At 62.4% G+C, this 115,343-nt stretch carries 96 protein-coding genes and 3 pseudogenes (1 of these 99 running past the window's edge); 54 read left to right on the top strand and 45 right to left on the bottom strand.

Annotated elements, in window-relative coordinates; all coding sequences use genetic code 11:
- Both ACRDT3_RS05945 and ACRDT3_RS05940 read right to left on the bottom strand, forming a co-directional pair.
- Window positions 1-188 carry the 5' portion of an amino acid ABC transporter permease gene (locus ACRDT3_RS05945; RefSeq protein WP_431492104.1) on the bottom strand. Its footprint begins 592 nt before the window's first position, so the window shows 188 of its 780 coding nt (coding positions 1-188); its start codon is at window positions 186-188; its stop codon lies off the left edge, out of view.
- A gap of 60 nt (window positions 189-248) precedes the next feature.
- Window positions 249-1,112: an ABC transporter substrate-binding protein gene (locus tag ACRDT3_RS05940; RefSeq protein WP_431492103.1), complete on the bottom strand. Its 864-nt coding sequence runs from the start codon at window positions 1,110-1,112 to the stop codon at window positions 249-251.
- A gap of 161 nt (window positions 1,113-1,273) precedes the next feature.
- Here ACRDT3_RS05940 and ACRDT3_RS05935 point away from each other — a divergent pair, with 161 nt between their 5' ends.
- The gene (locus tag ACRDT3_RS05935; RefSeq protein WP_431492102.1) at window positions 1,274-2,368 is read left to right on the top strand and encodes a LacI family DNA-binding transcriptional regulator; all 1,095 of its coding nucleotides are present in this window, start codon (window positions 1,274-1,276) and stop codon (window positions 2,366-2,368) included.
- A gap of 4 nt (window positions 2,369-2,372) precedes the next feature.
- Here the strand turns inward: ACRDT3_RS05935 and ACRDT3_RS05930 are convergent, their stop codons facing one another.
- From ACRDT3_RS05930 to ACRDT3_RS05915, 4 genes are read right to left on the bottom strand one after another with little or no spacing between them, the layout of a single operon-like run.
- Window positions 2,373-3,278 (bottom strand): sugar phosphate isomerase/epimerase family protein, encoded by a 906-nt coding sequence (locus ACRDT3_RS05930; RefSeq protein ID WP_431492101.1) that lies wholly within the window; start codon window positions 3,276-3,278, stop codon window positions 2,373-2,375.
- Entirely contained in the window at window positions 3,275-4,111 is an 837-nt protein-coding gene (locus ACRDT3_RS05925) for a carbohydrate ABC transporter permease (RefSeq protein WP_431492100.1), read from the bottom strand. Before ACRDT3_RS05925 ends, ACRDT3_RS05930 begins: the two co-directional genes overlap by 4 nt.
- On the bottom strand, window positions 4,105-5,076 hold the full coding sequence (locus tag ACRDT3_RS05920; RefSeq protein WP_038993158.1) for a carbohydrate ABC transporter permease: 972 nt from the start codon (window positions 5,074-5,076) through the stop codon (window positions 4,105-4,107). Before ACRDT3_RS05920 ends, ACRDT3_RS05925 begins: the two co-directional genes overlap by 7 nt.
- A gap of 8 nt (window positions 5,077-5,084) precedes the next feature.
- Window positions 5,085-6,404, bottom strand: coding sequence for an ABC transporter substrate-binding protein (locus ACRDT3_RS05915; RefSeq protein ID WP_431492099.1), 1,320 nt, complete (start codon window positions 6,402-6,404; stop codon window positions 5,085-5,087).
- Between the two features lie 302 nt (window positions 6,405-6,706).
- Here ACRDT3_RS05915 and ACRDT3_RS05910 point away from each other — a divergent pair, with 302 nt between their 5' ends.
- From ACRDT3_RS05910 to ACRDT3_RS05900, 3 genes are all read left to right on the top strand, one after another.
- On the top strand, window positions 6,707-7,708 hold the full coding sequence (locus ACRDT3_RS05910; protein WP_038993160.1) for an SIS domain-containing protein: 1,002 nt from the start codon (window positions 6,707-6,709) through the stop codon (window positions 7,706-7,708).
- A gap of 71 nt (window positions 7,709-7,779) precedes the next feature.
- The gene (locus tag ACRDT3_RS05905) at window positions 7,780-8,667 is read left to right on the top strand and encodes a PfkB family carbohydrate kinase (protein WP_431492098.1); all 888 of its coding nucleotides are present in this window, start codon (window positions 7,780-7,782) and stop codon (window positions 8,665-8,667) included.
- A 35-nt stretch (window positions 8,668-8,702) separates the two neighbouring features.
- The gene (locus ACRDT3_RS05900; RefSeq protein WP_431492097.1) at window positions 8,703-9,788 is read left to right on the top strand and encodes a LacI family DNA-binding transcriptional regulator; all 1,086 of its coding nucleotides are present in this window, start codon (window positions 8,703-8,705) and stop codon (window positions 9,786-9,788) included.
- A 414-nt stretch (window positions 9,789-10,202) separates the two neighbouring features.
- Here ACRDT3_RS05900 and ACRDT3_RS05895 read toward each other — a convergent pair whose 3' ends face one another.
- Both ACRDT3_RS05895 and ACRDT3_RS05890 read right to left on the bottom strand, forming a co-directional pair.
- Window positions 10,203-11,072 carry an IS3 family transposase gene (locus tag ACRDT3_RS05895; RefSeq protein WP_431492123.1) on the bottom strand — a complete coding sequence of 290 codons (870 nt, stop codon included), beginning with the start codon at window positions 11,070-11,072 and terminating at the stop codon, window positions 10,203-10,205.
- A 44-nt stretch (window positions 11,073-11,116) separates the two neighbouring features.
- Window positions 11,117-11,422, bottom strand: coding sequence for a transposase (locus ACRDT3_RS05890; RefSeq protein ID WP_431492096.1), 306 nt, complete (start codon window positions 11,420-11,422; stop codon window positions 11,117-11,119).
- Window positions 11,423-11,480: 58 nt separating this feature from the next.
- Between ACRDT3_RS05890 and ACRDT3_RS05885 the strand changes: the two are divergent.
- Both ACRDT3_RS05885 and ACRDT3_RS05880 read left to right on the top strand, forming a co-directional pair.
- Window positions 11,481-12,086, top strand: a pseudogene (locus tag ACRDT3_RS05885) (transposase); the annotation flags it as partial.
- A 313-nt stretch (window positions 12,087-12,399) separates the two neighbouring features.
- Window positions 12,400-13,636, top strand: a pseudogene (locus ACRDT3_RS05880) (IS110 family transposase).
- A 171-nt stretch (window positions 13,637-13,807) separates the two neighbouring features.
- Here the strand turns inward: ACRDT3_RS05880 and ACRDT3_RS05875 are convergent.
- From ACRDT3_RS05875 to ACRDT3_RS05855, 5 genes and pseudogenes are all read right to left on the bottom strand, one after another.
- A pseudogene (locus ACRDT3_RS05875) lies at window positions 13,808-13,978 on the bottom strand (IS630 family transposase); the annotation flags it as partial.
- A 194-nt stretch (window positions 13,979-14,172) separates the two neighbouring features.
- Window positions 14,173-15,132 carry an ABC transporter permease gene (locus ACRDT3_RS05870; protein WP_431492095.1) on the bottom strand — a complete coding sequence of 320 codons (960 nt, stop codon included), beginning with the start codon at window positions 15,130-15,132 and terminating at the stop codon, window positions 14,173-14,175.
- 2 nt (window positions 15,133-15,134) lie between these two features.
- Complete coding sequence (locus ACRDT3_RS05865; RefSeq protein ID WP_431492094.1) at window positions 15,135-16,055, bottom strand: ABC transporter permease; 921 nt, start codon at window positions 16,053-16,055, stop codon at window positions 15,135-15,137.
- Window positions 16,056-16,057: 2 nt separating this feature from the next.
- On the bottom strand, window positions 16,058-17,842 hold the full coding sequence (locus ACRDT3_RS05860) for a dipeptide ABC transporter ATP-binding protein (protein ID WP_431492093.1): 1,785 nt from the start codon (window positions 17,840-17,842) through the stop codon (window positions 16,058-16,060).
- Between the two features lie 2 nt (window positions 17,843-17,844).
- Window positions 17,845-19,614 (bottom strand): ABC transporter substrate-binding protein, encoded by a 1,770-nt coding sequence (locus tag ACRDT3_RS05855; protein ID WP_431492092.1) that lies wholly within the window; start codon window positions 19,612-19,614, stop codon window positions 17,845-17,847.
- A gap of 247 nt (window positions 19,615-19,861) precedes the next feature.
- On the opposite strand from ACRDT3_RS05855, the gene ACRDT3_RS05850 reads away from it, so the two are divergent.
- Complete coding sequence (locus tag ACRDT3_RS05850; RefSeq protein WP_431492091.1) at window positions 19,862-22,219, top strand: M9 family metallopeptidase; 2,358 nt, start codon at window positions 19,862-19,864, stop codon at window positions 22,217-22,219.
- Window positions 22,220-22,909: 690 nt separating this feature from the next.
- Here ACRDT3_RS05850 and ACRDT3_RS05845 read toward each other — a convergent pair.
- From ACRDT3_RS05845 to ACRDT3_RS05830, 4 genes are all read right to left on the bottom strand, one after another.
- Window positions 22,910-24,208, bottom strand: coding sequence for an alpha/beta fold hydrolase (locus ACRDT3_RS05845; protein WP_431492090.1), 1,299 nt, complete (start codon window positions 24,206-24,208; stop codon window positions 22,910-22,912).
- On the bottom strand, window positions 24,205-25,422 hold the full coding sequence (locus ACRDT3_RS05840; protein ID WP_431492089.1) for an amidohydrolase family protein: 1,218 nt from the start codon (window positions 25,420-25,422) through the stop codon (window positions 24,205-24,207). Before ACRDT3_RS05840 ends, ACRDT3_RS05845 begins: the two co-directional genes overlap by 4 nt.
- Window positions 25,419-26,870: an aminopeptidase P N-terminal domain-containing protein gene (locus ACRDT3_RS05835; protein ID WP_431492088.1), complete on the bottom strand. Its 1,452-nt coding sequence runs from the start codon at window positions 26,868-26,870 to the stop codon at window positions 25,419-25,421. The genes ACRDT3_RS05840 and ACRDT3_RS05835 overlap by 4 nt, the downstream gene beginning before the upstream one ends.
- A 135-nt stretch (window positions 26,871-27,005) precedes the next feature.
- On the bottom strand, window positions 27,006-27,863 hold the full coding sequence (locus ACRDT3_RS05830; RefSeq protein ID WP_431492087.1) for a LuxR C-terminal-related transcriptional regulator: 858 nt from the start codon (window positions 27,861-27,863) through the stop codon (window positions 27,006-27,008).
- Window positions 27,864-27,978: 115 nt separating this feature from the next.
- Between ACRDT3_RS05830 and ACRDT3_RS05825 the strand changes: the two genes are divergently transcribed.
- The gene (locus ACRDT3_RS05825) at window positions 27,979-28,335 is read left to right on the top strand and encodes a DUF2695 domain-containing protein (protein WP_431492086.1); all 357 of its coding nucleotides are present in this window, start codon (window positions 27,979-27,981) and stop codon (window positions 28,333-28,335) included.
- Between the two features lie 3 nt (window positions 28,336-28,338).
- Here ACRDT3_RS05825 and ACRDT3_RS05820 read toward each other — a convergent pair whose 3' ends face one another.
- Entirely contained in the window at window positions 28,339-29,013 is a 675-nt protein-coding gene (locus ACRDT3_RS05820; protein WP_431492122.1) for a DedA family protein, read from the bottom strand.
- A gap of 346 nt (window positions 29,014-29,359) precedes the next feature.
- Between ACRDT3_RS05820 and ACRDT3_RS05815 the strand changes: the two genes are divergently transcribed.
- The 4 genes from ACRDT3_RS05815 to ACRDT3_RS05800 are packed head-to-tail and all read left to right on the top strand — an operon-like array spanning window position 29,360 to window position 32,782.
- On the top strand, window positions 29,360-30,277 hold the full coding sequence (locus ACRDT3_RS05815; protein ID WP_431492085.1) for an ABC transporter ATP-binding protein: 918 nt from the start codon (window positions 29,360-29,362) through the stop codon (window positions 30,275-30,277).
- A complete protein-coding gene (locus ACRDT3_RS05810) occupies window positions 30,274-31,029 on the top strand; it encodes an ABC transporter permease (RefSeq protein ID WP_431492084.1) in 756 nt (251 codons plus the stop codon). The genes ACRDT3_RS05815 and ACRDT3_RS05810 overlap by 4 nt, the downstream gene beginning before the upstream one ends.
- Complete coding sequence (locus ACRDT3_RS05805) at window positions 31,026-32,180, top strand: sensor histidine kinase (RefSeq protein ID WP_431492083.1); 1,155 nt, start codon at window positions 31,026-31,028, stop codon at window positions 32,178-32,180. The genes ACRDT3_RS05810 and ACRDT3_RS05805 overlap by 4 nt, the downstream gene beginning before the upstream one ends.
- Window positions 32,177-32,782 carry a response regulator gene (locus tag ACRDT3_RS05800; RefSeq protein WP_431492082.1) on the top strand — a complete coding sequence of 202 codons (606 nt, stop codon included), beginning with the start codon at window positions 32,177-32,179 and terminating at the stop codon, window positions 32,780-32,782. The genes ACRDT3_RS05805 and ACRDT3_RS05800 overlap by 4 nt, the downstream gene beginning before the upstream one ends.
- Here the strand turns inward: ACRDT3_RS05800 and ACRDT3_RS05795 are convergent.
- On the bottom strand, window positions 32,779-33,279 hold the full coding sequence (locus ACRDT3_RS05795; RefSeq protein ID WP_431492081.1) for a DUF456 domain-containing protein: 501 nt from the start codon (window positions 33,277-33,279) through the stop codon (window positions 32,779-32,781). The two genes, ACRDT3_RS05800 and ACRDT3_RS05795, sit on opposite strands and share 4 nt — an antisense overlap.
- Before the next feature lie 119 nt (window positions 33,280-33,398).
- On the opposite strand from ACRDT3_RS05795, the gene ACRDT3_RS05790 reads away from it, so the two are divergent.
- The gene (locus ACRDT3_RS05790; RefSeq protein WP_431492080.1) at window positions 33,399-34,193 is read left to right on the top strand and encodes an enoyl-CoA hydratase/isomerase family protein; all 795 of its coding nucleotides are present in this window, start codon (window positions 33,399-33,401) and stop codon (window positions 34,191-34,193) included.
- Window positions 34,194-34,199: 6 nt separating this feature from the next.
- Here ACRDT3_RS05790 and ACRDT3_RS05785 read toward each other — a convergent pair whose 3' ends face one another.
- Window positions 34,200-35,759 (bottom strand): long-chain-fatty-acid--CoA ligase, encoded by a 1,560-nt coding sequence (locus ACRDT3_RS05785; RefSeq protein WP_431492079.1) that lies wholly within the window; start codon window positions 35,757-35,759, stop codon window positions 34,200-34,202.
- Between the two features lie 191 nt (window positions 35,760-35,950).
- Between ACRDT3_RS05785 and ACRDT3_RS05780 the strand changes: the two genes are divergently transcribed.
- The gene (locus ACRDT3_RS05780) at window positions 35,951-36,736 is read left to right on the top strand and encodes a VOC family protein (protein WP_431492078.1); all 786 of its coding nucleotides are present in this window, start codon (window positions 35,951-35,953) and stop codon (window positions 36,734-36,736) included.
- A 63-nt stretch (window positions 36,737-36,799) separates the two neighbouring features.
- On the opposite strand, the gene ACRDT3_RS05775 is transcribed toward ACRDT3_RS05780, so the two are convergent.
- The 7 genes from ACRDT3_RS05775 to ACRDT3_RS05745 are packed head-to-tail and all read right to left on the bottom strand — an operon-like array spanning window position 36,800 to window position 42,311.
- Window positions 36,800-37,846: an LLM class flavin-dependent oxidoreductase gene (locus tag ACRDT3_RS05775; protein ID WP_359185260.1), complete on the bottom strand. Its 1,047-nt coding sequence runs from the start codon at window positions 37,844-37,846 to the stop codon at window positions 36,800-36,802.
- Window positions 37,847-37,876: 30 nt separating this feature from the next.
- Window positions 37,877-38,083 carry a tautomerase family protein gene (locus tag ACRDT3_RS05770; protein ID WP_286134045.1) on the bottom strand — a complete coding sequence of 69 codons (207 nt, stop codon included), beginning with the start codon at window positions 38,081-38,083 and terminating at the stop codon, window positions 37,877-37,879.
- Between the two features lie 14 nt (window positions 38,084-38,097).
- Window positions 38,098-39,582: an aldehyde dehydrogenase gene (locus ACRDT3_RS05765; RefSeq protein WP_431492077.1), complete on the bottom strand. Its 1,485-nt coding sequence runs from the start codon at window positions 39,580-39,582 to the stop codon at window positions 38,098-38,100.
- Window positions 39,579-40,331 (bottom strand): alpha/beta fold hydrolase, encoded by a 753-nt coding sequence (locus tag ACRDT3_RS05760; RefSeq protein ID WP_431492076.1) that lies wholly within the window; start codon window positions 40,329-40,331, stop codon window positions 39,579-39,581. Before ACRDT3_RS05760 ends, ACRDT3_RS05765 begins: the two co-directional genes overlap by 4 nt.
- A gap of 34 nt (window positions 40,332-40,365) precedes the next feature.
- Complete coding sequence (locus ACRDT3_RS05755; RefSeq protein ID WP_431492075.1) at window positions 40,366-40,917, bottom strand: amino acid synthesis family protein; 552 nt, start codon at window positions 40,915-40,917, stop codon at window positions 40,366-40,368.
- Window positions 40,914-41,582, bottom strand: coding sequence for an amino acid synthesis family protein (locus ACRDT3_RS05750; RefSeq protein ID WP_431492074.1), 669 nt, complete (start codon window positions 41,580-41,582; stop codon window positions 40,914-40,916). Before ACRDT3_RS05750 ends, ACRDT3_RS05755 begins: the two co-directional genes overlap by 4 nt.
- 30 nt (window positions 41,583-41,612) lie before the next feature.
- Entirely contained in the window at window positions 41,613-42,311 is a 699-nt protein-coding gene (locus ACRDT3_RS05745) for a GntR family transcriptional regulator (protein ID WP_431492073.1), read from the bottom strand.
- A gap of 128 nt (window positions 42,312-42,439) precedes the next feature.
- Here ACRDT3_RS05745 and ACRDT3_RS05740 point away from each other — a divergent pair, with 128 nt between their 5' ends.
- The 7 genes from ACRDT3_RS05740 (at window position 42,440) to ACRDT3_RS05710 (ending at window position 52,269) form a co-directional block, all read left to right on the top strand.
- On the top strand, window positions 42,440-43,414 hold the full coding sequence (locus ACRDT3_RS05740; protein WP_431492072.1) for a flavin reductase: 975 nt from the start codon (window positions 42,440-42,442) through the stop codon (window positions 43,412-43,414).
- Between the two features lie 44 nt (window positions 43,415-43,458).
- Window positions 43,459-45,129 carry a BCCT family transporter gene (locus ACRDT3_RS05735; protein ID WP_431492071.1) on the top strand — a complete coding sequence of 557 codons (1,671 nt, stop codon included), beginning with the start codon at window positions 43,459-43,461 and terminating at the stop codon, window positions 45,127-45,129.
- Between the two features lie 120 nt (window positions 45,130-45,249).
- Window positions 45,250-46,686 (top strand): purine-cytosine permease family protein, encoded by a 1,437-nt coding sequence (locus ACRDT3_RS05730; RefSeq protein ID WP_431492070.1) that lies wholly within the window; start codon window positions 45,250-45,252, stop codon window positions 46,684-46,686.
- Window positions 46,686-47,258, top strand: coding sequence for a cysteine hydrolase family protein (locus tag ACRDT3_RS05725; RefSeq protein ID WP_431492069.1), 573 nt, complete (start codon window positions 46,686-46,688; stop codon window positions 47,256-47,258). The genes ACRDT3_RS05730 and ACRDT3_RS05725 overlap by 1 nt, the downstream gene beginning before the upstream one ends.
- A gap of 161 nt (window positions 47,259-47,419) precedes the next feature.
- A complete protein-coding gene (fdhD, locus tag ACRDT3_RS05720) occupies window positions 47,420-48,247 on the top strand; it encodes a formate dehydrogenase accessory sulfurtransferase FdhD (protein ID WP_431492068.1) in 828 nt (275 codons plus the stop codon).
- A gap of 60 nt (window positions 48,248-48,307) precedes the next feature.
- Window positions 48,308-50,629: an FdhF/YdeP family oxidoreductase gene (locus ACRDT3_RS05715; protein WP_431492067.1), complete on the top strand. Its 2,322-nt coding sequence runs from the start codon at window positions 48,308-48,310 to the stop codon at window positions 50,627-50,629.
- A 158-nt stretch (window positions 50,630-50,787) separates the two neighbouring features.
- The gene (locus tag ACRDT3_RS05710) at window positions 50,788-52,269 is read left to right on the top strand and encodes a nucleobase:cation symporter-2 family protein (protein WP_431492066.1); all 1,482 of its coding nucleotides are present in this window, start codon (window positions 50,788-50,790) and stop codon (window positions 52,267-52,269) included.
- A 79-nt stretch (window positions 52,270-52,348) separates the two neighbouring features.
- Here ACRDT3_RS05710 and ACRDT3_RS05705 read toward each other — a convergent pair whose 3' ends face one another.
- Window positions 52,349-53,188, bottom strand: coding sequence for an SPFH domain-containing protein (locus ACRDT3_RS05705; protein ID WP_431492065.1), 840 nt, complete (start codon window positions 53,186-53,188; stop codon window positions 52,349-52,351).
- Window positions 53,189-53,372: 184 nt separating this feature from the next.
- On the opposite strand from ACRDT3_RS05705, the gene ACRDT3_RS05700 reads away from it, so the two are divergent.
- Window positions 53,373-54,362 (top strand): aldo/keto reductase, encoded by a 990-nt coding sequence (locus ACRDT3_RS05700; RefSeq protein WP_431492064.1) that lies wholly within the window; start codon window positions 53,373-53,375, stop codon window positions 54,360-54,362.
- A 22-nt stretch (window positions 54,363-54,384) separates the two neighbouring features.
- Here the strand turns inward: ACRDT3_RS05700 and nirB are convergent, their stop codons facing one another.
- Entirely contained in the window at window positions 54,385-57,000 is a 2,616-nt protein-coding gene (gene nirB / locus ACRDT3_RS05695) for a nitrite reductase large subunit NirB (RefSeq protein WP_431492063.1), read from the bottom strand.
- Window positions 57,001-57,358: 358 nt separating this feature from the next.
- Here nirB and nirD point away from each other — a divergent pair, with 358 nt between their 5' ends.
- Window positions 57,359-57,736 (top strand): nitrite reductase small subunit NirD, encoded by a 378-nt coding sequence (gene nirD, locus ACRDT3_RS05690; RefSeq protein WP_431492062.1) that lies wholly within the window; start codon window positions 57,359-57,361, stop codon window positions 57,734-57,736.
- A 260-nt stretch (window positions 57,737-57,996) separates the two neighbouring features.
- Here nirD and ACRDT3_RS05685 read toward each other — a convergent pair whose 3' ends face one another.
- Genes ACRDT3_RS05685 through ACRDT3_RS05675 form a run of 3 tightly spaced genes read right to left on the bottom strand, consistent with a single transcriptional unit; the run spans window position 57,997 to window position 63,030 of the window.
- Window positions 57,997-59,490, bottom strand: coding sequence for an FAD-dependent oxidoreductase (locus ACRDT3_RS05685; protein ID WP_431492061.1), 1,494 nt, complete (start codon window positions 59,488-59,490; stop codon window positions 57,997-57,999).
- A complete protein-coding gene (locus ACRDT3_RS05680; RefSeq protein ID WP_431492060.1) occupies window positions 59,487-61,619 on the bottom strand; it encodes a molybdopterin oxidoreductase family protein in 2,133 nt (710 codons plus the stop codon). Before ACRDT3_RS05680 ends, ACRDT3_RS05685 begins: the two co-directional genes overlap by 4 nt.
- 1 nt (window position 61,620) lies before the next feature.
- The gene (locus ACRDT3_RS05675; RefSeq protein WP_431492059.1) at window positions 61,621-63,030 is read right to left on the bottom strand and encodes an MFS transporter; all 1,410 of its coding nucleotides are present in this window, start codon (window positions 63,028-63,030) and stop codon (window positions 61,621-61,623) included.
- Between the two features lie 437 nt (window positions 63,031-63,467).
- Here ACRDT3_RS05675 and ACRDT3_RS05670 point away from each other — a divergent pair, with 437 nt between their 5' ends.
- The 6 genes from ACRDT3_RS05670 to ACRDT3_RS05645 all read left to right on the top strand — a co-directional run bounded on the left by ACRDT3_RS05670 (window position 63,468) and on the right by ACRDT3_RS05645 (window position 71,302).
- The gene (locus ACRDT3_RS05670) at window positions 63,468-63,953 is read left to right on the top strand and encodes a nucleoside deaminase (protein WP_431492058.1); all 486 of its coding nucleotides are present in this window, start codon (window positions 63,468-63,470) and stop codon (window positions 63,951-63,953) included.
- Between the two features lie 13 nt (window positions 63,954-63,966).
- Window positions 63,967-65,469: an NCS2 family permease gene (locus ACRDT3_RS05665; RefSeq protein ID WP_431492057.1), complete on the top strand. Its 1,503-nt coding sequence runs from the start codon at window positions 63,967-63,969 to the stop codon at window positions 65,467-65,469.
- Between the two features lie 272 nt (window positions 65,470-65,741).
- Complete coding sequence (locus ACRDT3_RS05660) at window positions 65,742-67,247, top strand: xanthine dehydrogenase small subunit (RefSeq protein WP_431492056.1); 1,506 nt, start codon at window positions 65,742-65,744, stop codon at window positions 67,245-67,247.
- Window positions 67,244-69,577, top strand: coding sequence for a xanthine dehydrogenase molybdopterin binding subunit (gene xdhB, locus ACRDT3_RS05655; protein ID WP_431492055.1), 2,334 nt, complete (start codon window positions 67,244-67,246; stop codon window positions 69,575-69,577). The genes ACRDT3_RS05660 and xdhB overlap by 4 nt, the downstream gene beginning before the upstream one ends.
- Before the next feature lie 2 nt (window positions 69,578-69,579).
- Window positions 69,580-70,470 (top strand): xanthine dehydrogenase accessory protein XdhC, encoded by an 891-nt coding sequence (gene xdhC, locus ACRDT3_RS05650; protein ID WP_431492054.1) that lies wholly within the window; start codon window positions 69,580-69,582, stop codon window positions 70,468-70,470.
- A 91-nt stretch (window positions 70,471-70,561) separates the two neighbouring features.
- Window positions 70,562-71,302, top strand: a complete 741-nt coding sequence (locus tag ACRDT3_RS05645) for a hypothetical protein (RefSeq protein WP_431492053.1) — start codon at window positions 70,562-70,564, stop codon at window positions 71,300-71,302.
- A 54-nt stretch (window positions 71,303-71,356) separates the two neighbouring features.
- Here ACRDT3_RS05645 and ACRDT3_RS05640 read toward each other — a convergent pair whose 3' ends face one another.
- Window positions 71,357-75,811, bottom strand: coding sequence for an FtsK/SpoIIIE domain-containing protein (locus ACRDT3_RS05640; protein WP_431492052.1), 4,455 nt, complete (start codon window positions 75,809-75,811; stop codon window positions 71,357-71,359).
- Entirely contained in the window at window positions 75,808-76,854 is a 1,047-nt protein-coding gene (locus ACRDT3_RS05635; RefSeq protein WP_431492051.1) for an RDD family protein, read from the bottom strand. Before ACRDT3_RS05635 ends, ACRDT3_RS05640 begins: the two co-directional genes overlap by 4 nt.
- Window positions 76,855-76,999: 145 nt before the next feature.
- Here ACRDT3_RS05635 and ACRDT3_RS05630 point away from each other — a divergent pair, with 145 nt between their 5' ends.
- The 8 genes from ACRDT3_RS05630 (at window position 77,000) to ACRDT3_RS05595 (ending at window position 82,087) form a co-directional block, all read left to right on the top strand.
- Complete coding sequence (locus ACRDT3_RS05630) at window positions 77,000-77,287, top strand: WXG100 family type VII secretion target (RefSeq protein ID WP_431492050.1); 288 nt, start codon at window positions 77,000-77,002, stop codon at window positions 77,285-77,287.
- 129 nt (window positions 77,288-77,416) lie between these two features.
- Entirely contained in the window at window positions 77,417-77,737 is a 321-nt protein-coding gene (locus ACRDT3_RS05625) for a hypothetical protein (protein ID WP_431492049.1), read from the top strand.
- A 16-nt stretch (window positions 77,738-77,753) separates the two neighbouring features.
- Window positions 77,754-79,145 (top strand): hypothetical protein, encoded by a 1,392-nt coding sequence (locus ACRDT3_RS05620; RefSeq protein ID WP_431492048.1) that lies wholly within the window; start codon window positions 77,754-77,756, stop codon window positions 79,143-79,145.
- 62 nt (window positions 79,146-79,207) lie between these two features.
- A complete protein-coding gene (locus tag ACRDT3_RS05615; protein WP_431492047.1) occupies window positions 79,208-79,837 on the top strand; it encodes a hypothetical protein in 630 nt (209 codons plus the stop codon).
- Window positions 79,834-80,409: a hypothetical protein gene (locus ACRDT3_RS05610; protein WP_431492046.1), complete on the top strand. Its 576-nt coding sequence runs from the start codon at window positions 79,834-79,836 to the stop codon at window positions 80,407-80,409. Before ACRDT3_RS05615 ends, ACRDT3_RS05610 begins: the two co-directional genes overlap by 4 nt.
- A 16-nt stretch (window positions 80,410-80,425) precedes the next feature.
- Window positions 80,426-81,046 (top strand): hypothetical protein, encoded by a 621-nt coding sequence (locus ACRDT3_RS05605; RefSeq protein ID WP_431492045.1) that lies wholly within the window; start codon window positions 80,426-80,428, stop codon window positions 81,044-81,046.
- Window positions 81,031-81,705, top strand: a complete 675-nt coding sequence (locus ACRDT3_RS05600) for a hypothetical protein (RefSeq protein WP_431492044.1) — start codon at window positions 81,031-81,033, stop codon at window positions 81,703-81,705. Before ACRDT3_RS05605 ends, ACRDT3_RS05600 begins: the two co-directional genes overlap by 16 nt.
- 31 nt (window positions 81,706-81,736) lie before the next feature.
- The gene (locus ACRDT3_RS05595; RefSeq protein WP_431492043.1) at window positions 81,737-82,087 is read left to right on the top strand and encodes a hypothetical protein; all 351 of its coding nucleotides are present in this window, start codon (window positions 81,737-81,739) and stop codon (window positions 82,085-82,087) included.
- A 119-nt stretch (window positions 82,088-82,206) separates the two neighbouring features.
- Here the strand turns inward: ACRDT3_RS05595 and ACRDT3_RS05590 are convergent, their stop codons facing one another.
- The gene (locus ACRDT3_RS05590; RefSeq protein WP_431492042.1) at window positions 82,207-83,574 is read right to left on the bottom strand and encodes an FAD-binding oxidoreductase; all 1,368 of its coding nucleotides are present in this window, start codon (window positions 83,572-83,574) and stop codon (window positions 82,207-82,209) included.
- A gap of 108 nt (window positions 83,575-83,682) precedes the next feature.
- Here ACRDT3_RS05590 and ACRDT3_RS05585 point away from each other — a divergent pair, with 108 nt between their 5' ends.
- The 6 genes from ACRDT3_RS05585 to ACRDT3_RS05560 all read left to right on the top strand — a co-directional run bounded on the left by ACRDT3_RS05585 (window position 83,683) and on the right by ACRDT3_RS05560 (window position 90,323).
- A complete protein-coding gene (locus ACRDT3_RS05585; protein WP_431492041.1) occupies window positions 83,683-84,366 on the top strand; it encodes a GntR family transcriptional regulator in 684 nt (227 codons plus the stop codon).
- Window positions 84,367-84,594: 228 nt separating this feature from the next.
- Window positions 84,595-85,944 (top strand): MFS transporter, encoded by a 1,350-nt coding sequence (locus ACRDT3_RS05580; protein ID WP_431492040.1) that lies wholly within the window; start codon window positions 84,595-84,597, stop codon window positions 85,942-85,944.
- Window positions 85,941-87,167, top strand: coding sequence for a CaiB/BaiF CoA transferase family protein (locus tag ACRDT3_RS05575; protein WP_431492039.1), 1,227 nt, complete (start codon window positions 85,941-85,943; stop codon window positions 87,165-87,167). Before ACRDT3_RS05580 ends, ACRDT3_RS05575 begins: the two co-directional genes overlap by 4 nt.
- 21 nt (window positions 87,168-87,188) lie before the next feature.
- Window positions 87,189-88,388: an acyl-CoA dehydrogenase family protein gene (locus ACRDT3_RS05570; protein ID WP_431492038.1), complete on the top strand. Its 1,200-nt coding sequence runs from the start codon at window positions 87,189-87,191 to the stop codon at window positions 88,386-88,388.
- A 40-nt stretch (window positions 88,389-88,428) separates the two neighbouring features.
- Window positions 88,429-89,436 carry a LysR family transcriptional regulator gene (locus ACRDT3_RS05565; RefSeq protein WP_431492037.1) on the top strand — a complete coding sequence of 336 codons (1,008 nt, stop codon included), beginning with the start codon at window positions 88,429-88,431 and terminating at the stop codon, window positions 89,434-89,436.
- A 59-nt stretch (window positions 89,437-89,495) separates the two neighbouring features.
- On the top strand, window positions 89,496-90,323 hold the full coding sequence (locus ACRDT3_RS05560; RefSeq protein ID WP_431492121.1) for a 3-hydroxyacyl-CoA dehydrogenase family protein: 828 nt from the start codon (window positions 89,496-89,498) through the stop codon (window positions 90,321-90,323).
- Window positions 90,324-90,414: 91 nt separating this feature from the next.
- Here the strand turns inward: ACRDT3_RS05560 and purB are convergent, their stop codons facing one another.
- Complete coding sequence (gene purB / locus ACRDT3_RS05555; protein WP_431492036.1) at window positions 90,415-91,824, bottom strand: adenylosuccinate lyase; 1,410 nt, start codon at window positions 91,822-91,824, stop codon at window positions 90,415-90,417.
- Between purB and ACRDT3_RS05550 the strand changes: the two genes are divergently transcribed.
- Both ACRDT3_RS05550 and ACRDT3_RS05545 read left to right on the top strand, forming a co-directional pair.
- Window positions 91,805-92,236 carry a hypothetical protein gene (locus ACRDT3_RS05550; RefSeq protein ID WP_431492035.1) on the top strand — a complete coding sequence of 144 codons (432 nt, stop codon included), beginning with the start codon at window positions 91,805-91,807 and terminating at the stop codon, window positions 92,234-92,236. The two genes, purB and ACRDT3_RS05550, sit on opposite strands and share 20 nt — an antisense overlap.
- 2 nt (window positions 92,237-92,238) lie before the next feature.
- The gene (locus tag ACRDT3_RS05545; protein WP_431492034.1) at window positions 92,239-93,588 is read left to right on the top strand and encodes a hypothetical protein; all 1,350 of its coding nucleotides are present in this window, start codon (window positions 92,239-92,241) and stop codon (window positions 93,586-93,588) included.
- A 287-nt stretch (window positions 93,589-93,875) separates the two neighbouring features.
- Here the strand turns inward: ACRDT3_RS05545 and ACRDT3_RS05540 are convergent, their stop codons facing one another.
- Window positions 93,876-94,262 (bottom strand): phage holin family protein, encoded by a 387-nt coding sequence (locus ACRDT3_RS05540; RefSeq protein ID WP_431492033.1) that lies wholly within the window; start codon window positions 94,260-94,262, stop codon window positions 93,876-93,878.
- Window positions 94,263-94,344: 82 nt separating this feature from the next.
- Between ACRDT3_RS05540 and ACRDT3_RS05535 the strand changes: the two genes are divergently transcribed.
- The 6 genes from ACRDT3_RS05535 to ACRDT3_RS05510 all read left to right on the top strand — a co-directional run bounded on the left by ACRDT3_RS05535 (window position 94,345) and on the right by ACRDT3_RS05510 (window position 103,356).
- On the top strand, window positions 94,345-95,460 hold the full coding sequence (locus tag ACRDT3_RS05535; RefSeq protein ID WP_431492032.1) for a histidinol-phosphate transaminase: 1,116 nt from the start codon (window positions 94,345-94,347) through the stop codon (window positions 95,458-95,460).
- Window positions 95,461-95,581: 121 nt separating this feature from the next.
- Window positions 95,582-96,724 (top strand): pyruvate dehydrogenase (acetyl-transferring) E1 component subunit alpha, encoded by a 1,143-nt coding sequence (gene pdhA / locus ACRDT3_RS05530; RefSeq protein WP_431492031.1) that lies wholly within the window; start codon window positions 95,582-95,584, stop codon window positions 96,722-96,724.
- On the top strand, window positions 96,725-97,702 hold the full coding sequence (locus ACRDT3_RS05525; RefSeq protein ID WP_431492030.1) for an alpha-ketoacid dehydrogenase subunit beta: 978 nt from the start codon (window positions 96,725-96,727) through the stop codon (window positions 97,700-97,702).
- A gap of 20 nt (window positions 97,703-97,722) precedes the next feature.
- Window positions 97,723-99,138 carry a dihydrolipoamide acetyltransferase family protein gene (locus ACRDT3_RS05520; RefSeq protein ID WP_431492029.1) on the top strand — a complete coding sequence of 472 codons (1,416 nt, stop codon included), beginning with the start codon at window positions 97,723-97,725 and terminating at the stop codon, window positions 99,136-99,138.
- Between the two features lie 136 nt (window positions 99,139-99,274).
- Complete coding sequence (locus ACRDT3_RS05515; RefSeq protein WP_431492028.1) at window positions 99,275-100,780, top strand: hypothetical protein; 1,506 nt, start codon at window positions 99,275-99,277, stop codon at window positions 100,778-100,780.
- Window positions 100,780-103,356, top strand: coding sequence for a hypothetical protein (locus ACRDT3_RS05510; protein WP_431492027.1), 2,577 nt, complete (start codon window positions 100,780-100,782; stop codon window positions 103,354-103,356). Before ACRDT3_RS05515 ends, ACRDT3_RS05510 begins: the two co-directional genes overlap by 1 nt.
- Window positions 103,357-103,387: 31 nt before the next feature.
- Here the strand turns inward: ACRDT3_RS05510 and ACRDT3_RS05505 are convergent, their stop codons facing one another.
- Complete coding sequence (locus tag ACRDT3_RS05505; RefSeq protein WP_431492026.1) at window positions 103,388-105,445, bottom strand: S9 family peptidase; 2,058 nt, start codon at window positions 105,443-105,445, stop codon at window positions 103,388-103,390.
- A 565-nt stretch (window positions 105,446-106,010) separates the two neighbouring features.
- Between ACRDT3_RS05505 and ACRDT3_RS05500 the strand changes: the two genes are divergently transcribed.
- From ACRDT3_RS05500 to ACRDT3_RS05490, 3 genes are all read left to right on the top strand, one after another.
- Window positions 106,011-106,427, top strand: a complete 417-nt coding sequence (locus ACRDT3_RS05500; RefSeq protein ID WP_431492025.1) for a hypothetical protein — start codon at window positions 106,011-106,013, stop codon at window positions 106,425-106,427.
- Between the two features lie 141 nt (window positions 106,428-106,568).
- The gene (locus tag ACRDT3_RS05495; protein WP_431492024.1) at window positions 106,569-107,363 is read left to right on the top strand and encodes a hypothetical protein; all 795 of its coding nucleotides are present in this window, start codon (window positions 106,569-106,571) and stop codon (window positions 107,361-107,363) included.
- A complete protein-coding gene (locus ACRDT3_RS05490) occupies window positions 107,360-108,511 on the top strand; it encodes an XRE family transcriptional regulator (RefSeq protein ID WP_431492023.1) in 1,152 nt (383 codons plus the stop codon). Before ACRDT3_RS05495 ends, ACRDT3_RS05490 begins: the two co-directional genes overlap by 4 nt.
- 189 nt (window positions 108,512-108,700) lie before the next feature.
- Here the strand turns inward: ACRDT3_RS05490 and ACRDT3_RS05485 are convergent, their stop codons facing one another.
- The 7 genes from ACRDT3_RS05485 to ACRDT3_RS05455 all read right to left on the bottom strand — a co-directional run.
- Window positions 108,701-110,179: an amino acid permease gene (locus ACRDT3_RS05485; RefSeq protein ID WP_431492022.1), complete on the bottom strand. Its 1,479-nt coding sequence runs from the start codon at window positions 110,177-110,179 to the stop codon at window positions 108,701-108,703.
- Between the two features lie 14 nt (window positions 110,180-110,193).
- Entirely contained in the window at window positions 110,194-111,609 is a 1,416-nt protein-coding gene (locus tag ACRDT3_RS05480; protein WP_431492021.1) for an aspartate ammonia-lyase, read from the bottom strand.
- A 46-nt stretch (window positions 111,610-111,655) separates the two neighbouring features.
- The gene (locus ACRDT3_RS05475) at window positions 111,656-112,651 is read right to left on the bottom strand and encodes an asparaginase (protein WP_431492020.1); all 996 of its coding nucleotides are present in this window, start codon (window positions 112,649-112,651) and stop codon (window positions 111,656-111,658) included.
- On the bottom strand, window positions 112,648-113,352 hold the full coding sequence (locus ACRDT3_RS05470; protein ID WP_431492019.1) for a FadR/GntR family transcriptional regulator: 705 nt from the start codon (window positions 113,350-113,352) through the stop codon (window positions 112,648-112,650). Before ACRDT3_RS05470 ends, ACRDT3_RS05475 begins: the two co-directional genes overlap by 4 nt.
- A gap of 134 nt (window positions 113,353-113,486) precedes the next feature.
- Entirely contained in the window at window positions 113,487-113,924 is a 438-nt protein-coding gene (locus tag ACRDT3_RS05465; protein ID WP_431492018.1) for an SRPBCC family protein, read from the bottom strand.
- A gap of 9 nt (window positions 113,925-113,933) precedes the next feature.
- Window positions 113,934-114,914, bottom strand: a complete 981-nt coding sequence (locus ACRDT3_RS05460; protein WP_431492017.1) for a TIGR03086 family metal-binding protein — start codon at window positions 114,912-114,914, stop codon at window positions 113,934-113,936.
- On the bottom strand, window positions 114,911-115,343 hold a 433-nt coding region (locus ACRDT3_RS05455), incomplete at its 5' end, for an ArsR/SmtB family transcription factor (RefSeq protein ID WP_431492016.1). The genes ACRDT3_RS05460 and ACRDT3_RS05455, both read right to left, overlap by 4 nt.

Below are 115,343 nucleotides of genomic sequence, written 5' to 3'. Positions count from 1 at the left end.
ACTCGAAGCCAGCGCGTTTGGGCGATGCCCATGACAGCGACTAGCATGCCGAGAACCATGCCAATGATGGTTGCAGAGATCGAGATGATCAAGGTATTGACCAGCCCGGTCTTCAGCAGCTGGGGGAGTACCTCCAGCATGGAGCCGAAGTCCAAAAAGGTCTTGGAGATGCTATCGAAGAATTCCATAAATGTTCCTTGCCCTTCTGTGGTGCGCGGCGTGCCGCTGGGCACCGTCGAAGGTTGTGATTAGGAGTCCTTGCTGGTGGACTCGGCGCCGTTCTGCTCGGCCTTTGGCAGGTACTGCTCGGGCATTGGAGATCCCGGGAACCACTTCTGGTAGAGCTTTTTCCAGGTGCCGTCTTCCATGGCTTCTGCCAGTGCCTTGTTCAAGGCCTTACGCAGCGCTTCGTTTTCCGGTGCGATAGCGAAGCCGGCCGGAGCGTCGAAGGAAGGGACGTCGAGAGCGTTTTCGAGCTCATACTGATCTGTGTAGTCCTTGGCTGCTTCGTAATCCAAGAAATGCGCATCGATTGATCCGGCGTTTAGTCCGGAGACCGCGGTGTTGTTGTCCGGGAATCGCACGATGTCCGTATCAGTGAAGTTCTTGACGGCGTACGCTTCCTGGAGGCTGCCCTGGACGACGCCCAGGCGCTTGCCGGCAAGATCTTGCGCTGAGGTGATGTTCTTCTTCGGGGACGCCAGAACAGTTAGATAGCCGGCCAGATAGCCGTCGGAGAAGGCGACGGTCTGCTGTCGTTCTTCGGTGATGCCGATGGCGGCTACACCCACGTCGAATTGGCCATTGGCTACTGCAGAGAGCAAAGCAGAAAAATCTTGGCCTGTGAATAGCACTTCATCGATGCCGATGCGATGCGCTACGTCGGTGAACAGCTCGACGTCGAAACCGGTGAACTGGCCTTCGGAATTGGTGTAGGTATAGGGCTTGCTGTCACCGATGCTCGCGACACGGATGGTGCCGGGATCAATGAGGTTGTAGGGATTATCCTGCGCCGCTTCGGTGCTGTCGGAACCGCAAGCGGTCAGTGACAGCGCACCTAGGGCGAGTGCCGTGGTGGCCGCCAGGGCGCGGAATCCAAGCCGAAATTTCATGTGGATCTCTCCGTTCGATGCTGGGCGAGCGGGTCCCGCCCAAAGAGTACTATTGATGTTTGAGACCGGTCTCAAAATGACAGTGAGACCGGTCTCAAACTCGTTATGAAGTAAGTTACACTTCAAATTGAAGACGCGTCAAGAGATTGAGGGAAAGTTAAATGGCTCGACGACAGGGAACCGGTGAAGTGACGATTTCCGATGTCGCACGGCATGCAGGGGTTTCCAAGGCCCAAGCCGCGCGCGCGATGGGCGGCTATGGATCGGTCAGCAACGAAGCCAAGCAACGTGTTCAGCAGGCAGCCCAGCAACTGGGCTACCGGCCTAATGCCTTGGCACGCAGCATCAATACTGGCAAGTCCCAGTCGCTGGGCGTGGTAGTGGGGGACGTGGAGAACCCGTACTTCGGCCAAGCGATCCGCGGCATCAGCGACGTGGCGCGCAGCCACGGTTTTGATGTGGTGCTGGCCAACACTGGTGAGTCTCTGGCTGATGAAGAAAAAGCAGTGAAGATGCTGCTTGATAAAAGAGTGGACGGGCTGCTGATTTGCCCGACATCCCGCTCAGCGCACGCGCACATTCTCGATGCCGAACGCGCCGGGCGGCCCGTGGTTCTCTTTGACCGCGATATTTCAGTCCCGGGCCTGGATGTGGTGCAGATGCGCATTGCCGAAGTGACACGGCAAGCCGTCGCATCCATGATTGATGCAGGACATCAACGTATTGCCTATATTTCCACACTGAAACTCGCTGCCCCAGAATTCGAAATGGGACAGGATCTCGACCTATCCACTGTGACGCAACGCGTAGATGGCATCCGGCAAGCCCATGAGTCCGCGGGACTTGAGGTCGACTCGCGGCTCTTCTGCTTCGGAGTGAGCAACCGCGAGGCGGCTGATGAAGCAATAGCCAGGCTGCTGCGACTGCCTGAACCGCCAACGGCGCTAGTTGCCTCGGATTCCTTGGTGGCGCTTGATCTGCTGCTCTGCCTCAAACGCAGGGGTATCCGGGTCCCTGCAGATTTGTCTCTAGTGATGCTGGACGACCAGCCCTGGGCGGAGCTGGTGGAGCCACCGGTGACCTCGATCTCCCAACCTGCCTATAGCTTGGGGGAACAAGCCGCGAGCGCGCTCTTCGAACGCATTGCAGGCACGGCAGGCGGCCGCAGAATCTGGCTGAATCCGAGACTGGTAAAGCGATCCTCGATTGCTGCGCCAGCATCCAGCGCTTGTGCGGGCGAGCAGGCCATGCCATAGAGGGCTAAGTGAACTGGCGATATCCCGGCACTCGTTTGGCTGGCGTACTATTTGCGCCTGTGGCGAGTGCGGCCATTTCCCTTTCGATAGCCTCGAAACTCCGGCGAAAGGCCATCTGGGGTGCCAGTGCGTATTGGCCAGAGCCGAAAAGCTCGATGGTCATCATTCCCGTGTAGCCTGCCCGCGCCAGCGAAGCCAGGATGGCCCCGAGGTCGAGATTCCCCTCGGGCCACGCCAGATGTCCGGTGGGCGTCCCGTCGACGAGGTGCACGTGCCAGATGCGATCGGGGAGTGCGGACAGATAGGTTTCCACTGTCTCACCCGCGGCGGCCATGGCTACGGTGTCGAGGCAAACCCCGAGATTCGGCGAGCCGACTTCTTCGAGCATGCGTGCCGCGTGCTCGCTGTGTATGACAAGGTTGGACTCGACCCGCTGAAGCGGTTCCAGCAGGCAGCGCAGGCCGTAGCGGTCCGAATATGCGGCGATCTCGGCCAGGGCATCACGTGAGCGTTCCCAGGCAACTTCTTTTGGCTCATCCTCGGCGCCTCGTCCCGACGTCAAGAAGAGGAACTCGGCGCCGAGCACCGAGCAAAGATGAACGGCATGCTTGAAGTGATCGATGCTCCGCTTCCTGAGGCCGGGCTCGGGGGAAGCGACATTCACCGGATAGGCCACCTGCTCCGGGGTGAGGCACAAGGCGCTCATTCCATAGGAATCCAGCAACTTCGCCAGGGATTTCGCCTCCTGCAGATCCATGGTGCCGATATCTGCGTGCGGGGCGATGCCCCATAGCTCGAAGTGACGGCGCCCGAACTGCGCCATGTCGCGCAGGCAGCGTTCAAGACTGTGATGCTGGTAGGCAAAATTCGTCCCCGTGAGTTGGTGCATTCCAAGCTGGGCTTGGGTCATTTTCCGACCCCTTCGGAAAGCCCCTTGATGAAGTAGCGTTGGCTGGCGAAGAACAAGATGAGCACCGGTATTGCAGCAATGGCCATTCCGGCGAACACTACAGGGTAGTCGGTGCCATGCTTGCTTAATAGGCTTGTCAGCCCGACTGGTAGCGGTTCAATGCCGCTGCCACTGGTGAAGACCATGGCGAACAGGTATTCATTCCATGCGAAGAGGACGTGCAGGAGCACGGTTGATACCAAGATCGGGGTGCACATCGGCAAGATGATATGCCAGAAAGTCCTCCACCGGCTGGCCCCATCCATCTCCGCGGCCTCGTCGATTTCAAAAGGCAAGTCGATCATGTAGGCGCGGATCAGGAAGGTCGTGAAAGGAATCCGGAATGCAGTGTAGAGGATCAGCAATGCCCAGAAGGTATTGTAGAGGCCCAGCGACTGCATGAGCTTGACCAGCGGGACCAAAGCGACCGTGGGGGCCAGCATCAGGCCGCCGAGGATGAAACCCATCCAGAATTTGGAGAACGGAATCTTGACGCGGCTCAGGCCATAGGCTGCCCAGGCGCTGATCAGGACCGTGGAGATCGTCGACGTCACGGTGACCAGGACACTGGTCGTGATGTAGTTGCTCACCCCGCGGTTCCAGGCGTTGGCATAGTTCTGCCAGGTGAACTGCTGCGGCCAGGCAAATGGATCAGCGAAGAGCTCGGCATTGGTCTTGAAGCCGTTCAGGAGCATCCACAGCAGCGGGTACACCACGACGACGGCAAGGCCCAGGAGGAAAGCGAACGCAAAGGTCCGGGAAATTGTCGAGATGATCTGGGTCCGGGTTACCACTGGACTCTCCTCTTTTTGGTGTGCCACATTTGGAGCAGGCCGATCGCCAGGGTCAGCACGAAGATGACGGTGGCAATTGCAGCGGCATAACCGAAGTCATTACGGGAGAAGCCGTTCTCGTAGAGCCACGTGCCGAGCACTTGAGTGGAGTTGTTCGGGCCTCCGCTGGTCATGACCATGACCTCGTTGAATACCTGGAAAGCGCCGGAAATCGTGACGATGACCATCAGGCCAGTCATTTCGCGGACCAGTGGGACAGTGATGTGGAAGAACTGCCGCAGCGGCCCGATCCCGTCCAGCTCGGCAGCCTCGAACAACTCGCGCGGAATGCGCTGGATGGCCACGGCGAACAACAGTGTGCTGTAGCCGAAGCCCTGCCACTGGCTCATCATGATGATGCCCATCATGGCCGTGGATTCCTGGCCGAGCCAAGGCTGCGCCAGCTGGCCCAGGTTTAAGGCGGTGAGCAGGTGGTTCAGCATGCCTAATTGGGGCTCGTAGATGAAGTAGAACAGCAGTCCGGACACTGTCAGGGAAATCGCAGACGGAATGAAGTAGAGCGCACGCAGGCAACGCCGCAGCCTCTCGTTTCGGCGGGACTCGATGAGCACTGCCAGCGCCAAGGCGCCAGCTACTTGGAATACCAGCGAGACGAGGGCATACAGGAAATTGTTTCCCAGCGCAGTGTAGAAGACCGGGTCTTTTGCCAGTTTGCTGAAGTTCTCCAGGCCGACAAATTCGCTCCGGCCTGAATAGATATCCCATTGCATCATCGAGAATACGAAATTCTGCAGCAATGGCCAGTAGACGAAAGCGATCAGCACGGCAATGGCTGGCGCTAACCACCACAGGCCTCGGGCCATGCGCTTGCGGCCGAACATCGGCTGGGCTTTGGGGTGCTGCTTCGAGGTGCCTGCTGCGCCGAGGTGCGCGGTGGGCGCCGTATCTAGAACTGTTCCAGCCATTTCATGACCTACTTCGCCGATTCGCTAGCGGAACGCACCGATTCGATGACCTCGCCGGGGGTGCTGCTGCCGCTGGTGAGTGCTTCTCCGCCGGCGAGCCAGGCATCGGCGACTTCGGGAACGGTCACTGTATCCAGCCACATCACCAGGGAGGATGCGCTATTGACCTTCTCGATGCCGGTGGCGACCGCTGCGGAGGAGGTCTGTTCGGTCACGGCGCCCTTGACCGCACTGGGCTGGCCATATGGAACAGCGGAAAGCGTCTTGGCGTTGTCCATGCTGGTGGCAAACTTCATGAAGTCGGCCGCCAAGGCGGCCTGCGGTGACTTGGCATTGATCATGTAGCCTTCTGGAGCACCTTCGATGGCCCCGGGATCTCCGGCAGCTCCTTCTGGCGCGGGCAGCGGGAAGATCCCGAACTGGTCCGGATCGAGCTTGCCCTTGCCCGTGACGCTGTCGAATTCAAGAATTTCCTGGTAGTACATCGCGGAACGCGAACCGGCGAACGACTCCTGGGCCGTGGTGTAGAGCACTCCGTTCGAGCCGGCTTGGGTATCGGTGCATTCGTCGACCAGCTGCTGGTACTGGGTTAACGCGAGGTCGTAGCCCGGGTCGGTCCAGGAAGCCGTTTCGGGCTTGAAATCGGCATGCAGAACGTCAGCGGGGACGTTGTACGCGAAAAGCTGCTGCAGGTAGTGCAAGGCGGGCCAGCCGTCCTTGTTGCCGAAGGCAATTGGCTGGTATCCGGCATTGCGCAGGGCGTTGCAGCTGCCGATGAGTCCGTCGAAGGTCGTGGGAACCTCAACGCCTGCCTTTTCAAAGGCCTCCTTGTTGTAGCCCATGAACTTGCCATTGTTGTACATCGGAATTCCGTAGTATTTGCCGTCAATCGCGAAGGACTCAAGGGAAGCCTCGCCGAAAGCCGAACCCCATTGCGTCTCCGGGCCAATCACCTCGCTCAGATCAGCGGCAAGTCCGCCCCGCACAAAGTTCTCCTGCCAATTGCCGGTCCAGGTGAAGTAGGCATCTGGCAGTGCGTTGGAAGCGGTGAGCGTGCGGATCTTGTCCTTGATTGATTGGTCGGTCTCCTGGATGAACTCAACCGACACCTCGGGATGCTCCTTTTCGTAGCGTTTGGCGATGTCCTCGAAATATGATTCCAGCGGTTCGCCGGCGAATTTCGTGAGAATGCTGATGGTGCCGCTGTAGTTCGGAGCCGAGACAAAATCGGTGCTTGGAGAACTTTCAGGTGCTGGTCCGCCGCAGGCAGACAGGGACAGCGCGCCAATGGCCAGCGTGCCCATCAGGGCAAGGCGTGGGTTTTTCAAGATTAACCTCCCGGTTTGGCCCCGGCCCAGTGCGTGCTGGGTTGTCGCGGCTTTCTGATGACTTGGATGTGAATATACACATATTCTGATACCGGTACCAGGCTGTTCTTGAAAAAATTATTATTCCGGGACCGCCTGCGGGGCGACGGCAACGCTCATTGCCAATGAAATCATCTATTTTTCACGATTTCAGGATTATCTATTGACCGCCTGATGAATTCCATGCAAGCATGAATTCACCTGATACCGGTATCACAAGCCGCCGTATCCAGAACTCTGAGATCTTCGAAAGGATCACTCACATGCTCGGTTTCAACGAGTCGGAATTCCGCGCCCAAATTGGAAGCGCAGTATCTCTCCGTCCGCAGATTGAAAGCTACGTTGACCAGTTGCTCGCTGGCGGCATCGACAACATCCTGCTGGTGGGCTCCGGGGGAACCTATGCGCAGATGTGGCCCTACGAGCTTCTTGCCCGGCAGAAATCCACCATGCCGATTCGTGCGGCTATCGCCGCGGAAATCATCGAATCAGGAGATGCCCAGCTCAATGAGCGCACCCTTGCGGTCTTCACCTCCGTCTCCGGCACCACGGATGACGTAGTGCGGGCCATCGACTACATCGCTTCGCAGGGAGCTAGCACCATTGCCTTTACCGGCTATCCGGAATCCCCCATTGCGCAAAAGGTCGACAAGGCATTCATCTCGCAACCCAAGACCTGGCCATTCGACATGCAGATGCTACTGCTGATCGGCTGCATCCTGAACCAGCGAGGAGAGTTCGGCGAGTACAACCTGGTTGCCGACGAAATGGAGAATCTGCCCGACGCGCTGGTTGCAGTGGCTGAAAAGGCCGAAGAGCAGGCCATTTCTTTTGCCGAGGTCAACAAGGACACCGAATACCACTTCCTCATCGGTGGTGGGCCGCTATGGGGATTCACCTACTTGTACTCGATGTGCATTCTCGAGGAAATGCAGTGGATCAAAACCTCCCGCGTGCACAGCGCGGAATTCTTCCATGGGGCCCTGGAACTCCTGGAAGAAGACACTTCGGTGATCATCTTCCAGGGCGAGGACTCGACCCGGCCGTTGACCGACCGCGCCGAGGAATTCGCCAAGCGCATCAGTTCCAACGTCGCGGTCTTCGACACGAGGAACTACGAGCTTGCCGGCTTCAGCCCCGTCAGCCGGGCACTGATCGCGCCGATCGTCCTGGATACGGTTATGGGGCGGGTCAGCAAGCACCTGGAGCGCGTCCGCGACCACTCGCTGGACCTGCGCCGCTACTACCGGGTCATGGAATACTAAGCCGCTGTTCGTCCGGGCCGGGACGCTGATATGCGTCCCGGCCTGCATTCTGCTATCAAGGAGTCAAGCAAATGCGAGTGCTCGGTCTGGGTGACAATATCATCGACCGTTTCGTTGATCGCCAGGTGGATTACCCAGGCGGCAATGCTGTTAACGTAGCGGTATTCTCCCGGCGCCATGGCGCCGAAGCCGCCTATCTCGGAGTCTTTGGCGATGACCTGCTCGGAGGCTACATGCGCCGCACGCTCGAAGCTGAAGGCATTTCGACGTGGGGCTGCCAGGTCAAGCAGGGGAGCACTGGTATTTCCCGGCTCCATGTGGTGGAAGGCGACCGCACCTTCCTGAGCTGGAACGGCGGCGGCGTCACCGTAACGGATCCATTGATTCTCGATGATGAGCTGCTCGACTACATTGCAGGCTTCGACTTAGTCCATTCCAGCGTCTATTCGCGGATTGAAACTCAGTTGTCCGCCTTGTCCAGGACCGGGGCGCTGATCAGCTTCGACTACTCCAGCGAAGAGGAATTCCGCAGCGATGAATATCTGGGCGATACCGCACCCCATATCGACCTGGCACTGGTTTCCTGCGGATCGCTGAGCCTGGAGGAATCCAAGGAGCTGCTGCTGCGGATCGGCCATGCCGGAGCCCCGCTGGTGCTGGGCACGCGCGGTGAGTCGGGTTCCCTGTTCCTGAGCCAGAACCGGTTCTTTTCTCATCCGGCCCACCTGCACACCGACCACAGCCTCATGGTCGACACCATGGGCTGCGGCGATGCGTTTCTGGCCGCCACCGCAGTCTCGCTGTCCAGCCAAGGGTGGAAACGCGGCCAGGCACCGGAGCCAAGCGCCATCGAAGCGGCCCTGGCCTGTGGCGCGGAAGCGGCAAAGTTCCAATGCACCGTCGAAGCGGCGTTTGCCCACCCCAGATGCTGGTCGGCAGAATCCCAAGCAGTAAGATAAGTGAAACCACCGGAATAAACAGGAGACTTCTGAAAATGCCGCAGATGAGGACAGGGGCTCCGACCATCTCCGATGTTGCCAAGGCTGCAGGCGTCGGACGGGCTACGGCAGCAAGGACCCTAGGCGGCTACGGATATGTGAGTCCGCAAATGCAGGCTAAGGTCCTGGAAGCCGCCGAAGATCTGGGGTACCGCACCAACGCGCTGGCGCGCAGCATGTCCACCGGGGTGACGCATACCCTCGGTGTCATTGTGGCCGATGTCGGCAATTCCTTCTTCTCCGGGGTGCTGCGGGGGATCGCCGATACGGCTAGGAGCCATTCCATCGACACGCTGGTGATCAGCACCGACGAATCGCGGGAGAAAGAAATTTCGGCCATCAACGCATTGATCAACAAACGGGTGGACGGCATCATCATTTCCACTGCGGCCCGTACCCTTGGTGCCGCTGAGCATATCGCTCAGGCGCGGGACCAGGGGATTCCGGTGATCCTGGTCGACAGGGCCCTTCCGGGGTTGGGGCTCGATGAAGTGGTCATCGACAATCGCGCCGCCACACGGGACGCCATCCGGAGCCTCATCCAAGCAGGCCACCGGCGCATTGCCTTCGTCTGGGGACCTCCGACCCTTTCCAGGCCGACGCTGCGCCGCGAGCTCGTTGATGCCGCCTCGGATAACCTCTTCACCGAAGCCGAGCGTCTTGAGGGATACCTGGATGCGCTGGACGACGAGGGTATCCCTTTCGACCCTGCGCTGATCATGACCAGCGAGAAGACTTCGGAGCATACACGGGAAGAAATGCTGCGCATGTTCGATTTGCCCGCCGCTCCAACGGCGGTATTCTGCACGGAATCGGACGCCGTGGTCGGCGCTTTGAGAGCTATCCGCGAACGAGGGCTGCGGATCCCCGAGGATATTTCGCTCATTGGGTTCGATGACAACCCCTGGGCAGAAGTCATGAACCCGCCGCTGAGCATGATCGCCCAGCCAATGCATGAGCTTGGCGTGCAGGCGGCCCGAAGGCTCCTGACCCGGATCGAGAACACGGCGACAGCCCCTGAGCGCATCACGCTTTCCACTGAGCTCATCTGCCGGGATTCGGTGAAACGAATCGCAGAGTAGGGCCCGCTCGCGGAGCTGCCAACAGCATCGCAGTCAAGTGGCTGATTTCTCCTGCAGAATACCGGCGCTGGTCTGAGCGATTCCTTAGGCTCTGCGGGTTAGGCAGGCTTCTCGTCAAGCCATTGCGGTGGGCCGGGTCGATACCGGTCTGTCCGGCCAGTGGGACAGATCCCGGAAATGACGCCCTTTAGGGGTTAGACGATTCAAGAGTCACACCTGGTCGGAGGGACCAGTACCACTCTCCCAGCTAGCCCCGGCCAGTCACCAACAATTACAGCAGCTTCTATGTTGGGAAACCAACGATCGTCGGACCCATTCAGGGGGGTCATAAATTGATTGCTAAAGCAGCCACATCTTCCTCTGCTTCGCTGTCAAGCCCTGGGTTTTGTAGAGGATTTTAAATCGCGTTTCTCGCTACGCCGCGATCACTTCTTGAGCGTAGCTTTGATGCGCTTCGAGAGGCGTTGTGTAACCAAGGCTCGAATGCAATCTGCTGCTGTTGTACCAGCTCACCCACGCAGCGGTTTCGGACATCACTTCAATGAGCGCTGACCAGCTTTTCCGGTCGATGAGTTCTGCTTTGAACACTGAATTTAGGGCCTCGGCCATGGCATTGTCGTAACTATCTGCCTTTGAACCAACTGAAGCGAAGGCTTTGGCATCGCCGAGGGTTTCGCCGTACTTAACAGATCGATACTGCACCCCACGATCTGAATGGTGCACGAGTCCTGTCGTGTCATCTCCGGCCCGGTAGCGGGCCGCCAGCGCCATAATCAGAGCGTCCCTGGCCAAGGATTCCTTCATATGGTTGGTGACCTGCCAGCCCACAATCTCACGGGTTGCTGCATCCAAGATGAACGCCGCATACACCCAGCCAGCCTGGGTGGGGATATAAGTGGTGTCGGCAACCCACAACTCATTCGGGCCATTTGCTGCGAAATGTCGTTTGACTAGATCCGCAGGAGCGTTGGCTGGATCCACCGACTTCGTTGCCGGCCGCTTTCTGCGCCGGCTGATCCCGCGGATCCCAGCCACCGGCATGAGCCGCTCGATAGTGCATCTGGCAACCGGACCGAGGTCCTTCGAATGTTCGCGGTTCATCGCGTGCCACATCTTCCTCGCCCCGTAACAGGAGTAGTTTTCCTCGAAGACCGTACACATCAGCGGAACCAGCTTCTCATCACGTGTAGCCCTGGCAGACTTGGGGCGGGTCTTATGGGCGTAGTAGGACGACACGGCAATCTGTGCGTTGGTGTCTTCCAGCGCACGGATGATCGGCTCGATTCCGTAGTCGTTCTTGAACTCGTCGATGAACTTGACGACAAGGCTTATTTGCGGTCGAGCTCCGCTGCGAAAAAAGCCGAAGCCTTCTTCAGGATCTCGTTTACTCGCTGACTTTCGGCCATTTCAGCCCGTAACCTCCGGTTTTCCGCGACGAGGTCCACCGATTCTGCTGCGGTTCTTTGGCCGGTGCTTTCGTGCAGGCGTAGCCAAGTCCGGAGCGTGTCGGCTTTGACGTCGAATTGTGCGGCGATCCTGGTGATAGCACCGTAGGAGGTATCCGGGTTGCTCTGGGCGAGCAGGACGAGCTCGACTGCGCGCTTCTTGACGTCGTCCGTGTATTTCTTAGGCATACGTTTATTCTCCTTGAATGGGGTTTATATGCCTCTACTAAACCCGGGGCGATCCACTTTGAATGCCCTGGTGCGCAGCAACAACTTAGGGATCGACGCCCGCAGAAAGCTGACCGGAATCCAGATCGCTGAAATCAGGCGGTGGCGGGAACGCGAAGAAGAACTTTCGCTGAGGATCGCACGGTCTGAAGCGGTACGGCTGGCCAAGCATATTCTGGACTTGGATCAGCAGCTGATGGCCAATGAGCAGCAGCTGGACGGGCTGGTCAAAGCCAGCGAACCGGCACCCTTGCTGCATGAGACCGGCTTCAAGGCAATCACGGCAGCGAAGTGTTTCGTCGCGTGGTCCCATGAAGGCCGAGTGCGTGATGAAGCGGCATTTGCCTGCCTGGCTGGCGTGAATCCAATTCCCGCATCGTCGGGGAACACCACCCGGCACCGGATTAATCGCGGCGGAGATAGGTCATTGAATGCTGCCCTGCACTTGGCAGCGGTCACGCGCATGACCCATGACGAAGAGACGCGAGCCTATGTTGAAAAGCGCCGGACTGATGGCAAGACCGATCGTGAGATCCGCCGCTGCATCAAACGCTACCCGGTCCGTCGAATCTTCAAAATCTTCAATGCTTCAGCAATGGTTGAAGAGGTTCAGGTGGCGGCTTGACAGACATAGAAGCTTCCCAGCGGGCTTCGCCAACGCCGAGGATGATTGAGAATTACCTCTCCGCTTGCGTTCCCAACCTGGAGCCTTGTGCTGAACCGGCGGCAGGCGCATTCTGAGGTTGTTGTTGGTGTCGACATGCCGGTATGACTCTGGTGCCTTGAGTCCGGATAGAAGCTTGGCCTGCGCGGATTTTCACGAGAACCGTGGATTGTTGCTTCGAGCACGAGTAATAGATTTCAACGTTTCACTCCTTAATCCCACGACACCACCAACGCCAGGATCCAATGATCATGTTGGAAGGAAGTGAAGCACGATGGAGATCGTGCATGAGCGCGCCGCAGGAATCGACATCTCCAAGCGGGACGCCAAAGTTGCCGTGCGGAAACCGGGGCATCGCCGCGGAACCTACCGCACCGAGGTGAAGACCTTCGGAGCCACCACCGCCCAGATCCGCGAACTTATCGGCTACCTGAACGCCGAAAAGGTGAGTGTCATCGTCATGGAAGCTACCAGCGACTACTGGAAGCCGTTCTATTTCCTGATGGAGGAAGAACAACTGCCGGTTATCCTCGTCAATGCCAAACGCGCCAGGAACATTCCGGGTCGGAAATCCGACGTCAATGACGCGACCTGGCTCGCTGAGCTGGCGGCCCACAACCTGCTGGCCGCCTCGTTCATCCCTCCCGAGCCGATCCGGCATCTTCGCGATCTGACCCGAGCCCGTTCGGCGGTGGTGCATGACCGGACCAAGGTCTACCAGCGGTTGGAGAAGTTCTTGGAATCTTCGAAGGATCAAGCTCTCCAGCGTTGCCTCCAGCCTGACCGGGGTGTCCTCGCGGCATATACTTGACGCTCTGGTGGCCGGGGAACGAGACCCGCATGTCTTGGCGGACCTGTCGATCCGTTCCATGCGGCGTAAGATCCCTGAACTCGTCGACGCGTTGGAGGGGCGGTTTACTGAGCATCATGCCGCCATGGTGAAACTTCATTTGCACCACATCGATACCCTCGATGAACAGCTCCAAATGCTGGATCAGATGATCACCGAGGCGATGGCACCATTCGATCAGGCCTGCCAGGCCTTAGAAACTGTGCCCGGGATCGGCAAGCAGACGGCGCAGGTCATCATCGCTGAAGTCGGCGTGGACATGACTGTTTTCCCTGATGCGGCGCACCTGGCCTCCCGGGCCGGAGTCTGTCCAGGACAGAACGAGTCTGCAGGCCGGCAACGCTCCTCGCATACTCGTGGTGGCAACGTGCATTTGCGCGCGGCGCTGGGGACCGCCGCGCTTGCGGCGATCAAGCACAAGGAATCGTTTCTGGCGGCCCGGTACCGGCGGTTGTATCTTCGCCGTGGAGGAAGCCGCGCGCTGGTTGCCATTGAACACACCATCATCGTGGCTATCTGGCATTTGTTGGCTAACGGTGAGGTGTTCAAGGAGCTTGGTCCGGACTACTACGATCAGCACAACAAGGATCGTGCGAAATCCCGGGCGGTCAAGGAACTTGAACGACTTGGCTACGAGGTCCATCTGGACTCGGCTGCCTGAATGCGCACATATCATCACCTACGTTCGATAATTTGGAATCAAAATCTGCATTCTTGACCCTGCCGGGCTTCGACTCTTGCCAGAGGCTTGGGTGCTGACCTGCGTCTTCATGGTGGAAGCGTTGGTTGCGGACGTTCCAGTATTCACGTACTAGAGTCAATCTGACAAGCTCTTCAGAGTAGATGGTTCACGGTCCACGAATTCAGCAACAATTTCCGGGGCCACGTCACGGGAAGGTAAGAGCAACGCTTCGGCCTTTTTCACCACGAGCTTGTGTGGTGCGTTGGCTTTGTAATCCTTGAGTAGCCGGCGTTCTTCATCGCTGAGTTGTGGGGTTCGAATAGTTCCAAAATTAACATTGTGGCAAGGTTAGTGCGGGATTAACGCGCCGGGATCAATGCATTTTGAAACCGTTTTTGAAGTGTGACCGCCAGAACTATTTTTGGCGAGACTTTTTCTGAATGACTGCACTGCCAAGATAAGAGCTGTGCGGACAACCCCTGGTGGGACTGCCCGCACAGCTGTCAGGTTAGTGGCTAGACGGTGCGCACGCGCGCGTCCAGCCGGGTGTAGGCGATGTCGACAAGGATGTTCGCCACCGCGACGAACAACCCGCCAAGCAGCACCACCCCGATGATCACCGGGCGGTCCTGGGTCTGTACGGCCTGGACCGCCAGCGAACCGACGCCCGCCAGCCCGAAGACCTGCTCGATGACGATCACGCCGCCGAGCATCACTCCAATGTCGATGCCCAGCTGGGTGACCAGCGGGGTCATCGCGCTGCGGAACGCATGCTTGTAGATCACCGACTGCTCGCGCACGCCCTTGGCACGGGCGGTGCGGATGTAGTCCTCGCCGAGCACCTCAAGCATCTGCGCACGAGTCAGCCGGGCATAGACCGCCGCGGTAACCAGCGCCAGGGTGATCCACGGCAGGATCAGGTGCCAGGCCCACTGCACCGGACTCTGGGCCAGCTCGATGTACCCGCTGGGCGGGAAGAGCAGGAAACCTGCCTTGGCGGGCAGCGAGTAGAGCGTGTAGAGCAGGATCATGCCCAGCACGAAGGTCGGGAAGCTGATGCCCGTCATCGCGAAGCTCTGCCCGATCCGATCGCGCAGGCTGCCTGGCTTGCGGGCCGAGGCCACACCCACCGGAATACCGATCAGCAGCCAGAGCACCATCGCGCCGCCCACCAGTGACATGGTCACCGGCAACCTGTCGAAGATCAGTTCGGTGACAGGCTGCTGGGAACGGTAGGAGAAACCCAGGTCACCCTGCAGCAGACGGGAAGCGAAATCGAGGTACTGCTGGTACAGCGGCTGGTTCAAACCAAGGGTGTCGCGGATCTGCGCGAGCAGCTGTTCGGTAGCCTTGTCTCCGGCGATCGCGCGGGCGGGGTCGCCAGGAGCCACGAAAAACAGCAGGAACACGAACAGGCTGAGTAGGAACAGCACCAGCAACCCGAAGCCCAGGCGCTTGAGTAGGAAAACGAACATTGTTACTTGCCCTTTCTGCGCGTGCGCGGATCCAGCGCGTCGCGCAATCCATCGCCCAGCACGTTGAATGCGAGCGTGGTCAACAGCAGGGCAAGGCCCGGGAAGAGCACCAGCCACCAGGCTGTCAGGTAGATGGAGTTGCCCGAGGCCTCGGCCAGCATCCCGCCCCAGCTGGCATCCGGCGGGACGATGCCCATGCCTAGGAATGACAGGGTCGCCTCGAAGACGATGGAGCTGGGGATCATCAGCGTGGCGTAGATGATGATCGGGGCTGCCAGGTTCGGCAGGATGTCGCGGAAGATGATGCCCCAATGTCCGGCCCCCAAGCTCCGGGCAGCCTCGACGAATTCGCGTTGGCGCAAGGCGATGACTTGTCCGCGGATCACGCGGGCCAGCGAGGTCCAGGAGAAGAAGACGATCACCGCGACGCTCAGCGGCAGGCTGGCGCCGAGCACGGAGACCAGCGCCAGCGCCGCCAGCAGGAATGGCACGGACATCACCAGGTCGATGCAGCGGCTGAGCACCGTGTCGACCCTGCCGCCGAAGTACCCGGCGATCATGCCCACCAGGATGCCGATACTCGCGGCGGCCATGGAGGCCACCACGCCGACGATCAGCGAAACCCGTGCGCCGTAGGCAAGGCGCACCAGCACGTCGCGGCCCAGCTGGTCCGCGCCCAGCCAGAAGGCGCCGCCCGGGCCCACCGGCACGCCGGCGGAGGTCAGCCCGGTGTCGCGGAACTGCTCGTTGGACGGATGCCCGGTGGCCAGTGCCAACAGCGGGGCGGCCAGCGCGAAGAGCACAAGCAGCGCCAGGAAGCATGTTGCCAGCAGCGCGGCGCGGTCCTTGAGCAGGTAATCGACGGTCATGCGCAGCGAACTGCGCTGGGTCACCGCCGGGGTGGAAAGTGTTGGGGTGCTCATTCTCAGCTCCTTGCGCTGGCGGCCAGCAGGGTCTTGGTGAAGTCGGTCTGCGGGTTCTCGTAGAGTTCCTGCGCGCCGGCCAGCTCGATGATCTGCCCGTGGTCCATCACCGCGACGTGGTCGGAAATGTGGCGCACCACCGACAGGTCGTGGGAGATGAAGATGTAGCTCAGGCCCAGCTCGCGCTGCAGGTCGGAGATCAGGTTAAGGATCTGCGCCTGCACCGACACGTCAAGCGCCGACACCGGCTCGTCGAACAGCACCACCTGGGGCTTCAACGCCAGCGCGCGTGCAATGCCGATGCGCTGGCGTTGCCCGCCTGAGAACTCCGAGGGGAAGCGGTTGTAGTGCTCCGGGTTCAGCCCCACCAGATCCATCAGTTCGCGCACCCGCGTTTTGAGCTGCCCGCCGCGGATGCTCGTGTGGATCATGAACGGGTCGGCGATGATCGAGCCCACCCGGCGCTTGGGATTCAGCGACCCGAACGGGTCCTGGAAAACCATCTGCACCTGGTGGCGCGCCTTTTTCCAGGACTCGGTGTTCGGTGCGCCGAGCTGTTGGCCCTGGATCAGCACGCGGCCCGACTGCGGCTGCAGCAGCCCTGCGATCACGCGCACCAGGGTTGACTTGCCGCAGCCCGATTCGCCCACCAGCCCCAGGGTTTCCCCCGGGTACAGCTCAAGGTCGACGCCCTTGAGCACCTGCACCTGGCGCTTGTGCGGCCAGGTGCCGGAGGTGAATGACAGCTCGATGCCCTGGGCGGCGATGATCGGCTCGGTGCCAGCGGCCCGCACAGTGGTGCTGGCGGGTACCGGTTCAAGAGCCGCCAGCGCCGTATCCGGGGAGAAGCAGGCGGCGAAGCGCGCGGGCCGGAGCTCGGCCAGGGCAGGCAACGTCGAATGGCACAGCTCGATGGCCAGCTCGCAGCGCGGCGCGAACGCGCAGCCGTGCGGCGGGGCCAGCAGGCTGGGCAGCGAACCGTCGATGGGGCGCAGCCGGTGCTCAGTGTTGTGCGCCGAGGGAGTGGCTGCCAGCAGCCTGGCCGTGTACGGATGGGCAGGTTCGGCGAACACCTGGTCCGCCGCCCCGAGTTCCATGCAGGTCCCGGCGTAGAGCACCATCATCTGGTTTGCCACGCGGGAGACCACCGACAGGTCGTGGGAGATCATCACCACCGTGGTGTTCAGCTCCTGCTGCATGGAGCTAAGCAGGTCCAGGATCTGGGCCTGCACGGTGGAGTCCAGCGCGGTGGTCGGCTCGTCGGCGATGATCAGCTCCGGGGCAAGCAGCAACGCCATGGCGATCATGATGCGCTGGCGCATGCCGCCGGAGAACTGATGCGGGAAGCTGTCGGCCCGGCGTTCGGGATCCTTGATACCCACCTTGCCCATCATTGCCACTGCCCGGGCGTGGGCCTCGGATTTGGGCACCTTCTGGTGCGTGGTGATCGCCTCCACCAGCTGCTGGCCCACGGTGTACTGCGGGTGCAGGGAAGAGAGCGGGTCCTGGAAGATCATGCTGATCTTCGCACCGCGGATCCTGCGCAGCTCCTCGGCCGGCAGCCCGATCAAATCCCGTCCATTGAACAGCGCCTGGCCGCTGAGCTTGGCTCCGGGCACCAGGCCCAGGATCGCCTGCACGAGCACCGACTTGCCGGAGCCCGATTCGCCGACGATCCCGAAGAAGTCGCCGGCCTCGACGCTGAAGCTGACATCGCGGACCACGTGCAGGGTGCCGTCCGCGGTGGGGAAGGATACGCTGAGGTTTCTTACTTCAAGCAGCGCCATGTCTACTCCTCGATCCAGACATTGGTCCAGTCGCCCTGGGTAGCCAGGGCATAGGGCTGGAAGTTCTGCACGCGCTTGGAGTGGTAGAGGCGGGTGGTCGGGGCCGCGATCGGCACGATGATCGAATCGCCCATGACGATCTCATCGACCTGCGCCCACAGTTCCTGTGCCTTGGCCGGGTCCTGCTGCTGCACCGCCTGGGCGGCCAGCTTGTCTGCTTCCACATTGTCGTAGTTGGTCAGGTTGTAGGTGCTTTCGGTGCCGTTGTAGGTAAATAGCGGCTGGAAAACCGAGCGGGCGGCGCCGCCTTGCCAGTCAGGGCTCCAACCCATCGGGGCGATGTCCCACTTGCCCGAGGCGGTGCCCTCGCGGTTGACCAGGAACTCGGTGTAGTAGTCGGTGGGGCTGACTGGAATCAACTCGATGGTGATGCCTGCCTTCTCGAAGCCCGCCTGCAGGGTCTGGGCGATCTGCGGTTCGATGTCCTTGTTGCGGTATGGCATCTTCAGGGTGATGCCTTCCGGGTAGCCTGCCTCTGCCAGCAGCTTCTTGGCCTTTTCCGGATCTCCCCGGTGCCCTTCGGTCGGGTAGAGGTCGAAGTCGTGGTAGCCGAGCACGCCCGGGCCGAAGATGCCGTTCTGCACCTTGGCCACCGCCTCGCCGCCTAGGGTCTGGACTACCGATGCCTTGTCGGTGGCGTATTGGATGGCCTCGCGGACCTTCTTGTCTGCCAGCGCCCCGTCGTTGCTCGGGGAATCCACGTTGATCCACAGGAACGGGTTGACCGAGCCGGCATCGATGGTGGAGAAGTTCGGGTCCTTTGCGGCGGCCAGCTGGGCTGCCACCGAAGGCGCCAGGCCGGTGTCGAATGACATGTCAAGGGTGCCTGCCTGCAGCTGCTGGGTCACTGCATCGGCGCTCAAGCCCATGGTCATCTCGATGGAGTCCACGTAGGCGCCGCGCAGCTGATCGGTTTCAGCGTTCCACGCCTCGTTGCGCACCAGCTTCATCGACTTGTCAGCGGTGTACTCCTCGATGGTGTACGGTCCGGAGGCGACGAAGTTCTCGCGGTATTCGGGGGAGTCGGGCAGGTAGTCGAGTACCTCTTCTGGGGCTGGGGTGGCGGTGGCGAGGGTCAGCATGTAGATGAAGTCGCCTGCCGGTTCCTTGAGGTTGAACTCGACGGTGCGCTCATCCACCGCGCGCACGCCGGGCAGCTTGGCTGAGTTGATGTACTTGGCCATGGGCTCCGGCTTCGGATCGATCTTGGCGAAGCCTGCGCAGTATGCGTCCATGCCGGTGAGCAGTGACTGGAAGTAGCCCAGCAGCGGGCTGGAGCGGTAGGGGTTGCACAGGCGCTTGAAGCCGCGCACCACGTCTTCTGCGACGATCTGGCGGGCTCCGTCCGGTGCGTCCCAGTTCGCGCCTTCCTTGATGGTGAAGGTGTAGGTTTTGCCGTCATTGGTCGCTTCCGGGACTTCTTCAGCTAGGTCGGCCTTGACCTGGATGCGCGTGTTCTCATCGGTGGATGCTTCGTAGCTGAGAAGCTGGCGGTTGGTGGCGCGGATGAAGTTCTGCGTGGGCACATAGGAGGTCAGTGCCGGATCAAGGTGGTCGTTGTCGCCATTGCTGCCGATTTTCAGGACGCCGCCAGTCTGTGGCTGGCCTGCGGGTGCTGAATTGCTGCCAGTGTCGATGGCGCAACCGGAGAGCAGGACAGCCGAGGCGGCGAAGAGGGAAAGCGGTGCGATGAGTCGTTTTTGCGGTGTCATTGGTTCCTCCAAGGGCGTGTGGGTTGACTCACAAAATGGTGATCGAAGTCCAGATTAGTGCCATTGCACTGTTACCGGTGGGTTTCTTCCTAAAATCTCACGGCGTAAACCCGACGCGCCTGTCGCAGTCGCGACAATCGCTCAAAAACCGTTGCAGAGGCAAATAATCGTGACTTAGTGTTCAACCTCATGGGGCCGTGATGCATGTCGCATTCACGGAAGTGAATCATCATGAAAGAGGAACTCAATGCAGGGTTTGTCATTATCTGCACCCGTACGTCGCATCGCCGCAGCGGTGTCAATCGCAGCTCTGGGGCTGTCGATGACCAGCGGTGTCGTCCCGGCCATGGCCGAAAAGCCATCCACCGGTCAAGCGGCAGAAAAGCAGCAGTCGCAGCCAGCACCAAGCTTCATCCAGGGCGAGTACTCGCCGGAACTGAACCCGGTGCTCGGCAAGAACGAGGCCCCACGTCCGCTGGTGGACATGAAGCTGGTTGAAAAGAACCAGAAGGAAATCCAGAAGCTCGAAAAGAAGGACAAGAAGGAGAAGGGGCATAAGAAGCACACACAGGGACCCGAAAGCTCCACCGGTGCGGCCGGCGAATGCGACGCCGGAGCCATTGCCAACCAGAGCGGTTCGGGCCTAGTCCAAGCCGTCAAGGATGCGGATTTCAACTGCGTGAACTCGCTGTTCAACGCCACCGGCACCACCGCCAAGGACCTGTTCAACCAGGCGGACATGCTCACCGTTGCCCAGGCGTTCAAGGATGACGCAGCGAAGTTCGACGGCAGCAACTCGGCCTCCACCCTACAGCTGGTGCTCTACCTGCGTGCCGGCTACTTCGTGCAGTTCTACCAGTCGGACACTGTGGGCAGCTACGGACCGGAGCTCAGGGCCCTGGTGGGCGATGCGCTGCAGGCATTCTTTGCCAATCCGAAGTCCTTGACGCTGAATGAAGACAGCGCCCAGGTTCTCGGCGAAGCGGTGACGCTGATCGACTCTTCGGAGAACAATCCCCGCTTCCTCGGCGTGCTGGTAGACCTGCTCGAAGGCTTCAATGCCGAGCGCGAGGCCAGCTGGAACTTCCGCAACGCCACCAACAACGTGTTCACCGTGCTCTTCCGCGGACACCAGTTCGACGGCTTCTCCGAAGCGGTGGCGGCCAACCCGCAGATTCTTTCCACCCTGCATGACTTTGCGGTCGAGCACCTCGATTTGATGGGCACCAACAGCGACTTCCTAGTCGCCAACGCTGGCCGCGAACTCGCCCGCTTCCTGGGCGACGAACAGTTGAAGCAGACGGTCAAGCCAAAGGTCATTGATCTGCTTTCGCTCACACAAATGACCGGGGACACCGCGAAGCTCTGGGTTGGCCTGGCTGACATGGTCAACTACTACGACGAGGGCAACTGCTCGGACTACGGGACCTGCGACCTCTCGGGCAAGCTGCGCGCCGCCGTGCTCAGCCAGAACCGCGAATGCAGCACCAGCATCAAATTCAACACCCAGTCGGTGAACGGCGAAGAATTCAATGAATCCTGCACCTCGCTCAAAGAACAGGACGAATACTTCTACAAGGCCGCCGGCACCAAGACACCGGTGGCGGACGACGTGAACACTAGCATCGACGTGAACGTCTTCTCATCCAGCAGCGACTACCAGACCTATGCCGGCGCCATCTTCGGCATCGATACGAACAACGGCGGCATGTACCTGGAAGGCGACCCGAGCAAGGCCGGAAACAAGCCTGCATTCATCGCCTATGAGGCAGAATGGCTGCTGCCAGATTTCCATATCTGGAACCTGAACCACGAGTACACCCACTACCTCGACGGCCGCTTCAACATGTATGGGGACTTCGGCGCAGGATTGACGGTTCCGACCATCTGGTGGGTTGAAGGCTTCGCCGAGTACGTGAACTACGGCCACCGTGGAGAGGACTACACCGCGGCGAACCAGCTGGCTGCACAGAAGACCTACAAGCTCAGCGAGATCTTCGAGAACACCTACGAAAACAGCGACACCAATCGCATCTACCGCTGGGGCTACCTTGCGGTGAACTTCATGCTGAACAAGCACCCGCAGGAAACGCAGAAAATCCTCGACTTCTACCGCCATGGCAAGTGGCAGAAGTCCCGTAACTACCTGAAGAACACCATCGGCACGAGCCTTGACGCCGAGTTCTCCACCTTCCTGGACGGCTGCGCCAACGGCGAATGCAAGCCGAGCGTGCCAACCGACCCGGTGGACCCAGTGGATCCGACCGATCCTGAAACCTGCACGGAAACCACCGGTCAGGCGCTGACCTCCGGCTGCACTGCGAAGAACCTCTCGGGCACCAAAGACAACCTGAACTACTTCTACATCTACGTTCCCGACGGCACCAAGGAGCTGCAGATCAACACCAGCGGCGGCACCGGCAACGCAGACCTGTTCTACAGCCCTTGGAACTGGGCCGGACCGAACAACCACAACTACCGCTCGACCGAGTCCGGAAACAACGAGTCGATCACCGTTCCGAACCCGCCAGCTGGCTACAACTACCTTTCGCTGAGCACCAACGACGTCTACTCGGTGGTGAGTCTGAAGGCAACGACCCGCTAGGGGACTGAATGATGTTCTAGGCCCTCGCACAATTTGTTGAGCGGGGGCCTAGAACTCTATACGCTCAGTTCGAACCGCACTATTCCTGGCAACTACCTTGAACAACCATCAGCCCTTGAACTCTTGACAGTAAGACGTGGCCCGATGCCTGAAAACGCCGTGGCTTTGCCGGCTTTTAGAGTAACCAAGACCGCTGTAGATCAAATTGAGGCCTTAGGCGGAGCAGTCCGCATTAGCATCGTTCGAGGCGGCTGCTGCGGATATGCTTTTTGCTTCACTGCATCAAACACAGCAGATGTGCCTGGTGCGCTAGAAGATAGCCACTCGAGATACGGGTGCGAAGGTGCATGGCTGTACGTTTCACGAGACGCAGATGAACTGCTCGAAAGCGCGTTGCTAGATTACTCACCGAGAATTCGGCCGCCTAGATTCAGGGTACTGAAAAACCCGAATACGCAGGACGTCTTCCCCTGCAAACGATCATTCGGAGCCCTCTGGCCGGGAGCTGGGCATGAAGATTGCGTGTCTTACTTGCCGATGCCGTGGGATGCAGACTTTGACCCGCTGGCTAAGTGGAAGAAACAGACAGGACATTTCCAATCATCGGAACACAACGAATGATTAATGCAAAAGAGGGAGGCCAGACCGTTTGGTCGAGCCTCCCTCTTCACATTTGCTGCTACTGAATACTCAGCGCCGCAGCTGACCACCGAGTGCATCCAGATTCTTCAGCAGACGGCGCAGCACCGACGGATCGTTGATCCCATCGTGCTCATGCTCATTGGTCACCCATGCATGCAGATTGCCCACCTTTGACGCTGTATCCAGGGACAGGCCGGCATCCACGTACATGTCGTCGTGGTAGACGGCAGCTGCGACAGGCACCTGGTTGGCGGCCAGCTGTTCGCGGTCGTAGATCTTCCGGTGGGTGCGGCGCACCGCCAGCTCCTTGACCGCAGGCAGGAAAGGCCGCAGCAACTTGGTCTCATTGAAAGTCCAGCGGAACATCATCTCCCCGGTGAACAGCAGCGGCTGCGCCTCGGTGGAGAACTCCGGATGCAGCTGCAGTTCTGCCTCGGCGGCGAAGCGCGCAGCCCCGTTGGCCCCGTCACCGTAGATGTCTTCCTGCAACACCGCGAACAGCGGGTTGGAAGCAAAGTTCGTGCGGTTCTGGACTTCCTGCAGCAGTGCGTTGCTGATGTTCGTGCCGTCCCCGGAGAGTTCCAGCAGCCAGTGCAGTCGCTCGAAGCCCGGGCCCATGCCGAAGTCGATCCCCAGGGACTGCAGCCGGCGCACGGTGAAGCGATCGCCATCAGGCAGGAAATATTCGCTCGCGGACAAGGTGCGGACTAGGTTTTGAACTCGTTCGCGGTCGCCCGGGTAGAGCCGGTAGAACTTCTCGTTCTTTGCCCACACCCGGTGGATGGTGCGCGCGTACACTGCGGCGGCGCAGGGTTTCAAGCTGGGTAGCCCTCCGGTGACAAGGCAGCCGGCCAATGCCTCAGGGAAGAAGCTGAGGTAGCTCAGCGTGAGGAACCCGCCGTAACTCTGTCCCAGGGTGACCCATGGCTTGGAGTCGTAGCCGTGGACTCGGATGGCCTCTGCATCGCGGATGATCGAATCGGCACGGAAGTTCTCCAGGTAGGCGGCGCCCGCCTCGCCGTCGGTGAAGGACTCGATGACCTGCGTAGTCACAGGCGTCGAAGCCCCGGTACCGCGCTGGTCCATGAGGATCACCCGGTAGCGTTCGAGAGCTACCGGCAGCCACCCGGAATCTCCGATGGGGCGCGGACCTGCCCCGCCGGGGCCGCCCTGCAGGTAGATCATCAGCGGCAGTTCTTCATGCTGGCGGTGGGCAGCGACCACCTCGCGGTAGAACACGGTGATGTGTTCGCCCTCGGGGTGCTCCCAGTCCAACGGGACCTGCAGCGAGTAGTCGCTCAAGTGCCTGCCCGCTACCGTGCAGCTGGCGATCAAGGTTGGGTTCATTTCACCCCTTCCAGCAGGTTCAGCTCATCGACGCTCGCGGTTCCCGACTGGAGCACGGTGCGGTTTTGGTTTTCTGAGACCAGATAGTCAAGGTTCTCGCGCGGATCCCCGTCGAGCACCAGCAGGTCGGCAGTCATTCCGGCGGCCAGTTGGCCGATCGAATCGTTGCCGATCAGCTGCGCATTGACCGAGGTGGCCGAACGCAGGGTGTCTGCCACCGAGGAAGCGGCGGACTGCAGGGCCAGGCCGTGCAGCTGCTCGTCGCCCAGTTCACCCATCAAATCGCTGCCGAAGCCCACCTTGACCCCAGCATCCAGCGCATGGCGCACAGCTTGCTGCCCGCGTTCGAGCACGATCCGGTTCTTCTGCTGCGAAACTTCGGCCAGACCCAGCTGCTCGCCGCGCGAGTCCATGGCCGCATAGGCCGCCAAGGTGGGGACCAAGAAGGCATCGTGTTCTGCCATGAGCTTGGCGGTGTCTGCATCGAGCAGGTTGCCATGTTCGATGCTGCGCACGCCGTTTTGAACCGAGTGGCGGATGGCAGGCACCGAGTAGGCATGCGCACAGACATAGGAGCCGCGGCGGGCCGCCTCGGAGGTGATGGTGCTGATTTCCTCGGGGGAGTACTGCGGAATTTCCAGCGGGTCGGTCAGCGAGATAACCCCGCCGCTGGTCATGATTTTGATGGCGTGCGCCCCGGTGCGGAAGGCATCGCGCACCGCCACGCGCAGGGCGTCGGGCCCGTCGACGATCCGGCACAGGTGCCCGTGGGTGAAGCAGGAGTCAAGGTGCGCTTCCCGCGGGTCGCCGTGGCCGCCTGTCTGGCTGAAGGCCGGCCCGGTGAAGTAGTAGCGCGGGGAGGCGAAGAGCTTCTCCTCGATGGCCCGGGCCAGGCCCAGGTCTCCGCCGGCCACATCGCGCACGGTGGTGAAGCCGCGGCGCAGCGCGTCGGCCAGCCGGTGCGAACCTGCCAGCGCCGAATAGGACAGCGGACCCAGCTCGTTGTCCAGCCCCTGCAGCGCCACCGCATAGGCGTGGAAATGCGCGTCGATCAGTCCGGGCATCACGCAGCGCCCGGCCGCGTCGACGACCGTACCCTCGCTCTGGGCTCCGACGGCGGTGATCATGCCGTCGGCGACGGTGATATTGGTTGGGTTCTCGAGGAATTCCCGGCCGTCGAAGACCAACGCATTGGCTAAGGTGTATGTGCTCATGCGCTGGCTCCGTTCATTGCCTGGATCATCCAGTTCTGCAGGCCGGTGGCATCCAGCGGCAGCTCGGCGGAAAGGTTCTCGTAGCCGTTCGCGGTGATCAGCAGGTCGTCCTCGATGCGAACCCCCAGGCCGCGCAGCTCAGGCGGGACCAGCTGGTCATGGGCGTGGAAGTAGAGGCCCGGCTCCACAGTGAGCACCATGTTCTCTTCCAAAGCAGCGCCCTGGTAGTCCTCGTAGTGGGAGTGCGAGCAGTCGTGCACATCCAGGCCCAGATGGTGGCCCACGCCGCAGACCAGCCAGCGGCGATGCTGCTGTCCCGTGGCGGACAGCGCCTCATCCACGGAGACCGGCAGCAGATCCCAGTCATGCAGGCCCTGGGCGATGACCTCCATGCATGCGAAGTGGAAGTCGCTGAAGGAGTTGCCCGGGGCCAGTGTGGCAAGGCCTGCACGGTGCGACTTCTCCACCAGATCGTGCACGAGGCGCTGGGGCTCGGAGAAGGAGCCGGCCACCGGGAAGGTGCGGGTGACATCGGCGGTGTAGCAGGAGCGTTCCTCAACGCCCATGTCCAGCAGCAACAGCTGGTCTTCGCGCACCGGTCCGTCGCAGCGGGTCCAGTGCAGGGTCGGCGCGTGGATGCCGGCGCCGATGATCGTTGCATAGCCGGGGCCGTTGCCGTAGGTGCGGGCCGCGCGGTCGAAGGTGCCCTGCAGCCAGCGCTCGCCGCCAGCGGCCATGGCTTCGGGAATCGCGGCCAGCACCTGCCGGAACCCGTCAACGGTATGGTCCACCGACGCGCGCAGTTCTTGGATTTCCCACGCATCCTTGACCATCCGCAGTTGTGCGAGCGTGCGCCGCAGCACGGGGGAATCCACAGCATTCAGCCGGGCCAGGTCCTCGGCACCAGCTGACCCGGCGGCATCGAACGTTCCGGAACGTAACGAGGCCTCGAGATCCTGGATTCCGCGGACCGGGATGCCCAGGGCGCGCTGCCAATCGGCGGGTTGATGGCTGGGACCCACCCACAATTCGCCGTGGGCGGCATTCGAGAAGAACTGCGCGGTGCCCGGAGTGAAAGGCACCGGCAGGAACAGCTCGAAATCGTGACCGTCGCTAGTTGGATGGCCGACCAGCACGGCCGCCTCGATCTGCGCATTGACCAGGTAAACGAAGTCGGAATGTGCCCGGAACTCGTAATAGCAGTCGTTGGAACGGATGGGTGCCTGCCCGGCGAACACCATGATGCCCCGGCCGTGGGCGGACTCGGAGAGCCTGCGCCGGTGCTCGGCCGCAGCACGTGCCGCATCCGGATCCACAGGAGCAGGCAAATCCGGGGCGCTCCATCCGGCGGCCATGAAATCGACGAAGGGCTGGCTGGCGGCCAGCTTCGGAATGGCCTTGTCTCCGGAAGCGGGCGCCGGCATGGACTGGGGGATCTCTGCATTCATCGGTGGGGGCGCTCCTTGGGCACGGAAATTAGGCGGCATGTTCGGGCATGGGTGCCCTATTCCCAGCCTGCCATGAGTCGCCGCCTGGGAAGTGCCAGAACGCTGTCGTAAAACCGACACGTCGGGTTGTACCGGTCAGGGCTGCCCCGTCTGGTCCACCAGCAGGTGCCGCGCGCTGATGGCACCGAGCTGGAACCGGCTGGCAGCGCCGAAGCTGCGTTGCAGGGATTGGACCTTGCGCTGCACCGTTCGCACGCTCACCCCCAGGACCCGGGCCACCGCTTCGTCTTTCTGCCCGGCGGCCAGCAGCCGCAGGATCTGGATCTCGTCGTCGTCCAGCAGCCGCCCGGACTCGAACTGCCGGTTGCCCACCTGCAATGCGGTGTCCCAGATGGTCGAGAATACGCCATTGATGAAATCGGCCAGTTCGCTGGATTCGAACTGCATCGCCAGTGGCTGCCCCGCTGCCGGCTCCGCCGGCTGGATGATGAATTCCTCGCGGTCCCTGATGAGCAGCCGGGCGGAAATGTTGGTGGAGACACGGGCCAGCTCGCCCTGCCGGACGGAATCGAGCATGCCGCGGGTGAGGTCATCACGGCTGAATACCAGAGGATCATAGACGACGCGGAAACGCACCCCTCGCTGCAGCGCGGCCGGTTGCGCCGCGGATTGCGGCTGGGACTGCTCGGGCCGTTCACCGCGGTCGAATGCATCGATGGAGTGCACGGCACGGTCGATCATGGAATCGAAGGATTGCAGCAGATCCGCGCGGGTATGGATCAACCGCACTGGCAGGTCCGCTGATGTTGCCGCTTGTGGGGTCCCAGCAAGGTTGCCATCCCGCAGGCCTTCGGCCAGTGCGGCAAGCTGTTGCGAAATGGTGGTGAGCGTCTCGGCGTCCATGGCGCGGCCCTTCCCGGCGTGATCTTGGCCAACGTGGTCAGTTGAATCATCGCACATGTTGCCCCCGGTGCTGGCGGGGACGTTGTCCACACTCCGCCTCTGCGGCCGGGAGCACAGCCGTCAAACGGTCGAAGATCGAAGCAAGCGGGTAGGCGGGCAGGCACCCGCTGAGACCGAAGAACCACGAAATGACGAGGAGTCCACCATGGAAACGATGCCGCAACCGGCAGACCACGAATGCCTACCCTGCTACCTCTACCGGTGCACCAAGACCGAGGAATGCGACGGGAGCCTGCGCCTGCTGGCGTTCTACCGGGACCACAATGCCCCGCGAGCCACCGCGCTGGAGAGGAAGGTCCGCCTGTTGGGTGGATACTGCGACTGCGAAGTGCTGGCCAATGCCATCCGACCGATCACGCGCGAGGCGAATCAGGCCCTGGAGGATGACGTGGATCTTGTCTGCAAAGGAGTACGCCGCGGCACAATCCAACCTTGTGAACATTGGTTGATGCGCCGCGGCGTACAGTGGGGCGGCGGTCAATTCCGCCGCCGAAGTGCTTGAAAATTAGTCTTCCAGGGTCTTGCTCTTGGGCTTGCGCGCCCGAAGCAGCTCGACACCGATGGGGATCACCGAGATGAGGACGATCAGGACGAAGATCAGGTCGATGTTCTCTTCGATCCAGGTGAACTGGCCCAGCCAGAAACCCAGCAACGTGACGCCGATACCCCAGAGGGCAGCACCGATCAGGTTGAAGATGATGAAGGTCTTATGATCCATCTTTGCGACGCCAGCGATCACCGGGACAAAGGTGCGGACCACTGGAACGAAGCGTGCCAGGATCACCGCGCGGCCGCCGAACTTCTCGAAGAACTCGTGGGCCCGTTCAACGTTCTTCTGCGAGAAGAAACGGGAATCGGGCTTCTTGAAGATGGCAGGACCGGATTTCTTGCCAATGATGTAACCGGTCTGGTCACCTGCGAAGGCGCAGACAAAGATCGCGGCGGCGAAGAGCCACAACGGAATATGGATGGTGCCGGTGGCGATGAGCATGCCAACGGTGAAGAGCATCGAGTCGCCTGGCAGGAAGAAGCCCACCAGCAAGCCGGTCTCAGCGAAGACAATGGCGCAAACCAGCAACATGACCCATGGGCCGAGCGCAGGGTTGTTCAGGAAGACGGCTGGGTTCAACCAGTCGGGCAGGAACGCGGCGCCCATGGTTGGAGCCGCATAATCGGTCACAAGGGAAAGAAACGAAGAATGATCTAGCACACGGAAAATCCTACGGGAATACGCTGTGAGTTTCCCAGAGTGCTATCCGTAGACTCTGGTGGGGGATACCCCGACCACAAGGAAGGAAATCTGCAATTTGTTCGTTGACCCGGAAGGACCATGGATTTTTGCTGCAACGGACCGACTGGCCGATCGAGCATCGCGAAAGGCTCAGTTGCCAAGCTCACAGCAGTTTCTGACGCAACTCGCGGCAAGGTTGCACTGGGCAACTTGTTTCCGACCATGACAACGGTCATGGGCATTACATGACTTTCCGCTCTTCTGCGCACCGGGCAAAGAGGGAAGAGTATGAGCCATGGAAACGCTGATAAAAACCGATGCGGTTTCGCTTCGCGGCTTGAAGAAGACCTTCTCAACGCCGCGCAACAAGGTTCAAGCAGTCAAGGGCATCGACCTGAAGATCCAGACCGGGCAGATCGTGGCCTTCCTGGGACCCAATGGCGCCGGCAAGACGACCACAGTGGACATGATCCTGGGGCTGACCCAACCCACCGAAGGTTCGGTGGAAATCCTCGGCTTGGATCCGCGCCAGGCGATCTCCGCTGGGCGGGTCTCTGCCGTCTTGCAAACCGGCGGGTTGCTGCGCGATATGACCGTCAAGGAGACGATGTCCGTCATCGCCCACATGCATGAGCAAGCAGATCGCATTGGCCCGGTCATGGAGCGCACGGGGCTGGATAAGATCGCCAAGCGGCGCGTGGGCAAATGTTCTGGCGGCGAGCAGCAGCGCATCAAGTTCGCTTTGGCTCTGCTGCCCGACCCGGATGTACTGATCCTCGATGAGCCAACTGCCGGAATGGACGTGATGGCCCGCAGGGATTTCTGGGCCACGATGCGCGATGAAGCCACCGAAGGACGCACCGTTATTTTCGCCACGCACTATCTGGAAGAAGCCCAGAACTTCGCAGAACGCACGGTGCTGATGAGCCAAGGCCGCATTGTCGCCGACGGAGCCACCGAAGAGCTGCGCAAGCTAATCTCCGGACGCACCGTCAGCGCTTCCTTCCCCTCGGCGGAGCATGCCGAACGAGCCGGGGCTTTTGATAATTCGGTGCAGGTAGCCGATCGCAACGGATTGCGCTTCGCTTTCCACAGCGCTGATTCCGACCGCTTCGCGGCCGCCTTGCTCGCCGAGTACCAGGGCTACGACCTGGAAATTTCCTCACCGAGCTTGGAAGAGGCCTTCATCCAGCTGACCAAGGACGCATCATGATGAGCAGCTACATCCGCGTGGAATTCGCACGGCACTTCCGCGACGGCTACAACCTGATCTTCGCCCTGTTGCTGCCCGCCGCCATGTACATCCTGTTCGGCAACATCCCCAGCTACACCGAGTTCGAGTTGGGCGCCGGCAACGTGAAGTTCTATCTGATGATCTCCATGGCAGCCTACGGGGCGGCGGTCAGCACCGTGGCAATCGCCGGGACCGTGGCCACCGAAACCATGCAGGGATGGGGCAGGCAAATTGCCTTGACCAAAATGCCGCCGGCCATGTTCGTCAGCAGCAAGATGATCGTCGCGGCCACCGTAGCCGGTGCCTCGGCAGCAGTAGTCTTCGCCCTGGGTGCGGCGACCGGAGCTCAAGTGCAAGAAGGCTGGATCTGGGGCGTGAGCTACCTGATCATCCTGCTCGGGGCAATGGTCTTCGCCTGCTACGGCATCGGGGTGGGCATGGTGTTCAAATCCGAATCGGCCCTGGGCCTGGCCTCGGGACTGATGGTGTTCTTCGCCTTCTTCGGCAACGTCTTCATGCCGCTGGAGGGAAGCATGCTCGACGCGGCCCGCTTCACCCCGATGTACGGCTACGTAGCCCTGGCCCGCTACCCATTGCTCAAGGACATGCCTGCCGGAGTCGAAATGGCCCCGGACGCGTTATGGCTCCCAACCGCTAACCTAGTGGCATGGGCACTCATCTTCGTTCTCTTCGCGGTACTCGCCACCAGGAAGGCCAAGGCGCGCCAGTGAGCCGCAACCTGCCCGGCGCCGCGCCAGCGGACGATCCGCTCTGCGAGATCGATGAGGACCAGAAATTCTGGGATCGCCGAGGCTGGCTGATCGCTGGCGTCTGGGTGATTTTCCTGGTCTTCCCGGTGCTGGACCTGATCCTCGAAGACTATGCGCTGCCCACCCGGATCATCGGCCTGGCGCTCATTGCCCTGTTTGCCGCCATTTACCTGCAGTCCTATGCGATGTTCTCCTGGAATATCGGGCAGGGCGGAACCAGCGACCGCCGGGCGCACGTGAACTTTCTGGTCCTCTGCACGATCGTGGCCCTGGGCATCCCGGTCATCGGGTTGACCACCATGGGGCTCTTCCCCTTCATCACTTCCTTCGCAATCTTCCTGCTCAGCCGCAGGTGGACCATCGGCGCCTATGCCACGGTGCTGGTGCTCAGCTTCGCGCTGCCCATCATCTTCGGGCAATTCATGGATGCGATCTTCCTGATCGGCCTGAACCTCGTGCTGATGGTGGTGTATGCGATTACCGTGGCCGCCATTCGGCGCTCGGCCACAGCAGAAAAGATCCGCAGCGACTACCTGCTGGTCGCCGAACAGGAACGCATGGCCAGAGACGTGCATGATGGCATCGGGCATTCGCTGACCGCTTTGAATTTGAAGGCGCAGCTGGCCCTGCGCCTGATGGACCAGGAGAAGTACGCCCAGGCCCGCGGGGAACTTGAACAGCTCAGCGCCCTGGCCGTGGACGCACTGGACTCCGTGCGCACTACCGTGCAGGGGCTCAGCCGCCAGGACCTGGCCGCGGAACTGGCCGAGCTGCAGCAGGCTTGCAACGACAACAACCTCGAATTCACGGTGGCAGGAACCGCCGAGCAAGTCCCGATGCAGCTGCGTTCGCATGTGGCTTGGATTCTGCGCGAAGCGGTCACCAATGTGCTGCGCCACGCGCACGCCAGCACCATCGTGCTGCATCTGGAACCCGGAAAAGTCAGCGTCGACGACGACGGCGATGGCCTGCAGGCCAGCACGCCAGGCCACGGCATCCGGGGAATGCAGGAACGCGCCAAGCAGTTCGGTGCCAGCTGTACAGTGGGAGCATCGCGGCTGGGCGGAACCAGCGTGCAGGTAGCCTTCGCGGCAGAGGGGAATGCAGCGTGATCCGTATACTCATCGCCGATGACCAGCACCTGGTCCGGGGTGCGCTGGCAGCCTTGCTGAACCTCGAAGAAGACATCCGGGTCGTTGCGCAATGCGCCGACGGAGACGAAGTCGCCGCCGCCCTGGACACGCACCCGGCCGACATCGCATTGCTGGATGTGCAGATGCCGCGGCAAGACGGGCTGCGCACCGCGGCAGAACTCAAGGCCAGCCACGCCGGGGTGAAGGTACTGATCCTGACCACCTTTGACCGTCCCGGATATTTCCGCCAGGCCTTCGAAGCCGGAGCGCACGGCTTCCTGGTCAAGGATTCTCCGCCAGCCGAGCTGATTGCCGCCATCCGCAGGGTCTATTGCGGGGACAAGGTAGTGGATCCGCAGCGTGCCATGCTCAGCGTGGAGAGCCGCAGCAACCCGCTGACCGGGCGTGAACGCGAGATCCTTTCACTGGCCGCGTCCGGCTCGCCGGTTTCGCAGATTGCCTCGGCGGTGCACCTGTCGGTGGGAACTGTGCGCAACCACCTGTCCAATGCGATCGGCAAAACCAGCACTGCCAATCGCATCGAGGCAGCACGCTACGCCCGTGAGATGGGCTGGATCTAGCGCATTACGAAGTGCGTAATCAGGCCAATGACCCAGATGGAGGAGGCCAGCAGCACGCAGCCGAATTCCACGACAATGCCCAGGCCCATGGCCTTCAGCGCACCCCAGGATGAGCCGAGCGCGCCGGAGACTTCGCGCCGGCGCACGCTTTCACCGGCGAAGAGGCCCACCGCGAAACCGACGAACATGCCGATCACCGGAATGAGGAAAGCACCGGCGATGGCGCCCACCACCGCAAAGAGAATGGAACCCTTGGGGATTTGATGTTCCTTGAGCTTCTTGCCGGTCAGGATCGCAGAAGCGGACCAGCCCAGCAGGGCGATCGCCATGCCCAGACCGGCTGCCCACCAAGAAGCGCCGGAACCCAGCAGCCAGCCCCAGCCCAAGAGCGTGCCGATCGTCAGCAACGAGCCGGGCAGCACCGGGAAGATGGTGCCCAATGCCGATACGACTAGCAGCAGCCCGGCGATGATCGTGTAAATAATTTGTGCATCCACAAGCTCAGTTTCGCACACGTGGCCAACTGGTCGGAGGCAAGCCGTTCATTCAGAGGTTCCGCAAACTCCCCGATTCGCGATAGATTGCCAATGACGCACGAGAATCGGGGAGGATCCTGATGGGCAAGGACAATGAAGCACGGGTCAACGTAGAGATTGCCGGGTCCACTGCCGTGGTGCGGCTGGATAATCCGGGCCAATTCAACGCGCTCACCAAAGACATGTGCCTGCAGCTGGTTGGCGCCTTTGCCGGCCTATCGACCAACGACGAGGTTAGTTCCATTGTGGTTCGCGGCGCGGAAGGGAACTTCTGCGCTGGAATTGCCATCGACGAAATGGAGCAGGTGCTCTTTGACCGGGACGCGGACGGAGAGCTGATCAACCATTTCGACCTGCTCGACAAGATCATCGTGGGTTGCCCGAAAACCACCATCGCGGTGGTAGAGGGCAATTGCTTTGGCGGGGCCTGGCAGCTGGCCTCGGCCTGCGATATCCAGTTGGCCGCGGATAACGTGCGCATCGCGATCACCCCAGCAAGAATCGGTTTGGTTTTCCCGCGCCCGGGCATCGAACGGCTGGTGCGTACCGTGGGGGAGCACCGGGCCAAGTACCTGCTGTTTTCCGGCGCGGAGGTTTCCATTGCCGAGGCAGAGCGCTGGGGCATGTTCACCCGGGTGATGGCCCATGAACAGCTGGAAGAAGAGCTGGCCGCATTGCTGGGCAAGCTGGCGGCGAACTCGCCGTATTCCATTGCGCGCACCAATGAGGCAATCAACTTGGTGCGCCAAGGAGAAGCCACCGAAGGCTGGTGGGAAGCGATGTGGGAAGAAAACGGGGCGAACGCGGACCTGGCCGAAGGCAGATCCGCGTTCTTGTCACGCCGCACACCGGACTACGGTGGACTGCCTGAATAGTTTTCGCTAGGCCTGTTCGGCAGTGAACTGCGCAACCAGTTCGCGCTTGAGGATTTTCCCGCTGGGACCCAGCGGGAATTCCTGCACGATCTCGATCAGCCGCGGATACTTGTACGCGGCCATCTGCCCGCTGGCCCACGCCACCAAATCCTGCGCGCCCAGCGTGGAACCGGCCTCCAAGGTCACCGAGGCGGCGATCTCCTGTCCGTGGGTTTCGTGCGGCACCCCGTATACGGCGGCATTGGAAATCTCCGGATGGGAAACCAGCACCTCTTCGATTTCGCGCGGGTACACGTTGTAGCCATTGCGCAGGATCATGTCCTTGGTCCGGTCCAGGATGCGCAGGTAGCCATCCTCGTCCTTGGTGCCCAGGTCCCCGGTGCGGAACCAGCCATCGACCACCGCTTCGGCCGTGGCCTCGGGCCGGTTCAGGTAGCCGGAGAACAAGTTGTGCCCGCGCACCACCAGCTCGCCCAGCTCACCGCGCGGCAGCAGCCGGATCTCATCCGCGTAAGCAGGATCGGCAATTTCCACATCCACGCCCCAGACCGGGGTGCCCACGGTCCCGGGCCGCGGGTCGACGCCCACATGGTTGAAGCAGGCCACCGGCGAGGTCTCGGTCAGCCCATAGCCCTCGTGGATCCGCGCGCCGAAGCGCTGCTCGAAGGCGGTGAGGATGGATACCGGAAGCGAGGCCCCTCCGGAAATGGCGTAGCGCAGCTTCTGTGGCATCCCCTCGCGCTGCTTGCCCGCTTCGAGCAGGGCCACATACATCGTGGGCACCCCGAAGAAGACGTCGATGCCTGCCTCCAGCAACAGCTCCAGGGCACCTTCGGCGGTGAATTTGGGCAGCAGCATGACCTCGGCTCCGACCCGCAGCCCGGTGTTGAGCACGCAGGTCTGGCCGAAGGTGTGGAAGAGCGGCAGCCCTCCGAAAAGCTTGTCGCCGCGGCGCAATTCCATGGTGTTCAGCAACGTGGTGTGGGTCTGCTCGATCAACGCCAGGTGCGTTCCCAACGCACCCTTGGGCTTGCCAGTGGTGCCCGAGGTGTACAGGATCGTGGCCAGGTCTTCCGGGCGGCGCGGCAGGTAGGTGCCAATAGGCGTGGCCTGCAAGGCCAGGTCTTCCAGACGGGTGGTGCCCGATTCCTCCGGAGCCAGCACGCTGAGCACCGGCACCCCGGAAGCGGCGGCTCCTGCCGCTCCTTCTGCGAGCAGGGGCGCGGCGCAGATCAGCAGCTTGGCCTCGGAATCCTCCAGGATGTAGGAGATCTCGCGCGCCTTGAGCAGCGCGTGGACCGGCACCGCCACGGCACCCAGGGCCAGGACCGCGTAGTAGGCGCGGGCGAAGTCCGTGACATTGGGGATGAGCAGGGCCACCCGGTCGCCCGCCTCGATGCCTTGGGCTTGCAACGCGCCGGCGTATTCCCGGGCCTGTTCCCACAGCTGCTCATAGGTGGTGCTGCGGCCATCGACGGTGATGGCGTTCAGCTCGCCGTAGCGGGCCGCCCCTTCTGCGAGGATGGCCGCCACGGAAACAGTGAGATTGGATGTGGAAACGCTCATGGTGAACTCCTCGGGTCGCCCAGCAATGCTTTGTGTGCCGTGTCACATTAAACCATATTGGAACTGCGGTTCAGCGCGAGGTATTGAGTTTCGTAATATCTCGGACGGTGGCAAAATTTCCGTTGCTGATCTGAATAAAAAGGACATAGACTCAGCCCAAGCGAGCTGGATAACTGTGGAATGGGGAAGCGATGCCGGCACCAAGGGATCCACGAGCTGAGCCTTGCTGGGTCGATTTGCTCACCAGCGACATGGAGGGCTCCACCCAGTTCTACGCGCAGCTTTTCGGTTGGGAAGTCCGCCATGACGCGGAAAGCCTGGAAGAGGGATATGCCGAGGTCTACCTCAACGGGAAAATGGTCACCGACTTCATTGCCAATGACCCGGATTCCGAGGTGCAGGATGCCTGGACCACCTACCTGAATGTGACCGATGTGCACGCCGCCGCCTACGCCACCAAAATGCACGGCGGCAAGGTCTACCTCAAGCCCATCGAAATTCCCGGCCAGGGAACCATGGCCTTCATCGGGGATCCATCGGGCACCGGCGTTGGATTGTTCCAGGCATTCCAGTCAGCAGACACAACCGCCAGCCGCGCAACGGGCACCCGCATCTGGAACGAGCTGCACACCAAGCACTTCGAAGCGGTGGCCCGCTTCTACCGTGTTGCCCTGGGCTGGTGCCTGTCACCGGTCTCGGACACGGACGAATTCCGCTACCACACCTACGGCCAAGGATCCGAGGCGGTGGCCGGAATCTTCGACATCTCCAGCTATCCGGACTCCAAGGCCGGCTGGCGCGCCTACTTCGCGGTGGAGGATGCCGATGAGACGGTGGCGCTCGCCGAGAAGCTCGGCGGCACGATCATTCATGAACCCCATGATTCCTACTTTGGCCGCATGGCCGTGCTCAGCGACGTCACCGGCGCAGAGTTCGCGATCATCGCCCCGTCGCGCAACCAGGAATCTGAAGCCTGACGGCAAAGGCCGCCGGCACCGAAAAATCGGATGCACGGCGGCCTCGGGGTGGTTCTTCGCAGGCTACTTCACGAAATTCGGCACAACTTCGTCAATGAACAACTGCAGCGAGCGTTTCTTTTCCTCGTGGCTCAGGGCGTTGTCGCTCCAGAAGCTGTATTCGCTGACACCCAGTTCTTCGTAGCGGCGCAGGCGCTCGACAACCACGTCCGGAGTGCCGATCATTGCGGTGCGGTGCAGGGACTCAGGGGTGAATTCCTCGCGTTCGGAGAACTTCTCCTCCGGGCTGGGATCGATGAATCCGTTGACCGGCTCCGCCTTATTGCCGAAGACCGCATCGAAGGTGCGGTAGAACTTGTTGATGCCTTCGGCGGCCGGGCGCCAGGCCTCTGGCTCGTTGGCGGAGTGCAGATAGGTGTGGCGCAGCACCATGATGTCGGGGCGCTGTTGCACCTCCGGGTGGGCGGCGATGGCGGCTTCGTACTTCTGGACCAATGATTCGACTTCTTCGTCGCCCTTCATCAACGGGGTCACCATGACATGGCACCCGTTGGCCACAGCATACTCGTGCGACTCGGGGCTGCGGGCGGCAACCCATACAGGGATCTGCTTTTGCGCAGGCTTGGGCACCGAGGTGGACGTCGGGAACTGCCAGACTTCTCCGTCGTGGGCGTAGTCGCCCTCCCAAAGCTTCTTGACTGCCGGGATGAGCTCCTGCATGGAGGCTCCGCCGTCGGTGGCCTTCATGCCGTCGGTCATGCGATCGAATTCGAATTGGTAGGCACCGCGTGCCACGCCTAATTCGGCACGGCCATTGCTGATGACGTCGAGCAGCGCGAGTTCGCCGGCTGCGCGGATCGGGTTCCAGAATGGCGCGATGATGGTGCCTGCTCCGAGCCGGATGGTGGAGGTCCGTGCGGCAAGGTAGGCAAGCTGCGGGATCGGGTTCGGGGAGACGGTGTACTCCATCGAGTGGTGTTCGCCGATCCAGACGGTGGAGAAGCCGCCGGCTTCGGCCATTTGAGTCAGTTCGACGAGGTTCTCGAAATGCTGTGCGTGGCTGATCGAGTCGTCATAGCGTTCCATGTGGATGAACAGTGAAAAGCGCATATCTGTCCTTCTTTCGTTGCTCTGCTGCCCTTAGGCAGTTGCCTGGGTGCGGTTGCGTTCGGCGATGGTTTGGTTGGTCCGGGACCAATGTTCATGGTCGACTTCGCGCACGATGACTGTGATGTTCTCGGGGGCCGCATCAACGGTTTCTTCGGCGGCCCGGTGCAAGGCGTCGATCAGGGCGCGCAGCTGCCGGGGGCTGCGGCCCTTGGCAATGGAAACATCGATCAGTGGCATGGGGTTCCCTTTCCTTAGCCACGCATCACAAACGGATCTGCGACGGGGGACTCGTCGGTGTTGATCCATACGCTCTTGAGGCGGGTGTATTCGTTCATGGATTCCAGGCCGTGCTCGATGCCAACGCCCGAGTTCTTGAAGCCCTGGCGCGGGGACATCGGGGACATCGCCCGGTAGGTGTTCACCCAGATCGTGCCGGCATCCAGCCTCCGGGCCATGCGGTGGGCGCGGGCAAGGTTCTGCGTCCACACGCCGGCGGCCAGCCCGTACTCGGTGTCATTGGCCATGGACAGCAGCTCGTCTTCGTGCTCGAAGGGCATGATCGCAGCCACCGGGCCGAAGATCTCCTCGCGGACCACGCGCATGTCGTTGTTGACGTCGGTGAGCACGGTGGGGGAGAAGTAGTAGCCCGGCAGGTCCAGGCCTTCGGGGCGGGTGCCGCCGGCCAGCACTTTGGCGCCCTCGTCTGCGCCGATCTTCACATAGGAAGCGACCTTTTCCAACTGGTCGGCAAAGGCCAGCGGGCCCAGCTCGGTGGCATCCGAGAGCGGGTCTCCGATGACGATGGACTTGGCGCGTTCGGTGACCCGTTCCAGCAGCTCGTCGTAGACCGACTTGTGGGCGAAGACTCGGCTGCCGGCAATGCAGGTCTGGCCGGCCGCGGCGTAGATTCCGGCCACCACGCCCATGGCCGCGTTGGCGACGTTGGCATCATCGAAGACGATGTTCGGGCTCTTGCCGCCCAGTTCCAGGGTGCAGCCGATGAAGCGGCTGGCGGCCTCGGCGGCGATCTTCGAGCCGGTGGCAGTGGAACCGGTGAAGGAGATCTTGGCCAGCAGCGGGTGGCTGACCAGCGCGGCGCCGGCCTCGGCTCCAAAGCCGGTGACCACGTTGATGACGCCCGGAGGGAATCCAGCCTGGTCGGCCAGCTCTGCCAGCAGCAGCACGGTCCGCGAGGTGTACTCGCTGGGCTTGATTACCACGGTATTGCCAGCAGCCAGCGCCGGGGCGATCTTCGAGGTGGTCAGCGTCAGCGGCGAGTTCCAGGGGGTAATGGCTCCGACCACGCCCAGTGCCTCGCGCTGGGTATAGTTCAAGATCGCCGGGTTCATGCTTGGGATCTGGGCGCCCTGCACCTTGTCAGCCAGTCCCGCATAGTAATAGAGGTACTCGGGCAGGGTGGCCAGCTGGCCGCGCATTTCGCGCAGCAGCTTGCCGTTGTCCAGGGATTCGTAGCGGGCCAGCTTCTCGGCGTTCTCGCCGATCAGATCGCCCAGGCGGCGCAGCAGGTGCCCGCGGGCGGTAGCGCTCAGGGTGCTCCACGAGGGTGCGGAAAATGCCTTGTGGGCGGCCTTGACGGCGCGATCCACATCTTCGGCATTGCCACGGGCGGCCTCGTAAAGCTCGTCGAGGGTCGCCGGGTTGGTGCTGGTGAAGAAACGGTCTTCGCTGGGAGCGACGTGCTCGCCGTTGATGAAATGCATGTAACGCTCGCTCATGCCTGTTTCCCTTCGTTATCGCTGAAAAAACTGTTTAATTCCGTGGCCAAGGCCAGCGGATTCTCGACCGGAAGCATGTGCCGTGCTCCGGGGATGATGCGCAGCCGCCCATGAGGCACGGCAGCAACCAGCCGGCGGGACATCTGCGGGGTCGATCCGGGATCCAGCTCGCCGGTGATGGCCAGCGTCGGCTGCTTGATCGCATCGAGTTCGCCGGCAATCTCCCGGTCACCGCGGGCGAAAACCGCGTAGGCGTGCAGATAGGATTCGAGATCGTTGCCAGCCATGGTTTGGCGCGTAGCCTCGATGAGCTGGGCGTCCACCGTGGTAGCCGAGGACGGGAACCAGCGTTCGATGGCTCGGTCGACTCCCTGGGAGAAATTAGTGCCGGCGGTAGCCAGGCGCTCTTCAACTGCGGCCGACTCTTCGGCGGTACGCCGGCATACGGAGTTCACCGCGGACAAGGTCAGCACGCGCCCGGGAGCGAAGCGTGCAAGGTACTGGGCAACCAAGGCTCCGAGCGAGAATCCCACAAGATGCACCGGCTCGCGGGTTTCCATGCGTTCGAGCACGTCGGCGGCCAAGCTCGCCAGATTCTGCTCGCTGCGCAAAGGAGGGCGCAACCCGTGCCCAGGCAGATCCAGGGCAACTGATTCGTGCGCCAGCTGCTCGCGCAGCGGCTTCCACATGGTCCGGTCCAGTCCGACTCCATGCAGGAGGACAACCAATGGCTGCTTGGTGCTTGTCATGCGTGCTTCGCTCCGTTCCGGCTAATGCGCTCTGCTACTGTTCGGTGGACAACGGGGCCAGGCGTTCCTGCGGACGGCCACGGGTTGCGCCGGCCAGGGCGATCAGGATTTCGCCAGCATGCGGAGCATCGGCGATCCTGGCCTCGACGCTCTGGTGGTGCGAACGGATCGTGGCATCGGTGAAATGCTTGAGCGGGATGTCGAACTGCACGCCAGCCTGTCCGCGCTTTTCCACGGCCGGCAGCAAGGTGGTGGCCTTGGCTGCGTCGCGGAAGTGGTTGCCGAATTTCAGTGTGTGGATCAGGGCCGACCCGTGCTCGATTTCACCGTCAAGGCCGACGATTGCAGCCTTGCCGTAGGCCTGAAGCGGAGCGCCCAGCGCTTCGATGACCCGCGGCGCCAGCAACGCTCCGAGGTCCGAGGCGACTGAGTCGATTCCAGGGTTCAAGTCCTCGACGAATCCTTGCCCTGCCCACGGGTTGTCGAATACGGCGGCGACAATGACCACGCGGGCTACCGGATCCACCGGTCGTCCGCCCTCTGTGGCAATTTCCTCGACGATGGTTACCAGCTTGCGGTAGTTCATAGTTGTATTCCCTTCAGTATTTCGGAAGTGACCGTTCGGTCGGTGGTTCGATCGCCGATGCGTGCATGTGGCCGGGGGCCGCTGGAAGCCGCAGCAATGACCGCGATCTCGCCAGCATGCGGGGCATCTGGCAAGGAAAGCTCCAGGGTCTGGTAGTGGGTTCGGGTGGCAGCTGCGGTCTTATGCCACATCGGCACTCGCAGCGATTCACCGGGAACGCCGCGGCCGTCGACAAAGCAGATGATCGAGGTGCCACCGAGGGCTTCGCGCAGCAGGTTGCCGAAGAACGGTGTGTGGATCAGCGCTCCGGCATGCTCCAATTCCCCATCGCTGCCAACCAATGCGGCCTTGCCGAAAGCTTCAACTCGTTCGGCTCCGCCCAGGGCATTGAGCAGGCGATCCGACAGCAGCTTGGCCAGCAAAGGGGCGATGGCCTCGGTCCGCTCGGATAAATCTTGCGACGTTCCGGTGCCGAGCCAAGGATTGGGGATGACCGCGGTGGCGGTCGCGCGGATAATGCTGCCTAATTCGTGGTGGGGAACTTCTTCCACCGTGCATGAGATTTTGCGCAAACCAATGGCCTGGGCCAAGTCCTGGTAGTCTTCGAGCGTTGATCTAGTGCTCAAATCAATGAGCTGAGGCGGCTGGGCCAGTGGAGAATTCATCTGGTATTCCTTTGCATGGCTATGTTGGGGCTAACCCGGTTGATCTTCGTCTTCTTCTTTCATTGCGGCCAGGGCAGCCGACTGGCTTGATGCGGCAACATGCCTGCGCATCACGAGTTCTGCGGCCAACGGATCTTTGGAACTGATGGCTTCGATGATTGCCTGGTGCTCGTCCTTCGAATTCTGCAAGCGCCCGGGCAAGCTCAGGGTCTGCGAAACGATGCGATGGTAGGCCAGCTGGTTCATCAACAGGTCATAGTGCTCGGTGAGCTTCCTGTTGTCGGCCCCGGCAACCAACGTGCTGTGGAATTCATGGACCAGTTGCGAGTAGAGTTCCGCGTCCCCGCGCTCGACGGCCCGTTGGCTGCGCGCGACGTTTTCCTTGAGCTGCTCCAATTCAGGTACGGCGCCACGTCTGGCCAGCAGGCCAGCGGCTAATCCCTCAAAGGCTTCCTTCAGGGAAAACATCTCGTGAATCTCGCGCTGGGTGGGCTTCCTGACAAAGGTTCCAACCCGCGAACGCACCTCAACTAGGCCCTCGCGCTCCAGCTGCTTCAATGCTTCTCGAATTGGAGTACGGCTGACCTCGAAGTCTTGCGCCAGGGCAGTTTCTGCCAATAGGTCTCCGGGTTGAACGACTCCGGTGACGATCATTTGACGGAGCCTGCCCAGCAACGGCGTCTCCGGGTTGCTTCTGGCTTTTGATTCCACGCTTGAACTCTCTTGCATACAAGAACCCTATCCATAGATTCTCTTGTATGCAACAGAAATCCATGCAATCGGCCGGAATTCGCTATATTCAAGAGATTTTCTTGAAATGTGTTGACTCCATCACAACCTTTGCTAGCATTTCTTGCATGCAACAAATTGTAAATTCACTCCAGCCTGTCAAAGAATCACTCGTCAACGCTTGGGAAGCGGCATGGGATCGTGGCCATGTCGATGCCCTGGACGAGATCTTCCACGCGGACTTCCGGCGAATCAGCAACAAATCCAAGAACGTCACCACCATCCGAGAGCTGAAGCAGGAGATTTTGTCCGTGCGGGAGGCCTTCCCTGATCTGGTGACAAAAATCGACCATCTGCTCGTGGATGAGCAGGAGCAGTCCATAGCGATTTTCTGGCACACCACCGGAACGTTCACCAGCGATCTGCAGGGTGTGCCGGCTACGGGCAACACCGTGGAAACCCGCGGTTCCAACCTGATGCAAATCCAGGATGGGAAAATCATCTCCGAGCAGGTGACTTGGGATCAGAGCGAGCTGCTCGAAGACTTGGGAGTCCCATCGCTCAAGTCCGCTTTCGAATCCACGGACGAGGGGGTGGTCGTGGACGATTTGAGCGGCGTGCCGAACCTCGATGCGCTCAAGGGATTCAACCGCCAGTTCATTACCGGCGTGACGGTTGTGACGACCATGGACGAACAGGGCAAGCCTCGCGGGCTGGCCGCAAATTCGTACGTGTCAGTTTCGCTCGAGCCGCCTCTGGTGCTGGTCTGCGTGCAGAAGACCACCAGCACCTATGCATCGCTGTTCAAGTCCACCCACCTGGGTATCAATATCATGAGCAACGGGCAGCGCGACACCGTGGGCACCTTCGCCTCCAAGGGCGATGACAAGTTCGCCGAGCTCGAATGGCACCGGGGGCCGAACGGCAGCCCGCTGATCGACGGCTCGGCAGCTTCCATCGAAGCAGAAATCAAAGAGCGCTTCCAAGCCAAGACCCATACCGTGTTCATCGCCAAGGTCAAGCATTCCGAAGTCGCCCAGCTTGAGCCGATGGTCTACAAGGCCGGTCGATTCTACGACGGCGCCGAACTGACCGCGCTATAGCCCGGCGCCGGCAGATTCCTCCAATACAACGAAGTGTGAGAGCCATGAAAACCGAAACCAACGAAATGCAGGGCAAAGGGCCACGCGGGGGGCCCACGCTCACCGGAGGCAAATTGCGCCGGGCCGCGGACAAGAACGAATCGAAACAGGTCTACAAGCAACTCCAGCGTCCGGGCAGTGTCCTTTTCGTTTCGCTGGCGCTGGTCGTGGTGTTCGTGCTCTGGGCGGCCATTGCACCGGACCGGCTCAATGAACTGATGTCCGGGGCATCCACCTGGTCGGCACAGTACATTGGCTGGAGCTACCTGTTGGTGACCCTCGGCTGCATCGTGCTGATGCTGTTCCTGGCCTTTTCGCGCTACGGGGGCATCAGGCTGGGCAAGGACGCGGACCGTCCTGAATTCTCCACCTGGGCCTGGATCGCGATGATTCTCGGTGCCGTGATGGGCATCGGGTTGATCAGCTATGGCGCGGCCGAACCCATGAGCCACTTCATGGTCCCTCCGCACGGCCGGGCCGAGCCGGAAAGCATGGATGCGGCAGTACTGGCCTTGCAGTTCTCGTACTTCGACTGGGGTCCGAACGCCTGGGCCTTGTTCGGCGTGTTCGGCCTGGCCATTGCCTACTCGACGCACCGCCGAGGCAATTCGGGACTCGTCTCGGTAATGCTCCGGCCAGTTCTTGGAAAATCCATGGACGGATGGCTCGGGAAAACCATTGACGTGTTTACCGTGCTGGCTACCCTCTTCGGCACGACCACTTCGCTGGGCTTGGGAGCTTCGCAAATCGCCGAGGGGCTGAACAGCCTGTTCGGGATTCCCACGGATCTGTTCGTCAAGATCGTGATCATTGCCGGCGTTACCATCGTGTTCACTCTCTCGGCGCTGTCCGGTGTTGGCAAGGGCATCAAGTGGCTCAGCCAGGGCACAATGATCGGTGCCGCCGCCATCGGGGTCTTCGTCCTGGTTTCCGGTCCCACCGGATTTATTTCCAACATCTATTTCCGGTCCATGGGGCAGTTCCTGGGCGAATTCCCGGCCGTGGCGCTGCTGACTCCTTCTGGAGCCGAAGACTTGCAGTGGATGCAATGGTGGACGTACTTCATGATGGCCTGGTGGTTGAGCTGGGGCGCCTTCGTCGGCATCTTCCTGGCGCGGATTTCCAAGGGCCGGACCATTCGTGAATTCGTTCTTGCGGTGATGGGCGTCCCGTCGCTGGTCTTCAGCATCTGGTTCAGCGTTTTCGGCGGCACCTCGATCCACCAGGAGATGACCGGCACCTCCGGGATCGGCCAGGCGACGTTGGAAGACACCAATAGCACCTTCTTCGCTATGCTGGCCGAACTGCCGATACCCGAAGTGACCTCGGCGTTCACGGTAATCCTCGTGGTGCTGTTCTTTATCACTGGCGCGGATTCCAATACCTATGTGTTGGGCACACTGACTTCCGGCGGAAATATGTACCCCAAGAGGCCGGTCCTGGTGGTCTGGGGACTTCTCACCGGCGTCTGCGCGATTGTGTTGTTGCTGGTGGGCGGGCTCGAAGCACTGCAACAGGCAGCCATCCTCTCGGCGGTGCCGTTCACGGTGATTGTCACGCTGCTGGGGATGTCGCTGATGAGGGAGCTGCGCTGCGACACGCGCCTACAGGCATTAACCATGCCCGAGGAGGCCACCGCGGACCAGCAAGAATCAACGACGGTAACTGCCAACTAGGGCACCAGACCCGGCATGGTGCGTACCGGAAGTCACAACCGGCTTTAGGTACACGGAAAGCGGCGATTTTGGCAGACATGGGGCCTGCTACGCCGAACACACTCGAGAAATGGAAATACTATGTCAGACCAGGCTAATGCCACGCCAGCATACGGGGCGTCGCTGACCAAAGCAGAGCCCTACGCCACCGAGCAGATTCCCGATGCCGAACGGCATGGGCATCCCCGCAGCCAATTCACGCTGTGGTTTGCCGCCAACATGGTCCTGGCGGTCATGGTCTCAGGCTTCTTCTCATCGCTCTTCGGGCTTTCTGTGGCCCAAGGACTGAGCGCGGTCGCAGTCGGCACCTTGCTGGGCGTGATAGTTATGGGCTTGCTGGCCGGAATCGGTACGAAGCTCGGAGTGCCGCAGCAGGTCCAAGGCCGCGGGCCGATGGGATTCTTCGGCAATTTCCTGCCCATCACCTTGCTTACTATCGTCTCGGCCATCGGATGGACGGCTGTGAACACGGTCTTCGCGGTCATCGCCTTGCAGATGCTGGTCGAAGTTCCCTTTGCACTGGCCGCCGTGGCCATCTTCGCTGTGCAATCGGTCTTCGCCATTTGGGGGCACAATCTCGTGCATCTGGTGAATAAGATAGCCACCGTCGTGCTGACAGTCTTGTTCATCATTATCTCGGTGCTGTCACTGGGCCAGGCGGACTTCTCCCAGGGGATTGACACCAGCGCGCCGCTGTACATGGGCGGCGTGGGAGGCTGGGTCACCTTTGCAGGATTCTTCTTTGCTTATGTGATGACCTGGACCCCATTCGCCTCGGACTTCTCGCGCTACTTGCCGCGCAACACCTCGCACGCAAAGGTCGTGGGATACACCGCTGCTGGCAGCTTCATCGCCATGACGTGGCTGGGCGGCATCGGTGTGCTGGTTTCGAGCTTCGCCGGGGAATTGGACGCCATCCCAGCGTTGGCGGAACTCACCGGCTCTTGGGCTCCGGTGGCCATGCTCACCGTGGTCCTTTCAACACTTCCAGTCAGCGCCATGAATCTCTACGGCGGATCCCTGTCGCTGCTGACAATCAAGGTGCCGGTGAACCGCATCGTTGGAGTGATCATCGTGGCTGTGGCCAGCTTGGGGATGACATTGCTGATGCAGACAAACCCCTACGGCGGCTTCTATGATTTCTTGTCCTTGCTGGCGTATCTGGTCGTCCCCTTCAGCACTGTCCTGCTGCTGGACTACTACCTGCGCATGCGCAAGAATATCTCTTCTTCGGTCTCGGAACTTTTCAATACCGGCCGCCGCGTTGAATGGGGCTTTTTCGCCTGGATTATTGGCTGCCTGGCCTCAAGCCTGTTCTGGAACACCAGCCTCATCATCGGCCCGTTCGCCTCGACCTCAGCCATATTCGGAGATCTCGGATTCGTTGCCGGTATTGCGGCTTCCACGGCCGCCTACTTAGCACTGTCCAAGCTCGCACCTCTGGCTGTGATGCGCCTGTCAGACCGGCCGGGAATCAGTGAATTGCGTGCTGACCTCGAGAAAAGGGCGAATAAATAATGACGGCAACACCGTTCTCGATACCCGCTGCTTCGGTGGCGCTGGTAGTCATCGACATGCAGCGTATTTTCCAGGAGCCTAGCAGCCAATGGCTCGTCTCGAACTATGATCAAGCGGCCGAGCAGGTTGCGCGGCTGCGCACGAAGTTCGATGGTGCAATCTGGACACGCTTCGTCAGGGACGCCCAAGAGCAGGGGGCGTGGCAGGGCTATTACGACCGTTGGGACCGATGCCGCGAGGCTCCCGGCTCCCCGCGGTGGAACCTCACGCTGGAGCCGCGGCCCGAGGACCGGATCCTGAGCCTGCCGACCTTCTCGAAATGGGGTCTGCAGCTGTCCGAACTCACCTCGGGCAGTGAGCACCTTGTCATCGCAGGTGTGGCTACTGACTGTTGCGTATTGGCGACGGTACTCGGGGCCGTGGATGCCGGAAAGCACGTCACCGTGGTCTCCGATGCATGCGCAGGCGCTACCTCTGTGGCGCATGAGCGGGCATTGGAACTCATGGAGATGCTGAACCCCATGGTGCAAATCGTGACGGTCGAGCAAGTGGACGGTTTGCTGCAAGCATAGAAAGCCGTGGTGGAGGTTGCTTGGAATCTGCAGTGGAGCCCGGGCGGCCAAGGGAAGACTTAGGGATTCCCGAGCTGTTTACGGCCGCTACCCTTCCACTTTGCCTCGGGTCGCCAACGGTGCCACACTCAGGGGAGGAAAGCAGCAGGCAGGAGAAGATTATGGGTCGCAAGATCGTGCGCCGCCGCGTGGTCAGGGCAACGCTGGAGGGCTCCCGCGTCCGCGAGGAGAAGCTGGCCGGTGAGGAGCCGCTGGAGATCCGCTTCGGCCACACCTCCTACACCACCTCCATGCGCACCCCGGGCGACGACTTCGACATGGTCACCGGCTTCCTGGTGGGCGAGGGAATCATTTCCGCGCCCGAGCACCTGGCCTCCCTGCGCTACTGCGCCGGCACCGATGAAGCGGGCAACCAGACCTATAACGTCATCGAGGTGCAGCTGGGTCCGGGGACGAAGCATCCAGATCTCCTGGCTGCCCGCAATGTGGTCACCAGCTCCGCCTGCGGGATCTGCGGCACCAACTCCATCGACGAGGTGCGCAAGAAAGCCGCCTTCGCACCCTCCGCGGAATCCGGGCAGGTTCAACTGGAAACGCTGCTGGGCATGCCGGACACCCTGCGCGAATCGCAGCAGCTGTTCTCCGCCACCGGGGGAGTGCACGCGGCAGGGCTGTTCTCCGCTTCCGGGGAACTGCTGATCCTGCGCGAAGACGTCGGGCGTCATAATGCGGTGGACAAGGTCATCGGAGCGGCCCTGCGCGACGGGTTGCTGCCGCTGGGCAACGCCGTCTTGCAGGTCTCCGGACGCGCCTCCTTCGAGCTGGTGCAAAAGGCCGCGATGGCCGGAATTCCGGTGCTCGCAGCCGTCAGCGCGCCTTCGTCGCTGGCCGCCGACCTGGCCGAGGAATCGGGCCTGACCCTCGCTGCGTTCTCCCGCGGGCGCAGCGTGAATCTCTACACCCATGCACAACGCGTGATTGACACGTAGCCTAGGTTCATGTGGTCTTGAACACGTGTTCTTGCACGAAGCTTAATTTGGAGGATAGCCATGCATCGCCCGGCCCCTGAGAAAGACATCAATGAAGATGAACTGAAGGTCAGCGCACCCAAGCACGCCGCCGCCGGCCTGAAGGCCGTGATGGTGTCCATGGAGCGCGGCTTCGCCGAAGCTGGCCCGTCGCGTACCCTGCGTTCGATGCTGCGCGTCAACCAGCATGACGGCTTCGACTGCCCGGGCTGTGCCTGGCCCGAATCCATCACCGGCAAGCGCAAGCCCGCCGAGTTCTGCGAGAACGGCGCCAAGGCAATTGCCGAGGAAGCCAGCGCCCGCACCGTCACCCCCCAATGGTTCGCGCAGCACTCCATCGAGGACCTGCGCGACAAGACCGAATACTGGCTGGGTTCGCAGGGCCGGATCACCGCCCCGATGATCATTCGCGAGGGGGAGAGCCACTACTCCCCGATCAGCTGGGCCGAGGCCTTCTCGACAATCGGCGAGCACGTGAACGCGACCACCCCGGATAAATGCGTGTTCTACACCTCCGGGCGCACCGCGAACGAGACCGCGTTCATGTACCAGCTGCTCGCCCGCTCGCTGGGCACCAACAACCTGCCCGACTGCTCGAACATGTGCCACGAATCCTCGGGCAGCGCCCTGAACCCGACCATCGGCATCGGCAAGGGCACCGTGTCATTGGAGGACTTCGAGCACACGGATTTGATCTTCGTGGTGGGCCAGAACCCCGGCACCAACCACCCGCGCATGCTCTCCGCGCTGGCCGATGCGCGCAAGCGCGGCGCCCGCATTGTTGCGGTGAACCCGCTGCCTGAGGCCGGCTTCTTCGGGTTCAAGGACCCGCAGACCGTGGGCGGCATGCTGGGCAAGGCCGATCCGATTTCCAGCGACTTCCTGCAGATCAAGGTCGGAGGCGACCTGGCCCTGTTCCAGGCCTTCGGACACCTGCTGCTCGAAGAAGAGAAGAAGCATCCGGGCACCGTGGTGGACCACGAATTCATCGCCGGGGTGACCGACGGGTTCGAGGCCTACCAGGCCGCGCGCGCCACCTTGGACTGGGAAGCTACCGAGAAGGCCACCGGCCTGACCCGCACCCAGATCACCGAGATCGCGATGCTGCTGGCCAAGTCCAAGGCCACCATCATCTGCTGGGCGCTGGGCCTGACCCAGCAGCCGCACTCGGTGCCGACACTGAAGGAAATCATCAACCTGCTGCTGTTGCAGGGCAACTTCGGCAAGCCAGGCGCTGGCGCCTGCCCGGTGCGCGGCCACTCCAATGTGCAGGGCGATCGCACCATGGGCATCTGGGAGAAGCCCGGCGAGCAGCTGCTCGAAGCGCTGGACGCCGAATTCGGCATCGAATCCCCGCGCGCCCACGGCTACGATTCCACCGAGGCGCTGCACGCCTTCGAGAAGGACGAAGTGGATGTCTTCGTCTCCATGGGCGGCAACTTCGCCCTGGCCAACTCGGACACCGAAGCGCTGGAAGCGGGCATGCAGCGTGCCAAGCTGACCGTGCACATCTCCACCAAGCCCAACCGCTCGCATGTGGTGCACGGCAAGACCTCGCTGATCCTGCCTACCCTGGGCCGCACCGACAAGGACGACAAGCACCCAACTGGTGCGCAGTTCCTCTCGGTGGAGGACTCCATGTCGGTGATCAAGTCCACCCGCGGCCGGCTCACCCCGGTCTCCGATCACCTGCTGGCCGAGCCGGTCATCGTCGCCCGCATGGCCCAGGCCATCTTGGGCGATGCGCACCCGGTCAACTGGCGGGCCATGGCCGAGGACTACGACGTGATCCGCGACCACATCGAAAAGGTGCTTCCCGGCTTCGAGAACTTCAACACCCGGGTGCGGGAGAAGAACGGCTTCGTACTGCCCAACCCGCCGCGCGATACCCGTTCCTTCGCCACGGACATCGGCAAGGGCCGCTTCACCGTCTCGGACTTCGAGGCATTGGAAGCTCCCGAAGGACATCTGATCCTGCAGACCATGCGCAGCCACGACCAGTACAACACCACCTTCTACGGGCTGGATGACCGCTACCGCGGGATCAAGGACGGCCGCCGCGTCATCCTGATCAACCCGGAGGACCTGGCCGAGACCGGGTACAGCGACCGGGACCTGGTGGACGTGATCTCCACTTTCGCCGGCTCCGAGCGCCGCGCCAACCGCTTCCGCCTGGTGTCCTACCCGACGGCCAAGGGCTGCGTCGCGGCCTACTACCCGGAGGCCAACGCGCTGGTGCACCGCGACCTGGTGGCCCGCGAGTCCAACACGCCGGGCTTCAAGGCGATGATGGTGCGTTTCGTCGAGCACACCCAGCAGCCTGGACGCACACTGGATAGCTGACCTGGGGCGAGGCTAAGCGCTTGACGTAATGCACCTCGCAGCCATTTGCGCTTCACTGGTTGTTCACCTGGCGGGCTGGTGCGGGAGAATTGACGGCGGGGCGCATCCCGAACGCATGGGGTGCGCCATTCCGCAGTCCACCGAAGAGGAAATTCCCCATGAGTGCTGCCCGCAGCCAATCCGCTGAGAGCATCAGACCCGAAGACGAACGCCTGCCTGCGCCGAAAACCGTGGCCTACGGTTTCCAGCATGTGCTGACCATGTACGGCGGCATCATCGCCCCGCCGCTGGTGATGGGCGGGGCCGCGGGAATGGACACGGCCGAAATGGGTGTGCTGGTCGCCAGCTGCCTGTTCATCGGCGGCCTGGCCACCATCCTGCAAACCCTGGGCGTGCCGTTCTTCGGCGCCCAGCTGCCGCTGGTCCAGGGCACTTCCTTCTCCGGCGTGGCCACCATGATCGCCATCCTCAACGGCGGGGGCGGCATGCCGGCGGTCTTCGGCGCGGTGCTGGCCTCGGGGGCCATAGGCATCGTCATCGCCCCGTTCTTCGCCAAGCTGCTGCGATTCTTCCCGCCGGTGGTCACCGGCGTGGTGATCACGATCATCGGCGTCTCGCTCTTCCCGGTCACCGCCGACTGGGCCATGGGCGGGGCGGGTGCCGGGGATTCCTATGGGTCGATCAAGAACATCGCCCTGGCCGCCATCACCCTGCTGATCCTGCTGGCCCTGTCCAAGTCCGGCGTCCCTGCGCTCTCGCGGCTGTCGATCCTGCTATCCATTGCGCTGGGCACCCTGGTGGCCGTGTTCATGGGCATGGCTGATTTCTCGCAGGTGCTCACCGGCGACATTTTCGCGGTTCCCACCCCGTTCGCCTTCGGCGCCCCGGTCTTCGAGATCGGCGCCATCATCTCGATGATGATCGTCATCCTGGTGACCTACACCGAGACCACCGCGGACATGCTCGCCGTGGCCGAGGTGACCGGGTCCAAGGTGGATTCGCGGCGCATCGCCAACGGCCTGCGCGCCGATATGCTCTCCTCCACCGTCGCCCCGATCTTCAACACCTTCACCCAGTCCGCGTTCGCACAGAATGTGGGCCTGGTGGCAATCACCGGAGTGAAGAGCCGCTTCGTGGTGGCCGCCGGTGGCGGCATCCTGGTGGTCCTCGGCCTGCTGCCAGTTCTCGGCCGCGTGGTCGCCTCCATCCCCGCCCCGGTGCTGGGTGGCGCTGGCGTGGTGCTGTTCGGTTCGGTGGCCGCCGCTGGCATCCGCACCCTGGCCAAGGCCAAGGATGACAACATGAACATGCTGATCATCGCGACCTCGCTGGCCTTCGGCTGCATTCCCATGGTCAAGCCTGATTTCTACGCCGAATTCCCTGCCTGGGTCGGCACCATCTTCCAGTCCAGCATCTCCTCGGCCACCATCATGGCCGTGCTGCTGAACATCATCTTCAACGAGCTGAACTGGGGCCGGAAGGAAACTTCGCTGCGCACCGTCTACAAGTACCAGCTGGCCGGACTCGAAGACGGCGACCGCCTGATCGACGGCAAGCTGTACGACTCGAAGGGCCTGGAAATCCAGGTCATCTCGGAGCAGCCGGGCCACGCCGGGGATCGTCCGATGCCGCAGGGCTAGCAGCGCTACCCAGCCCGAAGAGCGAAACGCCCCAGTTCATCATTCAATGAATGAACTGGGGCGTTCGGCGTGAAGGCTGCTACTGGTTGGAGTCCTTCTGCTTGTCACCGGTCATGGTGATGGGCTGGACCCCGGAATTGGGGAAGCAGCCGATAGGGCTCTGGCCGGATTCGGCGACGATATCCAGGCACTTTGACGTCAAGGTCTCCGGGGTCAGCGAGCGTTCCAGGATCTTGTTGGCTTCGGCTTCAGCCTGGCTGGTCTGCTTGCGCTGCTGGGCCACGCGGGTCTTGGCCGATTCCGCCTGCAGTTCGTTGATGCGGTTCTGCGTAGGCTCATCGAAGTTGATGATCGGCAACGTGACCGAGCGGATCTCGATCTGGGTCTTGACCTTGGCCTGCATCTTTTCCTGGACGGACTTCGCCAGTCCTTCCAGATCCTGCCCGCCGCTGGCAGTATCGCCGTATTCCAGCGGATCGTAGGTGGCCATGACCTCGTTCAGCGCGGCACGGAAGTTGCGGTCGACGAGGTTGGACTGGATGCCCTCGAAGGTGCGGTAATCCAGGAAAACGTCCATGGCGTCGTCGGTCTTCAGCTGCCACTGGATCGAGGCGTCCACATCGGCCCGGCCGTTGTTGCCCAGGCGTACCGGGATGGCGCTGCCAGCGGAGTAGACATCGTTCTGCACCGAGCCGTCCAGCTTCTCGACCTTTTCCCATGGCCACTTCAGGTGGAAGCCGTTGCTGACCACGGAGGTCGGCTTGCCCAGCGCGACCTTCACGCCTACGGTGCGTGGCTGCACGATGGTGGTGGACATGATGGCCAGCACGATCAGCGAGACGATGAAAATGCTGATTCCGGTGAAGCGCGTGGAAGTACGGTTCTTGTTTTCTGGCTTCATGGATTTGCCGGCCAGCATGACAAGCAATCCTACGAAGGCGCAGAGGACCGTAAGAATAGTGGGGAACATGATCTCCTCGGTGGTGTGACGGTATTCAATATTCTATCGTTTAGATAATTGAGAACCAACTTGGGCGCCGCAACATATTCCGAGGCCCTGGCATCGCCCGGGAAAACGCGCTGCGGGCACTAGACTCGTAAGCATGCAACAACGAGAACTTGGACGTACCCACCGCAATGTATCGGCCATCGGCCTGGGCACCTGGCAGCTAGGCGCTGACTGGGGCTCGGTAGATGAAGCCGAGGCGCTAGCCGTGCTCGATGCCACCTATGAATCCGGCGTGAGCTTCTTCGACACCGCCGACGTCTACGGCGATGGCCGCAGCGAGCAGCTGATCGGCACATGGCTGAAGGCCAACCCGGATGCCGCAGTCACCGTAGCCACCAAGATGGGCCGCCGAGTCGAGCAGCTGCCCGAGAACTACAACCTGGATGCCTTCCGCGCGTGGAACGACCGTTCCCGCAAGAACCTGGGCGTGGACACCCTGGACCTGGTCCAGCTGCACTGCCCGCCAACCCCGGTGTACTCCACCGATGCCATCTACGATGCGCTGGACACCATGGTGGATGAAGGCCGCATGGCCAACTACGGTGTTTCGGTGGAAACCGTGGAAGAGGCGCTGGCGGCTATTGCCCGCCCGAACATCGCCACCGTGCAGATCATCATCAACGCCTTCCGCCACAAGCCGCTAGAAACCGTGCTTCCAGCAGCCCGCGAGGCAGGGGTAGGCATTATCGCCCGGGTGCCGCTGGCCAGCGGATTGCTGACCAACCGCTACACCCTGCAGACCGAGTTCGCCAAGGACGACCACCGCAACTTCAACCGCGACGGCTCGTCCTTCGATGTCGGCGAGACCTTCTCCGGCGTGGACTACGCCACCGGGCTTCAAGCCGCTGGCGAGTTCGCCAAGCTGGCCGCCACCGAGGCGCCCGAAGCAACCAGTGCGCAGGTGGCTTTGGCTTGGCTGGCTGCCCAGGACGGGGTGAGCACCATCATCCCCGGCGCCCGCAACGAGCAGCAGGCCCGCGCCAACGCGGCCGCCGGCTCGCTGCAGATCTCCGAGGGCTTCAACGCTTCGGTCCGCGATCTCTACGACACCAAGCTGCGCGAACAGATCCACCCGCGCTGGTAGCAGCGCGGGTGGGATACCGTTCCTAGCCTTGCGGCGCCCCGACCGGGATGCTGGCACCTAGTGCCACCGGCTCGGCGGGGCGCTGCTGTCCCCGCTCGGTGACATATTCCAGTTCGGTATCCGGCGCGGCCGTGTTCACGAACGAGCGGAAGCGCTTGAGCTTCACCGGGTCGGCCAGGGTAGCTGCCCATTCATCCTCGTAGTTGGCCACATGGGTTTCCATGGCCGCTTCCAGCTCCTCGGCCAGCCCCAGCGAATCCTCGACGACCACCTGCTTGGCCCGTTCCAGGCCGCCATCCAGATCCTGGAGCCAATGCGCGGTACGCTGCAGCTTGTCCGCGGTGCGGATGTAGTACATCAGGTAGCGGTCAATGTACTTGAACAGCGTCTGCTCATCCAAGCCACCAGCGAGCAGTTGGGCATGCGCCGGGTTGGCACCGCCATTGCCACCCACATACAGGTTCCAGCCATCGGTGGTGGCGATCACGCCGATGTCCTTGGCGCGGGCCTCGGCACACTCGCGGGCACAACCCGAAACGCCCATCTTCAGCTTGTGCGGTGCCCGCAGGCCCCGGTAGCGCAGCTCCATCTCGATGCCCAGCGCGGTGGAGTCGAGCATGCCGTAACGGCACCAGGATGAACCGACGCAGGTCTTCACATTGCGCAGCGACTTGCCGTAGGCCTGGCCTGATTCGAAGCCGGCATCCACCAGCTCACGCCAGATCTCGGGCAGCTGTTCCAGGCGGGCACCGAACATGTCGATGCGCAAGCCGCCGGTGAGCTTGGTGTACAGGCCATACTTCTGCGCCACCGCGGCAATCACGCCCAGCTTCTCGGGGGTGATCTCCCCGCCCGGGATGCGCGGAACCACCGAGTAGGTGCCGTCCTTCTGCATATTTGCCAGAACGCGGTCGTTGGTGTCCTGGGCGCCGGCAAGACCTGCATCCATCGGGTGCACGCTGGTCTGCGAGGAGAGGATGTTGGCGATCACCGGCTTGCAGATATCGCAGCCCTTGCCCGTGCCGAAACGCTCCATTACCTCGCCGAAGGTGTGCAAATGGCCCACGCGAATGGCTTCGTAGAGTTCCGGGCGGGAGAAGGAAATATGCTCGCACAGGGCGGTGGAAACTTCCGCGCCGTCCTTGAGCATCTGCGCTTCCATGAGCTTTTTGAGCATGGGCACGCAGGAGCCGCACTGGGTGCCCGCACGGGTGCAGCCCTTCAGCCCGGAGACGGTGGTCACCGGCGCTTCGCCCTCGAAGCAACCGCAGCCGGAGACGGCATCGCGGATGGTGCCGGCGGTAACCGAGTTGCAGGAACAAAGTACCGCATCATCGGGCAGTTCGCCCTCCGGCGCCTCGCCGCCCAGCGCGCTGAGGTAGGCGCCGGGTTCCCCCGGCAGTTCCCGGCCGAGCAGCGGACGCAAGGACTGGTACGGGGTGGCGTCGCCAACGAAGATGCCGCCGAGCAGGGTCTTGGCATCGGAGGAAACCACGAGCTTCTGGTACAGGCCGCGCGGAGCATCGGCGTAGACCACTTCCAGTGCGCCTTCGGTGCGGGCAAAGCCATCGCCGAAGCTGGCCACATCCACCCCGGAGAGCTTGAGCTTGGTGGCGGTGTCGAAACCGGCGAATTCGGCTTCGCCGCCGGCTAGGTGCTCGGCGACGATTTCCGCCATGGCATTGGCCGGGGCTACTAGGCCAATGCAGAATCCGTCGTAGTTCGCGACCTCGCCGATAGCCCAGATGTGCTCGATGTCGGTGGCGCAATGCGCGTCGATGATCACGCCGCCGCGAGGACCCATGCCGAAGCGGGGTGCCTGGCTGCCAGCCTCGTCAAGGGCGGCGTTGTAGTTGCGGATCAGCTCATCGCGGGGACGGACACCGATGGAAACGACCACCATATCCGCCTCGATGGTGCGTTCATCGGCCATCAGCACACCAGTGACAGCCGTGCTGCCAGACTCCTGGCTGGTAAGGATCTCCTGCGGGAAGACACCGTTGTGGACAGTGAAACCGGTTTGCTCGATGAGCCGGCCCATGGCCTGGCCGGCCCCTTCATCCAGCTGGGTGCCCATCAGCCACTTGCCGCCGTCAATGACTACCGCTTCTGCACCCAGCGCTTGGGCACCTGCGGCGGCTTCCAATCCGAGCAGGCCGCCGCCGATGGTGGCCACCACTGGGGTGCGGCCTAACGTTTCCTTCAGTTCCTCGACCTTTTCGGCAATGGACCAGACATCTTCCAGCGTGCGATAGACGAAGGTGTGCTCATTGCCGGCAATTGGCAAGGTGGCCGCGTTGGAACCGGTGGCGAGCACCAATTCGTCGTAGCTGAAGATGCGTCCGTCTGCGATGGTGACCGTGCGCTTGGCGCTGTCGATAGCCACGGCCTTGGCGTTGGTTTCCAGGCTGACATGCTCGGCTTCCCAGAGCTTCGGATCACCGAGGGTGAGATCGACCCCCGGGTCGGTCAGCGCCCGGGAGAGCGCCACGCGGTCATAGGGAAGGTGGGTTTCCTCGGTCAGTACCGTGATGCTCAAATCCTGCGGTGCGCGGCTGGCCAGGGCTTCGGTGAAGCGGTGGGCTGCGGGGCCGCCGCCGATAACCAGGACGTTGCGTGCAGTGTGTGGAGTACCCATGATCAATTTCGACTTTCGCTGGGAAACGGTGAGTTTCAGGCTGATGAGTCCACTGTAGAAAGTACGCTTTGCGCCGCAATTACCCCCGTGTTTCGGCCGGAGCAATTCTCTCCACCATCAGCCGAAGGCCAGGTGAAGCGGTTGAAACATATTCGAATCATTCGGCAGTGAAATCGATTCAATGGTGGGAAAAGACCAGCAAAAACCGGCGGAATGCCGGATGAATTATTGATTCACGGCGACCTGATTTGCTGTTAGTGATGCTTTACCCACTGGCAATCGCGATTGGCATCGGGCGAAACATGCGACTTCTAAGCTCGATTTATCAGCGAACACCGACCACGAAGGGCTTACGTTCATGAGCACTCTAATTGCAGAAGACACCCGTGAAGCTACTTTGAGCTTGGCTCCGCTTTGCCGCAGTGCAGAGCTGGAGTGTGGATGGGGAGAAGCGCTGTTGCTTGAAGGCAAGCAACTGGCCCTGTTCCGTACCGAAGAAGATGCCTTCTACGCAACCTCGCATCACTGCCCGAACAGTGGCGCGAAGGTCATGGCCCGCGGCATTCTGGGCGACACCGTGGTCGAAGGAACCAACGTGGCCACCGTTGCCTGCCCGCTGCACAAGGAAGTGTACCGACTGGATACCGGCGAGTGCCTGAATGCCGATTCGCTGCCGTTGCCAGTGCAGCGGCTCATGGAAATCGAGGGACAGCTATGGATGGAGCAGAGCAAATGAGCATCAAATCAGATCGCAGCCTGAACGTGGAGCATTCTGCCTGGCAAGGCTGGTTCGAAATCCTCGACGAGACGGAATCGCTTGCAACTAACTAGCTCCGGCTATCGCGTTTTCCAGCGGTGGCGTGCAAGAGTAAAGCAACTCGCATCATCATCCAAACGCAGGGACGAAAGCCCATGGCTTTCGTCCCTGCGTCTTTGCGTTCCGGCCGGGGCAGAGGCAAGGGCGGCCAGCTCGCTGGAAGCCGACCGCCATTGGAATCATTTCGCCAGGGCAGGAGCCTTGGCCAGCAGCTCTTCGATCCTTGACTTGCACCCGCCGCATCCGGTGCCCGCACGGCAGTTCTCGCCGACCTCGGCGACGGTGGTGCATCCAGCGTCCACCGCATGGCCTACCTGGCCATAGGTAGCACCCGAGCAGCGGCACAGCTGATCATCATCGCTAGGGATAGCCGCGATTTGATCTGTTGCCGGATCATCCAGGCGCAGCAGGGCCGAACGGTCTTCTGGCAACGCCGTTGACCGCTCATAAGCAAGAACGAGTTCGGCGCTGGCTTGAGCCAAGCCGATGGCCAAGAATCCGGTGACCGCATCCTGGCGGGTGACGATTTTGAGGTAGCGCCCGCGCGCAGGGTCCGCATAGACGGTTGCCTGCAGGCCGGTTTCGTCCCAGTAGCCTGCGCTGATATCGCCAGCGGCGGCCAGCTCGATGCCTTGGCCCTTGAGCATGATTACATCCGAGGCGGAGAAGTCCGGTGCAGGAAGCGGTTCGGGGGAAGCAGCACCAACTAGCTGCGAGAAGTACCGGGACAACCACGCCGCCTGGGCCCATCCCGGGGCGAGCAAGCCGACCGGCGGCTGCCCGGCAACTTCGGCGCAGTCTCCCAGCGCGAAAATTCGTTGCTCGGTATCTGCGCAAAGGAATTCATCGGTTTTGATGCCACGGCCAACCGGCAGCCCGCAGCCCGCAGCCAGTTCTATCCTGGCTCTCACGCCGGTGGAAACAAGCAAGGCATCGGCCTCAATTAGACCGTGGGTGGATGTCACCAGCCCGGCAAAGCCATGCGCGTCTTTCTGGATGCCGGTCGCCTTGGCCGCTGAGACCACCTCGACACCGGCTTCGCGCAGATTGCGCCTCAGCAACGCTCCGCCGTCTGCATCCACGACGCGGCCCAAAGGCGCTGGACCATGGTGCACCAGCACGGGTTGCGCCCCGGTGGTGGCAATGGCCAGGGCCGCTTCGATGCCCAAAACGCCGCCACCGAGAATCAAGATGCGCCGGCCATGACCGAGCGATTCCCGAAGCTGATGGGCATCATCCACCGTGCGCAGGGCGAAGACCCCGGCTGGCAGGGAAGCATCAGCATGCGGATCGAAGTTCAGGCCGTTGAGCGTCGGGACCACGGCCCGGGCACCGGTGGCGAAAACCAGCCGATCGTAGGAAACATGCCCATCGCCCTGAAGATGGACCCTGCGGCGTGAACGCTCGATGCCGGTAGCCTGCACGCCCAAGCGCACGTCTACTCCCGCCTCAGCCAATCGTTGAGGATCCACCATGCCCAAATGCCCGAACTCGGCGGCGCCTACTGCCAGCTCGGCAAGGAGCACGCGGTTGTAGGCCAGATGCTCTTCGGCGCTGATGATGGTGATTTCGCAATGGCCGGCCGCCGCTGCGGGGAGCAGCCCTTCGACGAGGGATGCAGCGACGGGGCCGAAGCCGATGATGACGATGCGTTGCGGGCGTTGCTCGTTCATGATTCCTCTTCCACCGGGCGCAGGGAAATATGGGCATGCTTGAATTCCGGCATCGCGCTGATCGGGTCGACCCTCGCCTCGGTCAGCAGGTTAGCGGTGCCTGACTTCGGATAATGGAAGGGCAGGAAGACCGTATCCAAGCGGGTGTCGGCGCTCAGCTTGGCACGGGCGATGACATCCCCGCGCTCATTGCTGACCAAGACCCGTTGGCCATGGGAAATCTGATGGGCGCGAGCAGTGGCCGGATGGATTTCAAGCAGGGGTTCCGGCGCGGCCTGCTCCAGTTCGGCTACGCGCCGCGTCTGCGCACCGGACTGGTAATGCTCCAGCAAGCGGCCGGTGACAAGCGATACCGCGGATGAAACCCGAGCCGGAACCTGGGAGTGGACCGGTGTGAGCAGGGCGCGCCGATCCGGGTGCGCGAAGCCGTCGAGGAACAAGCGCGGGGTGCCGTTGCGCGCACCGGGCTGCCTGTTGATCCCGGCGCCTTCCGGGCATGGCCAGTAGATGGCCGCCCCGGCATCAAGGTCATCCCAACGCACCCCCGAGTAGTCCGCCAGGCCACCGGCTGAAGCCAATTTGAGTTCTTCGAAGACTTCTTGGGCATCGGGGGAGAAATGGCCGGGAGCATCCAGGCGTTGGGCGAGCTGGGAGAGGATCCACAGTTCGCTGCGCGCATTTCCTGGCGCCGCCAAGGCAGCGCGGCGGCGCAAGATCCGGCCCTCCAAGTTGGTCATGCTGCCTTCTTCTTCAGCCCATTGCAGCACCGGCAAGACCAGGTCCGCCTGGGCTGCAGTCTCTGAAAGGAAAAAGTCGCAGACCACCAGGAAATCCAAGCTGGCCAGGGCTTGGCTCACGCGTGACGCATCGGGTGCGGAGATCACCGGGTTAGCCCCATGGATCATCATCATGCGCGGACCGGTTGGGGTGCCCAGCGCGTCAAAAAGCTCAACGGCAGGAAGCCCGGGACCGGGGATGATCTCCGGGTCCACACCCCAGACACGGGCAACGTGCGCACGGTGGTCCGGGTCGGTGATCTTGCGGTAACCGGGAAGCTGATCGCACTTTTGCCCGTGTTCCCGACCGCCCTGACCATTGCCCTGGCCGGTGATGGTGCCGTAGCCGCCGGCCAGGGTTCCGGGCAAGCCGAGCAGCAGTGCGAGGTTGATCGCGGCGGTGACTGTATCGGTGCCGTTGGAATGCTGCTCAATGCCGCGGCCAGTGAGGATATAGACCGGCTTGCCGCCGGCTTTCGCCTCGCTGGCCGCATGCGCCAGAGCCCTGGCGGTGTGCCGGATCTGCTCGGCAGGGACGCCAGTGACCTTGGCGGTGCGTTCTGGCCACCAGCTGGCCAGTGAAGCTTTCAATGAGTCGAAACCGTTGGTGCGGGCGGCCAGATAGCCGGTATCGGCCAAGGACTCGGCCACCAGCACATGGGCCAATCCCAGCAGCAGCGGAAGGTCGGTGGCCGGGGTAGGCTGCAGGTGCCAGCCGGCATCATCGGCACAGAGCTTGGCTGTTGCAGAACGCCGCGGATCAACCACTATCAAGCCGCCGTTTTCACGGGCCCCGGACAGATGCCTGACAAAAGGAGGCATCGTATCGGCCACGTTGGAACCGAGCATCAGGATCATCCCGGCACTATCCAGATCAGCCAGCGGGAAGGGCAGGCCCCGGTCCAAGCCAAAGGCGCGGTTGGTGCCGGCGGCAGCCGAGGACATGCAGAACCGGCCGTTGTAGTCGATGCGCGAGGTACCCAGGGCCAGCCGCGCGAACTTGCCCAGCTGGTAGGCCTTTTCATTGGTCAGCGAACCGGAGCCGAAGACTGCTAGCGCGTCAGCCCCGGATTCGGCGCGGATGCCCAGCGCCTTTTCGGCAACCAGATCCAGTGCCTGCTGCCAGTCGATCGGTGCGAAGCTTCCGTCGGCCTGGCGGAGCAGGGGTGCCTGCAGGCGTTCGGGGTGGGCGAGCAGCGTGGCGGCGCTGTACCCTTTCCGGCACAGCGCCCCGCCGTTGGTTTCAAAGTCGCGGCCTTTCAGGCTCACAGGTTCCGAGCTATCGGCCTGTGGGTTCGGTTCAAGGGTGATGCCGCACTGCAGGGCGCAGTAGGGGCAATGCGTGTCGGTCATCTTAGACTCCGTGCTGGGCGAAGCGGGTTCCGGACCGTGCATAGGTGAACCATGCAGTGGCCATGAGCAGCAGGTAGACCGCGATGAAGATGATGAATGCCGTGGTGTAGGCGCCGGTGCTGGATATGGACAGGCCCAAAGCCTGGGGAATCAGGAAGCCGCCGTAGGCGCCGATGGCCGAGATCAAACCGAGCGCTGCGGCCGCCTTGCGCGAAGAATCCACCTGGCCTGCCCGCTTTCCCTCGTCATTCAGGGCAAAAACTGCAGGGATCATGCGATAAGTCGAGCCATTGCCGATGCCGCTTGCGGTGAAGAGCAGCAAGAACAGGAAGAGGAATACCCAGAAGTTGGCCCGGGGCAGGCTGAGCACCAGCGCACCGGTAATCAAGGCCATGGCCGCGAAGGTAGCCACGGTGATGCGTGCGCCGCCAAGTTTGTCAGCGATCTTGCCACCGTATGGACGCGCCAGTGAAGCGACCAACGGGCCGAGGAAGGCCAGGGTGATGGTTGCGGTTCCCAACGGCAATGCTGCGTATCCAGGGAAGGTGTCAACAATCAGCTTGGGGAATACTGCCGAGAATCCAATGAAGGAGCCGAAGGTTCCCACATACAGCGCGGAGATGATCCACAGGTGCTTTACCTTCAGGCAGGCAATTGCGCCGCGAATATCTGAGCGTGCCGATGTCAGATTGTGCATGTATTTCCAGGCACCCCACGCGGACAGCAGAATGAACGGGATCCAGAGCATCCCTGCCAGCGGAAGCTGCAGAGCGCCGGCGGCGAAGACCGTGACAATTACCGGTACGAGCAGCTGGGCGACCGCCGCTCCAAGGTTGCCGCCGGCGGCATTGAGGCCCAGGGCCCAACCCTTGCGGGAAGCAGGGTAGAAGTAGGTGATATTAGCCATCGACGAGGCGAAGTTTCCACCGCCGAAGCCGGTCAGCGCCGCAAGGCTGAGCATGACCCAGAACGGCGTGGACGGATCGGACAACGCCAGGGAAATGCCGCCCGCCGGAATCAGCAGGAGCAATGCGGAAATCACCGTCCAGTTGCGTCCGCCGAAACGGGCAACCATGAACGTGTAGGGGATGCGCAGGGTCGCTCCGACCAGGCTCGGGATGGAGATCAGCCAGAACAGCTGCGTGGTGCTGTAGTTGAATCCGGCCACCGGAAGATAGACCACGACGATGGCGAAAAGCTGCCAAACGCTGAATCCGAGGAACTCGGCGAAGATGGACCACTTGAGGTTTTGGCTGGCTACCGCCGATCCGGTGCGCTTCCAGAATTCTGGATCCTCTGGGGTCCAATTGCTGACCCAGCGTCCCGGCTGGACCTGCAGTGCCTGCGATGTGTCAGATGCTTCTAGCTGTGCGCTCACGTTACCCGATCCCTTCTCTAACACTTGATGCATCTGAGCTTCTCAAAGAGGTATTTCGCCTAGGTGCTCAGGTTGTTGCGCCGAAGGGAACTTAAATTCACCCGGGGAATCGGGGCGCCGATAGGCGGCTGTAACGTGTTGGAAACTCGAGCGCCGCGGCAAGAGTCCAGCTCCGGGATTCGTGGCGCTGGCGGGGAAGGTGCGCGCCTCGGGGATAGCTGCTAGTGGGAGACGGGATTAGCAGCAACACGGCTACTTTTTGTTCATGATGCGAAAAAGTGATTTCAAAAGAAGTGTTGCCTGCGTCACAATCCACTGATAATCTCGTAGCTGTCTATGGCGGGCACCCACCAAATGGGTCGCTATCTACCGGGCATGCAACTGATCGATTTCAGGTGACAAGCGCAACCGGTAACTAGCGCCAAGCAGCGCGCTGCGGTGGTCTTGTCCAAAGCATGAGGAGCCACGCGATGAGCGTTACTACCACTGGCCAAGACTATCTTTCGATGGCCATCGATATTGCCACCACAAATGTCCAGAATGCCGGCGGGCCCTTTGGCGCCGTCGTGGTCACGGCCGATGGGCAGGTGTTCGAGGGCGTCAACCGGGTCACGGCCAACAACGACCCGTCGGCCCACGCCGAAGTGGTGGCCATCCGCACCGCGGCCGCCGCGCTGGGGACCTTCGATTTGAGCGGCTGCGTGCTCTACAGCAGCTGCGAGCCCTGCCCGATGTGCCTGGCCACCTCGTTGTGGGCCCGCATCGGCAAGGTCTTCTTCGCGGCCAACCGGCACGATGCAGCCGCGGCCGGATTCGACGACGCGGTGTTCTACGAATACTTCGAATCAAAATCCAACCGCTCGCTGATGCCGGTGAACTGCTTCCAGTCCGAAAGCAACGAGCACCTCAAGCCGTTCCAGGCATGGGATTCGCAAGAATCCCGGACCGACTACTAGAAGGCCCGGGACCATGACCACGACAAGTCGCTTGCGAGCCGGGCCCCAGGACGCGCAGCGCGGTGCGAACCCGCGCCGTCCGGGCGGGCCGGGCAGCATCCTGGATGCGTTCTTCAGCATCACCGAACGCGGGTCCACGCTGGCGCGGGAGTTGCGCGGCGGGATCGTCACCTTCTTCACGATGGCCTACATCGTGATCCTCAACCCGCTGATCCTCGGCGGATTCAGCGCCGACGCCGCACCCGTGGATGTGGCCGGCAACTGGCTCCCGGCCGCGCAGGTCGGTGCCATGACCGGCATGACCGCCGGGATCATGACCATCCTGTTCGGGCTCATCGCCAACCTGCCCTTCGGCCTGGCCGCCGGGCTGGGGATCAATTCCTTCCTGGCCGTCTCGGTGATCCAGGATGTCACCTGGCCCGAGGCCATGGGGCTGGTGGTGATCAACGGCGTGCTGATCGTCCTGTTCGGGATGACCGGGGTGCGTACCGCGATCTTCCGGGCCATCCCCAAGGACCTGAAGGCCGCCATCACGGTGGGCATCGGGCTGTTCATCACCTTCATCGGTTTCGTGGACTCGGGCTTCGTCACCCGCACCGCGGCCGGGCCTCCGGTGCAGCTGGGCGATGGCGGGTCGATCGTCTCGCTTCCGACCATGGTCTTCGTGGTGGGCCTGCTGATCATGGGCGCGCTGGTGGCCCGCGGGGTGCAGGGCGCGATCCTGATCGGCATCGTGATCTCCACGGTGCTGGCGGTGATCGCCGAGCTGGTCTTCAGGATCGGGCCGGCAAGCGCGGATAACCCGCACGGCTGGCACCTGAACATGCCGGTGCTGCAGGGAAATATCGTCTCCTTGCCGGACCTGTCGTTGGCCGGGGAATTCGACCTGTTCGGCTCCTTCGGCCGGATCGGCGCGCTGGCGGCGACCATGCTGGTGTTCACCCTGGTGTTCACGAACTTCTTCGACGCCATGGGCACGATGACCGGACTGGCCAAGAATGCTTCGCTGGCCCGCAAGGACGGCACCTTCCCGCGGCTGAAGGCCGCGTTCGTCGTCGAGGGCCTGGGCGCGGTGGCCGGAGGCATGGGCTCGTCCTCCTCCAATACCGTCTACGTGGATTCGGCCGCCGGCATCGGGGAAGGAGCGCGCACCGGGCTGGCATCGGTGATCACCGGGGTACTGTTCCTGGGCTCGATGTTCTTCACGCCGCTGACCTCGGTGGTTCCCATCGAGGTGGCTGCCGCGGCACTGGTTCTGGTAGGCACCTTGATGTGCGCGCAGATCCGCGAAATCAACTTCAAGCGGTTCTCCAGCGCCATGCCGGCGTTCCTCACCTTGATCACCATGCCGCTGACCTATTCCATTGCCAATGGCATTGGTGCCGGGTTCATCGCCTGGGTCGTGGTGAACACCGCGGCCGGCCGGTATCGCAAGATCCACCCGCTGCTGTGGGTGGTGGCGCTGGGCTTCCTGGTGTACTTCGCACGAGGGCCCATCACGGCCCTACTGGCCTGAGTCGATCCGGGCTATAGTAAGGATCCATCGAGGTGAGCTGGCTCACCTCGGCGGTTGAACGGATTTGGATGATCCGAATTCTGGAGGGTAATCATGGGCGGATGCATCGCCTGGTCCAAGGGCCAGATCGCGCACGGAGACTGATCGCGCCGCAGCACGCGGCGGCACCTTGGACGAGCCCGAAAAGGCCGGCAGGGCGCCAGTTTCCCGACCATCATCCAATTCATTCATGGTGCGCCTGCCGATACCCGGGCGCAGGAGGTGTCAGCGGCATGAGCGCCGAGGCAACGCAAGAGACAAAATGCCTGGTTACCGTCAACGGAACGGTCCGGGAATTCGACGGGCCGCCGCATACCAACGCGCTGGATTTCCTGCGCGGGCAGCAACTGATCGGATGCAAGGAAGGCTGCGCCGAGGGCGAATGCGGCGCCTGCTCGATCCTGGTAGCCCGCAGCGACGGGGAAGGCAGCAGGTGGACTGCGGTCAATGCCTGCCTGCTGCCGGCCGCAGCGCTGGACGGCCAGGAAGTCATCACCTCCGAAGGGCTGGGCAGCGTCGCGGACCTGCACCCGGTGCAAGCAGAGATGGCCAACCGCGGAGGTTCCCAGTGCGGCTATTGCACCCCCGGATTCGTCTGCTCCATGGCCGCCGAATACTACCGCCCCGAGCGAACCGCTAACCCCGCAGTCAGCGCGGAGGATGGCGGGGAGCACGAGTGCGGACCCAATGGATTCGACCTGCACGCGCTGTCGGGCAATCTGTGCCGGTGCACCGGATACCGCCCGATCCGCGACGCGGCCTACGCGCTGGGCGACCCCGGGCCGGATGACCCGCTGGCCGCCCGGGCGCAGCGAAGCGCCCCGGCGCCGCTGGCCACCGACATCCAGCGCGCCGATACCCCCACCGGAGAGCCGGGTCGTTTCCGCCGGGCCGCGGATCTGGACCAGGCCCTGGGGATCCTGGCAGACGAACCGGACACCGTGCTGCTGGCCGGCGGCACCGACTGGGGCGTGGAGGTCAACATCAAGGGCGCCCGCGCCCGTTCGGTGCTGGCCATCGACCGGCTGCCCGAGCTGCGCCAGATCCACTGGAACGAGCAATACCTGGAACTGGGCTCGGGCTGCACGCTGAGCGAGCTGGAACGCAAGCTCGACGGGCAGGTTCCGCTGCTGGGCAAGCTCTTCGGGCAGTTCGCTTCGCGGCTGATCCGCAATGGCGCCACCATGGGCGGGAACCTGGGGACCGGTTCGCCCATTGGCGACACCCCTCCGGCGCTGCTGGCGCTGGAAGCCGAGCTGGTGCTCTCCAGCACCAAGGGGAACCGGGTGGTTGCGCTGGCGGAGTACTTCACCGGCTACCGGCAGACCGTGCGCGAGCCGGGGGAAATGATCACCGCGATCCGCATCCCGCTGCCGCTGGCGCAACTGACCAGCTTCCAGAAGATTTCCAAGCGGCGCTTTGACGACATCTCCTCGGTAGCCATCGGCTACGCGGTCACGGTGGTCGACGGCGTGATCGCCAAGGCGCGGATCGGGCTGGGCGGCGTGGCCGCGACCCCGCTGCGCGCCGTGGCCACCGAAGCCATGCTGGAAGGCAAACCGTGGAACCTGGACACCATCCGGGCCGCCGCGCACACCATGGGCCAAGAAGGAACCCCGATGGATGACCACCGGGCCAGCGCGGACTACCGCAAGGCCATGCTGGCCTCATCGCTTGAACGGTTCTACGCCGAGCAGCTCGCGAGCCGCTCGGGAGCAGGAAAGGAGCAGAACTCATGAGCCAGTTATCCCAACGCCCCGACGCTCCGGTGGTCGGCCAGCGCCACCGCCACGAATCCGCCGCCGCGCACGTCACCGGCACCGCGCTGTATACCGACGACATGGCCCAGCGCCTGGCCGGGATCCTGCATGCCTACCCGGTGCAGTCCACCTGCGCCCATGCGAAAATCCTGGGCCTGGATACCAGTGCGGCGCAGCAGGTTCCCGGGGTGGTCCGGGTAATCACCGCGGAAGACATTCCCGGGGTCAACGACCAGGGCGCCAAGCACGACGAGCCGATGCTCCCGGTTCACGAGGTCATGTTCTTCGGCCAGCCGGTGGCGTGGGTGCTGGGCGAAGACCTGGAAGCTGCCAAGGCCGGGGCCAAGGCGGTGAGCGTTCAGTACGAGGCTCTGGACTCGCTGATCACCATCAAGGACGCGATCGCGGCCAAGAGCTTCCACGGCATCCAGCCCGAGATCTCCAAGGGTGATCCGGACGCAGCCTTCGCGCAGGCAGCCCATGTTTTCGAGGGCGACTTCGAGTTCTCCGGGCAGGAGCACTTCTACCTGGAAACCCAGAACTCGCTGGCCATGGTGGATGAGAGCGGGCAGATCATGGTCCACTGCTCCACCCAGCATCCCACCGAGACCCAGGACATCGTCTCGCATGTGCTGGGAGTTGGCGCCCACGAGGTGACCGTGCAGGTATTGCGCATGGGAGGCGGCTTCGGCGGCAAGGAAATGCAGCCCCATGGCTATGCCGCACTGGCGGCGCTCGGCGCGGTGCTCACCGGACGGCCGGTGCGGGTGAGGCTGGACCGCACCTTGGACATGACCATGACCGGCAAGCGCCACGGATTCCATGCGACCTGGAAAATCGGCTTTGACGCGCAGGGCAGGATCCTGGCGCTCCAGGCGCAGCTGACCGCTGACGGCGGGTGGAGCCTGGACTTGTCCGAACCGGTGCTGACCCGCGCGATGTGCCATATCGACAATTCCTATTGGATCCCGAACATCCGGGTCAACGGGCGCATCGCCAAATGCCATAAGACCTCGCAGACCGCGTTCCGCGGCTTCGGCGGTCCTCAGGGCATGCTGGTCATGGAAGACATCCTGGGCCGGGTGGCCCCGCAGCTGGGATTGGACGCCCGGGAACTGCGCCGCCGCAACTTCTACACCGAAGGCCAGGACACCCCGTATTACCAGCCGGTCCGGCATCCCGAGCGCTTGGAGGCCGCCTGGAACCAGGTGCTCGACTCGGCCGATATCGCCGCGCGCGAGGAGCAGATCGCTGAATTCAACGCCGCGCATGAGCACGCCAAAAGGGCGTTGGCGCTGACCCCGGTGAAATTCGGCATTTCCTTCAACCTCACCGCCTTCAACCAGGGCGGCGCGTTGGTGCTGGTCTACAAGGACGGTTCGGTGCTGGTCAACCACGGCGGCACCGAAATGGGCCAAGGCCTGCACACCAAGATGCTGCAGGTGGCCGCCACCGCACTGGGCGTGCCGCTGTCCAAGGTGCGCAATTCGCCGACGCGCACCGACAAGGTGCCCAATACCTCGGCCACCGCCGCCAGTTCGGGCAGCGACCTGAACGGCGGCGCGGTCAAGGATGCATGCGAGCAGATCCGCGACCGGCTCGCGCAGGTGGCCGCCGGCAAACTGGGGGTTCCGGCGCATGATGTCCGCTTCAGCGACGGCCAAGTCACCGCGCTGGGCAAGAGTGGATCGCTGGGCTGGGAAGAAGTGGTCAATGCCGCGTACTTCCAGCGGGTGCAGCTTTCGGCCGCGGGCTTCTACCGCACCGAAGGGCTGCATTGGGACTTGTCGCGGATGACCGGCAGCCCGTTCAAGTACTTCGCCTACGGGGTGGCGGCCAGCGAGGTGGAAGTCAGCCGCTTTGACGGCTCCTATGTGCTGCGCCGCGTGGACATCGTCCATGATGTGGGGGACTCCCTCTCGCCACTGGTGGATCTGGGGCAGATCGAGGGCGGGTTCGTGCAGGGTGCCGGCTGGCTGACCCTGGAGGATCTGCGGTGGGACACTTCCGATGGCCCTGGCCGCGGACGGGTGGCCACCCAAGCCGCGAGTACCTACAAGATCCCGAGCTTCTCCGAGATGCCCGAGGTCTTCAACGTGAGCCTGCTGGACAAGGCGCATGAGGAAGGCGCGGTCTACGGCTCCAAGGCCGTGGGGGAACCGCCGCTGATGCTCGCCTTCTCGGTGCGCGAGGCGATCAGGCAGGCCATTGCCGCGTTCGGCCCCTCCGGGCGTTCGGTGCCGCTGGCTTCCCCGGCGACTCCGGAAGCGGTGTTCTGGGCGATTGAATCGGTGCGGAAGGGGCAGTAGCCATGCGCTCGTGGATTGAAGCGGTCACCGCACTGCGCAATGAGCGGCGTCCGGGCGTGCTGGCCACCATCACCGCGGTGCGCGGGCATGCCCCGCGCGAGGCGGGCGCGAAGATGGTGATCGCCAGCCAGGAGATCTTCGGGACCATCGGCGGGGGCAACCTGGAAATGGCGGCCATGGAACGGGCCAGGCAGATGATCGCCCAAGGCGAGAGCCAGCCGCAGAGCATCAGCATGAAGCTCAGCGACAAGGCCCCGGCCAAGTTCGGGCGCCAATGCTGCGGCGGCGAGATCACGGTGCTGCTAGAACCCCTGCCGGTTCCTGCCACGGTGGCGATCTTCGGGGTGGGCAATGTGGGCATGGAATTGGCCCGCATTCTCTCCCGCCATGACCTGGAGCTGCATCTGGTTGATTCGCGCCCGGAATTCCTGGAGGACTTGCCGGCCCTTGAATCGAGCGTGGCGCGGATCCATTCGGCGGTGGCCGTGATCGGGGAGCAGGTGCTCAGCTGCCTGCCTCAGGGATCGCACGTGCTGATCATGACGCACGACCATGCCGAGGATTTCCACCTGTGCGATGCCGCCTTGCGCCATCGGGGGCTGGGGTCGATCGGGCTGATTGGATCCAGCGCCAAGTGGACGCGCTTCCAGAAGAATCTGCGTGCCAGCGGCTTCGGCGACGAGCAGATCGCAGCGATCCAGTGCCCGATCGGGATCGACCAGGTGCGAGGCAAGCAGCCGGCGGTGATCGCCGTGTCCGTGGCAGCCGACTTGCTGGCCCGGATCACGGATGCCGCGAAGCAGCCGGTGCCCAGCCCAGAGCCTGCGCTGAATGCAGAGCCTGCGCTGAACCCAGAGCCTGCGCTGAGCGAAGCGAAGATGAGAATCGTCTAATGCGGGGAACAAGGAGCACTGCTGGGGAGTTTAATGATGTGAGAGCGGTGCCCCTGCGTACCGCGCCCGCAATGCCTAGGAGGCCGATTTCATGTCCATGTTCGACAAGCTGCTGCGCAAGGGCAAGCAAATGGCTGGCCAGTACGTCCGTGAACAGCTTAGCCAGCGCAGCTCCACCAGCAATCAGCGCGGTTATGATCGCGACCAGCGCGGCTACCAGCAGAACCCTGGCGGCTACCAGCAGCCGCAGCGACAGGACTACGGCAACCGCGGCTATGGCAATCCTCAGGCCGCAGCGCCTTCGCGCGAGGACCAGGCGGCGATCGAGAAGTACCGCTACATGCTGCGCACCGCTCCGCCGCAGGATATGGAACGCGCCCACGCCGAAGCCTTTGCCCGGCTGACCCCGCAGCAGCGCGAACTGCTGCACCATGAACTGAACGAGCAGCTGCCGCCGGCGGAGCGTCCGAGGACCCAGGATCCGCGGGACCTGGCCCGTTCGGCCACGCGTGCGGAAATCTCGCGTCCCGGATTCATGGACAAGCTCCTGGGCTCTGGCGGCAGGGGCCGGGATCTGGGCATGGCTGCCGGTGCGGCCGGCGGCCTGGGCGTTGGCTTGCTCGGCGGTGTGGCAGGAGCATTCATCGGCACCGCCATTGCCGGGCCGTTGCTTGACGGCTTCGCCGGCATTGGCGAAGAGTTCGGTTCCATGGCCGATGGCCTGGGCGCAACCGTGGCCGGCGCAGGGGAACAGCTCGGTGGTCAGGCCGAGGGCATGTTCGGCGACTTCCTCGGTGGCGCCGGCGGGGACTTCGGCGACTTCGAGTTCTAGCCCCAGCACAGCGAAGCCGGCAGCAACTGCACGTTGCTGCCGGCTTTTTCGCGCCTACTGCTCCACGAGCGGCAGGTGCACCAAGGTGCGTTGGCCGTTTTGCACCATGAACCCGCGGCCTGGCGGGAATTCGTGGCGCTTGACGCGCGGGAACGGCACCTTGAACAGCGAGTCCCCGTCGTAGGCGTCGGGCTTGAGCGCGATGCCGTGGCGGTTGGACTTCAGCTCGCCGAGCAGCCCGAAGCTGGAGGAGAACGAGTTGATGTCCCCATCGGCGATCAGGAAATGATCCGAGCGGTTGATGGCCTTGAGCAGTTCCTTCAGCGGGCGCTCGGCATCCGAATCGGCGAACTCGGTGAAGTTCTCCACGACGAACACCATCTTGCCCGGCATGGAGTCGTCGGAGACCAGATCCAGCATGTCCTTGGCGAACTGCCGGGTCTCGGCCGGGCCCGAAGCGCTGCCGTTCCACTGCCGCCAGCCGCGCAGCTCGGCGCGCCGCCCGCCGAGGTGGAAGAACTGGGTGGCCGGGTTGGCGCGTTCAAGCGCGGTGACCATGGCGCGCATCGCGTTGGTCTTCCCGCTCTGCGGCGGCCCGGCGATGACGAAGGTGCCGATGGGCTCGAAACCGCATGGGCCGAGGGTGGTGTCGGACAGGCCGATGGCCGGCAGCCCGTTGACCGTGTCGGGCAGCGCCGCCGCCGCGAATTCCTGGGGGAGGGTTTCGACCCCGGCTGCCTGCGGGGCACCGGTTGCCGCGAGCTCCTGGGCCCAGCTGGTGGTCAGCGCGGTCTGCTCGGCCACATTGGCGGTGCCGCCGAGCACCGCGATCTGCGCCTCGTGGCCCTTGATGATCGCGCGGCCTGGCACGCTGCGCTCATTGAGCACGTCCTTGGCCACGCCCAGCACGTTGTAGGCCTGCTCGTCGGCCATGCGCAGCACCACGCGCTGGGTGATGTTCGCGCTGATCGCGGTGGGCACCGCGCCGAAGCGGTCGGCGGTGGCGATGACGTGGATGCCCAGCGGGCGGCCCTCGCCGACGATGCGCATGAACACCTGGTAGAACTCGCCGCGGCCGTGGCCCAGCTCCCAGTCGTTGCGGAACTGGCCGAAGCCGTCGATCAGCAGGAAGATGCGCGGCTCGGACAGGCTGCCGGTCACCTGGCGGTACTCGCTCAGCGAGGCGGCGTTCGCGGCCGCATAGCGGGCCGAACGCTCATCGAGGTGCTCGGCCAGGATGCGGAAGACGCGCTGGATGCGTTCCACGTCATCGCCGCCAATCACGGCGCCGAGATGCGGCAGCGGTTCTAGCGAACGCAGCGAGCTGGTGCCGAAGTCCAGCGCGTACACCGCCGCGGTGCCGGCCGCCGGGTTGGCTCCCGCAGCGATCGCGATGCTGCGCAGCGCCGCGGACTTCCCGGCACCGGAGGTGCCGTAGACCAGCAGGTGGCCGTCGGTATCGGGTTCGAACCAGGCGGTTTCCTGGGCCTGGTGCTCGGGGATGTCGGCCAGTGCCAGCGGGATCCGGCTGTCCGAATCCGGAGCGAGCTCGCGCAAATCCACGGTGGCCGAGAGGTCATCGAGCCACGGCCGGCGCGGGGCCGGGATCCCGGCGCCGTTGGATGCGGCGATGAAGCTGGAGACCAGGCGCTTCTGGTCGTTCGGGCCGCTGTTCTCCTCGATGTCCGGCGTCGCCGATTCGGGTTGCTCCCAGACGCGCGCACCGCCGAAGCGCAGGTCCTCCACCCGCACCTCGGCCGCTTCGGGCTCGTCGGTGGTCCAGCCTCCGGCGTAGCCGGACTGGAAGGGCACCAGTCGGCCCGGGCCGGTCTTGGCGATGCCGCGGCCGGGCAGCGAGGGGTCGAAGCCGGCGGCGATGGGGTCCTCCACCACGTCATTGGAGTCCGCGGCGTCGGCCATGCGCAGGGCTACGCGCAGGTTGGTGTTGGCGCGCAGGTTGTCCTTGATCACCCCGGCCGGGCGCTGGGTGGCCAGGATCAGGTGGATGCCCAGGGAGCGGCCGCGCTGGGCGATGTCCACCACGCCGTCCACGAATTCCGGGACCTCCCCGGCCAAAGCGGCGAACTCGTCGACCACCAGGACCAGGGCCGGAGGGGTTTCCGGGTCCTGGCGCTTTTCCAGTTCCAGCAGGTCCTTGGCCTTCTTGCGGTGGAAGAGCTTCTCGCGGTGGTGCAGCTCGGCACGCAGGCTCATCAGGGCGCGGCGGACCAGGTGCGGGGAGAGGTCGGTGACCAGCCCAACGCAGTGCGGCAGCTCCACGCAGTCCGCGAAGGCCGAGCCGCCCTTGTAGTCCACGAAGAGGAAGGTGACCCGGTCGGGGCTGTATTCGGCGGCCATGGCCAACACCCAGGCCTGCAGGAATTCGGACTTGCCCGAACCGGTGGTGCCACCCACCAGCGCGTGCGGGCCCTGGGTGCGCAAATCCAGGCTCATCGCATCCGGGGTGCTCTGGCCAATGTAGGCGCGCAGGGTTCCGGCGCGCTTGAGCCGCGGCCGGGTCCCGGTGGCGGCGCGGTCGATCACTGAGTTGTTCTGCTTCCAGCGCTCGAGCACCGCCTCCGGGGCCTCGGCCAGGTCGGTGCCCAGGATGCGCAGCAACGACACCGAGTCCGGGATGTCCGAGGAATCCGGGACCAGCGAGCTGGAGTCCACGATCGGGGCCAGCCGGCGGGCGAAGTGTTCGGCATGCTCGCGCGAGACCCCTTCCACGGTCACCTTGCGGGCTTCTTCGCCGGCGCGCACCCAGCCCACGCGGGCATCCTCCAGGCCCCGGGTGACATCCACGAAGGTGCGGCAGGCCGCGGGCAGGGACTGGACGGTGGGGGCCACGAAGATCGTGTAGATGCCCACGGCCGGCCCGCGCTCGATGATCTGCGAGAGCCGGGCGCGGTCCACCGGGGCGTCATTGCTGACGAACAGCACCAGCGAGAGGTCCTTGGCTACCGGCAGGCTGGTGTTCTGCTCGCCGGCTTCCTTGCCCAGCTCCATGGATGAGTTGCGGGTGGACAGCGGGCCCAGCCGGTAGGAGGCCGGGTCGTTGCGCCGGGCGATGAGCTCTTCCAGGGCGTTGAGCAGCACGGTGCCCGAGGTCTGCGTATCGGCCAGCGCCAGCTGGGCCAGCGGGGAGCGCGGACCGGTGGTGTGCGGCAGCCACTTGAACCATTCCAGATCCTCGGTCCAAGCCGGGTCGATGATCGCGGCGGTGCACAGGTCGTTGGGTGCATGCAGGCCGAAGAGCTGCACCGCCAGCGCGCGCAGGGCATCGGCGGACTGCAACCGGGGCCCGGCAATGCCGATGGCGCCGGCCGAGGGCAGCAGCTCGATGATCGGCACATCCTCGATCATCCGGTATTGCGCGGTGAGCTCCTCGACCCGTTCCACGTATTCCTGCAACCCGGTCCGATCGGCCAGCTCGGCGACCGTGGTGCGGCTGCGCGCGGTTCCCGAACCCAGGCGCAGCGAGAGGAAGTTCCAGTGCTCCGGGCGCCGGGTCCACAGCAGCGGGCCCAGGGATTCGGCCTGCTCGAAGACCGTCGCGGTGGCTGGTGCCTCGTTGCGCCGGTGCGCGCGTTCGGTTTCCTCCCCGGCCAGCAGGGCATCTTCCAGCGCCTCGAATTGCCGTTCGAAGGTCTCGATTTCCAGGCGCAGCTTGTTGTTGTTCTGCGTGCGCTGGCCGATCAGGTTGCCCAGCATCATCAGCGGCGAGATCAGCACCACGATCAGCGACAGCGCGCGCTGGGTGAGCGAGAAAATCGTCAGGCCCATGATCAGCGGCGCGAAGATCATCGGCCAGGGGAAGAGCTTGGGGCTGGCTTCCTGCGGAATCGCCGGGCGCGGCAGTTCCTCGCCGGGGTAGCGGATCTCCACCCGCGGCGAGCGGTTGAAGAGGATCGAGCCGCCCTTCTCGTAGACCGGGGTATGGCCGGTCGCGGTTCCGGGCAGCAGCTCGAAGTAGACATCCGTGGCGCCCAGGGTGATCAGCTGGCCCGGGATCACCGAGACGCGCTGGGCCAGCCCGCCATCGACCAGGATGCCGTTGGCGGAGTTCAGGTCCACCAGCTCGATCTTGCTTCCCACCTCGATGCGCGCATGCCGGGTGGAGACCATGCGGTCATTGAGCACCACGGTGGCTTTCTCCGAACGCCCCACATAGGAGGTGCCGGCGGGCAGCGCGTAGGCCATGCCCGCATCCGGGCCGTTGGCCACGCGCAGCACCGCGGCCGCCGAACCTCCCGAGACGAAGGCATCGGTTGTCGGCACTACCTCGATGGTGAAGCCCGAACCCAGTTCCGCCTCGGCCAGCGGGGTGTGCGGATCCAGTTGCACCGGTGCGGTGCCGGCGGCGGTAGCCAGCAGCGTGGGATGCTCGGGAACCTGCTCCCCGGCCAGCGCCCGGGCGGCGTCTCCCACGGTGGCGGTGGCATCGCAGGTCATGACCACATCGATGGTGCAGGTGTCCGGGCGCCTGAGCGTGGCCTTGATTTTCACTTCGCGGTCTCCTGGAAGGTAATGCGGAAGGTGCGGCTGCCCACCTGGACGACATCCCCGTCATTCAGATGCAGGCGGACATTGGGTGGTGCATTGCGCGGGGCGCGGGAGGCGGCGGTGACCTGCGTGCCGTTGCTGGAACCCAGATCCATGATCCAGGCATTCGCTCCGTCGCAGCCGAAGGCCAGATGCGTCTTGGACAGCAGCCTTTCGGGATCCTTCAGCGCGACCAGCAGCTCGTTGCCGGACTCTTCCGTGGCCTGGGGCGCACGCCCGATCAGCCCGGATTCGGGCACAGGAAGATAGGACCCGTCGTCAAAGGCGAAGGCCGCGCGGCGGACGGTTCCCGGTACCGGCTCCGCTGGCGAATGCCAGTCGCTGTTCTGCGCCCCGATGATGCCCGCGGTGGACCGGCGACGCGAGGGCACGGCGGCCTCATCCGGGTCGGCGTCCTCGACGGACGTGCCCAGCGATGGCAGATGCTCGGAAATATCCCGGTCCGGGCGGGAGAGCAGATATTCGGCACGGGACAGCGCCCGCGGGTTGGTGGGGTCCAATCCATTGCGCACATCGACCACGTAGGTCTGGGCGATCTTGTCCAGCCAGCCACGGTGGTGTTCCCGGCCGAAGAGGCAGGAGAGCAGCATCAGCAGCGGGCCGATGACCGGGATCAGATGGCTGAGCAGGAAGACGAACGAGGCAAGCAGGATACGGCCGAAACCCGGGGCGGCGAAGGTTTCCAGCCGGGTTGCGCGCAGGCGCATCGCGGCCTTGCCGGGCGAGGAGCCCTTGCGGCTGTTCATCGCGAGCAAGACGACCAGGTAGACCAGCAGCAGCAGTGCGCTGACCCCGGACAGGACCAGCGGGACCGTGGAGTAGTGCCCGGTCACCAGGAAAATGACGTATCCGATGCCGGCAGGCAGCAGCGCGGCCAGCGAAACGGCGTAGTCGACGAGGTAGGACCAAATGCGCAGGCGTGCTCCGGCCGGCCGCATTCCGAGTCTAGTAGCTTTGGCGAGTGCTGCTGCTGAAACGACGTCCATGGGACCTTTCTACTTCAGTTCGATGCCGGTTTGCCACGGGGAGTTCTCCCCATTGAGCGCAGGTTGCCTGCCACATTATTCTAGACTGTGAACGAACTAATGCGGCCCGGCAAGAGGGCCAGTCGACAAGTTGAGGAGCATTGTTATGACTGATTTCAAGGCCAATTATGGTGAAATGGAAGCCATGGCTTCGAAGCTTGACACCGGGCGCGAAGACTTGGACGGCGTGCTTGAGCAGCTGCAGTCCGGCGTGGACAAGCTGCTCGGCGAAGACTTCACCACTGAGCACGCTTCGGGCCAGTTCGGCGAAGGCTACAAGGAATTGAATGACGGCTTGAAGACCGCGTTCGATGGCATCAACGACATGGCCATCGCCCTGCGCGACATGATGACCCAGATCCAGGACACCGACCGCGGCATGGCCGGCCAGTAGCCAGACGTAACTGCTGAATGATGTGGTCGCTCCGGGAACCCCGGGGCGGCCATATGGCTGGGATTCCACTGCCGCGCCCGACTCGCTGCAGTCCACGACCATTCTTGAGCGCAAGGAGTACTTCGCACCGTGGCAGACGAATTGTATCTGGCTCGCCTCGACGAGATCGTCGCTGATTTGGGCAATAGCATCACGGACTTCAACGATGCCTCGGATATTGCCAAAGGCATTTCGCGTTCCGTCGGCAGGCCGATGAACGACGATAAGCTGCAAGATCGGGTTGGCGACTTCGAGGACGAATGGAACAAGACCCGCGACAGCTTGGTGGAAGAACTCGATGGAATACACAAGCATCTGAAGGACATCCAGCAGGGATTCGCCGAATGGGACTTCGAAGCCAAGAAAGCATTCCTGAATTCACGGGCGTCCGACGTCCCCAAGGCCAAGTAGACAGCGGAGAACGCAAATGACGTTGCAATCACCTAATACCGGCGAGACGCTGCAGCTGATCGACGGCAATGCCGCCGACTTGCGCCGCAGTGCCTTGGACCTGATCCGCTCCGGCGAAGCCATGGAACGCTCGGCCATCCGGCTGGAAGACATCAGTTCGGGGACAACGCAGCTGAAGTCCGAAGCTGTCAAAGCGGTTCGCGAGAGCGCGGAAGAGGTCCACCCGAAGCTGCACAAGGCATCAGTCCGCTACACGAAGACGGGCGAGGCCCTGAAGACGTACGCCGAGGCACTTGACCGGGTCCAGGGCGCACTGATGCTGTGCACGAAGGAAGGCGGAGTCGATAATTATTCATCGCTGAACGCCTTGATTGCCGATATCGAGCAGGCGCATGAAACGGCCGCCACCAAACGGAGCCAGGCCGAAACCGCCGAAGACGCGATGGACGATGCTGATGGCGGGCTCTTCGGTATCGGCGAAGGCACCGACGAGGAGAAAGCCGAAGCCAAAAAGGATCTGTCTGCTGCCACTGACGCCCGGGACGAGGCCGAAGAAGAACTGCGAGAATTGTGGGGCAAGTTCGACGGACGCGTATCCTATTGGGAAGATGCCTACGACGACGCAGTGACCGGCATCGAGGACGCCATCGATGCTGCCGACAACAATGACAAGTGGTACGACACGCTTAACACGTTCCTGAGCATTGCTGCTCTGGTCCTCGGCGCCTTGGCACTGATCTTGTCCGCCACCTTTCTCGGCCCAATTCTCGGTCTGCTTGCCCTGGTAGCCGGGGTGATTACCTTGGGCATCGAAATCTACAAGATGACCCAGGGCGAAGGCGACTGGACCAGCTTGGGGCTTGCCATCATCGGGCTGGTTCCGTTCGGCAGGGTCTTGGGAAAGTCGATATCCGGGCTCTCCAAGGTCTTCAAGGGCGGGTTCAAGGCCGCAAGGAACCGCGGAGCAGCCAAGGCGTTCAAGGCATTCACCAAGACACGCGCAAGCACCGGACGCGGCATCGTCAGGTCGTCTCTCAAGGGACGGCCTAAGCGTCCGGTGAAGACCACGATCCGCGGCAACCGCAAGACCAAGGCAAAAATCCGGCGTAACAACCGCAAACTGGAACAGAAGTATCAGGAAGCCAAATTCAAGCATGGCAACGACTACCTGGCGAAGTTCAAGAAATCATTTGACGAGGATCCGCTCAAATACGTCAAGTACGCTAATGACTGGGGCAGCACGAAGCACCGGGAAATGGCCGAATACGTGCTCAAGCACTCCGAAGACTTCGACCCTCGCGCGGTGGACTGGGCCATGGGAACCAAGATCGCAGCTAAGCTCGAGGATGGTGGCAACGTCGTGCAATCCTTCGGCCTATTCATTTACGACCACGAACGGCAGAAATAGCTTGTGGCAAGCGACGTTGGGCCAGGAGTGCTCGAAACCCCATGGGTAGTGCAGGAGAATAAATGAGCCAGAGCCCGCAAGAAGCGAAACCGCAGCCTCGCGGCATCGGATACAGCATGGTGTACCCGCCAGGGTGGCGGGAATTCAGGACAAGCACCGAACACGAGAGTGTCCTGACCAAGTTGGTCACGGCGGAAGCCAAGGCGTTGGGTCGAGCAGACGTGGTGCTGATGCTGCGCCAAAAGACGCATGAGATGTTCGAGAATTTGCGGCGCCGCGGCGCCCTTGGGATCGCGTTACCGGTTGAAAAAGCCCGCGGTGGAGCCGTGCCGACATCAATGATCATGACCCCCTTGAAATCCACGGACTCGGGGTCATTGGCCGGCATGGTGCGCAAGGTCGCCGCTGGCAACGCGGTGGACACGCAAGCCGTCGACGGCGAGACCTGGTACCTGTGGAATACGAATGAGCCAGCCGAAGAGGCTCCGGAATACAAGAACCTGAGCTTGAACATGGTGGTTCCCCGCCCACGGCCGGACGGAAGCACGGATCCCGAGCCGAAAGCCGGATTGTGGCTGCGGTATTCCTACGCAAGCCTTGAGACAGGCGAAAACAATGAGGAGTTCACCGAGGCTTTGCAAGATCTCGGCTACGCAATTCTGGGGACGTTCAAGTGGGTGCCGATACAGTGACATCATATGAAATCAATCCGGATCTGGAACTCTGGATTCCCGTTCCGCGTTCCTTCCCGGAGGCTGACTGGGAAACGGCAGAGCAATGGGCCGAAGACCTCGCCGAAGTGGCGATTCCGGGTGACCCCGAGCTCCGCAAGACCTATCGGGATCTCGCCTTGGAGGTCGCCGCGAATCAAGCAGCGGATGCCGACCACACGCTGTGGTATTCACCCGAGGACGGGCACGCAATGGGCACCGCCCACCTGGTTATCGAAGATGACGATGACGAGCTGAGCCTGGAGGAGCTGGCTGCACCGGATCATGACTCCCTGGCACCAGCGCAAACTGAAGAATTCGACTCGACGGTCTTCGGCCGGATCCTGCAGTCCACATCCGTCATCTCATTGGATCTCCCTACCGAGGACGAGACCGTGATGCTGCCTGCCATCGGCCATGTCCGGACGGTGGGCCGGAGCAGGGGACTGGTCTTCATCCTTGAGGCATTCGACTCGGATCTATCGAATCTCGCACTCATGATGGATCCCATGGTGCAACTGCTGGATACCGTGACCATTGACGATTCCGAATAGACAGGAACCCCGAACCTTGAGCAATCGTGCCTCCTACCGAGAAGAACCCGAGGCGTTTGTGAGCCGGGGCGTGCATCATTGGCCTCGCATGGAGAGCAGCTTCAGGTTGATCCTGCTGGCCGCGATCCTCTTGCCGCTCGGTTACTACCTGATTGCGAACGGGCTGCCCGAGACCCCGAGCGATAGGGGGCGAATCATCGCTAGCTGGACTCCGGCCATTGCTGGGGCCGCTCTGCTGGTCGCTGGATGCATCGGAATTTTCACGGCAACGCGCTCGTTGGTCCGCAACCAGGATGACGCCGTGGATCTGAAGCTGGGAGCAGGAGGGGTCACGCTGCGGGGCGGGCGCAAGATTCCGTGGGAGCAGATTGAGTCCGTCACGGCGATCACCTTCGAGAACAATTCGAAGATCGTATTGCTATGGGACCGTGCTGAAATGCACCGTAGGCTGGAGCTTCACCTCCGGGAGCAACCACAACAGGCGAATATGCGAGGTACAGGCGGGACGGAGTCGGCCAGGGTAGACCTCTTGCGCTATCCCGCTGCCGAGTACCTCAGGCTTTATGATTCCACGCTGGAACAGTTCAAGCGCCGGGGAATCCCGGTTCACTTCGAGAAGAAATGGATGTTCACGTAGCACGGCAAGACGACACTGGTTATCCGGCTAGCACCGCGGCCGTATCCGGTACTGCCATGGAATTCATCAGTACCCCGCACCTGCATGCCAAGCGCCTGAAGCGCGGAATCATCCTGACCGTGCTGGGCCTGGCCTCGGCCGCCACAGGATTCTGGATCCTGGGCCAGAACATCCGGGCCGGGGAGAGCAGCATTGCCACCAATTGGCTGAATTACGGGCCGATTGTCATCGCCGCGGCGTTGCTGACCTTCGGCATCGTGGGCATTGCCACCGGCCGGCAGGGCACGCGCCGCAGCGCCGGCGATGACTCGATCGACGTGATCGTCACCGAGCAGGGCCTGGTGACCCGTGGCGGCCGGGAGGTGCCGTGGTCGAATATCGGCCGCGCCGAGGTCATCCGCTACATCAATGACTCGATGGTGTCGCTGCTCTGGGACTACTCCGTGCTCAATCGCGTGGTGCGGATCAGCCTGCTGGACAACTCCGAGGTCCACCCGACGTCCCCTGGAGTGCGTGGTCGATCGCCATTGCACTACCTGGAGATCGATCTGCGGCGCTACCCGATGGCCGAATACCAGGAGCACCTTGATGCGCTAGTCGCCACGCTCAAGGAGCGCCGCTTCCACACCAAGGAACGGTTCAAGCACAAGCAGTTCTGAATATGGCCCTGAGACGTCAGGAGCTTGGGGCGTGCGGACCGCGATGCTGGCCATGCGCCGCAAGGGTGTCGATGCCATTGATGCGAAGATCCGCGCGTCCGGGCTCATCCTGCGTGGCGGGCGAAAGGTGGCCTGGGACGAAATCGGCTCGGTGACCGCGATCAGTTTCCACAACGATGCCAAGGTGCAGTTGCTTTGGGACCGGGCTGAACTGCACCGCCGGCTGGATGTGCAGCTGAAGCTGCCGGGAATTCAGGCGCTGCGCGTCGACCTGGTGCGCTATCCGGCCGTGGACTACCTTGGCCTCTACGAGTCGCTGCTGGACGAGTTCGAGCGCCAGCGCATCCCGGTGGCGCACCGGAAGAAATGGATGCAAGCCTAGTCTTAGGCAATGATCCCCACCTTGTGCGCATCATCCAGGTGGCATCCAATTCCGCCATTTCGCACATGGCGACTGGCCGCTCTCCGACCGGACCTCCGGAGCTAAGCGCCGCCTGCCCGTTACAGCGCGCGTCCCGGGGTGAGGATTCCGGCCGGGTCCAGAGCGGCCTTGACTGCCAGCTGCGCCGCCCGGGTAGGTTCGTCCAGCTGCCAGGACAGCTCGTGCTGCTTGACCTGGCCGATGCCGTGCTCCCCGGTGATGGTGCCGCCCAGCGAGAGGGCCAGCCGGGTGATCTCGTCGATGACCTTTTCGGCGGCCGCATGCCCTTCGGGGGTGTCCTCGGCATCCACCGTCGGGTGCAGGTTGCCGTCCCCGGCGTGCGCCACCACTGAGATCATCCGCCCGGTGCGTTGCGCAATCTCGTCGATCCCGCGGAACACCGCGGCAAGCTCGCCCACCGGAACCCCCACGTCGCAGGAGACCCGCAGTCCGTGGGCGCTGAGCGCCGGATTGGCCAGCCGCCGGGCCTCCAGCAGCGAGTCGCCCTCTCCGATCAGCACGTCCGCTGCGCCGAAGCTGCGGCACAGGGCGGTCACCGACTGCGCGGCCTGCAGGGCATGGAGCCCGGTGAATTGGCCGATCAGCAGCGCCTGCCCGTCCACCGGCAGCCCGGCAGGGTGGAAAGCCTCGATCACCTGGACGCTGTGCGCGTCGAGCAGCTCGAGCACCTCCGGAAGGTACTCGCCGTTGACGATGGCGCTCACCGCACGTCCGGCGTCCTCGACGGTGCGGAAGCCAGCGCGGAAGGTCTGCGCGGTGCCCTCGGGCACCGGCTTGAGCCGCACCGTGGCCTCGGTGATGACCCCCAAAGTGCCCTCCGAACCAACGAACAGGCTGGTCAGGTCCAAGCCGACGACGTTCTTCCGGGTGCGTGCCCCGGTGTGCACGACACGGCCATCTGCCAGCACCACAGTCAGCGCCGCGACCGAGTCGCGGGTGACCCCGTGGTTCAGGCAGCGCAGCCCGCCGGCATTCGTGGCGATGTTGCCTCCCACGGTGGAGATCCGCGCGCTGGCCGGATCCGGCGGGAAGAACAGGCCGTGGCCGCGTGCCGCCTCGTCCAGGTCGGAGTTGATGACCCCGGCCTGCACCACGGCCAATCGGTTCACCGCATCGATTTCCACGATCCGGTTCAGCCGCTCCAGGCTGATGACCAGCCCGCCGGGGTAGCCAGCCGCCCCGCCGGAGAGCCCAGTGCCCGCCCCGCGCACCGAAACCGCCACGCCGTGGCGATGCGCCCAGCCCAGCGCCTGCGAGACCTCGTCGGTGGATTCGGGGAAGACAGCCGCGGCCGGCCGCCCCTCGGGCTGGTAGCGCGACTGGTCGCGGGCTACGCGGTCCAGCTCCTGTGGTGCGGTGCTCAGCCGGGGACCGAAGACGACGGCCAGTTCATCGAGCGGCAGCGTCGATGCTGCGTGCTGGGACATGGATGCTCCTTTGCCTGTGCGGCCCGGTAGGTGAGCCACGGGGTGATTCCCATTACACACTTTATATTATAAAATCTGAGGGTCAACCCGCGAGTGAAAGCAGGAACCATGACGGCAAGCGAAGCGCAAGCGGTCCGCGGGCGCGGCCGGAGCAAGGCCGACCTGGCCTACGACTATCTGCGCGAACAGGTATTGGGCGGCACGCTGGCACCGCGCCAACGGGTGCTGGCCGGGCCGATAGCCGCGCAGCTTCAGATCAGCGCCGTGCCGGTACGCGAGGCAATCCACCGGCTGGCCGCCGAGGGACTGCTGCAGATCGAGCGCAACGTCGGCGCGCGGGTCGCCGAAATCGACGAGCTCGCCTACCGCGAGGGCATGGAGGCGCTGGCGGTGCTCGACGGGTCGGCTACAGCACTGGCCGCGCTGGCGCTGGGTGGCGCCACGCTTGATCGGGCGGAACAGATCAATGAGCAGCTCGCAGGTCTGTTGGGGGACTTTGACCCGGCCGAATACACCCGGCTGAACACCAAGTTCCACGCGGTGCTGCATGCCGGGTGCCCGAACGCGCGGCTGCGAGAGCTGGTCGAGGCAGAATGGCGCAAGTTCTCCGCACTGCATGCGGCGGAGCGTGCGGTGGATGCGGAGCGGGCGCACGCCGCTGTGGATGAGCACCGCGAACTGTTGCGGCTGATCCGCGACGGGGCGCCCGCGGCCCGCATTGAGCAGGAAGCCCGTCAGCACGTGCTGTCCTCGTTGCATGCGCGCACCGGATTCGTCAGCCAGCTGCGCTAACGCCGTAGCCCGGTGGGCTCTAAGATCGTCCAGCAAGTTGCTGAAGGCAGATTGGCCAAGATCAATTCCTGGCCCGCCAGGTTCGATCGAACACTATCGTTCACTCAAACCGAACGATGCGACCGCTTTTTGACCGTTGATCCTTAACGGTAAGTGATTTGTACTTAGGTATAGGCACGTTTTGTGCTCCGAATCACACAGGTTGGTCGGTATTAGGAGGAGAGAGTCATGGCATCAGCCACTGCCATCAGGAAAAGCAGTATCAAATCCGGTTCGTCGAGCAGTCGACGCAACTGGGGCATCGTCGTAATGTTATTGATATTCTTCATGCTCAATTTCGCTGACAAGGCAGCCATCGGGCTGGCAAGCAAGCCAATCCGGGAATCAATGCATTTGACCGCGAGTCAGTATGGACTTCTTTCGAGCGCATTCTTTTGGCTGTTCGCAATCGGCGCGGTGGTCCTCACCGCGGCATTCCGAAAGATCTCATATAATTGGGCTGCGGGGATTCTGATGGTGACTTGGATCCTAACCATGTTGCCTCTGACCACCCAAACGACTTTTGCCGTCTTGTTGGCCAGTCGCATGGCTCTTGGATTCTTCGAAGGCCCGGCACATGCATTGTGCCAATCAATTGTTCATGAGCTATTCCCACCTGAAAAGCGCGCTGCAGCAGGGGCCGTGGTCAATGCGGGTTCGTCACTAGGCCCGTTGCTGTCCGCACCCATCTTGACCTGGATCATACTCACCTGGAATTGGCATGCGTCGTTCATTTTACTAGTGGCTATTAGCTTGGTGTGGACCATGGTTTGGTTCTTCTATGCCGATAGGCTTCCCTTCAAAAAACGTGCAACGCGTCGTCAAGACAATGTCGCTAAGGCTGATCCGAATGGCGACATAGTTGTTCCGTTCTACAGGCTACTTATGATTCCGAGCTTTTGGGGACTGGCGCTGCTGTCATTCGCTGGCTATCTGATCACTTCGCTGAAAGTCACGTGGCTCCCTGCATTCATGAATGAGGGGCTTGGCTACTCTTTGCAAAGCGTTGGCATGCTGGTCACCATTCCATACGTTTGTGCAGTGGTGATCTTGGTTGGGGCAGGGCTGCTGTCGGGCCACATGCTCAAGCGAGGCTATTCATCCCGCGTGGCGCGGTCCTTTCTCACTGCAGCTTGCTTGCTCTTTGCTGGAGTCTCGAGGATCGTCTTCACCCAAATCCCTGCTGGTCCGGTCCAGTTGGTTTTGGTGGTCGCTGCCTTCTCTATCAACTCTGTAGCCTTCTCCATCGGATTTGCTGGCGCTTCCGATTTCCTTCCGGCCCATCAGCGTGCTGCCTTTTTCGGGTGCATCGTCGCAGCGTACTCGGTTGCCGGCATGGTGGCCCCGTATATTCTGGGGCTAATTGTAGATAGCGCCGAGACACCAGTGCAGGGCTATGCCAATGGCTTCCTTATTGTCGGCATCACCATCTGCGTATTCGGAGTTGCCGGGGGGCTGATGCTCAATCCAAGTAAATCGCGAGCACGGTTGTTGGAGCTTACCGCAATGTACGCCGATAGAAAGCAGGCTGTTCGATGACCCAGCAATTCAGCAGCGGCCCCCTCGACGGAATTCGAGTTCTCGACTTTGGCCAATATATTGCAGGCCCTGGCACCGGACAAATGTTGTCCGACTTGGGTGCCACCGTTATCAAAATCGAAAGTGTTCACGGCGACCAAGCCCGCAACGTAGGTGTCTTCGGAGAAGCGATGATTCGCGCGTTCAATCGTGACAAGTCGAGCCTCGCCATTGATCTCAGAAACCCCGAATCTCGCCTTGTGATTCATCGTTTGCTCACCAACACCGACGTACTCATCCATAATTTCCGGCCAGGGGCCGCAGAACGATTGGGCCTAGGTTCCGAGACGCTTCGAAAGCAGTACCCAGCTTTGATCTACGGATCGATTACGGGATTTGGAACTTCCGGGCCATCAGTTAGCCGTCCGGGGCTGGACATTGCGGCCCAGGCCGAGTTTGGCATGATGAACATAACTGGGGAGGCCGACAGCGACCCTCAACGAGTAGGTTTTGCAATTGTTGACGTTGCGGCTGCCAATGCAATGGCCATGGGAGTTTTGGCCGCGCTTTTCGAGCGTAGCCGAACTGGTAATGGCGCTCATGTCGAGACCTCGTTGATGGAATCTGCAATGTCTATGCAGGCAGCAACCTGGGGCGAGTACTCGATCACAGGGAAGCCGCCCATGCGTAAAGGCAACGGCCAGACCTATGCGGCACCGGCCGCTGATGTCGTCCATGTGAAGGATGGATCTATTGTGGTGTCTGCCTACACTCAAGACAAGTGGGCTGCCCTTTGCAATGTCATCGGGCACCCTGAGTACTCTTCAGATCCGCGGTTCATCGATAATCCTGCTCGGGTTGCTCACCGGACTGATCTGCTCCACACACTGAGCCTGGCCATGAAAAACAAAACCCGCGATCAAGCAGTCGAACTGCTGCTAGCCAATGGCATCGTGTGCGGCTCGGTACGCTCCTACGATGAAATTGCCAAGGACGAGGATCTGATTGCCTCGAAGGTCATGGTCGATGTCCGATGCGAGACTGAGTCCTACACCACACCAGGCGTGCCGTTCACTATCGACGGATGGCGGAAAACCAAATCGGAACCAGCCCCGCAGCTCGGTGAACACAACACTAGCATTCTGACTGAATTGGGATATTCGCAGAGCCAGATTGAGCAATTGCACGAGACCGGAGTGATGGCAGCCTCGCAGGATACACACGTAGACGCCGGTACAAACTAAATCAGTAAGGAAAAAAGACCAGTGATTGATCCATCAATCTTCGAGCTCAACTTCGATCAATACCGAAAGCTCATTGCAGACTTCACCGAAAACGAATTGATCCCGTCGGAAAATGAGATGGTCCGTGACGGAGCTGTCCCAGAACGACTCGTCGAACGCATGGCCCAGCTAGGGCTGTTCGGTATTTCGATTCCGCAATCCTATGGCGGACTGGAATGGAACATGGAACAGCAGGTCCTGCTGACCCAAGAATTCACACGTGCATCGTGCGTCTACCGCTCGCGTTTTTCTACGGTAATTGGCCTGTGCTCCCAAGCGATTCTAGATCACGGGACCGAGGAGCAGCGCACAGAGCTGTTGCCGAAAATGGCCGCAGGGGAGCTGGTCACGGCGTTCGGCCTGACCGAGGAAGATGCCGGATCTGACGCATCACAGCTGACTACCTCCGCCGTATTGGAGAACGGCAATTACGTAGTCAACGGTGCTAAACGATATATCACCAACGCTGGCTGGGCCGACGCTTTCATAATTTTCGCTCGCACCGACGCCTCGGTCCACGGGGCCAAAGGAGTCTCCGCGCTCCTTGTCGATGCCACTTTGCCAGGGGTCAGCACATCGTTGCCAACCCGGATGAACGGCCACGCCGAGGCGCCGGTCGGAGAAATTCACTTGGCAAACGTTGTGGTACCGAGTAGCAGGCTACTCGGGGGGCCTCAAGGCGAAGGCCAGGGACTAACCATGGCGCTACGAGGAATTAACCACGCGCGACTGCACGTAGCCGCAACCTGCGTTGGACAGGCAACCCGTATTCTTGAAGAAATCACAGCTCATGTGAATACTCGAAAGCAGTTCAATGCACCATTGGCTGATCTGGGCGCTGTGAAGTCAGTATTGGGAGAGTGCTTTGCCGAGGTTGAGGCTGCTCGTGCGCTGGTCATGGAGGGAGCACGCGCCTTCGATATGGGCGATGTGCCGCGCCATCGTATTGCCGCGGCCAAGCTCTTCGCCTCGGAAATGGTTGGCCGTGTCGCCGACAAATGCCTGCAGCTATTGGGCGGCGAGGGTATCGTCGGAGATCATCCGATCCCGCGCATGTGGCGTGACGTTCGTGCCCTGCGCATCTATGAGGGTTCCTCTCCCATCCACGAACGCAATCTTGCGGTAGCTATGATTCGACAAGGAAAGATCGACGGTCGGTTGCCGAACAGCTATCGAGTGTAGCTCGTCGACTTTCACCATATTCGGAGTCAAAGGGGTAGCAGTGGAGATCCGCCAGCTTGAATACTTTCTGGCAGTTGTCGAACACAACGGTGTCAATCGCGCCGCCGCGCAGTTGCATGTAGCGCAGGCAAGCATCTCGCAAGGTATTCGGCAACTGGAACGTGAACTGAAACTTGAACTATTCCACCGTACCGGACGCAATATCGTCTTGAACTCTTCGGGCCGGCTCCTCGTTGAGCCGGCACGCAGAATACTGCGCGAACTTCTTGCAGCCAAGGACATCATGCGCGGTGCATTGGAATTGTCGGTTGGGACCATCACGGTTGGCACCATGCCGGAGATGTCCAGCGAAGCGGTGGCGGCGTGGAGCGGACAATTCACGAGGGAGTACCCCAATATTCGCATTGACCTGAAGGAATATTCCAATGTTGACCATCTTTGCGAGGAAGTGCTCAGCGGCCACTGCGAAATCGGGTTCACCACGTTCCCGATTCCCGTAGACAATCTTCAGACCATCCAGTTTGGGCTGCAACGCATGATGCTGGTCATGCCACCGGGAACTACTATGCCAGGTAGCCAACCGGTCGCGTTGTCGAGCCTACAGTCGCTTCCGCTGGCCGTCAGCAATATGGCCCACCGGGAAAATGACATCGTGGCCGCAGCGATGTCCAAGCATTCGATCGAAGGCCAGATTAGGGCATACGTCCCGACCCGCCATGCGCAGTTGGCCTTGGTGCTCAACGGCAGCGCCAGTGCATTCCTCCCGATTCGAATGGCTGTGCTCGCGCGGAAATTGGGCGCGGTGGTCGTTGAAACCGAACCGACAATACGAACTGCCTACGGCACAGTTCATCGTACCGGTTCATTGAATCCTGCAGCTCAGAGCTTCGTTTCACTGAGCAAGGACGCATTGAGCTGCTGGGGCGAATTGATTAGTGCGCAGCAGGATTCTGGAGCCACCCTGCTGGAGGCTGCAGTAGCCGCCGATACAGCCATGAACGGCACCAGCGAGTACCCGCTAGCCATCAACCTCAAAGGAATGAATTGAGTTTTTCCACACCGAACATTGATAATGTCGTTACCGTCCTGGTAATTGGTGCCGGGACGATGGGTCGACAAATTGCCATGAGTGCGGCCCTGTCCGGCTATGCGACCATCGTCCAGGACATTTCCTCCGACGGGCTGGAATTTGCAGAAGCCGAACTCGAAAGTTGGGTCGCAAAACAAATCGGGAAGAACAAGTTAACTGTGGACGCGGCTGGTGCCGCCCTGAACAGGCTAAGCTTTGCCCAGGATCTGGACAGGGCTGCAGCTGACGCAGACTTTGTGATCGAAGCTGCCACTGAACGTTTGGATATCAAGCGATCAATCTTCAAGTGCCTAGGCACAGTGGCTCCCGCCCATGCCATTCTGGCAACTAACTCCTCAACTATGGGCTCATCTATGGTTGCGGAGGCCAGCGGACGGGCAGATCGCGTCTGCAACATGCATTTCTTCAATCCCGCCTTGGTCATGAAGTGTGTTGAAGTGGTCCGCCACGAATCCACCAGTGATGCCACCGTGAATACGGTGATGGCGTTGGCATCCCGGTTGGGCAAAGAACCCGTCCTGATCAAACGGGAAATCCCAGGATTTATCGCCAACCGCCTCATGGGGGCCGTCCAGCGAGAGGCATTGGCACTGGCCGGGGCCGGAATTGCCAGTATCACGGATATTGACACCACCGCGCGCACTGCACTAGGTCACCCGATGGGACCGTTCGAATTGATGGATCTGGTGGGGCTGGATGTCATCGACTTCATCGCGCGGGCGAACTTCGCGCAAACCGGGACCGAAACTGATGCACCAAATGAGCGGGTGTCCGCGCTGGTGGCCGAGGGCAAGCTAGGGCGCAAAAGCGGAATCGGCTTCTACGACTACGCGCAGTGCCACTAGCTTGAACTGAAATACCGGATTCAACGAACGACACCCCCAGCGTTGGCCAGGGGTGTGTCGCGTGTCTTGGGCGCGTTCGCGCCATCCACGGCTACTTCTTCAGGTGGTCCACCAGCTGCGAAGCGATGCCATTGTAGCTGCCCGGGGTCAGGGACTGCAGGCGGGCTTCAGCATCGGCCGACAGGCCCAGCTCGCCAACGAATTCCTTCAGGCGGGCCGCATCCACACGGTGGCCGCGGGTCAGGTCCTTGAGGCGCTCGTATGGGTTGTCCATGCCTTCGACGCCGGCAATGGCCTCGGCGCGCATGACCATCTGGATGGCCTCTGCAAGGACCTCCCAGTTGTGGTCCAGATCGTCAGCCAGCACGGCTTCGGCGACCGACAGGCGATCCAAGCCCTTGGCGACGTTGGAGATCGCCAGCACCGAGTGGCCGATGGCGGTACCGATGTTGCGCTGCGAGGAGGAGTCTGTCAGATCGCGCTGCCAGCGGCTGGTGACCAGGGTGGAGCCCAGGGTGTTCAGCAGGCCGTTGGAGATCTCCAGGTTGGCTTCTGCGTTCTCGAAGCGGATCGGGTTGACCTTGTGCGGCATGGTCGAGGATCCGGTGGCGCCGGCCACGGGGATCTGCGCGAAGTAGCCGATGGAGATGTAGCTCCAGACATCGGTGCACAGGTTGTGCAGGATGCTGTTGAAGCGTGCGATGTCTGCGTAGACCTCGGCCTGCCAGTCGTGGGATTCGATCTGGGTGGTCAGCGGGTTCCAAGCCAGGCCCAGGTGCTCAACGAAGTCCTTGGAAACCTGCTGCCAGTCAGCGGTTGGAACCGAAGCATAGTGGGCAGCGTAGGTGCCGGTAGCACCGTTGATCTTGCCCAGGTACTCGGTCTTCTCAACGCGGTCCAGCTGGCGGGTCAGGCGCCACGCCAGAACTGCCAGTTCCTTGCCCAGGGTAGTTGGGGTTGCCGGCTGGCCGTGGGTGCGCGAGAGCATTGGCACGTCGCGGGAGTCCTCGGCCATCTTGGCCAGCTGTGCCACCAAGTCGCGGGCTGCTGGCAGCCATACCTGCTGCACGCCACCCTGGACGCCCAGAGCGTAGGACAGGTTGTTGATGTCCTCGGAGGTGCAACCGAAATGCACCAGCGGCTTGAGGTTGCCGATGCCAATCGCTTCCAGGCGATTGGCGATGTAGTACTCGACAGCCTTCACGTCGTGAACGGTGACAGCTTCGATCTCCGCCAGTTCCTTCACCGAATCAGCGTCGAAATCGGTAACGATCTTACGCAGGGCAGCCTTCTGGTCCTCTGACAGAGGGGAGGTGCCCGGCAGAACGGAGTTATCGGTCAAGTGGATCAGCCATTCAACTTCAACGTGAACGCGATCGCGGTTCAAAGCCGCTTCGGAAAGGTAGTCGACCAGCGGTGCCACGGCGCTGCGGTAGCGTCCGTCGAGGGCAGTCAGTGCCAGTGGTTCATTAGCAAGGGAAGTGCGCGCAATCTCAGCCATACTCATATTCTTCCATCCTCGGCGCTACATCACATCTTTTACTTCACTGCTGTTTCCACAACCGGTCGCTAAACGTGCTGGTACCCCGTGGCCACTGTCCATGATGGTGGACAAATTCTCATGGATGCGGAGCAAGGAAATGATGTTTCAAGCGACGCTGCTGACGGTGGCAAGTCAGCTCGATGACGCCCAGAAAACTACCAAGTTCGCCATCGCGCAGTTGGGTTCAATCCGGGCATTGACTTGGAATTCCAAGGCTGGCAAGGCGTTTCTAGACAATGTTGAGGAGCTGAGCCAGCGACTGGAAATGCTCAATGGCGAGCTGAACAACGCTGAAGAATACTTGGGGGTTGCCATGCGCGAGATACAAAACCTCGAAGCGCAAATCATGAACCAGCGAATGGCCTCGTAGCCATGGGATATGAAGTCAATTACAACGAGCTGGATTACGCCCAAGCAGGGGAAATCTGCCAGAGGGTTGCCCACGACATCAACGGCATATCCGATGCATTACTCAGGGCCGCGCAGGCTGCGGACAGTTGCCAGAGGGATCTGAATCTCCAGTGCATGGTGGCAAGCATTGAAGCCAGGGGCTACGACCTCGGGCATTTGGGAGATTTGATCAGAGACGGCTATCAGCAGGCCAGGGAAGGCGAAATTACAGCGTTTGAACTTACCGGAAAAGTCTCTGCGGCAATGCGGAATTATGAAGTTGCCGAAGCCGCAGTTGAACGGATGATGCTCGTAAGCACAAGCGCAGTACTGGTCGGGGACTTCATTTCCGAGACCCGCGAAAACGGCTGGCGTCCGCCGCGGGAAAGCATGGAGACCTTTCTGCGCTTGCTGATGTCCCACATGCCGCGCTGGCCGTTGGCGCCGAATCTGACGCTGACCGAGCAAATCGAAGGTGCCACCAAGACGCTGTCGGGCATCATGCGACTGCTGGGATCAAATCGGAATACCGAAATAAAGCTCACTGGGCAAGATCCAGCTCAAACGGTTGAAGTGGATGGCAAGATGAAAACCTATTTCCAGCTGCACGAAAAGCTGGAAGGCGAAGGCACGGAGAACAACGGAAAGATCATGATCGTCCAAGCTGACGATGATACTTACATCGCGCTCTTTCCAGGTACGCAGGATGACGCCGAAGTTCCTTCGCCTTTTGGCACGGAAGGCATCGCTGACGGCTTCGGCGTGGAATCCGAGAATTTTGTGGAACCGCTCGATGAAGCATTAAAGCTCAGCGGAGCGAAAGAGGGCGATGAGGTTATCCTCTCCGGGTACTCGCAAGGCGGTATTCACGTAGCCCAGCTGACGAAGAACAAGTTCTTGAAGCGCAAGTACAAGATGAACAAGGTGCTGACCCTTGGTTCTCCGATCGGCACTATTGATCTGCCAGAGGATGTCCGCAGCCTGTCCGTAGAAGACCAAAAGGATATGGTGCCCGGCACCGATGGCAGGCCCAATCCCGACAAGGGCGAGCATTACACCACCACATTCCCAGGTCCACGCGAGCACATGAAGGAAATCTTGCCCGAAGACGGGCTCTTTGGCCCGTCGCATCACCTCAAGAATTACGGTGACCACCTCCTGGAGCTCGATGAGGACCCGAAGCTGGAAATCCGAGAGCATCTGGAGAAGTTCTACCTTCCCGAATCTCTGGTGAAAATCCGCATGTTCAAGTTGGAGCGCAAGCAAAAAGAACGTCCGCCCTTGACGGAAGAGGAGTTGCAACGGCTCAAGCACATGGCGCCACGCCACTAAGGCGTTCAAAACTGCAACTAGCCAGTCAGGTAAGCATCACCTGGCATCGCAGTTCTGATGAATCCGGTACGACTCTTATATCGGGTCCGCCAGAACGCGATGTTCTGCCAATACTTGGCTCCGGCCGGGTGAGCACCGTGTTCCGCTCATTGCCTAGGTGCTGACGGGTGGTGCTGTGGATAGGGGCAGGAAATGGGAAGCCGATCGGATGCGGCGAATCGGGCATTAACGAAGGAAGACGGCACCTGTCGGATGCCGTCTTCTTCTTGTATCGAGGAGAATTTCGCTTACTCGTTCTCGCTCTTGACGAACAATCCGAGGACCGCTGAGACGATGGAGATGATGATCGTGCCGGCGATGGCATCCCACCAGAACTGCTCGATGACCAGTTCAATGGGGGTGAAGGTCGTTAGCCACGAGGTCAGCAGGAGCATCAGGGCGTTGATCACGATGGTGAACAAGCCCAATGTGAGGCAGGTGATTGGCAAGGAGAACAGCTTGACGATCGGACGGACCAAGGCGTTGACCAATCCGAAGATTGCGCCAACCGCCAAATAGGCGATTACCGTGCTTATTGCACCTTCGCCTGCCGCGACGATCTTGAGGCCGGGCACAATCCAGACGGCGGCGGCGAGGGCAAGCGCATTGACGATGACTCGAATCAGAAAGCTCATGCCTTAACTTTGGCATAAAAATCTGGGATTAGGATGAACCGCAGATATCGCTAAACCCTTAGTGAGGGCTAGGCTTTGAGGTATGACTGAGAACCCGGTGACCCAAGATCAGGTGCAGCCACGCTCCGTTGTTGCACGTTTGCCAAAATACGCTGCGGGCAAGCCGCCTGCCCCAGTTGAAGGCGCGAGAGCTTACAAGCTGTCATCGAATGAGATTCCCTTTGGTCCCTTGGACGCTGTGCATCAGGCGGTCGTCGAGCAGTCCAGCCTGAATCGCTACCCTGACCCGCTATCGACCAAGCTGCGCGGAGCACTCTCCGATTACTTGGACGTTCCTGCTGAAGATATCGTGACCGGCGCCGGTTCCCTCGGCGCGCTGGTGCAGATCCTGAATACCTTCGCGGGCCAGAACGAGGACGGCATCCAGGATGAAGTCATCTATGCGTGGCGTTCCTTCGAGGCTTACCCAATTCTCGTGCAGACTGCCGGTGCGCTGCCCGTTGAAATTCCGTTGCTGGAAGATGGGCGCCACGATCTGGAATCCATGATCGCTGCGGTGAATGAGAACACTTCTGTCATCTTGCTGTGCACTCCGAATAACCCCACCGGCCCGGTACTCACCCAGGCCGAAGTCGATGATTTCCTGGCGCGGGTTCCGAAGAACGTGCTGGTTGTCCTGGATGAGGCGTACGTAGAGTTCGTCCGTGACGAGAAATCGGTGGATGGCATCCATACCTACAACGAGAACGAAAATGTCGTTCTGCTGCGCACCTTCTCGAAGGCTCACGGCCTGGCGAACCTCCGAGTGGGCTATTCGGTGGCTCACCCGGAAATCACCGATAACATCCGCGTGGTGGCCACTCCGTTTGCCGTATCCAGCGTGGCCGAGGATGCCGCGGTCGCTTCGCTGGCCAACATCGACCAGGTGCTTGAGCGCGTTGAGGGATTGGTCATGGAACGCGAACGAGTTGCCTCGGCCCTGGCCGGGCAGGGCTGGAAGATTCCCTCCACACAGGCGAACTTCGTTTGGCTACCGCTGGGCGAAAAGAGCGATCAGTTCGTCGAACGGGCCAACGCCGTGGCGCTGTCGGTGCGCGGCTTCTCGAACGAGGGAGTGCGTGTCTCCATCGGCGAAGTTGAAGCAAACGATCGTTTTATTGAACTGTGCAAGGAATCACTCGACCTTGCACAGGGGTAACTGGTGCTGATTTCTCGCGTTTTAGCGGTCAATGCCTATAGGCTTAGAAATTAGACAAGCCGTATATGTCCCATGCGGAATGTATTCCGTGTGGGGCATATTTATGACCGAAGGATGATAAATGACGCGTGCTGCGACCGAGGCGACGGAGCCGGATCTGATTCAGATCTTGACTCCGGACGGCCAGCGTCAGTCCCATGAAACGTACGATGCGTATCTGGGCGACGTTGATGATGACATGCTTCGTGGTTTCTACCGCGACATGGCATTGACCCGTCGATTCGACCAAGAGGCCACAGCATTGCAGCGCCAGGGCCAGTTGTGCCTCTGGGTCCCGTTGCGCGGGCAGGAAGCGGCGCAGATAGGTTCCGGTCGCGCAACCCGCCGAAGCGACTACATCTTCCCCACCTACCGCGAGCACGGCGTAGCGCTGACCCGCGACGTGTCCTTCTCAGAGATGCTGCGCCTGTTCCGCGGCATCTCCGGAGGCGGCTGGGATCCCCGGGAAAACAACTTCCACATGTACACCATGGTGCTGGCCGCGCAGATGCCGCATGCCGCCGGCTACGGAATGGCGTTGAACATGGAACAGCGCGGCTGGGATGAAGCCCGCCGCGCCAAGGAAGGCAACGCCGTAGTCGCCTACTTCGGCGATGGTTCCTCCACCGAGGGCGAAACCCATGAGTCTATGGTCTTCGCCAGCTCCTTCAACGCACCGGTGGTCTACTTCTGTCAGAACAACCAGTGGGCGATCTCCGTGCCTTTCGAGGTCCAGTCCAAGGTGCCACTGGTCAACCGAGCCGCCGGCTACGGCATGCCGGGAGTGCGCGTGGATGGCAATGACGTGCTGGCCGTTCTGGCGGTCACCCGCTGGGCGCTGGAACACGCACGCAGCGGCAAGGGCCCGGTCCTCATCGAGGCCGTCACCTACCGCCTCGGCGCGCACACCACCGCCGATGATCCAACCAAATACCGCATGAGCGAAGAAGAGGCCCAGTGGGCCCCGAAGGACCCGCTGATCCGCCTGGAAACCTACCTGCGCGAGAACAACCTGGTTGACGACGCCTTCTTCGAGCAGCTGGCCGCCGACGCTGATGCGATGGCTGCCAAGGTCCGCGAAGACGCCATGGCCTTCCCTGTTCCGCCACTGGCCAAGTCCTTCGAGCAGGTCTACGCCGAAGCGCATCCACTGATCCAGGAAGAACTGGCCTGGCATCTGGAATACGAAGCAGGATTCGCCGATGCGGCTGAGGGAGAGCACTAAATGACCACCACAATGACCCTGGCCAAGGCCATTACCAGCGGCCTGGACAAGGTGCTGGAATCCAACGGCAAGTCCCTGCTGATGGGCGAGGACATCGGGCGCCTCGGTGGCGTGTACCGCATCACCGACGGGCTGATCGACAAGTACGGAGAGCACCGCGTCATCGACTCGCCGCTGGGCGAGGCCGGCATCGTCGGCACCGCCGTGGGCATGGCCCTGCGCGGCTTCAGCCCGCTGGTGGAAATCCAGTTCGACGGCTTCGTCTTCCCGGCCTTCAGCCAGATCACCACCCAGCTGGCCAAGATGCACGCCCGCTCCGAGGGCCGCCTGACCACACCGGTAGTCATCCGCATCCCTTACGGCGGCGGCATCGGCTCCATCGAGCACCACTCCGAATCCCCGGAAGCGCTATTCGCCCACACCGCGGGCCTGCGCATCATCACCCCGTCCAACGCGCATGACGCCTACTGGATGATCCAGCAGGCGGCGGCCTGCCAGGACCCGGTGATCTTCTTCGAGCCCAAGCGCCGCTACTGGCTCAAGGGCGAGGTCGATACCGAAACCCCGGCGCTGGATGCCTTCAAGGCGCAGGTGGTCCGCCCGGGCACCGACGCGACCATCGTCGCCTACGGCCCGCTGGTGCCGATCGCCCTGGCCGCCGCGGATGCCGCGCTGGAAGATGGCCGGTCCATCGAGGTCATCGACCTGCGCTCGCTTTCGCCGATTGACTTCGACACCATCACCGAATCGGTGCAGAAGACCGGCCGGCTGATCGTCACCCACGAAGCGCCGACCTTCGGCGGCCTGGGCGGGGAAATCGCGGCCCGCATCACCGAGCGCGCCTTCCTCTCGCTGGAAGCCCCGGTGCTGCGCGTGGGCGGATTCCACATGCCTTACCCGATTTCCAAGGTGGAGTCCCAGTACCTGCCGGACATCGACAAGTTGCTTGAAGCCCTCGACCGGTCCTTCGCTTACTAAGCGGAATCCAAGGAGTAGTAATGACAGTCTTTAATCTCCCCGATGTGGGCGAAGGCCTGACCGAAGCGGATATCGCCTCCTGGAAGGTCAAGGTGGGCGACACCGTTGAGGTCAACCAGATTTTCGTGGAAATCGAAACCGCGAAGTCGCTGGTCGAGCTGCCCTGCCCCTTCGCTGGGGTGGTCACCGCATTGCACGCGGCCGAGGGCGATACCGTGCTGGTGGACAACCCGCTGATCACCATCGATGAAGAGGGCAACGCAGCGCCTCCAACCGGCGTGCCGGAACCAACCGAGGCCCTGAGCACGGCTTCGCCGCAGGCTTCGGAAGAACCCGGCCCGCTGGTCGGATCGGGCCCCACCGCTGATGCCTCGGTGCGCCGGGCACGAACCAGCCGCCCCGCTCCTTCGACGGCCGGTGCGCGTACCGCAGCGGTGCGCGCCTCCGGATCCGCATTGGCCGAGACCATCTCGCGCCGCGCGCAGTCCTTGGGCACCGCGGTGACCCGCGAAGTGGATCGCCGCAAGCCTGCGGTGGCGAGCTTCGTGGACCGCGTGCTGGCCAAGCCGCCGGTGCGACGGCTGGCCAAGGAGCTGGGCATCGACATCAACGATGTGGTGGGCACCGGCAACCAGGGCGAGATCACCCGCGAAGACGTCAACAGCTACCAGGCCCAGCGCGAAGCCGAGCACGCAGCGGCGCCAACCTACTGGGCCCACGGCCAGCTGGCCGATGCCCGCGTGGAACGCACCCCGGTGCGTGGCGTGCGCAAAGCCACCGCCAAGGCCATGGTCGACTCGGCCTTCACCGCACCGCATGTCTCGATCTTCGTGGACGTGGATGCCAGCCGCACCATGGAGTACGTGCAGCGCCTGAAGAAATCCCGCGACTTCGAAGGCATCAAGGTCTCGCCGCTGCTGGTGCTGGCCCGTGCCGTGATCTGGGCGGCGGCCCGCAACCCTTCGGTGAACGCCAGCTGGGTGGAGACCGCAAACGGCGCCGAGATCCACCAGAAGCGCTTCATGAACCTGGGCATCGCCGCAGCCACCCCGCGTGGCCTGCTGGTGCCGAATATCAAGGACGCCCAGAACCTGAACATGAAGGAACTGGCCATCGCCCTGAACGATCTGGCCACCACCGCTCGTGCCGGCAAGACCCGTCCAGAGGACATGCGCGACGGCTCGCTGAGCATCACCAACATCGGTGCGCTGGGAATCGACACCGGTACCCCGATCATCAACCCGGGCGAAGTAGCCATCGTTGCCTTCGGCACGATCCGCCAGAAGCCATGGGTCATCGACGGCGAGGTGGTCCCGCGCTGGATCACCACCCTGGGCGGTTCCTTCGACCACCGCGTGGTGGATGGCGACCTCTCGGCCCGCTTCATGGCCGATGTGGCTTCGATCCTGCAGGAACCGGCAATGCTGCTGGACTGAGGCCGTCCGGGCCAGCGAGGCAGTCCACCGCCCCGCGCAGAACCTCTCGGGGATCTGCGCGGGGCGATGTTGTCACAGCGGTTCAAATTGCTCCTTAAACAGGGTTACTCAAACCCCTGTTGATACAGTTGTTCCCATGAACCGCACGTGTCGCACCGCCGTGAAGTACCCCAGCAAGCTGCTGCTCGCGGGCCTGTTCGCCGCCTTGGGACTGGACCTGGGGCTCGGTGTCGTGCCGGCGCAGGCCGCCGCGGATCCAACTCAGCCAGAAGCCACGGCACCGGTCTACCCGTCGGCGACGCCCAACGAGGACTCCGCAGATGACGGCACCGTCCTGATCCCATCGGTGACCTCCCAGGAAGGCAACTTCTACCTTGCGGTCACCGACGCGGCACTCGATGAGGTGGATTCGGAAAGCATCATGGACCAGGTCCGGCAGGCCGTGGGCGAACAAGATGCGAAGATCCTGCTCGGGGTGGACCAGGAACCCAACAACCTCAAGGGCGCCGGGCAGCTGGTGCGCGGGATGCTGATGTTCGGCGACAGCGACGCGCTCAGCGATGACTGGCTGGAGAACGGAAAGACCCTGGGCTATGTCGGGGAAGGCTGGATCGCCGTCGGGGTAATGCTTCCCCAGGATGCTGGGGATCCGGTGGAAATCGCCGTGGATCCCGGGCGCGACGTGCACGAAAGCGCACCGGGAAGCCGTGAGCGGATCCTGGAGGCAGGACAGGGCGAGTTCGCCGCAGGGGATTACACCGCGGGGATCACCGCCGTCGCGCTGGCCACCACGCAGCAGCTGCAGGCGCCGCCTGACCGGACTCTGTCCAAGGCGATCGCCTTGGGCGCGCTCGGTGCGGCCATTGCCTTCCTGCTCGCCTGGGCCTGGCGTGCCAAGCGCCGCAAGGCCGGGCAGGCCGCCGCCGCTGACCGCATTAAGCAGGCCGAGCTGCTCGAGTCGCGGATCCAGCAAGCAAGCAATTACCTGGGCCGAAAGCCCGTGCCCGACCTCGGCCTGCCGGGGGAGAGCCGCTTGGCACAGGTGATGGCAGAACTGGAAAGGCAACGGGCCGGCTCCCAGCTAGGCGCCCGGCGCGCGCTGGACACGGACCCGGGTTCCCCACAGCAGGAGCAGGTCTCCGAAGCCCAACTGGACCAGCTGCGCAACCGCGAGCACGAACTCTCGCTGCTGCGTGGCGCGGTCCAGTTGGCCCATGCCTATACGGCTCGGCCCCGGGATGCGCGCGAGGCCTGGAACCGGATTTTCGAGTACCACCGTGAGCGGCTGGAAGACCTGGCGCTGTTCCTCGACCTTCCCGGTGCCGGGCAACTGGGCTGCGCCCAGGCTGCGCGCGCCGCGATTATCACCCATACCGATGAACTGCAGCTGTTGCGTACCCGGTTGAGCCGGCGGAGCACCGGCGCGGATAAAGCTCCGGGCATCCTGGACAGGCTGTGGGAACTGCGCGATGAACTCGATGGCGTGCTGCACGATGCGCTGGCTCAAGCCGGCAAGGCGAGGCTGAAGATTCCGCAGGCGCTGGGCGAGGGGATGGAAGGCACGCAGCGGAGAGCCGATCCGCAGGAGAGCGATCCTATCGCGGTGCTCAGGAATTTCGTGCCGGGAAGCGGGTCCCGCTGATGCCGGCACGCTTGATGCACGATTCCACCGGACGCCGCCTGCGCCGCCCCTTCCATTGGACTGCCATCGCCGCCATTGCCATGGCTTTGGTGACCACCGCGCTGGGCGTGCGCGCCGTGCTGGCCGTGCATGCTGCCAGCGTCCCGGCACCCTATGAGGTCACAGTGGTTGTCCAGGGCGAGACCGGCTTCAACATCACCCAGCAGACGGTGGACGCCGTGCTGGCCCGGCACCCGGTGCGGGCCACGGCCCCGCTGGAACTGGTCATCGCCGAACGCTGGCTAACGGGTGATGAACTGCTGCGCGGAGAAGTGCCCGAAAACCAGATCATCGTCTCGACCAAGATGGACAACCGGGATTCCGGGCAAAGCGACGCCGAACAGCGCTTCACCGGGGTGGGCCTGGACCGGAACCTGGCCGCTTCGGACGAAGAGCACACCGACCTGCGCTTCGACATCGAGCATGCCTTCACCAAGAACATTTCGGTAGGCCATGGGCCCAAGGCGGCGGTGGCCGCCGCGCATACTGCCGCCGTGCTGCTGGATGATTCGCCCAGTAGCTCGGCGATCTTCTGGTTCGCGGCCGTGGGCGCGAGCGCCATGCTCACCGCCGCGTTCCTGGCCAGCGCCCTGCGCTTCCGCTCCCGGTGGGAATCCCGGCACCGCCGGCTGGCCGCGGCGCAGCGCAAGCTGGCCCGCGTGCTCCTGGACCTCGAAGCGCTGGAAGCTACCTACCAGGCCACCGACCAATCGCGCCGCCCGGCCGGCTTCACCAGGGCGTGGCGGCAGCTTGAATCCCTGTCCCTGGATGCCGCCCGCCGCGAAGACCCACTGGTGCGCTCGCTGTTCACTCGGGCAGAGTGCTTGGAAAAGAGCACCGGGCAGCAGCTGGCGGCCTTCGAAGCCGACGCGCGCAAGCTGACGGAACTGGCTGACTCGCTGATGGGTGCCGGCTCGGTGCATGCGCGCCTGGCTGGCACCGGATCCACCTTCGACAAGCTCAGCTCCCCGATCAACGATGCTGCGACGGCGCTGCTGATCCGGCTGGAAAGCGCTCCCGGCACCATGGTGGCCGGCAAGGACCTGGCGGATTTGCGCACCGCCTTGGGCGCACTGCTCAATGCCGCCCATGGCGATACCAGCCAGCGCCCGGCCATCGAGCGCTGGGCCGAGGCCGAAAAGCGGCTGGCGAAGCTTGCCGGGAAGATCGCTGCCCGGCTGCGCCGGTATCCGCGGGGCCTGCAGCAGCCGGTGCCCGCGATCGGCGCCCAGCACAATGAGCTGCGCTCCAGCCTGGGGCTGCCGCCGGTAACCAAGCAGGGTGCGCTGCAGCAGATCGCCACCGCGGACTCGCTGGCTCGCGGGATCCTCGGCGATACGCTTCAGGCCGACCAGGACGCAGGCGGCATGCCGCGCGAGCCCGGTGCCTGGCGGCGCGCGCTGGCCAAGTTCGCCGGCACCGTGGACGCCGATGGCGATGAACCGCCCAAGCTGCGCCGGGCATGGAAAGCCGGACTGCTCTCTGCCTTGCTGCTGGGCAGCCTGATCGCCGCGGGGGTCATCGTGTCCACGGTAGCCAACGAGCCTGAAAGCACCCATGAGGGTTCCGGGCGGGGGATGGAACTTGAAATCGATGACCAGGGCCAACTGGTCAACGAGGCCGAGATCCGCCGGTACATGGAAGAGGATTTCGACACCCCGCAGCAGATCCTGGTCGCGGTGCGCGATGCGGAAGCCTACCTGGAACTCAAGCACTTCGACGGCTCGGAATACCGCGATTCGACCCCCGAAAGCGTGCGCTCGGCGATCTTGCGGATCAAGGACGAATACTCTGATCGCGCGGATCCTGCCAACGGCGAGCTGCCCGAGGACCTGACGATCATCCCGCTGCTGATCACGGATGCTGGTAAGGGCATCATGCCCGGGCTGATCTCGGGGGCAGTCATCAGCGGCACCGCCTCCTGGGGCACCACCGGCGGGTGGGAGCATGGAAGCATCTACGAGTCGAACTATCCGGCCATGGAAGCCGCCGGCGCGGCCGAAGACTTCGCCGTAGTGCTCAAGCAGGCCGGCTACGAGCAACCGGACTACAGCACTTCGTTGCTGTACTGGATGCTCGTGTTCATGCTGTTCTTCACCGTGGTCAACATGGTCCAGGTCATCCAGTACCTGCTTGGGGCGACCTCGCAGCTGACCCGGTTCTCCCGCGGCTCGCGGTCCGTTCAGCGTTCGCGCCGGCGACTGGAGCAGCTGGCGATGGGCTTGGAGGACTCGCAGATCAATGCGGTGGCCGTGCTCGGCGCGACCGCAGCCGGGAATGCGGACGAGGCAGGGCAGCGCTTGTTCGAGCGGGCCTTGATGATGGCTTGGCGCGAGGCCCAGGAATTGTCCTCGATGACCCTGGCCCAGCGGCTTGCCGCCGGATATGCCAAGCGCGCGGCGCATCTGGCCCAGCTGGTAGCGCTGCTGGGCGAACGCGATGCCGACGTGGCGCGGCGGGCCAAGGCGCTGGTGCTGGCCAGCCGCGGTGCCGGGGGAGATGCTCCAGCGCCAGTGGAACTGCCGGGGCAGAAATGAATCCACCCCGGCAGTTCAGCACCGCGCGGTGCTAGCCCAACAACTCGGGCAGTTCCTGCGGCGCGTTGCCCAGCACCTTCTGGGAGAGGAACTCTGTGACTACCTGGTACCAGATCTTGGCGTGCTGCGGGGACAGTACCCAGTGGTTCTCATCCGGGAAGTACAAGAACTGGTGCTCGGTGCTGCCATCTTCCTTTTGCGGCAGCCCCGAATCGGCCAGCAGCTCGTACCACAAGCGCAGGCCCTCGCCGATGGGCACCCGGTAGTCCTTGTCGCCGTGGATGACCAGCATCGGGGTGACGATGCTGCCTACCGAATGATGCGGCGAGTTCTGCTCGCGCATTTCGGGGCTCATCTCGCGGGTCCAGTAGAACGCGGCGTCGGTGGTCTTGCCGAAGCCTTCCAGCGCCCAGAGGCTGGCGTGGGTGACGATGGCCTTGAAGCGGTCGGTGTGCCCAGCCACCCAGTTGGCCATGTAGCCGCCGAAGGAGCCGCCCATGGCGGCGGTGCGGGTTTCATCGATGTCTGCCCGCGCCTCGGCGGCATCGGTGATGGCCAGCAGGTCCGTGTACGGTTCCTGGCCCCAGCGGCCCCAGCCGCGCTGGATGAACTCCTGGCCGTAGCCGGTGGACAGGGCAGGATCCGGCAGCAGCACGGCATAGCCCTGGGCCACCAGCAGCCATGGGCTCCAGCGCCAGCTCCAGGCATTCCACGAGCCCAGCGGTCCGCCGTGGATCCACAGCAGCAGCGGCGCCTTGCTGGCGGCAGAGGCGGATTCGGGCAGGGCCAGCCAGGCGCGGACGGCCGATCCGTCCTTGGCGGTGGTTGACACCTCGGTGAGCGTTCCGGGCAAGGCAGGGCGGGCAACCGGGGAGCGCAGCTCGGTCAGTGCCGCGAATTCGCCCTGCTCAAGATTTCCGGTGTGCGCCAGGTCGATGGCCACCGGTTCAGCGGGGTGCAGGTAGCTGGAACGCAACGCGTAGGCGGTGCGCGAGTCGCTGCTGATGGCCACATCGGTGAAGGCACCGTCGGCAGTGAGCCTGGTGATCTTGTCGTTGTACAGGCTCAGGTGGAAGACCGGGGCGTGGCCGTTGTCATCGGCAGTCAGCAGCAGCGAGCGCCCGTTGGGAACCCACTGCAGGTCATTGACCCAGCGGTCCCAGCCGGCGGCGATCCGATGGGTGGCGCCGTCGGCCAAATCCATCAGCCACAACTCGAAGACCGGTGCGGTATCGGCGGTGGAACGCTGCCAGCGCGCGTAGGCCAGCTGGGTGGAATCCGGGCTGATCTTGCCCAGGGAATATTCGTACTTTTCATCGGGAGCCAGCAGCATCTCGTGGGCGCCGGTGTGCAGGTCGATGCGCATCAATCCCGGGGCCGCGGAAGCCCGGCCCTCGAACACGTGCCATTCGGTGACCAGGAAACTGCCGTTGGAAGCAACGTCGTAGGCCGTGTCATGCAGGTTCGCGCCGATGCCCGGCGTGAGATCGGTGAGCTGGGCGCTGGTGGTATCCTGCAGGCCGGGCAGGGAGCCGGTGTAGTAATGCGGGGTGGCCGGTCCCAAATCTTCGTCCCAGTAGCGTACCGGGTAGCCGGTGTGCAGGATCGCCGAGACCTTCTTGTCCTTGCGGCTTGTGCGCAATGCCGCTTCGGCCTCAAGGTCCTTGGCACGGCTGAAAGCCGAGGTGCGCAGCACGATGGTCTGCGGAGACTGGTTGCAGATCTGCAAGGACTGCACCCCGGCAGGGTGGGAGATCACCGAGCGGGCTTCGCCTCCGGCCACCGGCAGGATCCAGCCTTCGGCCTTGGCATTTTCCTTGGATGAGCGCTTGGCCACGAAGAGCAGGTCGCCGTTGGCGGTGAACTGCGGTTGCGATTCGCCGTGCTCGCCGAAAGTCAGCCGTCGTGCTGGTTCCTCGCCTTTGGGATCCAGCGACCACAGGGCGCTCTCATATTTCGTCTCGTCCTCAGACAGGGTGCTGAGGGTCGTGACGAGCTTCGTGCCGTCGGGGGAGAGCGCCAGGCCGCTGAGGCGGCCCAGTCCAATAAATGAATCTAAATTATGAAATGAATGCTTAGAGTGTTCCACTTCACATATCTTGCCATTGTTCGCCGCTGGGCACTACTGAAAATCGAAAATTACGTGGCATCGGCAAGTAGGCCGGGACAACTTGTAACCAAGGTGCAATGCTGCAGTTATCGGAAAAACATGCAATCCCATGGAGGATTGTCCCAAGGGCGAAGCCTGCCAAATCAGCTGCACCGCCAGATACTCGACCAAGGAGTTGGAAAGATGAACCGAGCCAGAAACCGACTAGGCGCATTGCCATTGGTTTGCGCATCGGCGCTGATGCTGTCCGCCTGCCAAGGAGCTGGACAGGAACCGCCTTCAAGCCAGAGCGGTACGCCAAGCGCAGCATCGCCATCGGCAACAGCCGGCACCCCGACGGGTTCAAGCCTTGAATCCAGTGCATCGCAAAGCGCTAAAAGCCCGGCTTCGCAAACCGCCACGGCCCCCGAGCTGAGCCAGATGCAGCAGGTCCATGGCATCGGCTTCATGACCCCCCGACCAGTGGAGCGTCGCCGGGGATGACTGCCAGGGCGATTGCACCGAATGGGATGAATGGGAGATCAGGGATGCGCAGGGCAAGCACGTGCTGACCCTCATTCCCACCACGGCAACCTCGCCGGACGGGGACATGTCGCTGTACGAGCGGGAGCTACTGGACCGCGAGGAACTGCCGGATCCCGGAGCTGGCACCGGATTCCATCCCACCAGCCTCATTGCCGAGTTCTGGGAGTCGACCAGCCAGGAAGATGGTGAAAAGGATTCTGGATTCGATATTGCCCTGATCGATGACCAGGCGCTCGCCCAGCGCAATGAGAACCCGGATTTGAACTTCTTCAAGGTCGGCGAGCAGTCGCCGATGATGTGGGTTGAAGAGGACTATCTGGAAGATCATGGCGTCCCGGATGACCCGGCGAAGCAGCAGGCGCAGCAGTTCCTGGATACCCAGGAATACGCGTTGGTGCGCGAAATCTTGCTCAGCGTCCAGCCTGCCGTGGCGTAGCATGCGCCCGTTAGTGGATCCGGACCAGTCTGGCAGGTAAATGCTGCGCTGCGAGAGGTGGCCTCATTGCTGTTCGCTCATTCTTGTGCTAAAACTAAAGTTGCAGTGACTCTTTCCGTGGAAAAGTAAAGGTGATTAGTGGTGGGTGCTACTGGGACAAGTCTATGGAGTCGGGAAAGTTTCGGATCATTGGCGGAGGTGCTTCCTCCTTTGATTGCAAGTGCGGTCAATACAGCGCAAGATTTATCCGTTCGCGCGCATATTTCCGGGGAGATGGAAAAAGGCGACACTTACGGAAACACTCTCAAAGTCAAGGTTTTTGAAATTCTCGAAGAAAAGCTTGCCGCCGTGCCGGGTATCTCGTTTAAGAAACCCGCTCGTGGACGTTTCGCTCTTCCTATTGTTGAAGAAACCTCGGTTGCTCTGCTTCCAATCCGTTTTTCGAGTGATCCGAAGATAGACCGACTAAATGCCAAGATAACGATGTCGGAGCTGCGGAAGTCGTTGCTTAATCTCGCGACCCCAAATGCTCTGGACAGGCGGCAAGCTACGGTCGAGGAATTTCTGGATGACGATTTCAACGCTGATACTTACGATGCGTCCAGGCTTGACGAAGATGCTGAACTCGACCAGCTAGACGAGCAGCTGGCTCGATTCGGACGCGTGGTCACTGTCGGTTTTGGCAGCAATCAAGACCGAATTTGGGAATTGGGCTGGGGCGACCTGCGTGAGGTTAGCGGTGAACCTTTCTGGGGGTACTGGGAGCTACTGCCAGTAGCTGCTACGGTTTCGCATGAGCTCCCGAATATCAAGATCCTTGACAGCGAAGCATCGAACGATGAAGTCGTCCTTTTTGATGAGCTAGAGGACTCTGACGAGCTGTCACTCTCCCTCCGCGAGGAGACTCGACTGTCAACTGATGGCGAGAGTAAATGAAAATAGTTCAGGGATCTACTAGCGGATATCGACGGATATCGACGCAAGATGTCGCTGCTGCATTTGATCCTCGTAGACTAATTCAAGCTCGTAGGATTGAGGGTTTAACAAAGACTTCTTTAGCGCGGCAACTCGATGTCACGCCGATGTCAGTGACGCATTGGGAATCGGGAAGTAATCAGCCTAACGCGGATCACATTGTCGAGTTAGCTCAAGTTTTGAACGTTCCGGAGGCGTTCTTCGCCATCGGGCGTCCGTATATCCACGTATCCCAATCGGACGCGCATTTCCGTAGTTTGCGAAGAACCCCCGTAGCACAGAGACAAAAGGCGACGGCATATGTGGAGCAAGTTTGGGAATTAACCTATGCCCTAGAAAAGTATGTTCGTTTGCCTGAAGTGGATGTTCCCGGTTTGTCGAACGGTGAGTCCACCTCGTTGGGTCTTGACCCGGCAGATGCGGCGAGGCATGTTCGTAATCACTGGAAACTTGGCCTGGGGCCGATACCTCGTGTGGTGAGGACACTCGAAAAACATGGAATCATACTGACTTTGGCAGAATTTGCGGGCGAGTCAACTCCCACAGTGGACGCGTTCTCGACGTCTCGATTGCCTCGGCCAATTATTGTCCTCACACCGGAAAGAGCAAAGGACGTATACCGACACAGATTTACGGCCGCTCATGAGTTGGGGCACTTAGTTCTTCACGGGGAGTCAGCCCATGGAGACGTTAAGCTGGAGAAGGAAGCGGATGAATTCGCGGCGGAGTTTCTAACTCCAGAAGAGTCGATTACTCCGTTGCTGCCCTCAAGAATGGATTTGCGAGCTTTAGACCAGCTGAGTAAGGAATGGGGCGTGTCGATAGAAAGCTTAATATACCGTTGTCGAGAACTGGGGATTGTTTCTGATTCCGCATACAGGCGAGCCTTCCAACGTTTGAACCAACTCCGGAAAGTTGAGCTTTTTGTTGGAAATCCAGTTAATCGACATCCAGGTGAGATGCCGATCCTACTTCGAGAAGCATTCAAGATGGCAGAAATCAAAGATCTACCCCTGCCAGTATTGGCAGATGAACTGGCGATGCGACCGGCCCGTGTTAGGCAGTTACTAGGCATCACGGATAGGCGTCCGAAGCTAGCGTTCGTCTGACGTAGCGAACCTGGTAGTCGATGGAAGGGGAACTCGGATTCGAGGAGATCGCTTATTGGATCCAAAGTCCGATAAAGTCTTCGGACTCTATTCTTTTATGCGGGTGAGTTCATGCGATGACATCAAAAGTCGGCCGACAAACCAGTCAGTACTGAATCGCCGGCCAACTTTTGTTGCATGCAATGGGACCTATCCCTGGTTGGCCGGCTGCTCGTTGCGCAGCCGCGCCTCGGCGATCTCGTTGATCCTTCCGCGGCACAGGTACCAGCCGCCGATGATCAACGGGATGATGATCACCAGCGAGGCAATGGTCCAGGTGCCGATGGGATTGTCGAAGGCCATCATCACCAGCACCAGGGCCAGGAAGCCCAGGGTGACCCAGCCGGAGACCGGGGCCAGCGGCATCCGGAAGCCGGGGCGCTGCTGCTCGCCGCGGTTCGCGGACTTCACCAGCGCCATCTGGCACAGCACGATCATCGCCCAGGAGGCAATGATGCCGATGGCCGCGAAGTTCAGCACGATCTCGAAGGCCTTGGCCGGGACCACGGCATTGAGCACCACGCCGAACACGGCCACCACAGCGGTGATCACGATGCCGCCGTAGGGCACCCCGGCCTTGTTCATGCGCCCGGCGAATTTCGGCGCCGAGCCGTTCAACGACATGGAGCGCATGATGCGCCCGGTGGAGTAGAGCCCGGCGTTCAGCGAGGACAGCGCCGCGGTGAGTACCACCAGGTTCATCACCACGTCCATGCCCTGCACGCCGATGGATCCGAAGAAGGTCACGAACGGCGATTCCCCGGCGCTGTACGCGGTGTAGGGCAGCAGCAGCGAGAGCAGCACCAGCGAGCCGACGTAGAACACGGCGATGCGGATGATCACGGTATTGATCGCCTTGGGCATGACCTTTTCCGGATTCTCCGTTTCGCCCGCGGCGGTGCCGATCAGCTCGATGGAAGCGTAGGAGAAGACCACGCCCTGCATCAGCACCAGCACCGGCAGCAGGCCATTGGGCAGCAGCCCGCCATTGGAGCTGAGCAGCGAGAAGCCGACCTCATGGCCTTCCAGCGGCGTGCCGAAGATGACGAAGTAGCAGCCGATGACCAGGAAGGCCACCAGGGCCACGACCTTGACCAGCGCGAACCAGAATTCCATCTCGCCGAAGGCCTTGACCGAGATCAGGTTCATGACCAGCACCACGGCCAGCGCCAGCAGCGCCCAGAGCCACTGGGGCACCGAGCTGATCCACCCCACGTATTTGCCGAAGAAGCCCATGTACAGGGCCACCGCGGTGATGTCGACGATTGCGGTCATCACCCAGTTCAGCCAGTACAGCCAGCCGGTGGCGAAGGCCGCCTTCTCGCCGTAGAACTCGCGGGCGTAGGACACGAAGGAACCGGTGGACGGGCGGTGCATGACCAGTTCGCCCAGCGCCCGCAGGATCAGGAAGGCGAAGAAGCCGCAGACCGCGTAGCTGATGACAATGCCCGGTCCGGCTTCGGCCAACCGGCCGCCGGCGCCCATGAACAGCCCGGTGCCGATGGCACCGCCAATGGCGATCATCTGCATCTGCCGGGAGGACAGGCCCTTGTGGTAATCGTTGTCGCCGGCCGTCAGCGCGGCATCGGGGACGTGCGCCGCGGTGGCGTGCGGAGTGGAATTATCCATAGGATTCCTTGGATCTAGTCGGTGAGGTTGGCGAGGCGCTCGGGGGAGAGCAGCTCATTGAGGTCTTCGGCCGAGAGCAGGCCGCGTTCGAGCACCAGCTCGGCCACGCCGCGTCCGGTGTGCAGCGCTTCGAGGGCCACCGAGGTGGATGCCGCGTAGCCCAGCCGCGGGTTCAGCGCGGTGACCAGGCCGATGGAGTTCTCCACCTCGCGGCGCAGCGCCTGCTCGTCCACGGTGATCCCGTCGATGCACTTGCGCGCCAGGGTCAGGCAGCCGTTGGCAAGGTGCTTGAGCGAGAGCCCGATGGAGTGCGCGATCACCGGCTCGAAGGCGTTCAGCTGCAGCTGCCCGCCCTCGGCGGCCATGGTCACGGTCAAATCGTGGCCCACCACCTGGTAGGCGATCTGGCTGACCACTTCCGGGATCACCGGGTTGACCTTGCCGGGCATGATCGAGGAGCCGGACTGCACGGCCGGCAGCTGCAGGTCGTTCAGGCCCGCGCGCGGACCGGAGGACAGCAGGCGCAGGTCGTTGCAGATCTTGGAGATCTTCAGCGCCACGCGCTTGAGCACGCCCGAGAGGTGCACGAAGGCGCCCACATCCGAGGTGGCCTCGATCAGGTCCGGGCTGGTAGTCAGCGGCAGGCCGGTCAGCTCGCGCAGGTGGCGGCAGGCGGCCTCGGCGTAGCCGGCCGGGGCGTTCAGCCCGGTGCCGATGGCGGTGGCGCCGAGGTTGATCTCGGTGACCAGGCACAGTGATTCTTCCAGCCGCGCCCGGTCCTCGCCCAGGGTCACGGCCCAGCCGCGGAACTCCTGGCCCACGGTCATCGGCACGGCGTCCTGCAGCTGGGTGCGGCCCATCTTCACCACGGTGCGGAACTGCGCGGCCTTGGCGTTGCAGGAATCCTGCAGCACCTCGATGGCTGCCAGCAGCGGCTGGGTGGCGAAGTGCGTGGCGATGTTCACCGCGGTCGGGTACGCGTCGTTGGTGGACTGCGAGAGGTTCACGTGGTCGTTGGGGTGCAGGTGCTGGTACTCGCCCTTGGCATGGCCCAGGAGTTCCAGCGCCAGGTTGGCGATGACCTCGTTGGCGTTCATGTTGGTGCTGGTGCCGGCCCCGCCCTGGATCGGGTCGATGATGAACTGCTCATGCAGCGCCCCGCCGGCGATGGCCTCGCAGGCCTGGTCGATGGCGTTCGCGCGGCGGGCGTCCAGCAGCCCCAGCTCGTGGTTGGCGCGGGCCGCGGCCTGCTTCACGCGCGCCAATGCGCGGATCAGGTGCGGGTTGCCGGACAGCGCGGTGCCGGTGATGTCGAAGTTCTCCTTGGCGCGCAGGGTGTGCACGCCCCAGTAGGCTTCCGCCGGGATATCGCGGTCGCCGATCAGGTCATGCTCGCTGCGGGTCTGGCCGCTGAGCAAGGTTTCAGGCATGGTGGATTCTTCTCCAGGATTCGTTGTAATGGTGGGAACGGAAAAATTACAGTGCGGCCAGCAGGCCCACGGGCGCACCGCCGCCGAAGGCCGGGCTGGTGGCCAGGGGCGCAAGGGCCGCTTCGGCCCCGGCGCCCAGGTGTTCGGCGAGCAGCTTGGCGGTGATCGGCATCCGGGCGCGGTCCGAGCCGTCGGCGATCTTCACCGCCAGCGCGCTGCCATCGGGCAGGCCCACGGCCTGGATGCCTTCGAAGCCGTCCTTGGCCACGGCGCCGGGCAGGGCGCGCATCAGGGCGGTGACGTCGCGGCCAACGCCTGCCACCAGTTCCGGGTAGCGGGTCATCGCCGCGGCCACGCGCCCCTCGGCGGTGCCTTCGGCGGCGCTGGCCAGCTTGCCGAAGGCGCGGGCCAGCCCGGCCAGGGTCATCCGGTAGACCGGGGTGCCGCAGCCATCGGTGCTCACCCCGGCGATCTTTTCGCCGGCGAGCTCTTCCACGGTGTCCTGCAGCAGCTGCAGGAGGCGCTCGTCCTGCAGGTAGTTGGCGGTGTCCCAGCCCTTGAGCTCGCACAGGGCCGCCAGTGCGGCGTGCTTGCCCGAGCAGTTCTGCGCCAGCTGGGTGGCGGTGCCGCCAGCGGCCAGGTAGTCCTGGCGCTCGGCAGCGCCGTAGGGCAGGTCGGTGGAGTTGCGCAGCGCTTTCTCGTCCAGGCCGGCGGCGGCCAGCGTGGATTCGGCGACCTGCTGGTGGCGCGGGCCCCCTGAGTGGCTGGCCGAGGCCAGTGCCAGCTGCTGTCCATCGAGCTGCAGGCCGGCACTCAGCATGCCCACGGCGAACAGCGGCTTGAGCGCCGAGCGCGGGTAGAAGGCGGCGTGGGCATCGCCGCGGCTGGCGGCGATGGAGCCGGCGGCATCCAGCAGCACGGCCGAGCCGTAGTGGATGGACTCGATGGCCTCGCCGCGGGTGGCGATGACCAGCGGTTCGTGCTGGGGCAGTGCCTCAACGGCCAGCGATGCTCGCAGGCACTGGGGATCGGCTGGGGTCACTTCTTGCTCCTGACTATGGTGGATACTGCTTGCTGCACCGCATTGAGGTGCTTGGCCATCGCCTCGGTGGCCGCTTGCGGGTCCTGCGCGGCGATGGCCTGGTAGATTTCCTGGTGCTCCGAGTTCGATGGCGCGCGGCGCCCGGCGACCAGGTTCACGGTCTCGGACTGGCGGGCCATGGCCTCGCGGATGTCGGCGACGACCTTGGTGAACACCGAGTTGCCGCTGGCCTGGGCGATTGCGGCATGGAAGGCGGCATCCAGCTCGACCCAGGCTGCCGGGTCGTCTTCCTGCTCCATCGCCTCGATCAACCCGCTGATCCGCTCCAGGTCCTCGGCGGTGCGGCGGGTGGCGGCGAAGGTGGCAGCCGGGATCTCGATATGCGGACGGGCTTCGTGCAGGTCGTCGGAGGAGAAGGTGCCCAGTTTCAGTTCGCGGGTGGGCCGGTGGGAGACCACGAAGGTGCCGCGCCCGGTTTCGGTGCGGGTCAGGCCCAGGGCTGCGCAGGAGCGCAGCGCTTCGCGGATGACCGAGCGGCTCACGCCGTAGTCGGCCGCGAGGGCCGCTTCGGATCCCAGCTTCGCGCCGATGGCGATTTCCTGGGCTTCAATGGCTAGGCGGAGTGCATGGAAGACGCCTTCGGCAGCGGATCGTCGTTCGATCGGTTGCTGTCCGGGTGTCCAGCTGTCAGACAGGTTCACGTGTACAAGTGTGCGACTGTGAGCCACTTAACGTCAAGTCGGGATTCTAGTGATCGCGAACACTCAAGTCAGCGACGGGGCGAAAGCAGGGCGCGCAGGTGGCAAGCACCTGCGTTCCCTGCGTCGGCGGCTGGCTAGCCTGCCTCCAGGATGTGCTTGAGCGCCCGCAAGTCGGCGGTGTTGGCCCGGCGCATCATCGGGGCCATCAGCGGAGCCAGCAGCTTGCCGAATCCCGAAGGCTGTCCCGCATTGCGCAGGTGCACCCGGGTGCTGGCAGCGTCGAGCGCTTCGAAGCGGTAGCTGGTGCGCATCGGGAACGGGCCTTGGGAGGTGGCCATGACCAGCAGCTGGCCGGGAACCAATTCCTTGACCTCATAGGTGTAGGACAGGTCCCGGCCCAGGAAGCGGGCCTCGAAGGCGGTGCGCGCGCCGACCCCGAAGCTGCCTTCCTCGAGCCGGCGCACCGAGCTGATGTTCCGGTACCAGGCCGGGGCATTGAGCGGGTCCATCGCGTAGCCGGCCACCGCGTGCCGCGGCCGGCGGATCACGATGCTGGTGGCGACATCAACCATCGATCCCCCTCAGGCGCCGGCCGGCACGCGGCCGGTGAATGCGATCAGCCGTTCCAGGCTGCCGGCCGATTCGGCGATGGCCGTCTCGGGGCCGAAGGAGCCCGAAGCGCGCTGCGGTTCGCCGACGGTGGCCCGCGCCAGATCCAGGGCGTATTCCGCCAGGCCCGGATCCACGTCGTATTGCTGGCTGGTGGCCTGGGCGAAGTCCCAGCCGTGGACCATGAACTCGAGGTTCAGGATGCCGGACAGGACACTGGCCGGAACCACTGCGAATCCCAGGTCGATTTCGCCGTCCAGCCCGCGCGCGGAAAAGGCCTCCAGGGCTGCCTGCGCGAGCCGGGCAATTCGGGGCTCGGGGGCCAGCGACGGGTCATCGGCCAGTTCGGCGCCCAGCGCCTTGCAGGCCATGGCGAGGTTGCCGGCCAGATGGTCCACGAGCTGGCCGACGTTGTACTCGGCGCAAGGAGTCGGGCGCTGCAGGTCCTTTGCCTGCAGGTTGTGCAGCACCAGCTGCAGCGCGGCCAGGGCGGCCTCGGCCGAGGCGATCGCATCCTCCGGTTCCGGGGTGGCGTTCCACGGATCGGGTGCGGCGTGGCCGGTTTCGGCGAAGCGCACCAGGCGGTCCAGGAAGTGGTTCCAGCCCTCGGCGTGGCCGGAGGACTGCCCGGCATCCAGGCCTTCGTGGCGCAGGGTGAGCGCGGTGCCCTGCGGATGCGGTTCCATGGTGATGAACAGCGTGGAGTCCCCCGGAGGCACTGCATCGGAGCCTTCCCAGCCCCAGCTGAGCACCAGCCGGCGGCCCGGGTCGATTTCGGTGACCGTGCCTGCGGCATGGTGGCCGGGGGCCATGGTGAAGCGGTAGCTGCCGCCGACGGTGAGGTCCAGGCGGCAGGCGACGGTTTGCCAGCGGCGCAGGCGTTCGGGCTCGGTGACCAGTGCGAAGGCGGTGTCGGGATCGACGGGGAGGATGACGGTTCTCTCGAAGCTCATGGCTGTTCTCCTGGGTGTGTGAGCGGTGAGGCGGCGCGCTGCCCGCCGGCTGCCAGTTGCCCGGCTTCGGCTGCAAGCACGTCCAATTCGGTATTCCAGAACGACTCGATTTCATTCTTGAGCCGGCCGATGCCTGAGGGGTTGAGCGAGTAGTAGCGGCTGCGCCCGTCCTTCCGGGCGTCGAGCAAGCCGGCTTCGATCAACAGCAGCAGGTGTTGGGAGATGGCGGACCTGCTGACCGGGAAGTGCCCGGCCAGCTCCGTCACCGTGCGTTCACCAGAGCCGAGCAGCTGGATCAGGCGCTTGCGCGTCGGTTCAGCGGCGACTTCCAGTAAATCGAGCATGCGCAATACGTTAGTCCTTGCTAACGCATCGCACAATGGTTCCCGGGAAATTAACAACGAGGGGCGCACCGGCATGTTGCCGGTG

This window comes from Glutamicibacter sp. (assembly GCF_050701915.1).
Lineage (GTDB): Bacteria > Actinomycetota > Actinomycetes > Actinomycetales > Micrococcaceae > Glutamicibacter.
Note: the sequence above shows the minus strand (reverse complement) of the source record. Positions and strands in the feature narration are given on the sequence as shown.

Excerpts from the sequence above, each read along its gene's own strand:
- ACRDT3_RS05940 (WP_431492103.1), bottom strand. The coding sequence starts at position 1,112 with ATGAAATTTCGGCTTGGATTCCGCGCCCTGGCGGCCACCACGGCACTC.
- ACRDT3_RS05935 (WP_431492102.1), top strand. The coding sequence starts at position 1,274 with ATGGCTCGACGACAGGGAACCGGTGAAGTGACGATTTCCGATGTCGCA.
- ACRDT3_RS05930 (WP_431492101.1), bottom strand. The coding sequence starts at position 3,278 with ATGACCCAAGCCCAGCTTGGAATGCACCAACTCACGGGGACGAATTTT.
- ACRDT3_RS05920 (WP_038993158.1), bottom strand. The coding sequence starts at position 5,076 with ATGGCTGGAACAGTTCTAGATACGGCGCCCACCGCGCACCTCGGCGCA.
- ACRDT3_RS05910 (WP_038993160.1), top strand. The coding sequence starts at position 6,707 with ATGCTCGGTTTCAACGAGTCGGAATTCCGCGCCCAAATTGGAAGCGCA.
- ACRDT3_RS05905 (WP_431492098.1), top strand. The coding sequence starts at position 7,780 with ATGCGAGTGCTCGGTCTGGGTGACAATATCATCGACCGTTTCGTTGAT.
- ACRDT3_RS05900 (WP_431492097.1), top strand. The coding sequence starts at position 8,703 with ATGCCGCAGATGAGGACAGGGGCTCCGACCATCTCCGATGTTGCCAAG.
- ACRDT3_RS05890 (WP_431492096.1), bottom strand. The coding sequence starts at position 11,422 with ATGCCTAAGAAATACACGGACGACGTCAAGAAGCGCGCAGTCGAGCTC.
- ACRDT3_RS05870 (WP_431492095.1), bottom strand. The coding sequence starts at position 15,132 with ATGTTCGTTTTCCTACTCAAGCGCCTGGGCTTCGGGTTGCTGGTGCTG.
- ACRDT3_RS05865 (WP_431492094.1), bottom strand. The coding sequence starts at position 16,055 with ATGAGCACCCCAACACTTTCCACCCCGGCGGTGACCCAGCGCAGTTCG.
- ACRDT3_RS05860 (WP_431492093.1), bottom strand. The coding sequence starts at position 17,842 with ATGGCGCTGCTTGAAGTAAGAAACCTCAGCGTATCCTTCCCCACCGCG.
- ACRDT3_RS05855 (WP_431492092.1), bottom strand. The coding sequence starts at position 19,614 with ATGACACCGCAAAAACGACTCATCGCACCGCTTTCCCTCTTCGCCGCC.
- ACRDT3_RS05850 (WP_431492091.1), top strand. The coding sequence starts at position 19,862 with ATGCAGGGTTTGTCATTATCTGCACCCGTACGTCGCATCGCCGCAGCG.
- ACRDT3_RS05845 (WP_431492090.1), bottom strand. The coding sequence starts at position 24,208 with ATGAACCCAACCTTGATCGCCAGCTGCACGGTAGCGGGCAGGCACTTG.
- ACRDT3_RS05840 (WP_431492089.1), bottom strand. The coding sequence starts at position 25,422 with ATGAGCACATACACCTTAGCCAATGCGTTGGTCTTCGACGGCCGGGAA.
- ACRDT3_RS05835 (WP_431492088.1), bottom strand. The coding sequence starts at position 26,870 with ATGAATGCAGAGATCCCCCAGTCCATGCCGGCGCCCGCTTCCGGAGAC.
- ACRDT3_RS05825 (WP_431492086.1), top strand. The coding sequence starts at position 27,979 with ATGGAAACGATGCCGCAACCGGCAGACCACGAATGCCTACCCTGCTAC.
- ACRDT3_RS05815 (WP_431492085.1), top strand. The coding sequence starts at position 29,360 with ATGGAAACGCTGATAAAAACCGATGCGGTTTCGCTTCGCGGCTTGAAG.
- ACRDT3_RS05810 (WP_431492084.1), top strand. The coding sequence starts at position 30,274 with ATGATGAGCAGCTACATCCGCGTGGAATTCGCACGGCACTTCCGCGAC.
- ACRDT3_RS05790 (WP_431492080.1), top strand. The coding sequence starts at position 33,399 with ATGGGCAAGGACAATGAAGCACGGGTCAACGTAGAGATTGCCGGGTCC.
- ACRDT3_RS05785 (WP_431492079.1), bottom strand. The coding sequence starts at position 35,759 with ATGAGCGTTTCCACATCCAATCTCACTGTTTCCGTGGCGGCCATCCTC.
- ACRDT3_RS05780 (WP_431492078.1), top strand. The coding sequence starts at position 35,951 with ATGCCGGCACCAAGGGATCCACGAGCTGAGCCTTGCTGGGTCGATTTG.
- ACRDT3_RS05775 (WP_359185260.1), bottom strand. The coding sequence starts at position 37,846 with ATGCGCTTTTCACTGTTCATCCACATGGAACGCTATGACGACTCGATC.
- ACRDT3_RS05770 (WP_286134045.1), bottom strand. The coding sequence starts at position 38,083 with ATGCCACTGATCGATGTTTCCATTGCCAAGGGCCGCAGCCCCCGGCAG.
- ACRDT3_RS05765 (WP_431492077.1), bottom strand. The coding sequence starts at position 39,582 with ATGAGCGAGCGTTACATGCATTTCATCAACGGCGAGCACGTCGCTCCC.
- ACRDT3_RS05760 (WP_431492076.1), bottom strand. The coding sequence starts at position 40,331 with ATGACAAGCACCAAGCAGCCATTGGTTGTCCTCCTGCATGGAGTCGGA.
- ACRDT3_RS05755 (WP_431492075.1), bottom strand. The coding sequence starts at position 40,917 with ATGAACTACCGCAAGCTGGTAACCATCGTCGAGGAAATTGCCACAGAG.
- ACRDT3_RS05750 (WP_431492074.1), bottom strand. The coding sequence starts at position 41,582 with ATGAATTCTCCACTGGCCCAGCCGCCTCAGCTCATTGATTTGAGCACT.
- ACRDT3_RS05745 (WP_431492073.1), bottom strand. The coding sequence starts at position 42,311 with ATGCAAGAGAGTTCAAGCGTGGAATCAAAAGCCAGAAGCAACCCGGAG.
- ACRDT3_RS05740 (WP_431492072.1), top strand. The coding sequence starts at position 42,440 with ATGCAACAAATTGTAAATTCACTCCAGCCTGTCAAAGAATCACTCGTC.
- ACRDT3_RS05735 (WP_431492071.1), top strand. The coding sequence starts at position 43,459 with ATGAAAACCGAAACCAACGAAATGCAGGGCAAAGGGCCACGCGGGGGG.
- ACRDT3_RS05730 (WP_431492070.1), top strand. The coding sequence starts at position 45,250 with ATGTCAGACCAGGCTAATGCCACGCCAGCATACGGGGCGTCGCTGACC.
- ACRDT3_RS05725 (WP_431492069.1), top strand. The coding sequence starts at position 46,686 with ATGACGGCAACACCGTTCTCGATACCCGCTGCTTCGGTGGCGCTGGTA.
- fdhD (WP_431492068.1), top strand. The coding sequence starts at position 47,420 with ATGGGTCGCAAGATCGTGCGCCGCCGCGTGGTCAGGGCAACGCTGGAG.
- ACRDT3_RS05715 (WP_431492067.1), top strand. The coding sequence starts at position 48,308 with ATGCATCGCCCGGCCCCTGAGAAAGACATCAATGAAGATGAACTGAAG.
- ACRDT3_RS05710 (WP_431492066.1), top strand. The coding sequence starts at position 50,788 with ATGAGTGCTGCCCGCAGCCAATCCGCTGAGAGCATCAGACCCGAAGAC.
- ACRDT3_RS05705 (WP_431492065.1), bottom strand. The coding sequence starts at position 53,188 with ATGCTGGCCGGCAAATCCATGAAGCCAGAAAACAAGAACCGTACTTCC.
- ACRDT3_RS05700 (WP_431492064.1), top strand. The coding sequence starts at position 53,373 with ATGCAACAACGAGAACTTGGACGTACCCACCGCAATGTATCGGCCATC.
- nirB (WP_431492063.1), bottom strand. The coding sequence starts at position 57,000 with ATGGGTACTCCACACACTGCACGCAACGTCCTGGTTATCGGCGGCGGC.
- nirD (WP_431492062.1), top strand. The coding sequence starts at position 57,359 with ATGAGCACTCTAATTGCAGAAGACACCCGTGAAGCTACTTTGAGCTTG.
- ACRDT3_RS05685 (WP_431492061.1), bottom strand. The coding sequence starts at position 59,490 with ATGAACGAGCAACGCCCGCAACGCATCGTCATCATCGGCTTCGGCCCC.
- ACRDT3_RS05680 (WP_431492060.1), bottom strand. The coding sequence starts at position 61,619 with ATGACCGACACGCATTGCCCCTACTGCGCCCTGCAGTGCGGCATCACC.
- ACRDT3_RS05675 (WP_431492059.1), bottom strand. The coding sequence starts at position 63,030 with ATGCATCAAGTGTTAGAGAAGGGATCGGGTAACGTGAGCGCACAGCTA.
- ACRDT3_RS05670 (WP_431492058.1), top strand. The coding sequence starts at position 63,468 with ATGAGCGTTACTACCACTGGCCAAGACTATCTTTCGATGGCCATCGAT.
- ACRDT3_RS05665 (WP_431492057.1), top strand. The coding sequence starts at position 63,967 with ATGACCACGACAAGTCGCTTGCGAGCCGGGCCCCAGGACGCGCAGCGC.
- ACRDT3_RS05660 (WP_431492056.1), top strand. The coding sequence starts at position 65,742 with ATGAGCGCCGAGGCAACGCAAGAGACAAAATGCCTGGTTACCGTCAAC.
- xdhB (WP_431492055.1), top strand. The coding sequence starts at position 67,244 with ATGAGCCAGTTATCCCAACGCCCCGACGCTCCGGTGGTCGGCCAGCGC.
- xdhC (WP_431492054.1), top strand. The coding sequence starts at position 69,580 with ATGCGCTCGTGGATTGAAGCGGTCACCGCACTGCGCAATGAGCGGCGT.
- ACRDT3_RS05645 (WP_431492053.1), top strand. The coding sequence starts at position 70,562 with ATGTCCATGTTCGACAAGCTGCTGCGCAAGGGCAAGCAAATGGCTGGC.
- ACRDT3_RS05635 (WP_431492051.1), bottom strand. The coding sequence starts at position 76,854 with ATGGACGTCGTTTCAGCAGCAGCACTCGCCAAAGCTACTAGACTCGGA.
- ACRDT3_RS05630 (WP_431492050.1), top strand. The coding sequence starts at position 77,000 with ATGACTGATTTCAAGGCCAATTATGGTGAAATGGAAGCCATGGCTTCG.
- ACRDT3_RS05620 (WP_431492048.1), top strand. The coding sequence starts at position 77,754 with ATGACGTTGCAATCACCTAATACCGGCGAGACGCTGCAGCTGATCGAC.
- ACRDT3_RS05615 (WP_431492047.1), top strand. The coding sequence starts at position 79,208 with ATGAGCCAGAGCCCGCAAGAAGCGAAACCGCAGCCTCGCGGCATCGGA.
- ACRDT3_RS05600 (WP_431492044.1), top strand. The coding sequence starts at position 81,031 with ATGGATGTTCACGTAGCACGGCAAGACGACACTGGTTATCCGGCTAGC.
- ACRDT3_RS05590 (WP_431492042.1), bottom strand. The coding sequence starts at position 83,574 with ATGTCCCAGCACGCAGCATCGACGCTGCCGCTCGATGAACTGGCCGTC.
- ACRDT3_RS05585 (WP_431492041.1), top strand. The coding sequence starts at position 83,683 with ATGACGGCAAGCGAAGCGCAAGCGGTCCGCGGGCGCGGCCGGAGCAAG.
- ACRDT3_RS05580 (WP_431492040.1), top strand. The coding sequence starts at position 84,595 with ATGGCATCAGCCACTGCCATCAGGAAAAGCAGTATCAAATCCGGTTCG.
- ACRDT3_RS05575 (WP_431492039.1), top strand. The coding sequence starts at position 85,941 with ATGACCCAGCAATTCAGCAGCGGCCCCCTCGACGGAATTCGAGTTCTC.
- ACRDT3_RS05560 (WP_431492121.1), top strand. The coding sequence starts at position 89,496 with ATGGGTCGACAAATTGCCATGAGTGCGGCCCTGTCCGGCTATGCGACC.
- purB (WP_431492036.1), bottom strand. The coding sequence starts at position 91,824 with ATGGCTGAGATTGCGCGCACTTCCCTTGCTAATGAACCACTGGCACTG.
- ACRDT3_RS05545 (WP_431492034.1), top strand. The coding sequence starts at position 92,239 with ATGGGATATGAAGTCAATTACAACGAGCTGGATTACGCCCAAGCAGGG.
- ACRDT3_RS05540 (WP_431492033.1), bottom strand. The coding sequence starts at position 94,262 with ATGAGCTTTCTGATTCGAGTCATCGTCAATGCGCTTGCCCTCGCCGCC.
- ACRDT3_RS05535 (WP_431492032.1), top strand. The coding sequence starts at position 94,345 with ATGACTGAGAACCCGGTGACCCAAGATCAGGTGCAGCCACGCTCCGTT.
- pdhA (WP_431492031.1), top strand. The coding sequence starts at position 95,582 with ATGACGCGTGCTGCGACCGAGGCGACGGAGCCGGATCTGATTCAGATC.
- ACRDT3_RS05525 (WP_431492030.1), top strand. The coding sequence starts at position 96,725 with ATGACCACCACAATGACCCTGGCCAAGGCCATTACCAGCGGCCTGGAC.
- ACRDT3_RS05520 (WP_431492029.1), top strand. The coding sequence starts at position 97,723 with ATGACAGTCTTTAATCTCCCCGATGTGGGCGAAGGCCTGACCGAAGCG.
- ACRDT3_RS05515 (WP_431492028.1), top strand. The coding sequence starts at position 99,275 with ATGAACCGCACGTGTCGCACCGCCGTGAAGTACCCCAGCAAGCTGCTG.
- ACRDT3_RS05510 (WP_431492027.1), top strand. The coding sequence starts at position 100,780 with ATGCCGGCACGCTTGATGCACGATTCCACCGGACGCCGCCTGCGCCGC.
- ACRDT3_RS05490 (WP_431492023.1), top strand. The coding sequence starts at position 107,360 with ATGAAAATAGTTCAGGGATCTACTAGCGGATATCGACGGATATCGACG.
- ACRDT3_RS05485 (WP_431492022.1), bottom strand. The coding sequence starts at position 110,179 with ATGGATAATTCCACTCCGCACGCCACCGCGGCGCACGTCCCCGATGCC.
- ACRDT3_RS05480 (WP_431492021.1), bottom strand. The coding sequence starts at position 111,609 with ATGCCTGAAACCTTGCTCAGCGGCCAGACCCGCAGCGAGCATGACCTG.
- ACRDT3_RS05465 (WP_431492018.1), bottom strand. The coding sequence starts at position 113,924 with ATGGTTGATGTCGCCACCAGCATCGTGATCCGCCGGCCGCGGCACGCG.
- ACRDT3_RS05460 (WP_431492017.1), bottom strand. The coding sequence starts at position 114,914 with ATGAGCTTCGAGAGAACCGTCATCCTCCCCGTCGATCCCGACACCGCC.